Origin of the sequence: Corynebacterium sp. (assembly GCF_030532715.1) — a bacterium.
GTDB lineage: Bacteria > Actinomycetota > Actinomycetes > Mycobacteriales > Mycobacteriaceae > Corynebacterium.
On sequence record NZ_JAUNKO010000001.1, the window covers coordinates 115344 to 230686 of the forward strand.

Genomic DNA, 115343 nt, shown 5'->3' on the forward strand with positions numbered 1-115343 from the left:
TTCCGCAAAGTCAGACAGCGACGCGCCGCGGGCGAGGCGCAGCGTAGCTCCGCCGCCGTCGGGCAAGCGCACGCCACCAATGACGTTTGGCGCCTGCATTGCCTCGTACTCGTAACGCTTCTGCCGCTTCGACTTGCGCCCTTTTCGGGGGGCGCCACCGGGACGACCGAATGCGCCGGCGGTACCGCCGCGACGACCGCCGCGCGCGCCGCCGCCACCACCGCCGGGGCCACCGGGGCCGCCACCACGGTTGAAGTTATTGCCGCCACCGCCGCCGCGGCTCCGGCCACCGCCGCCGCCACCAGGGCCGGAAGCCTTGGCGGGCATTTGGCCGGGGCTCGGATGATTCGGCATCATTGCCGGGGTGGGACGACGCCCGCCGCCCGAACCCGGCTTCGCGCCACCCTGTGGGCGGGGGCCGCCACCAGAGCGCTGACCGCCACCCTGCGGGCGAGGTCCACCGCCGGGACGGGGACCGCCGCCCGGGCGGGGGCCGCCACCGGGACGCGGTGCGGGAGTTGGGGTGCTCGACGTGGAGAACGGGTTGTTCGCCACACGCGGCACGCGGCCGCCGGGCTTCGGACCCGGTTTCGCCATCGGACGCGGCATAGGCGCAGGCTTCGGCGCCTCGGACGCCGGCTTGTGTCCACCAGGCTTCGGAGCGCCCGGCTTCGGTGCCGCCGGCTTGGGGGCTGCGGGCTTTGGCGCCGCAGGCTTCGGGGCAGCCTTTGGTTTTTCTTCAGTTGCTTGGCTGCCATTTAACGCAGCGTAATGTTGTTCCATCTTCTTCACCACGGGAGGTTCGATGGTGGAAGATGCGGTTTTTACGAACTCGCCTTGCTCCTTCAGCGTGGCGAGGAGTTCTTTGCTGGTTACACCGAGCTTCTTTGCAAGCTCATGTACACGTAGCTTTCCGGGCACTTTACTCCTTGGGGTTTATCCGTAGAAGTGAAGGCCCTTCGTCTTCTACGGGTTTGCTTTGACGTTCATCGCTGATGCTTCATCGTGGGCTCATCAGTGTTCGGTCTTTCCTGCTTCTAGTTCGGTGTGACCCGCGAGGTACTTCCGCACAGGTCCGGCATCCACGGATGTGGCTGCCCGTAACGCACGGCCGAAAGCACGACGTGCCTCAGCCAAGTCCAGAGCTTGGATTGTTGGGGTGATCCAAGCACCCCTTCCCGGCAGCCGGCGCCCCGGGTCTGGGATCGCCACTCCGGGCTGTTCAGGATCTAACACCACGCGAAGCAAATCGCTATCGTGGAAGCGTTGCCTCGTGGCAATGCAGGTGCGGATACGGATGGTCTTACCGGTGCAACCACCGGCGGCGGTACCAGAAGCCAACCCGGAAGATTCCTGGTGTTCTGGCGTTTTCACCATACCTGTACAACGACTCCTCAAGGACTCTTTACGCACTCTTTGCTGAACTAACCCAAGCTCGGGCCTTATAAGAGTGTACGCTACATTCTCTCGAACGGCTAATAGGAACCTATTCGGCGTCCGAGTGAATGTCGATCTTCCAACCGGTTAACCGCGCCGCTAGGCGAGCGTTTTGCCCCTCTTTCCCAATGGCCAGGGACAGTTGGTAGTCCGGAACGGTCACCCGCGCAATCTGCTGATCGGGGTCGACAACTTCGACGCGCACTACCTTAGACGGAGCCAAAGAATTACCCACATATGTGGCTGGATCATCGGAGTAATCGATGATGTCAATCTTTTCCCCGTTCAGCTCCCGCATCACATTTGACACCCGCTGTCCGCGAGGGCCGATGCACGCCCCCTTCGCATTGAGGCCTTTCACCGTTCCCCGCACTGCAATCTTGCTACGGTGCCCGGCTTCACGGGCAATGCTCATGATTTCCACAGAACCATCGGCGACTTCCGGCACCTCCAGCTCGAAGAGCTTGCGCACCAACTCGGGGTGCGTGCGCGAAAGGTTGATTTGCAGGCTGCGCGGACCTCGATTGACGCCCACCACGTAGCTTTTCACACGGTCGCCGTGTGTGAACTTCTCCCCCGGGATTTGTTCGGCGGGCAGCAGCACGCCGTCTTGGCCTTCCATTTCGGTTCCCAATTGCACGACCACAATGCCGCGTTCGCGGGCGCGGGCATCAGCCTGGACGACGCCGGAAACGACGTTACCTTCATAGCCAACGTAGGAATCAAAGGCTTTGATGGTTTCGGCTTCGCGCAGACGCTTGACAATCGCGTCGCGCACGGCGGCCGCCCCGATCCTGCCGAAACTGCTCGGCGTGTCATCGAACTCGGATTCGACATTGCCGTCGTCGTCGAGTTCGGTGACAATCACACTCACGGCACCAGTGGCTGGATTGATATCCACGCGCGCGCGGGTGTGTTGGTCGCTTCCACGGTGCGTGTGGTAAGCGTGAAGCAATGCGCTGGCAATCGTAGTCAAAAGGTCTCGGACACTGATGCCCTTTTCCTCTTCAATCGCCCGGAGTGCATTGACATCAATGTTCACTTGTGTTCCTCTCGCCTGGCAAGGCTTTCTTCGTATGTAGCTGACGCAAGCTGGCGTTCAGCTGCTGGTGGATCTGCGAATTCTACTTCTACCACTGCCTTATCAAAAGCAGCTAATTCAATTGGGGCAACCTCCAGCTGCTTGCCCTTCCTGGTTATCAAGATGACGTGATCGCCCGCATCGTTGAGCGCGCCGATGCGACCTCGAGTGACGCGGCCAGCGGCGTCGCTAAGCGCGACGAGGCGGCCAACGTTCCGGCGCCAGTGACGCGGCAGGGTGAGCGGGTGATCAATACCAGGAGTGGAAACCTCTAGGGTGTACCCCGGGCCGAACGATACCACACCGTCCGCTTCGGCGCGGTCGAGCACTACCCCAAGCTCTGTGGACAACGCCTCAAGGGTATCGAGGTCGGGGTGGGCATCCGAATCCACCGCCACCGCAACCACAGATTTAGAGCCCGCGCGGTTCACCCGCAGCCGTTCAATGTCCATGTTGTGCTTGCTCACCACAGGTTCAATGAGCGCGTGCAAAGTTTCAGGGGTAGGAAAAGCCATAGCGAAGAGCTTAGCGCGAGGTAGACTCTGGCGATGTGAAACGTCCCGCTTTTTTGCTGCTGATCGTCGCGCTGCTTTCCTCCTGCTCGTTTGGTGCCCACATTACCGCCGATGAAGCGCTCAATAGGGTGTACGCTTCCGCCGCGTACGACGCTGAGCACACCGACATCGACCACGTCACCGACGCCCGCAAGCGCCACCAGGCGGACCTGGAGCGAGAAATTTATCGCCTGTGCGGCACGCTGCAGGACGGCTCCAAACCGCCCAAATGCAACCTCGCACCTATCGACGCCGCGCCCGACAAAGACCGCGACTCCGCCCAGGTGCTCCGTGACGCCATGGACGCCATCGAAAGCGAAATCAATAATGCCCCAAAGGAATCGCTGATCGTGCTGGCCCGCCAATACGCGGAACTGGCCACCTTGGCGTTGAAGGCCCCCGAACTGCCCAAAGACCCCTCCTTGGGCACCCCTCATGACGTGGATCGCCTCCGCGCCGGCATCGAACACGAATACGCCAACGCCTATGGTTTGGAGGTGGCGTCCGCGCGAGACAACGCCGGCACCGAAGCCCGCCTCGATGAATTAGTGGAAGCCCACCGCAAGTACGCGCAGGACCTCAGCAAAATCATTACCGACGGCGCGCCAGCACCAGCTCCGGGTTACACCATCGACGACCCCGTCACCGACCCCACCGCCTTCGCCGCGAACCTCGAGCGGGACAGCGTGGCGTTTTGGCTGGCGGAAACCACCGCCGCGGAAACCGATGACTGGCGGATCATCTGTCTACGTTCGGCGGCGGCTGCCGCATTGCGCGCCACGCTGCTGGATCCCAACACGGACTACCTGCGCAACCCAGACACCAGCACCGAAAACTAACGTGTTTCAACCGTGGTGGGCTAGAACCGCTGCCACGTCGGCTTATGGTCGTAGGCGTAGTGGTAGTACTCCGCGAATTGCAGCTTGCTGGCGGCGGGTTCGTCGATAATCACGGTAACGTGCGGGTGCAACTGGAGTACCGACGCCGGGCAAAACGCCGTCACCGGCCCCTCCACGGTAGCCGCGATGGCTTCCGCCTTCCCCTCGCCCGTGGCCAGCAGCACGAGGTGCCCAGCGTCAGTGATCGTGCCCAAGCCTTGGGTGAGCACATGCACTGGAACATCAGCGGCAGATTCGAAAAACCTAGCGTTATCCGAAATTGTTTGCGGGTGTAGGGTTTTCAAACGGGTGCGCGACACCAGGGACGATCCAGGCTCGTTGAATCCAATGTGGCCATCCGTACCGATACCCAACAATTGGATGTCAATCCCGCCTGCTTCGGCGATCGCCGCATCATAGGCCAGCGCCGCCTCGCCAGGGTGCGCAGCCAATCCGTCGGGGCTGTAGACGTGGGCGTCGTCAATATCGATGTGGTTGGTGAACTCAGCGCGAATCGTGTGGTAGTAGCTTTGCGGATGCTCCCGCGGCAAGCCCACGTACTCGTCGAGCAAAAACGCACGCGCGTGCGCAAAGCTCAACCCCTCTTCGCGGTGGCGACGAATCAACTCCTGATACAACGCCAACGGTGTGGATCCGGTAGCGAGCCCTAGGATCACAGACTGCTTGGCCAACGCGTTCGCAAAAACATCGGCGGCGAGGCGGGCGACATCCGCCTCACTCGGCTTGATGATGACCTCCATGGTCGGAGGGTCCTCCTTTCAAGAGCGTTCCCTGGCGGCAGCTGGCAATTGCGCGCCGCGCCACAACACTTGTTCCAATTCCAAATCGGTGCCCAAACACACCACGTCAGCGCGGTTACCCACGGCGATGCTCCCCCGATCGGACAATCCCAACACCCGCGCGCCGGTCGTCGCAGCCAGCGCAGCCACCTCGGCCACATCCCGGCCCCGCCGAAGGTGGCGCTGCACCTGATCCAACAACCGCGAGGTGCCGCCAGCGATAGCCCCGAGCGAACCATCCGTAGTGGTCAAGCGGGCGACTCCGGATGCCACCGTCACGCGCAAATCCCCAAGCACATAGTCGCCATCCGCGGTGCCAGCCGCAGCCATCGCGTCCGTAACAAACGTGGCGCTAGCCGGATGCACCGCATCCCACACCAAATCCACCGTGCGGTCATGCAGGTGCACCCCGTCCGCGACAAGTTCAACGACCATGCGGCCGGTCGCCGCGGCGTCGATCATTGCGGCAGCCGCCCCTGGGGCGCGGTGATGCACTGGCGGCATCGCGTTAAACAAATGCGTTGCGGTCACGGGCACACCAAGGCGCTCCGCGCGCTCCAGCACGCTCAAGGTGACATCGAAATCGGCGTCCGTGTGGCCGAGCGAAGCCACAACACCATGCTCCGCACACACTTCCAACAGCTCGAAAGCATGGTCAGTTTCGGGGGCGAAGGTGATGGACTTCAACCAGCCTCGGCCCGCGCGCGCAACCTTGGCGAACAACGCCGGATCACCCGGGATGATCGCCGCGGGATCTTGAGCGCCGCAACGGCAATGGTTAATAAACGGGCCTTCCATATGAACACCATCGATCTCGCCCTCGTCCGCGAGGTCCGCGAGCAAGGCGGTCTGCTCCACTAGCTGCTCGCCTGGCGCGGACACCAACGAGGCCAGCAACGTAGTCGTGCCGTGCGCACGGTGATGGCGCGCCGCGGCTCGGCAGCCCGCTCGATCAGCGTTGGGGAAACCGAAGCCAGCGCCGCCGTGATTGTGCAGGTCTACAAACCCCGGCAGGATCCAGGCGTGGTGCGAAGCATCCGAATCCGACGTCCCGGCAGGCCGCACCTCCGTGATGCGATCGTCAACGACGGTGACCACCGTGTTCGCGCGCACGCCATCCGGGGTAACCACCGTACCTTGCAGCTTCATCATCCCGCCGCCTGTTCGACCTGGTGGGCGAACTGCGCGGTGACGAACGCGACGTCGGTAATCGCGGTGCCAACGATCACTGCGTCCGCGCCCTTCGCTAGGCCCTGGGCCGCGAGTTCCGGGGTATGATAGCGGCCTTCGGCGGTAAGCAGCACGTCCGGCCCCAACGCCGCACGAATCTCGGCAACCAATTCGAGGTCAGGGCCGGGCGTTTTCGCGCGGTACTCCGTATAGCCAGCAAGCGTGGTGGAAATAATATCCGCGCCGTCACGATACGCGGCGATGGCCTCTTCCAGCGTCGCAATATCCGCCATGATGAGCGCGCCTTCCTCATGCACCGCGGCGACCTTTTGTGCGAACGTGGAGCCGTCGGCGCAGGGGCGCAGCGTGGCATCCACAGCCACGATCGTGGCACCCGCCTGAGCGACGGCGCGGGCGGACGCGACCGTCGGCGTAATGTACACGCCGGTCGCCCCCTCCTTGGTCAAACCAATCACCGGCACATCCACCTTGTTGACCACCGCGCGGATATCCTCCAGCCCGCCGTAACCACCACATCGGATCGCGGTTGCCCCACCCGCCACGGCCGCCGCGGCAAGATGTGCAATGGTGTGTGTGTCACGCAGCGGGTGACCGTCCGGGGCCTGTGCCGACACGATGAGCGTGCCAGCGACCCTGCTGCGAAAATCTGTGAGATTCATGCTCTTCCTTCTAGCAATAACGAACCCAAGTACGCGGCCCCCACCAGTGGAGCGTCCGTACCCAATGCCGCGGGTACCACCGGCAGCTCCGCGAGCGCGGGGAGCAACGCTTGATGCAGCGCCGTAGTCAACGGCTCTGAAATTTCATTACCAATGGTGCCCACGCCACCGCCGAGTACGACCGCTTCAACGTCATAGGCATTAATAAAACCGGCCAGGCCACGACCAACACCCGTCATTCCGCCGGTAATAACCTGCCGGGCGAGATCATCACCGGAACGATACCGACGCATGATTTCCCGCAAGTCTACCTTGGATACCAGCTCGCCACTGTGCGCAAGATATGCCCGCGTCAATGCGGGACCAGAGCCAATGTTTTCAATAATGTCGCAACCGCCATCCGGGGTTGGCCCATACAAATAGGCAATCTCCCCCCTACTGTAATGAGGGGAATCTTCTAAGGAACCGCCGCGAATGATCGCGCCGCCGATGCCGGTTCCGATGGACACGAACAACACGTCCGCAAAGCCGTTACCCGCACCAAACACGGCCTCCCCGAGGCCCATGACACGTACGTCATTCTGCACGGCTACGGGCAATCCGGTCGCTTCGCGCACCGCCGCGGCGAGCTCCGTGCCAGCCCACCCAGGCATGGTGGGTCCGGCGGCGACCACCACGCCGGTAGTTGGGTCTACCACGCCAGGCGCGCCAATGCCCACGGCGGCGGGATGAACACCGGCAGCCGTCGCGGCATCGATAGTCTGCGCAATGGCAGCCTGCACTTCGGCGAGCACGGCGCTGCTGCCCTGCGCGGCGCAAGTCCCGCGCGTGGCGCGCGCATGCACCCGCGTCGGATCCGCCGGGTCAATATAGGCGGTGGCAATCTTCGTGCCACCAATGTCAACGGCAACGACACAGGTGCTCATGTGTGCTAACCCTTGAGGCCAGACGCGTCAACGATGGCATGAATGCGGGCAAGCTCCGCATCCGTAAACGGCAACGCAGGGGGCGCCATCCGCCGCGAGCTAAACACACCCAAGTACTCTAACGCCGCCTTGAAGCCGCCCACGCCGGAAGAGTTGCCACCCACCCGCTGCGGATCGCCCTGGAACACAATGTCGAACAGCTGGATGAGCTTTTCCTGTTCGGCACGCGCAGTATCCCAATCCCCCGCCAACGCCGCCTGCTGGAGGCGCACATAGCCCGCGGGATCAACGTTACCCAGGCCAGGAACCACACCATCGGCGCCGAAAAAGTAGTTCAGGTCCACGGTGGTCTCGGAGCCAGTGAGCACTTTGAAGTCCTGCAAACCTCGCTCATTTCGCTTTCGAATAAGCGACCGGGTGGCGGCATCGTTGCCGGAAGAATCCTTCATGCCGGCAAGCACCCCCTCGGCGGCCAGGGTAAGCATGAGTTCATCGCTCAAGGTGACGTTCACACAGATCGGAATCTGGTAGGCATACAACGGCACGTCCGGCGCCATGGCGTGGATCCGCCGGAAGTGTTCCATAATTTCGTTCGGATGCGTCCGCGTATAGAACGGTGCGGTAGCAACCAGCCCCTGCGCTCCGAGATTGATAGCGTCTTCAACATGCTCCGCCACGCGCAAGGTGGTGGTATCGATCACTCCGGCGATCACCGGCACGCGGCCGGCAGCCGCCTCGACAACGGTTTCTAAGAACGCGCGGCGGTTTTCGCGGGTCAGAAACACGACCTCCGAAGAGGAGCCAAGGGCAAACAGCCCATCGACGCCGCCGTCGATGAGACGCTCAACGTGACGTCGAAGGGATGCGCGATCCACGGTGAAATCATCGTTGAGGGGGCATACCACCGGGGGGATTACACCGGTGAATGCGGAAACTGCAGACATGGCAAGATTGGCCTTTCAGAACAAAACGAGTATGCGTTCGGATTTTAATGCCGCCAGCGGCGGCCCACACGAGCCGCCGCTGGCGGCGCGTGCGCTCCGAGAATGGTGCTCACGCCGGCAACCTTTGGGTGCAACGCCGTGCCGCTTCCGATTCCATGGCTGAACTACTCACTCGACGGGATCGAGGTTTCGGTTTTGCCGGTGGAGAGAAATCGCGTGCCGCACAGGACCGTAGTGGGCTTGCACCGCCGTGCGGAAGGCGTTTGCGTCTTTGTTGCGCAATGCCTCAACCATCTCTTGGTGCGATTCGATGGTGCGTTGAACATCCTCGGTAATCGGCAGGTCAAGCAGCGGAACAACCTCTGCATGGATCTGCCACAAGGCGTCCGAGAGCTCTCGGATAAGTTTATTTTTCGTTCGCGCCAGCAACACCACGTGGAATTGCTGGTCCGCTTTCCCAAAGGACTCACCTTTTTCAACGTGGGCGCGCATTTCGGTGACCACGCTGTCGAGGGCTTCCACGGACTCTTCATCGTGTACAGCGACAAGCTCGTCGGCGAGGGACTGCTCGAGCGCCTCGCGGGTATCAATGACCTGAAGTAAGTGATCGAAAGACTGGTCGAGGTCGAGGGTGACCCGGAGAACCATCCCCCGAACGAGGGGGGCGAGTGACATCTTTGAGATGTAAGTTCCCTGCCCTTGGCACACCTGGACGATGTCGAGGGAAACAAGTGTGCGCATTGCCTCGCGCAATGACGAACGGGAGCAGCCCAGCTCCTCGCACAGCTCCTTTTCGGAGGGTAGTAAATCGCCAACATGCAGGTTGTGGCGGCGAATGTAGTCTTCAATACCTTCCACCGCAGACTGCGCAGTATTTCGAGCTCGAGGTACCACGTGCCATTCTCCTCACTCATAGGGTTGACCTAGAACCGTGCTTTCATCCTGCACTGATTGTCCGTCCGAAAGCCATTCGGGGAAAAATCCTTGCCACTATTGTAGATCACATCAGACGTCTGATGTACATTCAGATCACAGGATGTTTTAAGTGAGACGGACTCTACAGGATGCCCTCATGAAGAACACTGTGACACAAGCTTGTCACCATTGGGGACATGTCTCACTAGGAGCCGCCTAATATGAACTCTTGTAAGAGCTGTCATAACCAGCGGACCCGTTTGAACCCAACTTCTCATTCCTCCAGGGAAAGGACCACGATGAGCAAGACTTTTACCCGTCGCAGCTTCCTCCGCATCACGGGAGCGCTTGGTGCTGCAGCCGGTCTGAGCGCGACTATCAGCGCGTGCGCACCGAGTGGCGAAAACACGAGCTCCACCAGCGTTGAACCTGCCGGCCCGGTCAAGGACGACGGCATGATCGAGGCTGCCATCTCCTACGAACTTGGCACCAACGGTTACGACCCGATGACCACCACCTCGGCGCTGACCATTGCCGCCAACTGGCACACCCTCGAAGGTTTGACCGAGATGGACCCTGCGACGGGCGAAATCTACGCCGCCTTGGCAAAGGAACTCCCCTCCGGCGATAGCACCAGCGTTGATGTGAAGCTGCGTGACGGCGCAATGTTCCACAACGGTGACGCAGTCACCGCCGACGACGTCGTCTTCTCCTTCGAACGCGTCCTCGACCCAGCGAACAAGTCCCTGTACGCGTCGTTCATCCCATTCATCAAGGGCGTCACCAAGAAGGACGATTCCACCGTCACCATCACCACCGAGTACCCCACCGGCGTGCTGGCGGACCGCCTGTCCGTGGTCAAGATCGTGCCGAAGAAGGTTGTGCAGGCAGACTCTGCGGCATTCGACGCCAACCCGATCGGCTCCGGCCCGTACAAGATGACCGAAAACGGCGCCAACAAGGTTGTGAAGTTCGAACGCTTCGACAAGTACAACGGTTCCCGCCCGGCGAAGGCGGCGAAGATGACTTGGAACGTCATCCCGGACTCCTCCACCCGCATCAACTCCCTCCAGTCGAAGAGCGCGCAAGCCATCGACTCCGTCCCGTATCTCAACATTGAGCAATTGCAGGCCACCAACCAGGTGGAATCCAAGCAAGGTTTCGGCGTCCTGTTCGCCATGTTCAACAACCACTCCTCGAACCCGTTCGCGGAGATGAAGAACCGCCAGGCCTTCCTGTATGCCATCGACATGGACCGCGTGCTGGAAACCGGCATGAAGGGACAAGCCTCGGCCGCTACCTCATTCCTGCAGGAAAGCCACCCGAACTACAACAAGGCCAAGAATGTCTACACGCACGACGCAGACAAGGCCAAGAAGCTGTTCGCGGAAACCGGCTTGAAGAGCTTGCGGCTCCTGTGCACTGACCACGACTGGGTTCGCCAGTGCACCCCGCTCATCCAGGAATCCCTCAAGGAGGTCGGCATCGAGGTGGACTTCACCGAGCGCAAATCCGCCGACGTGTACAACACCATTGACGGCAAGCCGGAGGCTTTCGACGTCGTCATCGCTCCCGGTGATCCGTCCGTATTCGGCAAGGACCCCGACCTGCTGATGCGCTGGTGGTACGCCGGCGACACCTGGACCGATACCCGCATGCACTGGAAGGGTTCCGAATCGTACACCAAGGTGCAGAAGCTGCTCGACGAAGGCTTGATGGCCACCGACGAAGCCGACGCCCAGAAAACTTGGAACGAGTTGTTCGATCTGCTTTCCGAGATCGTGCCGCTGTACCCGTTGTTCCACCGCAAGACGCCGACCGCTTGGGATGGCACCACACTCAGTGATTTCAAGCCGATCGACGTGACTGGTCTGAGCTTCCTCGACGTGGGCTCTACGAAGTAGTACTGGGCGGTTCGCACCGCTAACCACACCCGGCGCGACCGCAGGTAACGCTTCACACAGTGTTATCGCGTGGCTGCGCCGGGTGTTGCCATTGTTCCAACTCGTGAAGAAAAGTCGTCATGTCTAACCTTCTTCGTCTTATCGGTAGGCGGCTTGTCGCCCTGCCGATCATGATTCTGGGCGTCACCTTCCTGGTGTTTTTCGTGATGTCCTTCTCCCCCGCCGACCCGGCGCGCTTGGCACTCGGTGAGTCGGCATCCCCGGAAGCTTTGGAAGCCTACCGAGAGGCCAATGGGCTCAACGACCCCATGCTCGTCCGCTACGGCAAGTTCCTTGTCGGCATGCTGCAAGGCGATTTAGGCACCACGGCCGGCAACACCCCGGTGACGGATCAAGTCAAGCAGGCGTTCCCCATCACCCTGCAACTGACATTCCTGGGCCTCATTATCGCAGTGGTGTTCGCGCTCGTTCTGGGGGTCATTGCTGCGTTGTACCGCGACCGTTGGCCGGACCAGATCATCCGCGTGTTTTCCATCGCCGCGCTGGCCACACCATCATTCTGGTTAGCTATCCTGCTCGTGCAATGGCTGGGCACCATCCCCGGCGGCTGGGGCGTGTTCCCCGCCATTTTGTCCCGCTGGGTGCCACTAAGTGAATCCCCCGCCACGTACGCCAACAGTATTTTCCTGCCGGCGTTGGCGCTTGGTGTGCCGGTGGCAGGTTCGCTCGCCCGCGTGGTCCGCACCTCCATGGTCGAAGAGTTGGACAAAGACTATGTGCGCACTGCTATCGGTGCGGGGATTCCCAAGGCGGAGGTGATTTCGCGCAATGTGCTGCGCAACGCGCTGATCACCCCTATCACGGTGTTGGGTTTGCGCGTGGGCTACCTCATGGGTGGCGCGGTGATCATCGAAATCATCTTTAACATCCAAGCGATGGGCCAATTGATTCTCGACGGCGTGCAACGCAACGACGTGTTCCTCGTCCAAGGCGTCACGCTGACCGTTGCCGTCGCCTTCATCATTGTGAACATTGCCGTGGACATGCTGTACGTACTGGTCAATCCTAGAATCCGGAGCATCTGATGCGACGCAATCTCACCACCAAACTGGAAGAAAAAGCGGGCGGGCGTTTCACTCAATTGCGCAACCTGCCCATCGCCTCCAAGATCGCAGTTGGTTTCCTTTCGCTCGTGGTGCTACTCGCGGTGTTCGCCCCGTTGATTTCTGGCTACGATCCGCTTGCCTCCGGCACCCCGGTAGCGCCTCCGAGTGGGGAACATTGGTTCGGTACTGATGCGATTGGTCGCGATATTTTCGCTCGCGTCGCCTACGGCGCGCGTTCCTCGCTCATCATTGGCTTGTGCGCCACCGCCGCCGCCCTTGTGGTCGCCGCTGTGCTCGGTTCCATCGCCGCCACCGCCGGCAAAGTCGTGTCCGAGGTGTTGATGCGCGTGCTAGACATCGTCATGTCGTTCCCCGGCATCGCACTCGCCGCCGTGTTCGTCGCGGTGTTCGGCAACGCCCTGCCGGTGCTTGTGTTTGCCATCGGGTTTTTGTATGTCCCGCAACTATCCCGCGTGGTGCGCGCCAATGTCATTAGTGCGTTTGGTGAGGACTACGTGTCCGCCTCCCGAGTATTGGGGGCATCCACCGCACACATTTTGCTCAAGCACGTGGCCCGCAACTGCCTAGCCCCAATCGCCGTATTTGCCACGGTGTTAGTGGCCGACGCCATCGTGTTCGAGGCTTCGCTGAGCTTTATTAGCGCCGGTGTGAAACCGCCGAACCCGTCCTGGGGCAATATCCTCGCCGACGGCAAGCAATTGCTGCTCTTTGGGGCCTGGTGGCCAACCTTCTTCCCCGGCTTAATGATCCTGTTGACGGTACTCGCGCTCAATATCCTGGCCGAGGGATTAACGGACGCGTTGGCTGCCCCGGCGGTGAAGCCAAGCGCGGCGTCGAAACCCGAAAACGAAACTGTGAGCGGCGAGAACACGCTCGGACAAACCTCCGAAGAGCAGGCTCGTGAATCGCTAAACGCCTCGTTGGCTGCGCTGGCCAAAGCGGAGGCCGAGCACAACAACCGCCTGGTGTACACCGGCGACGCCGAGCCGCTCATTGAGGTAAAGAATTTCTCCATCGCCTTCCCCAACGCCCACGGCGACGTCAACATTGTGGATAACGTGAACTTCTCGGTGCGCCCCGGCGAAACCATGGGTCTGGTCGGCGAATCCGGCTGCGGCAAATCCATCACAGCAATGGCGATCATGGGCCTACTGCCGAAAACGGCCAAGCTGAGCGGCGAGGTGCTGTACAACGGCCGTAACCTGCTGGAACTACGTCCCGAGGAGCACAATGCGCTGCGCGGGCACGAAATCGCAATGATCTACCAGGACGCACTCAGCGCCCTGAATCCGTCGATGCTGATCCGCACACAAATGAAGCAATTGACCCGGCGTGGCGGCAAACGCTCCGCGGAGGAGCTGCTGGAGCTGGTGGGCTTGGACCCTGAGCGCACGCTGCGGTCGTATCCGCACGAGCTTTCCGGCGGCCAGCGGCAGCGCGTGCTGATCGCGATGGCGTTGACTCGGGACCCGCGGTTGTTGATCGCTGACGAGCCGACCACCGCGCTGGACGTCACGGTGCAGCACCAGGTGGTGCAGCTGCTAAACGAACTGCGCGAAAAACTCGGATTCGCAATGATTTTCGTATCTCATGACCTCGCACTAGTGGGCCGTTTGGCGCACAAGATCACGGTGATGTACGCCGGTCAGGTGGTGGAACAAGGCGCCACCAGCGAGCTACTAACCGACCCCCGCCACGAGTACACCCGCGGCCTCCTGGGCTCCGTACTGTCCATCGAAGCTGGCGTGGACCGGCTCTACCAGGTGCCCGGCACGGTGCCCTCGCCACGCGAGTTCGTCGCAGGCGACCGCTTTGCTCCGCGCTCCAGCCACCCAACGGTGGGGCTGAACGAAAAACCAACCATGCGGCACATTGCAGGCACTACGCATTCGTACGCGGCCACAGACGAGCTGCTGCACGTCCTGGGAGAATCATCATGACCGAGCGAACCCCCGTCATCGAAGTCGTCAACGGCAATGTCGTACACAAAACCCGTACCGGAAAACTCTTTCGACCGGACACCGTGCACGCCAACAAGAACATTCACTTCCGTGCCTTTCGCGACGAAGTCGTTGGCCTCGTCGGCGAATCCGGCTGCGGCAAGTCCACCCTGGCGCGCGTCATGGTGGGGCTACAGCCACTGACCAGCGGATCGTTGCTGTTCCAAGGCAAGCCGATGAGTCGCAGCGGGGCGGCCCGCAGGCAACTCGGCAAAGCGGTGTCCGTAGTGTTCCAAGATCCGGCAACCTCGCTGAATCCGCGCATGACCGTCCGCGATCAGTTGCTGGATCCGCTGCGGGTGCACAAGGTGGGCTCTCCCGCTGAGCAGGAAAAACGCGTGCGCGAGTTGGTGAGCCTCGTGGGTTTGCCGCAATCCGCGCTCGAGGTACTGCCCCGCCAAATTTCCGGCGGCCAGCGCCAGCGTGTGGCCATTGCGCGCGCCCTGGCCCTTGACCCAGATTTGATTATTGCCGACGAGCCGACCTCGGCGTTAGACGTGTCCGTGCGCGCCCAGGTACTCAACCTGTTGCTCGATTTGAAGCGGGAATTCGGCCTCGGCTTGGTGTTTATTTCGCACGACATCAACACGGTGCGCTACGTCTCCGATCGCATTTGCGTTATGCTGCGCGGCGAAATCATCGAGGAAAACACCACCGACAACATTTTCAATAATGCGCAGCAGGAGTACACGCGTACTCTGCTCGCGGCGACGCCATCGTTGCTCTAGCCGCCGTGCGATCCGCTGCGCCTACGCGACAGTGCCGAGGGTAGCGCCTGCACAAGGTGCCTCCCCCGGCACTGTCGCTGTTGTTAACCGCCCACCCCCTTCCAGGCGGTGAGGGGTACCGCTTTCTGCCCGTTGCTCAACCACCGACTGCACCTGTGAAGCTACACTCGGTCCAATGCGGAGCGATTGTTTTGTCTTCTTTGAACCAGATTATGCCCCTAATGGAACGGTGCAGGTCAGCTCTTTGCATTTGCCTGAGAGTTTGCTGGCGCCACGGTTACAGCGACCTCCAGCGACGGACAACGCCATCACCAAAGCGTTTTACAGCATCAGCCCGAACCTGCAGCCAGAAATTCTCGGGGATCGCTGCATTCAAGTGCGCTGCAACGACACCGACGGTTTGGTGGAGTTTGCGGTGATTCATAAGCTGGGCTTGGCGCATATAGACGGGCAACGCATCCTCATGTTCGGCGACGAATCCGCAACGTTTTCCTCCGAGACGGGCAGCTGGTTTCTCCCCGTAGCGCCCCGCGCCGGGCTGCTAGAAACTCTGCGTTATGCCGAGTCGCACCTTGCCGCCAGCCGCAACGATTTCCTAGTGATTCGCAACCTCAGCACCGATGATACGTTTGTTCAGGCGCGCCCCCGGGGTGACGGTTCGTGGCTCATCGAATATAGAAACGGTCACCAGGATCGACATTTTCAGCTCACGGTCCCCAATGTGCGTTGGGTAGCGGGGCTGATGGAGCTGTGGATGAGCCGTGACCCCCGGTTTTTGCAGCAGGCATGGACGAAAGTTGGTTACGACTTCCTTTTGTTCCAACCGGACCCCCGGCACCCCATCGGCTCGCTGAACTTTATGGAAACCCCGCTCGCCGCCCGCTACCATGCGCGACCCGCCACCTCGCAATTCTTAAACGCCGTATTGCGCGGCCTGACCACCAGAGTGTCCGCCATCCCCGGCATTTCGCTTTTCGACGCCCCGCGCATCACCGGAGACCGTTGCATCCAGGTCACCGTTGCCCAATCTTCCGCCCCGAAAATGCTACCTTTTCTGCTGGAGTTTGCGGCGAAAAACGAACTTGGCCTCTTAGATCTATTCCGCCACCTTGTATTGCTCTTTGGCGACGAAGACTGTCGTGTCGAGGTAAGCACCCCGGAATGGAAGCTGCCAGGCGTATCATTCGCCGGGTTGACGGCGCTCTTGCACGCCGCCACCCAAGGCCTCTTCAACCACAAACCTTCGTTCGAGTTTCGGATAAAGGAATCCGGCAACCTTGTCACCGCGGAATACGAAACTGGGTTCTGGGTACTGCGCATGGGCAGGCAGGTCATTGAAGTGAAGGAACCACCGGAGGCAGCGAAAATGATCAAGGCTTGGTGCGCACCAGAACCCGCCCGCAAGGAGCGGGCGCGCCGCGGCTAACGGACCAGTTCGCTAATGCGCGCGGCAGCGTCGGCGGCGTCCAGTTCGACGGTCTCGCCACCGCGGACCCGCAATTCCACCTTGCCTTCGGCAAACGAACGGCCCAACACCACTACATAAGGCATGCCCAACAGCTCGGAATCCTTAAACTTCACGCCGGGGCTGACTTTCGGGCGGTCGTCGAAAAGCACTTCGATACCGGACTCGGAGAGTTGCTGTACCAGGGTCTCGGCAGCTGCTGCCGCCGCGGCATCCTTGTTGGCCACCACCACGTGCACCTGATACGGCGCAATCTCCGCAGGCCAGCGCAGGCCCTTGTCGTCGTGGGCCTGTTCCGCCAACACCGCCACCAGCCGAGAAACGCCAATCCCGTAGGAACCCATCGTAGGAATCGAACGTTTTCCGTGCTCGTCAAGGATTTGCACGTCAAAGGCTTCCGTGTACTTTCGGCCCAATTGGAAAATATGGCCCATTTCGATACCGCGTTCCAACGTCAGCACGCCTTGGCCATCAGGTGCGGGATCACCTTCCAACACCTCGGCAGCTTCGATCACACCGTCGATCTGGAAATCGCGTCCGGCAACCAACCCAACCACATGGCGCTGCGGGGCATCTGCACCCGTGATCCACGAAGTACCGCGAGCGACTCGGGCGTCGGCAAGCACGCGCACCCCGTTGGCGGCCAAACCCACCGGCCCCACATAGCCCTTCACCAGGAACGAATGGGCCGCAAAATCCGCGTCTGAACACAACTCCACGGTGGCTGGCTCTACAGCTGCCTCGAGCCGTTTCATATCCACCTCGCGGTCGCCGGGCACAAGAATGCCCACCAATTCCGGTTCCCCGCCGGGCTGCGTCACCTTGACCATCAAACACTTGAGCGTATCCGCTGCGGTGACCTCGCGGCCGTCGACAGTAATACCTGCGCCGCGAGCCCACGCAACCAACGTCTCAATCGTCTCGGATTCGGGCGTCTCATACACCACCGCCTCCGGCAAACCTTCGATATCACGTTCGGGCGCGGGTTGAGTTACCACCGCCTCCACGTTCGCCGCATAATCACCTTCCGTGGCACGCACAAACGTGTCCTCACCGTTGGGGGAAATAGCGAGGAACTCCTCAGACGCGGAGCCGCCCATGGCGCCGGACGTAGCCTTACAAATCACATATTCCACACCAAGGCGATCAAAAATCCGCTGGTAGGCGCGGCGGTGCGCCTGGTAAGAAGCCTCCAAACCAGCGTCGGTCATGTCAAATGAATAGGAATCCTTCATCACAAACTCACGCCCGCGCAGAATGCCCGCTCTGGGACGCTCCTCGTCGCGGTACTTCGTCTGCACTTGATACAGCGTGACCGGGAAATCTTTATACGAGGAGTACATATCTTTGACCGCCAGTGTGAACATTTCCTCGTGCGTAGGCCCGAGCAAATAATCCGCGCCCTTGCGGTCATGCAGCCGGAATAGCCCGGCACCGTACTCCGTCCACCGGTTCGAAACCTCGTAAGGTTCGCGGGGCAGCAACGCGGGGAAAGAAATCTCCTGCGCCCCAATCGCCGCCATTTCCTCGCGCACCACCCGCTCAATGTTGCGCAACACCTTCAGCCCCAGCGGCAACCACGAATACACACCCGGGGCGACGCGGCGAATATAGCCAGCGCGAACAAGGAGCTTGTGGCTGGGGACCTCAGCATCAGCCGGATCCTCACGCAAGGTACGCAAAAAGAGCGTAGACATACGAGTAATCATGCTTGGTTAGTTTACTCATACCTCCACCAAACGGGGGTATGAGCTCAGGATTTAGGGGCGCGACGAGGGGTGCCGGTGGCTTACATGCGTGCTTTCGACGGCTGCGAGGTGCCCCTCCGCAGAAACCGGTGCCGCTCTGCAGCTTTAACCACCACAAACTGTTAGCATGCACGACACCACGACGCTGGAATGCATCGGGCAACTAGATGCGGTCAACCCACAACGCATCACCGCAGACACAGGCTACCAAGGTACCGGACGCAAAACAGCGTACAAACGCATAGCCAAAGACGCACCCCTGAGCGAGCACAAACGCCAATGCAACAACCAACACGGCAAAGCCAAAATATTGGCGAGCAAAACGTTGCACATTTGACGCATTAAAGAATCCTCGCTACCACGGCCGCAACGAGCGCTTCCGCTTCGACATTAAAGAAGTGGACGCCGCATACGATCCCGCGAAGCCCACCCGCACACCGTACCTGTATTCGCCCACCCACGAAATGCCTACCTTTCCACCCGAGACAGATCTGCCTGAGGCAGATTCGTCGCGGCCGCATTTCCCCAGGAAAACTCGGCCCAAAAATCAGGCAGATCCGGCGGAACCAGGCAGATGTTACGCGGCCGGACAGCAGCCAGGCAGATTGTGCGTCGCTTTTGGGTGTGGGCTTTGGTGGTTCACAATCCATGCCGTTCCAGCGTGTTCCAGGCGGCCGTGACCTATCGTGGACAAAATGAGCTACCGCTGGTGGCGTGGTCTGGAGGATCTGCCTGGGTTTTTTGCTGTGTGAGATGTGCCTGAGGCAGATGTAGCGCGGCGGTGTTGCGTTCCTGTGGAAACACCATCGTGTGACGACCTGCGTGTCGAATCTGCCTGAACGTGGAAAATCGCCAGCCCTGAACGCGGAGAATTCCGGCCTGCACCTCGCCACATCACCTAGTGTGGAGGATCTGCCTGGGGTTCTTGCTGTGTGAGATGTGCCTGAGGCAGATATGACGCGGCCGCATTTCCCCAGGAAAACTCGGCCCAAAAATCAGGCAGATTCTGCACAGCCAGGCAGATTGTACGTGGCCGGGGAAAGGAGCCGCTTCAGCTACGGCAAGCTGCGGAATGGTTGGGCAAGGGCTGCGCACAAAATGGGCCAGGGTGCACCGAGTTTTGGGCTTCACCAAACAGCGTCACGCTTCACCGTGCCGGTCGCGAGAGCGCAGCAACAAGGCGGGTCGGCGAGCAAGCCACAGTACTGAGGTGGAGCGAGTATTCGGCCGTAAAAATTCAGCGCTAGGATTCAGCCGTTAAGGTTCGGCGTCAGGATTTGGTGTGTAGTTTTGGTGCTTGTGCGGTGTTGGTTTCAGCGCGGTAGATAGCGCGGCGAAGGGTGGTAATCAGGTCCCGGGGTTTATTAAGTAGGCCGTGGGTAATGCGCAAGGGTTCCCAGCCGAGTTCACGCAACCGAATCAACACCTTCGCGTCATAGTCGCGCTGAGTACGCTGCAAATGATGGGCCCCGTCATAGAACAAGGCAACCTGGATATCAGGCCAACCAGCATCAACAACCGTCAGTAAAGGGGTGCCGTCATCAACAAACGCACCGGAATCATAGATCGGGATCTGCACTCGCAAGTGCTCACGAATCTGCTCAGCGATCAACCGCAGCACCGTTTCCGGAGGAGACTGCGCACCCGAGCAGGAAAACCGCAGCAGCTTCTTCAGCTGACGGGCACTGAAAATATTACGAGCAATCTCACGCACCAGCCGGAAATTCAATAGGGTGCACTCACGCAACGCATCAATCAACTGAATGGCGCGAACCTCCCAGGCGGCAAGGTTAGGCACCTGATACACCCACCAAGAATGCCAACCACGCTGCAGATCAATCAGACAATCCACCAACGCAACCTCCGGGACAACCACCCGCATACTCGGCAAGTCTCGATCGGGTGCCCACACCCTAGTGCCCGGCCGCAACCTCCGGCGAGTGGCATCCAACACACTATGGCTGCGTTGGAAATTACTAGCCACATGCACAGTGATATGAGCATCATCCACCCAACAGGAAAGCCCAGCATAAGCCGCGGCAGCCCAGCCACCAATAACCACATCCGGCGTTTGCGTGACATGAGCACGAGCCCGCACAACAATCGGAGCAACAAACCCCAACCGCTGCGGATGAAACCGCAAACCCCACTCCACCTCACGGCCAGCACGACACAATCCCCGCGGCATGGCAAGCCGACGAGTGATGCGCACAAAGGCGGTATCAAGCAGCTTGGTACGACGACGAAACAAACCCACAGCACCAGCGATACCCCGCACACAACACCAAAACCTAGGGTTTTCTCAAACACACCCCACCAACCTGTGGATAACTTGAAACAATCCACAGGCACACGGGGTGTTAGCAGCAACAAAGTGGCGCGCAGCAAGACAAACTGGTATGACCCGAATGCCATCGCAAAACAAGGCGCGAAGAAACAGTGCTGTGCTGGGGTTTACTTAAGGGTCTTGTTCACACGACAACAACTAGGGCGTACTATAGTACCAACACCAACACCACAAATGGCTCGGGAACAAAACGAATTATCCAACGCGTTGGAGTGCGACTGACCAGATGCCGTTCGCCAAGGTGATGACCCCACTGGCAGAAAACTTGCCCATATCGGCCTAAGCATCCAAGGCCCTCTCATTTTGCTTTAGCATCGATTCATCTACGCTTCAACACTGTATAACTTTTGCTATATTTGCCGATATCTAGCCAAACTTTCCATCAGAAGAAGTAGAACTTGTATCAGGGTGAGTCATATTTGCAGCAGCGAATCATGTGATAAAACCCACGACTTGCCAACTGTAATTGACAGAAACTCAAATGTACCAGGTGGGTACTATAAACGACACTGCCAAATTACCGTAGTCAGTAGTGGTAGTTTTGGTATTAAATCGACGGAGTGAGGAAGACTGAACTAATTTCATGTCGAATAGGTTGCCGGGTTTCCCGACAGCTCTCCCATCTGGCCGGGCGTGCGGTTCGACGACAATTTGTACTCTCAATTGTTATCACGAATTTTTACCTCAGATAGAAAACAAAAAGACGTGCCCTATTAACCACTCCATTGTTAGCGGTATCGGGAGTTTATTCACGGTGCTTATTTGGATGAACAAGCACGCCCGGAAAATTGCGCCGGGCCGAGTTGTTGGTGCGCGCCATCGGTAACGGCCGCTTAGAAAACACTGGAAACGACATCGGTTGTGCACCGCCGGCGTACACCGCCGGAGTCCACACCACACGCCCATGTACGATCTGCCTCGCCGCGCAGGATCTGCCTGATTTTTGGGCCGAGTTTTCCTGGGGAAACGCGGCCACGCAGGATCTGCCTCAGGCACATCTGCACGCCCCTGACAGCAGATACGCAGCAGGGACGATTAGGAGGCGTTTCGCAGCGGGTGAGTTGATCAAACGGCTTACGGCGGCCTAGTTGACGCCGTTGCGCCCGGCGACGATGCCATCCACCACCAAAAGCTCCATTATGTTTGGCGGCGCACCACAACGCGGGCGGGATTCTTGTTCACTCAAATTAGGCCCGCGAATAAACCCCCGACACCAGCAATCGTCATCACAATTGCTTTTGGTTTTTTCTTCTCCAGGCCGCCGTCCTAGCAGCCCCGTCCCCTCCCCGCGCCGTCCCAGCAACCCGCCCTTTCCCCCGCGCCGTCCCAGCAACTCGCCTTTTCCCGCCCAGTGCCAACAAACGCGTGCGCACTACGTCAAAGAAGGAGGAACCCATCCCCGGCACGGGCCAATATAGGGACTATGGTGTACTACCATGTTGATTGTTCTTCCGCCGTCCGAAACGAAGGCCGCTGGCGGCACGCACCCCGCGCTTGAATTGAAGGACCTAAGTTTTCCAGAATTGAATCCTGTCCGGGAGTCTTTGATCTCGGAGCTGGAGTCGCTGGACATCGACGCCGCCATGGCCATGTTAAAGCTCGGACCGAAGTTGCGTTCGGAGGCGGAGGCAAATCTTGAATTGCGGTCCGCCCCCACGTGCCCAGCATTATTGCGATACACGGGTGTGTTGTTTGATGCACTGGACGCCCCGACTTTGCCGACGGCGGCGTGGGGAAGGTTGGCGGTGGGTTCGGCGTTGTTTGGACTTGTGATGGCCGATGATTTGATCCCCCGCTATCGGCTGTCTGGGTCCAGCAGGCTCAGCGGCACAATGAAGTCGTATTGGGGCTCCGCCATCACGAAAGTGTTAGCGGCACGAGAACAGCTCGTTGTGGATTTGCGCAGTGGCGCCTACCAGCAGCTCGGCCCCTGTAAGGAGGCCATCACCGTGCGGGTGGAGACCACAGAAGGCAAGGTGGTCAGCCACTGGAACAAGCACTATAAGGGGGAGCTAGCCCGCGTGCTCGCCCAGGCGGACCGGCAACCGACCACCATCGAGGAAGTCGCGGAAGCTTCCGGAATGGACGTTCGAATTACGTCGCCGACTTCACTGACGCTTGTGGTTGCACGGTAGGTGATGCCAGCAACAATGGCAAGGCCACAAAAACGGCCCCGCCGATACCATTGCCCAGGAACACCCAGAGTTGATTCCACAGCGCATTGCCCAGGGTCACGCCGTCTGCGCCTTGCATGAGCGCCGCGGAAAGCAAGGTCATATTCGCGACCACGTGTTCGGTGCCGGAGACTACGAAGGCGGCCACACACCAGCCGATCACGAGCACTTTGGCGGCGACATTGTCGGTGGCAGCGGCTCCCCATACGGCCAGGCATACGAACATGTTGCAGAGCACACCCAGCAACACCAGTTCGATTGCGGTGTGATCAACCTTGTGGTGCGCGGCCACCGCGAGATAGTCGCCGACGGGCGTGCCGGGTCGTACCATGCCGGAACCAACGATGATTCCCGCCAGCACGACACTGCCGAGAAGATTGCCCAGGTACATCAAGACAATCCCGCGAAGGGCCGCTGACCAGGTGATTGTGCGTCGCCACAGCCCGATGGGGAACACCATCATTGCGGAGGTGAGCAACTGCACTCCGCTGAACACCACAAGGACCAAACCCACCCCAAACACACTGCCCCCGATTAACGACGCCGCGGGATGGCCCGCCGCCTTCAGCGGCCCACCGGCGGTCAGCATGAAGAGCACTCCCAATCCTACGAATGCACCTGCGATGGCGGAGGAGGCAAGAAAACCGCCAAGGTGTTTCATACCCGCGACACGGGTTTGCGCGGAACGGGCTTGGTAGTCAAGGTTTTCGGAAAGACTCAGCACAACCACCAAGTATGGCCTATGGGGTTGCCTCGAGTGCAGCCACGTCGCCGATGACATAGACGGCGGGGGGCGAGACGTCGTGAATCTCCATGGTGCTGGCGAGGGTGCCCAGCGTGCAGCGGAATGCGCGTTGGGTTTCCGTGGTGCCTTCCTGAATCACGGCGGCGGGGGTATCGGGGCTGCGGCCGGCGTCGAGAAGCGTGTTGATGATGGCGGGCGCGTTTTTCACACCCATAATGACCACCAGCGTTCCGCCAGTATGTGCGAGCGCCTCCCAATTATTAAGGGAGGCGGGATGGCCGGGCGGGACGTGGCCGGAGATGACAGTAAACGAATGCACGAGGCCGCGTTGAGTGACCGGGATGCCAACCGCACCTGGGACGGCGATGGCACTGCTCACGCCGGGGACGACCTCGCAGGCGATACCGGCCTCGGCGCAGGCTTGGAGCTCTTCGAATCCGCGTCCGAATACATAGCAATCGCCGCCCTTGAGCCGAACGACGCGCTTACCCGCGCGCGCATGTTCGATCATCAGCTCGTTGATCTTTTCTTGGGCCATTTGGCGGCCATAGGGCAGCTTGGAAGCGTCGATAACTTCCTTGCCTCCGAGGTCGCACAAACGATCAAGCTCGCTGGTGGGGCCGAGGTGATCCGCCAGAATAACGTCGGCATCTTGCAGGGCGCGCATGCCGCGGAAGGTGATAAGGTCCCAGGCGCCGGGACCTCCCCCGACGAGAGTTACGTTCATAGCCGTATAGTGTAGACCCCGGAAAAAGGGGTGCCACAATCCGGCGCTGAGCTGCCGTTACCGCCCACTCGCATGGTCGACGGCGCGCTGCACAAAACGCTGCACCGCCAACGGGGCCGAAGCGGGATGAATGTGCAAATAGGAGGCAAACACATTGCCCGAAACAAATCCCTCGATGCGGGCCTTGCCATCCCAACCGCGCCACCCCCAGGCGGATTCCCACCCAGGAACATTCTGGCTGGTCAGTGCCGTGTGATGGAACTCATGGCCGGTAATTCGCTCACCGGCGCGAAACAGCACGGAATCCGACACCGCCACCGCATCCCGATAGCCCAAGGACAGTCGCCTGCCCATCGCAGCATGGGTGCCAATCACGCCCAGCATCGGGTGGGCGTCCAAGCTATCGAGCAGCCACAATAAGCCCGCACATTCGCCGTACACCGGTTTGCCTTCCGCGATGTGCACCCGCACCGCGGCCCGCAGGTCCGTGCGCGCCGCAAGCGCCTCCACATGCTCTTCGGGGAAACCACCGGGGATCAGCAGGGCATCGCATTCCGGGAATGGATCGAGCAAAGGGTCGAAACGAACCACCTGTGCCCCGCAGGCCCGGAGCAGCTCTTCGTGTTCCGCGTACAAGAACGTAAACACCGGGCCGGCGGCAATGGCAACGCGCGCTGGCCCCACCCAGGTAACCGCGCGCTGCGGGTCCCACGCTGGGCCTTGGTAGCTGCAATCCGCCAGCGCGATAATCGCGTCTAAATCGCAATGCTCCGCCACAAGATCGGCCATACGCTCGACCGCTTCCACGGCTGCGCCGCCGTGCTCCGCGGCGGTCACCAAACCAAGGTGCCGGGACGGAACCTCCACCTTTTCCATGCGCGGCACGATCCCTACCACTGGGATCCCGGACGCCTCTACGGCATCCTTGCACACCGATGCGTGGCGCTCACTGCCCGCCTGGTTCAGGATCACGCCGGAAATCCGCACGTCAGATCGGTTGGTGGCAAACCCGCGGACCAGTGCGCCCACCGATTGGCTCATGCCCCGAACATCCACAATCAAGATCACCGGCATGCCTAGCGCTGCCGCCACGTCGGCGGTTGACCCGGCGCCGTCGTTGATGCGGCCGTCGAAAAGCCCCATCACGCCCTCGACGACGCCGATTTCCGCGCCCGAACAACCATGCGCATAGAGCGGGCCGATCGCCCCAGCGCCGCACATCACCGCATCGAGGTTACGACCCTGCCTGCGCGCCGCGAGTGTGTGATAGCCAGGGTCAATATAGTCCGGGCCGACCTTAAACGGCGCCACCCGCATGCGGCGAGCAAGCGCAGCGATCAGCCCAGTGGCGATGGTGGTCTTGCCCATGCCCGAGCCCGTCGCCGCGATACACACCCCGGGGGCTACCACTCGATGCCTTTCTGGCCCTTGCGCCCGGCGTCCATGGGGTGCTTGATTTTGGTCATTTCTGTGACTAGATCGGCGACCTCGATCAGCTTCGGATCGGCGTCCCGGCCGGTGATCACCACATGCTGGCGGCCCGGACGGGTGCGCAGGGTTTCGACCACATCGTCGATATCCACCCAGCCCCACTTGATGGGGTAGGTGAACTCGTCCAGCACATAGAAATCGTGTTCCTCAGCCAGCAGGCGGCGCTTCACCTCCGCCCATCCGTCGGCGGCGTCGCGGGCGTGGTCCTCGTCGCTGCCCTGCTTTTTGCTCCAGGACCAGCCTTCCCCCATCTTGTGCCACTGCACCGGGCCGCCTTCGCCCGTTTGTTCGTGCAATTCGCCGAGGCGGCGGAATACGGATTCCTCCCCCACCTTCCACTTTGCGGACTTTACAAATTGGAACACACCAACGTTCATGCCTTGATTCCAGGCGCGCATAGCCATACCGAACGCCGCCGTTGATTTCCCCTTTCCGGGGCCGGTATGAACGGCGGTTATTGGCAGCAAGCGACGTTGGCGGGTGGTAAGGCCATCATCGGGAATGTTGGCCGGATCGACTTTGCCCTGAGGCATGCGGAGGACTCCTTGGATAAGAAAAATGTTCGGCTTTCACTCTAAGTCATCCGCACACCAACGCCTAAGATCCCGTGAGCCGAGCCTTACGGATGCACGCGCCCCCGGAAAACAAAAGTTAGAACTGGTCGATGATGAGCTTTTTCATCTGCATCATGTTTTGAAACGCGCCGGGCTTTTGCAGCAGCTGCTGAAAATGGGTTGGGGCGATCTGCCAACTCACCCCGAATTCATCGATCAACCAGCCGCATTGCTCCGACTCGGGAACTGCGGAGAGTTGTTCCCACGCCGCATCGATTTCCTCTTGGGTGTCACACAGGAGCATCAATGACATTCCGGGGGTGAACGTAAACTCCGTTTCTGCGCCGGAATCCATCGCGGAAAACCACTGGCCGCAAAGCTGGAAATCGGCGAACAACACCGATCCGGCCTTGGCTGGCCCGGTGGCCTCTTGCCACGGCACCAAGTTACCCATCTTCGAATCTGGGAGCACGCGCATATAGGTTTCAATCGCGCGCTGCGCTTGGTTTTGCGCTGGGCCGCAGAACAGGAAACTTGGAATCACAAATGGGCGGGGTTCGCCCGCTGGATTGGTCAGCATAAGCTGCCAGCTAACACCGTACGGATCTTCGACCCAGGCGTAGAGGGGGCTGAAATCGTATTCGCCTAAGGGCATGAGTTCTTTCGCGCCCGCCTGCATGAATGTGTTCCAGGTGCGACGCAATTGTGCTTCAGCATCCTGCATTTGGGCAGGATCAAAATTCAGCATGAGATTCAGCGCGGGTGTTGGGCGGAATGCGTCACCGGCATTGATCAAGGCGAAGCGAAACCCGGAGACATCCAGTTCGGTGATCACCGGCTCACCTGCGAAGGATTGCTGAGATTCGTTCAGCCCTGTGGTCGGGTAATACACGGTGCTGACCACGCTCGTGTTTGGCAACGCCGCGCAGTAGAGCTCGGCGGCGGCCTCGTTGGTGTGGTTGCACCACGCATGGGGAACGATTCGTTGCATTGTTTTCCCTTTCAGGAGCTTGACTAGGTTGCAGCCACCGAGTTGGATGTTGGCGAACACGCTAGATCGCGTTGATCACACCTGCGACGGATTCTGCGTTGATCTCATCCAACTCGACGCAGATGCCTTCGAGCCTACGTGCTAAATCCTTGGCAAGGCCTAGCTGGATGCGCCCGCCACGCTCGCAATTGATCACCAAGCTACCCGCCAACCGGCGGGATGCGATGGCCGCCGCGGCGCGTGCCACGCCGTCCATGCCGGAGGCGCCGGTGGCGCGGCCGTCGGAAAGCACAACGAGAAGGGCACGTCGGCCGGAGTCTTTGCGAGCCTCGCGTTCGATGAGTTCGTGCGCCATGAGCAGGCCTTCGCCGAGGGGGGTGCGTCCTCCGATCGGGAGGTCGTGAAAGCGACGAACCGCAACCTCAATCGAACCTGTGGGCGGTAATACCAACGTAGGTTCGGATCCGCGCACGGTGATCACCGCCACCTTATCGCGGCGCTGGTAGGCGTCCTGAAGCATGGAAAGCACCGCGCCCGTGACAGCGGCAAGCCGATCACGTGCAGCCATCGAGCTGGAGGCATCAACCACAAAGACGATGAGGTTTGACTCCATGCCGCGGCGCAACGAGCCGCGCAAATCCTGCGGCCGGAAATCGATCAGGCCGCGGACGATGCCGGCACCGCGATCTGCCGCGGCAAGCAACGTCCCTATCGGGTGGATACCACGCCCGCCGAGAATTGCTCGAACGTCTGCCCCATGCGTTGAATATGCTTTCGAGCGGCGGCCGGGGATGCCATTGTCGCCAATCCCCTGCCTGCGCAATAACCTAGGGGCGAAACTGAGCGCCAGTATCGGCGCTACCTGCCTCTCCATCCCGGGTCGGCTCATCCTCCGGCTGATCACTATCCTTCAGCTGCTCCGACTCCGGCTGCTCCGACTCCGTCCGATCACTATCCTCCGGCTCTGGGTGCTCATCGCGCGCTTGTTCCATTGCTTCGTCGAGCCGGTCCTCGTCCAAGCCGGGCTCGTCGAACGGATTGCGGCGGCGACGGTGCGGCAGCGCGAGCGTTGCGGCGACGCGAATATCCTCGTCGTCGACCTCGGTGGAACCGCGCCATGCGGCGTGAGCCATGGCGGTGCGAGCAATCACCAAGTCCGCACGCATCCCGTCCACATCGAACGAGGCGCACAAATGAGCGATTCTGGCGAGGTTGGTCTCGCTCAACACAACCTGCGGCAGCAAGGCCTTGGCCCGCTGAATACTCGCCGCTATCTGGGCATCATCGGCGGCCCAACGCTCGGCGAAACCTGCGGGGTCGGCCTCAAATGCCAAACGGCGCCGCATGATTTCCGAACGCACCTCAACATCGCGGGAGGCGGCTACGTCCACCGCTAAACCAAATCGGTCCAGCAATTGGGGGCGTAGTTCGCCCTCCTCTGGGTTCATCGTGCCTACCAACACAAACGAGGCGGGGCTGGTGTGCGAAATGCCGTCGCGCTCAACGGTGACGCGGCCGGTGGCGGCGGCGTCAAGTAAAGCGTCCACAAGGTGGTCCGCCAGCAGGTTCACTTCATCCACATACAGCACCCCACCGTCGGCCTGGGCCAACAAACCGGGGCGGTACTCAGCGCGGCCAGTGGTAAACACGGTTTCCATATCGAGGGAACCGACCACGCGGTCTTCGGTAGCGCCAATAGGCAAATTCACCAGCGGCGCGCCGTCGAGCAAAGACGCGAACGCACGCACCGTCGTGGTTTTAGCGGTGCCTTTTTCGCCGCGCACAACTACACCCCCGATCCTGGGTGCGATTGCGGTAAGGATCAGGGACAAGCGAAGTTGATCCTGACCCACCACCGCGGTAAACGGGTAACCAGGTGCGGGGGTGTTGTGGGACAAGTGTTAGACCTCCAGATCGAGTGCCTTTTGAGTGTACTCCCACATCTCGTTGTACAGCTTCTTATCCGTGGAAAGTTTAATGCCGTAGGACGGAATCAGCTCCTTCAGCTTCGGCCCCCACTCCACCATGCGCTGACCAAAACAACGCTCAAGCAATTCCACCATGGCGGCAGGCGCGATGGACGCGCCCGGGGAGGCGCCAAGGATACCTGCGATGGTGCCCTCGGAGTTGTTGATCAGCGCGGTGCCGAATTCCAGCGAGCCGAAGCGCGGGCCGACGATCGGCTTGATCACCTGCACGCGCTGACCCGCGGTAACCAACTCCCAGTCCTCCGCCTTCGCGGCGGGCATGTATTCGCGGAGGGATTCAATGCGGGCCTGCTGGTCTTTCATAAGCTCCGTAATCAGGTACTTGGTCAACCCGAGCTCCTGGAAACCCACCGCGATCATGGACATAAAGTTGGTGGGGCGAAGCGACTTCGGCAGATCCATCCACGAGCCGCGCTTGAGGAACTTCGGGGTCCAGCCTGCGTACGGGCCGAACAACAACCCGGTCTTGCCGTCAATCACGCGGGTATCCAAGTGCGGCACGGACATTGGCGGGGCGCCAACGGAAGCTTTGCCGTACACCTTGGCATGGTGCTGGTTAATGATTTCTCCGTTGGTGCAGCGCAGCCACTGGCCGGAGACGGGGAATCCACCGAAGCCACGGATTTCTGGAATGCGTGCCTTTTGCAGCAGCGGCAGCGCCATGCCACCCGCACCGACAAACACGAAGTTCGCACGAATAACCGAAAGATCGCCCGTGTGTACGTTTTTGACCTTGAGTTTCCAGCCGTCGCCGTCTGCGGTGATGTCCTTGACTTCGTGCCCGTAACGCACAGTGGTACCGGCGCGTTTCGCGGCGTCGATAAACTGGCGCGCCATGGCGCCGTAGTTGATGTCCGTGCCCGCGTCGGTCCAAGAAATCGCTAGTTTTTCCTTGTCAAAGTCGCGCCCCTGCGCCATCAGCGGCAGCATCTTGGCAAACTCGGCCGGGTCATCGGTGTACTGCATGTCCGGGAACAGCGGGTGCGGTGCCAGCGCCTCGAAACGCTTCTTCAGGTACGCTACTTGGTCCTCACCCTGGGCGAAGGAAACGTGCGGCACGGGGTTAATAAACTCCCGCGGATCCGGCAGCACGCCACGGTTGCGTTGGTGCGCCCAAAATTGCCGGGAAACCTGGAATTTTTCGTTCACGCTAATAGCGTTAGCGGTCTTGATTTTGCCGTTGACCTCTGGCGTGTAGTTGAGCTCACATAGCGCAGAGTGACCGGTGCCCGCGTTGTTCCACGGGGACGAGGATTCCTCCGCGGGACCGTCGAGCCGCTCCACGATCACCTGGCTCCACTCAGGTTCCAATTCGCGCAGCATTGCGCCCAGAGTTGCACTCATGATGCCAGCACCGATAAGGGCGACGTCCACTTCATCGGTCACCGGGATTGTAGAAACCTTGGAATCTGACACTGCTTTCAACTTCCTTCAATGACTGTGCGTTCGCTTCCGAGACCTTAGAACACCTGGCGATAGCAGCACCCAATTTCCCGCGCTGGCGAATCCGAAAAACGCCGAAAAGGAATGCCACTACAGATACTGAAAGGCACTAACAGGCCACCCACCTGGCAGCGGGTGCCGGGTTAGGCGGCCGTGTTTGCAATAACTCTACGCTGATTGCCCTGGGGGTAGGCCAAAATTGAGTGGTTCCAGTGCAACTACACAACAAACTCCCAGCTCCGCCGCGCAGTGGGCGCGCTCATCGCGCGCGCTAAGCAGCGACTTTGGGCAGTGTTGAACACGAACCCACCACACATTGCAAATTCATAACCCCCACCCCCAGGTGGGTGAATAGCGACGGCGTTTTTCGAGAATTCCTATCGCCTTAACATAAAGCTGCGCACCGTTTTAGCTGCGTATTGTTGGGCATTGTTTAGAAACACAGTATTGCTCCAGGTGTGCGGAAAACGCTCGGGGAAGAAACGTACGATAGTGGCATGAACGAACTGCCCCTCGCCGCTGAGTGGACCACGGATATCCTCGGGCCGGATTACCAGAGGCGCACGTTTCCATTGGGCCGCGACCCAGACGCCGATCCCGGCACCGACGGCACCGTCATCGCCACCGTGGTGCGGCATTGCTCGCCCGCAACATTGTCGGCTGAGGCGCCAGCGATGCTGTTCGTGCATGGTATGAGCGACTATTTCTTCCACACACACGTCGCGGAATTCTTCGCCGCGGCGGGTTGGGCGGTCTACGCCGTGGATCTGCGCAAATGCGGGCGCTCGTGGCGCAGGAGCCAGCGGTGGCATCACGCTTCATCGTTGGAGCTGTACTTTCCCGATTTGACCGCCGCACTCGATTGCGTGTTGCGGGAGCACCCTACCGTGGTCATCAACGCACATTCGACTGGGGCGTTGACGGTAGTGCTCTGGCTTGATGCCTTACGACGCCGCGACCCAGCCCGCCACGAACGCATCGCAGGCGCCGCACTCAACAGCCCGTGGTTCGAATTGATGTACGCCCGCCCGAAAGTTCTTCTCGGCACCGCAATATATAACGTGTTGGGAAAACTCCGCCCCAATACGCTGCTTCACCGAGACGCCGTGGCCGCCTACGGGCAATCCCTGCACACCAGTGAGTTCGGTACGTGGGACTACAACCTCACCTACAAGCCTCTCGGCGGGCAGGAGAAGAACTACGCCTGGCTGCGCGCAATTTTGCTCAGCCAACGGCGCATCCACCGGGGCGAAATTGACTGCGGACTCCCGTTGCTGGTGTTGTGCTCCACGGAGTCTTGGCTGCGCCCCGAGTTTTCCGAACGTATCCACAGCGCTGATGGCGTCATCGATGTGCACCAGATTCGCCGGTGGGCCAACACCCTGTCCGAAGACGTCACCATTGTTGGGATTCCGGGGGCCCGCCACGACGTCTACCTTTCCCGCCCCGAACCGCTCGAAAATGCGCTCGATGCCACCCTCATTTGGGCTACGGACGCCACGAACGGTAACACAAAGGAATAAGCATCACGCCACGCAAGTTAAGGTGAAGTATGAAGCACTACGACCTCATTATCATCGGCACCGGTTCCGGAAATTCCATTCCCGGGCCGGAGTTTGATCACCAATCCATCGCCATTGTGGAAAAGGGAGTATTCGGCGGCACCTGCCTCAACGTGGGCTGCATCCCCACGAAAATGTTTGTCTACGCCGCCGATGTGGCGGCCGAGATCCGGCAAGCAGCGAAGTACAATCTCTCAGCCTCCCTCACGGGCGTGGACTGGCCCGCCATTGTAGATCGCGTGTTTGCCCAGCGGATTGACCCCATTGCCGCCGGCGGGGAGGCCTACCGGCGGGGCGACGAAACCCCCAACATTGATGTCTACGCCGAGCATGCGCGCTTCGTGGATACCCGCACCATCCAAGTCGGGGCGGACACCATCACCGGTGACACTATTGTGATCGCCACCGGTGCGCGGCCGACGGTGCTGCCGGTGATCGCGGATGCCGGAGTGACTTACTACACCAACGAAACTATCCTCCGCCTGCCGGAGTTGCCCAAGACGATGATTATCCAGGGCGGGGGCTTTATCGCCGTGGAGTTTGCACACATTTTCGCCTCCCTCGGTGTGGAGGTGACGGTGACTAACCGCAGCCCAGTGTTGTTGCGCAAGGCGGACGAAACGATTTCGCAGCGCTTCACCGAGATCGCCGCAACCCAATGGAACCTGAAGCTGGGGCGCACGGTCGAAGCGGCGCGTGAAGACGAACACGGCGTCACCCTCACTCTTGATAATGGCGAAGAGATCACCGCGGAGGTGCTGTTGGCGGCGACCGGCCGCACCCCGAACGGCGACCAAATGGATTTGGACCGCGCCGGGATCGACATGGACGGCGAGCGCATCAAGGTTGACCAATTCGGCCGTACCAGCGCTGCGGGGGTGTGGGCGTTGGGCGATGTGTCGTCTCCCTACCAGCTCAAACATGTGGCCAATGCGGAGATGCGCGCGGTACGGCATAATCTCTTGCACCCAGAAGATTTGCGCCCCATGCCGCACGAGCATGTGCCCGCGGCCGTGTTCACGCACCCGCAGGTGGCCAGCGTGGGCCTTACTGAGGCACAGGCGCGGGAAGCCGGCCTGGACATCACCGTAAAGATCCAAAAGTATGGGGATACCGCCTATGGTTGGGCGATGGAGGACACCACGAGTTTTGCTAAACTCATCGCCGATCGCCGCACCGGCCGTCTGCTGGGCGCACATTTCCTAGGCCCCCAAGCTTCCACGCTTATTCAGCAGCTCATCACCGTCATGGCGTTCGATCTCGACGTCCGCGAGGTGGCACGCGGACAGTATTGGATCCACCCTGCCTTGCCAGAGGTTACTGAAAACGCATTACTTGGCCTCAGCTTCGACGAGTAAGACTCGGCAGTCCCGCAATGCCTTCCACACATCCACCGGTGGGTATTTTCGCGCCGCGTTTTCGGCTGACCACCATCGGCATCCTCACTGCGATCGTGACGTGCGCCTTCGACCAAACAGCCGTCACCGCGGTCATGCCGCATATCGCCCACGAACTCGGAGATTCGGACGCTTATTCGCTGACGTTCGTGGCGGTGATGGCGGCGTCGATCGTCGGCATGGTCAGCTCGGGTCTTGTCACTGACAGCCGCGGCGCCCGATTCTCCTACACTGTTTCGGCGATCACGCTGGGGGTGGGCTTGCTGGCGGCGGTCTTCGCCCCAAACATGCTGGTGTTTTTGATTTCGCGCGCCATCCAAGGACTCGGCACTGGCGGGCTAATCGTCGCCGTGTATGCGATCATCGCGCAGGTCTACCCAAAGGCATTGCGGCCAAAAGTATTTGCCGCGTTTGCTGTCGCGTGGATCATGCCGGCACTCGTTGGTCCGGGGATCGCGGGCCTTATCACCACCCTCATATCCTGGCATGCGGTGTTTGTGCTCGCCTTGGTGACGGTGGCGGCGTCGATCGCCCTATTGTCACGTGCGCTCATCAAACTGCCGCACGAAACTCCAACAACACACCCGCCAGGAAGCAAACAACTTCTCGCTGCATTCGTATTGGCGGCGGCAGGTGCGGGGCTCAGCCTGGCTTCCCAAACCTCGCGCGAACTGGCGCCTTGGTGCATCCTCATCGCACTCGGCACGGCATTGTTCGCGCTGCGCCGACTCACGCCGCACGGCACCCTGCAACTACGGCGCGGCGTTCCCCGGCTTGTAGCCACCCGTGGGCTGGTGGACATGTTTTTCGCGGCGGAAATGTACCTGCCGCTCATGCTTGCGCAAACCTACCGCTTGGGGCCGTCGCTCACGGGCATCGCGCTCACCATCAGCGGCATCTGCTGGCTATTCGGGTCGCACTATCAATCCCGCTTCGGTGCGCGCATCCCCACACCGCTGGTATTTCGCGTCGGCTCAGCGTGCATGGCGCTGGGCACCCTGTGGATCGGCGTCATTGCACTCGGCGGCGGCCACTGGGGCGTGGCGGTGGCGGGGTGGGCGATCGCCGCGGCTGGACTCGGGTTCATATATCCGCGCCTATCTTCGAAGCCCCTCGAGCTGTGCCCACCGGAGCAAACTGGGTTTACTGGATCAGCGCTCCAAGTCACGGGCACGACCGGCACCACGGTGATGCTGTCGCTCTGTTCACTCATTCAGGTGTTTGGAAGCCCGATCACACTTCCGAGTGTCTTCGTGCTCATCGCGGCTGCCGCACTACCGTTGCTGGTAATGTGGCGTCCCGCAGTCCCTGAACCACGGAAAGCGGGTCCGCGTTGAACATGCGTAACGTTCCTACCGCCACGGCAAGCATCGGCACGGCCGTGGCGATTTTGCTGGCAACGCTAGGCATCGAATTCACCCGTTCCAGCTGGCTCTACGCCGTGCTCGCGGCGTTTGGGGTGGTGCTTGGCGCCGGTTCCGCGCTCGCCCAACTCCGCAAAGGCCGCGCACTCACCGTTTTCGAAGGGCTTGCGGCATGCGGTGGAGTCACGGTGCTCGCCGTGGGCGCCATGAGTTTCCTCGCCCGCGTCACCCACGTGGACTACCTGTCCGGGGCGGCGTTGGTGGGCACACTGTACGGCATGCCGCTGGCCGCCAGCGCCTGCTTCGTCGGCGGCCTCGGCCAATTCCCCACATCCTGGGTGTCGAACATTCTTCCGTGTGTTGCGGGACCTGCCGCCACTGGTTACCTCGCCATCGGCCCGGATACCGTGACTGTCCGCGTCGCCGTTGTAGCGGTTTCCTTGGCCACCATCGTGGCATGCATATTTTCGATCGTTCGAATACACCACGCACCAAGCTCCCTCGCCGCCCGCTTTGCGACGGCCGCCTGCCTCACCCTCGCACCCACCATGCTGTACGCGGTGTATGTGGCCGTCACCCCGGTCACAGATTCAGCCTGGTACGCTCCGCCAGCACTGCTCGCCTGGGCTTACATCGCCGCCGCACTGTGCGGGGCGCTTGCGGGATTTACGTACCGATCCCCCACAACCACCCCGGCCGCGAGTTAGCGCAATTGCTCGAGAAAGCTATCCAGGTCCCAATGGGTTTCCAACATGTCCGCAATCAAATCCAGCTGCCGGTCCCGTTCACCACGGAACGACGCATCAGGGCTTAACACAAACCCTGGCTTGTGGCAGGCCGCGGCCACCCAGCGCAAGAACTCACGCCGCGTCTCGTCATCCTCGAGGTGCCCGTGCCGGTGCGTCCCCCGAAACGGTCCTTTCGCTGCGCCTTCGTCATCAATCCACGGGGCTTCAGCGTTGGCGAGCACGCGGCCATGATGGATTTCATACGCCCCATTGTCGTACCGGCGAAGGGTTTTTTCAGGGTGGAATTGGATGGCAGCGTCAAAAATGCCTAAGCCAGGCACTGGGCCCGCCGAATTCGATTCGACAGGATCTGTGATTGTTCGACAGAGCATTTGATAGCCACCGCAGATGCCGAGAGTGGGTTTGGTGCGGGTTGCCACGGCGTCGGCAAGCGCAGTCTGCCGCAACCACGCGAGATCGGCGACGGTGGCTTTCGAACCCGGCAACACGACCAAATCTGCCTCCGCAACAGCATCCGGGTCCGTAGTCCACGTCACAGTTACGCCGGGTTCGCAGGCCAACGCCTCCACATCCGTGGCATTGGACACGCGCGGCAAGCGGATAGCGGCAACCCGCAACCGCTGCGACCCCAACGCCGGGGTGTGCGGACCAACGCTCGCACCCACCTGCGATTGCAACGAGTCTTCCGCATCCACCCACAACCCGTCCAAGTACGGCAATACAGCCACGGTTGGAACGCCAGTTCGCTCCTCGAGTTCGCGTAAACCAGGGTCGAGAATGCTTTGATCGCCGCGGAACTTGTTTATCACAAACCCTCGAATGCGCGCCCGATCAGCTTCCGAAACTATCTGGTGTGTTCCGAACAAGTGAGCCAATACCCCGCCGCGGTCAATGTCCCCGACAAGATACACCGGCAAATCGCACTCCTGGGCGAGCCCAAAATTCGCCACGTCCGTCGCCCGCAGGTTAATCTCAGCCGGCGAGCCAGCTCCTTCACAGATCACCATCTCGAAGCGGGACTCTAGGTCGCGCAAACTCGCCGCCGCTACTTTGCGCAAGTAGGTGCGATGTTCCACATAGGAGCGTGCGCTGACGTGCCCTTGCGCCCGTCCCCGAACCACGAGCTGAGACGTACGGTCGGAACCCGGTTTGAGCAAAATCGGGTTGAAATCCACGCTTGGTTCCAGCCCACACGCCGCCGCTTGCAACGCCTGCGCCCGCCCAATCTCACCACCATCCGGACACACCGCGGAATTATTGGACATATTCTGCGCCTTAAACGGCGCGACACGAATCCCGCGACGGTAGAGGGCGCGACACAATCCCGCCACAATGACAGATTTACCGGCGTCCGACGTGGTGCCGGCAATAAGCACAGCAACCATTTACATACCGTCATCCGGAATGGTGAGAATCTCATTACCGTCCTCGGTGATCACAATGGTGTGCTCAAACTGGGCGGTAAACTTGCCGTCCTTGTTCACCACAGTCCAACCGTCTTCCCACACCTCGTACGGCAGCTCGCCAAGATTGATCATCGGTTCAATGGTCAACGTCATGCCCGGTTCCAGCAGGTCGTTATACACATCATTGTCGTAGTGCAATACCACCAGCCCATTGTGGAACGTCGGGCCCACCCCATGACCAGTAAAATCGCGCACCACGTTGTAGCCGAACCGCTTGGCATAAGATTCGATCACACGGCCGATCACGTTTAATTGGCGCCCTGGCTTCGCCGCCCGGATTGCACGCAACGTAGCCTCCTTGGTGCGTTCCACCAGCAGCCGGTGTTCTTCCGCAACCTCGCCCGCCAAAAACGTCGCATTCGTGTCCCCGTGGACGCCGTTTTTAAAGGCGGTGACATCAATATTGACGATGTCGCCCTCTTGAATCACCGTGGTATCGGGGATGCCGTGACACACCACTTCATTCAGTGACGTACAGCAGCTCTTGGTGAATCCGCGGTATCCCAAGGTCGAAGGGTACGCCCCGTGGTCGCACATGTATTCGTGTGCGATACGGTCAAGCTCGTCGGTGGTCACCCCGGGCGCCACAGCTCGACCCGCAACCACCAAGGCGTTCGCGGCAATCCGGCACGCTTCGCGCATCGCTTCAATCGTTTCGGGGGTTTGGATAAGTGGCTCCCCCATCGCCTCACGCACCGTCGGCTTCCACGCATACTCGGGCCGGGCAATGTGCTTAGGCACTGAGCGAATAGGGGTCGGGGTTCCGGGTACCAGCCGGGCGCGAGTGTTAGCCATGCACAACATGGTACCTACCAGGCCATCGCACGCCCCAACAGCCTGGGTGTTTACGGCGAAACGCCCACGGCGAAGTCGCAACCCACACCAAAGGCGCTTCAGGCAAGGCGATTTGCCGCTACGCTCGGGGACATGGCTATCAATGAACAAGCAGCAGAATATTTTGAGACGCTGTTCCACCATCGGCGTTCCCGTTTCCAGACCTTGGACCCGGAATTAGCGGAGTTCTATGTGAATTTCGCGTACGGGGAACTAATTGAACAGTCCAGGGAGCTGGATACGCGTTCACGGTTGATGGTTCAGCTTGCCGCGCTCATTGCCTCAGGTTCCGAGGGGATGTATATGGTGATGCTGGAAGCCGCCCTCAATGTTGGGGTGACTCCAGTGGAAGTGAAGGAGATTTTGTATCAGGCTTCCGCGTATGTGGGGATGGGCCGGGTTTATGATTTCCTACACGTGACCAATAATGAGTTGTTGCGCCGCGACGAGAAGTTGCCGCTTCCGGGCCAGGCGACCACCACGCCGGAGACTCGCAACGAGGTGGGTGAGAAGTTGCAGCGGGCAATTTTGGGTGACGCGGCGTTGCAGACGTTGAGGGACAATACGGCGTCGGATGCGGACCACATCCTCACTTATATTTCCGGCCATGTGTTCGGCGATTTGTTCAGCCGAACCGGCATCGACCGCCCAATGCGGGAATTGCTCACCCTGTCGATGCTGGTGGCGCTCGGCGATTGTGACTCCCAAATCCGCGCCCATGTAACCGCCAATTTGAACGTCGGAAATAGTCGAGCGACGATGATCACGGCTGTCACGCAACTATTGCCACTGATTGGCTACCCGCGCACCCTTAATGGGCTGCGGATTATTACCGAAGCGGCGAAACGTTAGGTCACGAGCGCACCGAGATATCTGGCGGGTTTGCGTCCGGCGGCGCGATGGGCAGTCTCCTCTACAACCCCGTGCAGGAGCACGATCGTGGCGTCTAATAAGGGTTCGGTGAACGCGTACGTTCGCAGCTCGGCAAGGTTGGTTTGCACCTTGCCGAGTGAGTCGATCACATCGGCGTCAATCGCCTCCAGGGTGGCGATGTATGCCAGGTGCATGCCGGCGGCACCGATATAACGGTAGTCACCGTTGGTGGGGGCGACGTCCGCGGTGTCGATACGCTGGCGTTCTTGCGCAAGGAAATCGGCGAGCACCCGCACGGCGCGATGTTGGCGAGCACGGGCGCCGCCAAGCTGGTGTTCGCGGCACACTTTCACCGACGCCCATACCGCAATCCCCGCGCCCAATAACACACCCACACACCCCGCCACCAGCGAAACCACATACCATGCCATGCCAACAGCTTAGCTGCTACACAGCCACTCGGGCGCCGCGGCACCCGTGACCCAAGCCCGTTACGGCGTGGGCGGCTGGGCGCCCGCGTCCATGGTTTTAAAGAAATTATCGGTGATCGCCACGGCGGATTCGGAGCCGCCGCCAAGCACGATGAGGGTTGCGAACGCGACGTCGTCACGATAGCCGGCGAACCAGGCGTGCGAACCGTCGGCGATTTCCGCTTCGCCAGTCTTGCCGCGAATCTCCCCGCCCGCGCCCATGCCCCGGGCGGTGCCGCTGGTCACCACGGAGCGCATCATACGTTGCAGGCCCGCAACCGCCTCCGGCGACGGTGGGTCCACCTGTTCGCTCACCTTCGTCTTGTGGCCGGGCACCAGATAGGGCACGGGAGTTTGACCGTGCGCTGCGGTCGCGGCCACCAGCGCCATGCCGAACGGGCTTGCCAGGTCCTTGCCCTGACCAAACCCGGCTTCGACGCGGTCCACAAGCTCGTCGCCGTTGGGGACGTTGCCGGTAATAGTATTCACGCCCTCGATTTCGTAGTCCAAGCCGAGACCGAATTGCTTGGCCACGTGCTCCAATTGGCCGGGCTTCAACCGGGAGGAAATATCCGCGAAACTCGTGTTGCAGGACGCGGCGAACGCGGTATCCATGGGCACGTTGCCGCGGGAAAACTGGTTGTAATTGGTCACCACGCGGTGCCCAATCTCCATGGTTCCCGGGCACGGCACGATGCTGTCCGGCGTAAGATCCTCGTCCATAATTCCGGCGGCGGCGGTGATCATCTTAAACGTCGAACCCGGCGGGTACTGGCCCATCAGCGCAACATCCCCATCCTCGTCGGCCTTTTGGGTTTGCGCGACCGCCAAAATCTCGCCCGTGGACGGGCGAATCACCACCATCATCGCCTTCATTTCCTGGCGCATATCCACCGCCTGCTGGGCCGCCAACTGGACGTTATGGTCGATGGAAATGCGCACGGCGGGGGCGGGCTGCGGAGCTTGGACCTCCAGGGCGTCGATAAGCGCACCATGTGGGTTCACCGCTGCTACCTGCCACCCGTTGGCCCCCTCCAAGTCCTTATTCACCACCTTTTCCACGCGGGCCATAATATCCGGGGCGAAATGCGGATTGGTGCGCACCATCGCCGCCTCCTCGTTGACCACCACGCCAGGCACGCCGCGCAGTTCATCAGCGATAATCCGGCCCTGAGCGTCATTAACCACCGCCACCGAGTACGGCTGCTTCATATCCTTAAGCTTCGCCTCCAGCTCCGTGGCGCGCACTTGCGGCACCGACTCATCGCGCGCGTGGGCGGACCGCAACGCCTCCGCCACCCGCTTCGCGGAACCCGCAACATTATCCGCCTCCGTGGGGTTCAGCAGCACTCGGTGCACCACGCCAGGTGCGAGGATCTCGGTGCCATCGCTACTCACCACGCTGGCGCGCTCCGCGGGAATGGCACGCAACTCCAAATGCTGGTTCGCACCCAGCTTCGAATGCAGGATGCTGGGTTGCCAGCGTACCGCCCACTGCCCCTGCGTGCGGCTCAAGGTCATCTCCGCCGTATAGGAAAACGTGCGGTCCTTAGGCAAATCCCACGCCAAAGTATACGTCGCAGTCGCCGCCGACTCCCGCGTCTGCACACGATCGATCGTGGCGGTAAGCCCTTCCGCCTGCATCCCCGACCAGGAATCCGCCAACACTTCGCGGGCAACTTCCGGCTGATCCGACATCGACGCGGCAATCTCCATGTCCCCCCGCGACAACGCCGCCAAAAATTCCTCCACCACAGGATCCGCCGCATCCGGTTTCGGCGTGCACGCGGACGCCCCCACAATACCCAGCACAGCGAGGACGGCAAGCACACGATTCATGGGCCCACGCTAACACCTCGCCGGGCAAGTTCGGTGGGGCCACACCGGGGACACACCGAACTCGCACAGCAGCAAAACCGCTGCTACTGGGTAACTTTTACCTCAGGCGCACCGGTCGGGGCGGAATCCCCCATGGTTTCCGCAATGCGCATGGCTTCCTCGATGAGCGTTTCCACAATTTGGGATTCCGGCACAGTTTTAATCACCTCGCCCTTGACAAAAATCTGGCCTTTGCCGTTGCCAGAAGCCACGCCAAGATCCGCGTCGCGGGCCTCCCCCGGACCGTTCACCACGCACCCCATTACCGCGACGCGCAGGGGCACCTCCATGCCCTCCAGCCCGGCGGTGACCTCTTCCGCCAAGGTGTACACATCCACCTGGGCGCGGCCGCACGACGGGCACGACACAATCTCCAACTTGCGGGGGCGCAGGTTCAGCGACTGCAAAATCTGGTCGCCGACCTTGATCTCCTCCTTCGGATCCGCCGAGAGTGACACACGGATCGTGTCCCCGATGCCTTCCGAAAGCAACGCGCCAAACGCCACCGCCGACTTGATCGTTCCTTGGAACGCCGGGCCGGCCTCCGTGACGCCCAAGTGCAGCGGATAGTCGCATTGGGCGGCCAGCTGGCGGTACGCCTCCACCATCACCACTGGGTCGTTGTGCTTCACCGAGATTTTAATATCCCCAAACCCATGTTCTTCAAACAGGGAAGCCTCCCACAGCGCGGACTCCACCAGCGCCTCCGGGGTTGCCTTGCCATACTTGGCCATCAGGCGCTTGTCCAACGAGCCGGCATTCACGCCGATTCGAATGGGAATTCCCGCGTCGCCGGCGGCTTTGGCCACTTCTTTGACTCGGCCGTCGAATTCCTTGATGTTGCCGGGGTTGACGCGGACGGCGGCGCAGCCGGCGTCGATAGCCGCGAAAATGTACTTCGGTTGAAAGTGGATGTCCGCGATCACCGGAATCGGCGACTTCTTTGCGATGATCGGCAACGCCTCCGCATCCACCGTCTTCGGGCAGGCCACCCGCACAATATCGCAACCCGACGCCGTGAGCTGCGCAATCTGCTGCAACGTCGCGTTAATGTCGTGGGTCTTCGTGGTGGTCATCGATTGCACGGAAATGGGGTGATCCGACCCCACGCCGACCTTGCCAACCATCAATTGCCGCGTCTTTCGCCGCGGCGCCAACGTGGGCAGCGGGGCTTCGGGGAGGCCAAGGCCGATGGGGGTGGACACAGTGAAAACTCCTTGAAAATTACCGAGGTGAGACGCGACTCATCCTATCAGCCGAACGCTATCAGCCGAACGCTCGAACGGGATTGACAACGTCCGCGACAATCACCAGCACACCCGCCCCAACTAGCAACGCGCTGACCGCCATGGTGAGCGGCATCAGTTTGTCGTAATTCGCCGGGCCGCCGGGCTGTAACCCCCGCAGCTTCCGCACAACATCGCGAACCTTTTCGTACGCGACCACCGCGATATGCCCGCCATCCAGCGGCGGCAACGGCACGAGGTTAAACAGCGCAAGGAAGAAATTCAGGCTCGCCAGCATCATCAAAAACATCGCCCACTGGCTGCGCTCCGCCAATTCCCCGCCCACGCGCGAGGCGCCCACCACGCTCACGGGCCCTTCCTTATCGCGCTCCTGGCCGACTATCGACGCCGCCACTCCCGGAAGCTTCCCCGGAAACGCCGCCAGCCCCTGCACGGTAGCCTGCAGCATCGAGCCGGAATATTGCAGTGTCGCCGGGACCGCCTCGAGCGGACCGTACACCTTAATCGGGTCCTTGATCGGCGCCGAGGTCACACCAATCGCACCTGATTTCGCCACCGGCACCGAGATTTCGCGTTCGGCACCGTCGCGCTCCACGGTCAGGACGATCGTCTGCCCCGCCTGCGCACGCACCGTGTCGCGCACCTGCACAAACGCAAGCATCTCCTCACCGTTGATCTTGAGAATCCGGTCGCCCTCCTCAACGCCCGCATCGATCGCTGGGCATTCCCCGTCATCCAAGCATTGGGTGGTGCCGACCGTCGGGGTGAAATCGGCGTTGAGGTTGGGGAGCCCGGAGCTCGCCGCAACGGTGTAGAGCAGCACAAACGCCACGAAGATGTTCATGATAATGCCCCCGGAAAGCACCAGCACGCGCTGCCAAGCGGACTTGTGCACCATCGCGTACGGACGCTCTGCCTCCGTCACCGGATCCTGGGCCGTCATGCCCGCGATATCGCAAAACCCGCCGAGCGGGATCGCTTTGAGCCCGTACTCGGTGCCGTTGCGGGTGTAGGAAAACACCGTCGGCCCGAAGCCCACGAAGAACCGCCGTACAAGCATCCCTGTCGATTTCGCCGCACGGTAGTGCCCCCACTCGTGCAAGCCGATCGTTACGAGAATGCCGACGGCGAATAGCACCACACCCAATAGGTAGCTCACGAACATCCCTCCAAGACTGCGTGCGCGCGGGCCCGGGCTTCACGCTCGCAGGCCAGCACATCGTCGAGCCCCGAGGGTACACCAGCAAACGCGTCCGCGACACTTACTACCTCAGCCACCACATCCACGATCTGCGGGAATCGAATCCGCCCGGCCAAAAACGCCGCCGCAGCCTCCTCATTCGCCGCGTTATACACCGCTGGCCACGTCCCGGCCCGCGTCACGACGTCGCGCGCTAACGCCACGGCAGGAAACGCGACGTCGTCAACCGGGGCAAACTCCCAGGTGAAGGCTTCGGTGAAGTCAAGTGCTGGTTGCGCGTCCGGCACGCGGCGGGGCCAGTCCAACGCCAGTGAAATGGGAAGCTTCATCGACGGCGGCGACGCCTGGGCAATGGTGCAGCCGTCGATAAACGTCACCATGGAATGCACGATCGACTGCGGGTGCACCGTCACGTCAATGCGCTCCGCGGGAATCCCAAACAGCAAACTCGCCTCAATCAGCTCCAACCCCTTGTTCACCAACGTCGCCGAATTCAACGTATTCATCTGTCCCATCGACCACGTCGGATGCGCCGCAGCCTGCGCCGGCGTCACATCCCACATCTGCGCACGTGTCCACCCCCGGAACGGCCCCCCGGAAGCCGTCAACACGAGGCGTTGCACCTCCGTCGCGGTGCCCGCCTGCAAACACTGCGCCATCGCCGAATGCTCCGAATCAACCGGAACCAGCTGGCCCGGTGCCGCCGCATCCAACACCAACTGGCCGCCCGCGACCAACGATTCTTTATTCGCCAACGCTAACGTCGCCCCCGACTCCAACGCCGCCAATGTCGCCCCCAGGCCCAAGGAACCCACCAGCGCGTTCAACACGGTGTCCGCCGGCACCGCCTCCACCAGGCGTGCCGCGGCATCCTCGCCCGAGATCACGGCACCCCCCAACGCCCGTCCAATACGGTTCGCCTGATCCACCACCGCTACCTGCTCAGCACGCAACCCGAATTGCCGCGCCTGCGCAATGACCAAGTCCGGTTGACGGCCGCCCGCCGCGATCCCTACGAGGTGAAACCGGTCTGGATTATCAGCAATCACCTCCAGGGCTTGCGTGCCAATCGAACCCGTACTCCCGAGGACCACAACGCGCTGCTTCATGCGGCCCATTGTCTCAAACACTTGTAAGAAAACCGTCACCGCGTCGTGTGACGCACCTCCCTGGGGTGATGTTTCACACATATCAGCCGAATTATTGCTCCTTTCCGGGGGATTCGAATCGCCCCCAAACGGAAAATATGCAAGGATATAGCCCATAAGTTATGCGTGTTTAAAGGAGAACAACGTGGCAGGCAATCACACCCCCGTTCCCGAAGTCCACAACGGCGTGTCCACCCTCGATGAGCCGTCGGCGGCATGGGGCTGGCACGACATTGGGCGTGGGCCTATTCAGATCGCAGGCTGGGTTTCCGTGCTCTTCCTGCTCGCATTTAACTTTGGCAACCACCGCGGAAACGTCGAAACCGCGTGGCTCCTTGCCTTGGCGGCGCTTATCAGCATCGGCCTGCTCATCCAGCTCTTTCAACCGAAGCTCAGCCAGGTGCGCACCGTGACCGCCCGCAATAAGCCGGTCGGGCACCAGGAACCCGACTGGGCTCACCTCCAGCACACGCTGCAGGGCCCCTACGCAGACCTGACCGACTCGCAGCTGCGGGCTTTAAACATCGAACCTTCCACCGTGAAAAACCGCAAAGTGATCGAAGGTTAACGCGCGCATAGCGAACCAATATCCCGCCACGCCCTTAACGCTGGCGGGATTTTTCATTGCCTGCACCCGCTACCGCATGTGCATTCCTCGTGCACGATGAAGCAACAAACCCAAGTCCGCACGCAACCGAAACTCTGGGCGGACGGCGTCAAACGGAATGGCGGTGTCTTGGTTAGCGTGCTTCGGCTGCGAGTTGCCCGCAGGCGGCAGCGATGTCTTGTCCCCGAGTGTCACGTACGGTACACGGCACGCCTTGGGCAATGACGCGGCGCACGAACTCCTGCTGGCGTGGCAACGGAGACGCGTCCCATTGCGAGCCGGGGGTCGGGTTAAGCGGAATAAGGTTGACGTGCACGAGGGAGCCAAGCGCGGCGTGAAGTTTGCCGCCGAGCATATCGGCGCGCCAATCTTGGTCGTTGACGTCGCGGATAAGGGCGTACTCGATGGAAACGCGGCGCCCGGTAGTGTCCGCGTAGTAGCGTGCGGCCTCGAGGACCTCCGCAACCGACCACCGATTATTCACGGGTACGAGGGTGTCACGGAGCTCATCGTCCGGGGTGTGCAGAGACACGGCAAGGGTAACTGAGAGCCCCTCATCGGCGAGGCGTCGGATAGCAGGCGCGAGGCCAACAGTAGATACGGTGACGTTTCGTTGGGAGATTCCGAAACCGTCAGGCGCGGGCTGAGTAATTTGCCGGACGGCTCCGACGACGCGACGATAATTCGCCAGCGGCTCCCCCATGCCCATAAACACTACGTTCGATAATCTACGCCCTTCGTCCCGCATCGTCGCAGCGGCCGCACGCACCTGGTCCACAATCTCCGCCATCGACAGATTGCGATCCAGACCACCTTGGCCAGTTGCGCAAAACGGGCAGGCCATGCCGCACCCCGCCTGCGAGGAAATACACAGCGTTGCCCGATCCGGGTACCGCATGAGCACGGATTCCAGCAGGGTCCCGTCGTACAGCTGCCACAGGGTTTTGCTGGTCTCCCCGTCATCGCAAGAAATCTCGCGCAGCGGGGTCATCAGCGGCGGAAACAGCGCTTGCTTGACCTGCTCCCGGGCGGCCGCTGGCAAGTCCGTCATAGTGGTCGGATCCGCCTCCAGCCGGCCGTAATAGTGGCGCGCAATCTGATTGGCGCGGAATTTTGGCAACCCCAGTTCCGCAAGCGCCGAAATCCGCTGCTGCGCGTCCAAATCAGCGAAATGCGTCGGGGGCATGCCGCGCTTGGGCGCCGTAAACACTAAAGGGAGATTCTCAGCCATAATGCACCATCATTTCACGTCCCCCACAAAAAGTTGAACCGCGGGCAACAACCACGTTGAATAGAGTTATGAAAAACACACATTCCCCGCACGAAGATCACTTTGATTTGCCGCAAACCGGCGAATACGAAACCACCCAATTCGATCCCCAGCCGCACGCTCCAGAGGCGCACACTCCAGAGCCGCACGCTACTGACGCCCCCGACACCGCGCTCGTGCCGGTGGACACTGCGCCACCTACAACCAAACAGCCGGTAGAGCGGAAAGTCACCGGCTCTTTTGCCGGTGGCACTTGGATCGCCCTCATTGCTGGGGCGTTGCTCCTGATCCTGTTGTTGATTTTTATTCTGCAAAACCAACAGGAAACGCAACTCAACCTATTCGCATGGTCATTCGCGTTCCCGGCCGGGGTGGGCTATTTGCTCGCGGCCATTACCGGCGCGCTCATCATGGCGCTTGTTGGCGGCGTACGCATGTTGCAATTGCGCCGACAGGTACGCAACCCTTAAGCACTACTTGGCGCCAGGCTGGTTACACGCTGACAAAGCTTAAGATCAGCCAGGTGACCATGGCGGCGGGCAACATGCCGTCGAGGCGATCCATGATGCCGCCGTGGCCGGGGAGCATGCGGGACATGTCCTTGATACCCAACTCGCGTTTAAACTGAGATTCGACAAGATCACCGAGGGTCGCGCAGACGACCAGCAGGACGCCGAGCGCGGTGCCCACGAGCGGGGCGTCGTCAAGCAAAAACGTGACGCAGAGCGTACCGGTGGCAGCGCCAAGCACCACCGAGCCAATAAAGCCCTCCCAGGATTTTTTGGGGCTGACGGCGGGCGCCATCGGGTGGGAGCCAAACAACACGCCGGCGATATAACCGCCCACGTCGGAGGCAATCACGCACAGCATAAACGTAATGATAAACAGCGACCCTGAAATATCCGCCCTGCTAAACAGCGACAACATCGCCGCAAACGCACCGAACAGCGGAATCCAGGTCAGCACAAACACGCCGATCGAAACGTCTCGCACATAGTTTTGGGGCGGGCTGTGGCGGCCGTGGTGGAACAGGCGACCGAACATCAGAATCAGCACCGAGGTCACATACCCCGCAATCAACCCCGTAATGCCGAAAAACAACGAGGGCCACACCGTCAGCTGACCACCCACGATCAGCAACATCAGCGAGATGACGTAACCACGCTCTTTGAGCCGGCGGTGCACCTCCCAGGTCGCCAACGCCATCGCCACCGCGACCACTGGGTACCACCCCGCAGGTCCGGCAAAAATACCTGCTAATGCGATGCCGCCGAGCGTCACGCCAACGGTAATGGCGGATTTTAAATCACGGCCCGCCGAATTCTTCGGTTTCAGCAGGTGGGGGTGGCGTTGGATCACGATGGGACTTCACTCCTGGCATTTTCACAGCAAAACCGTGCCGCCACCTGAGGTTTCACAAGTTCGGCGGCGCGAGGAAAGGCGCGAGCAGCGGCACTGCACGCTGGCCCTGGTTACACCTCCATGAGCTCCTTTTCTTTTTTGGCTACGAGTTCGTCTACCTGTGCGACGTACTTTTGGGTCGTCTTATCCAATTCCTTCTCGGCTGCCACGACCTCATCCTCGCCGGCCTCGCCGTCTTTCTGGATGCGCTTGAGCTCTTCCATCCCCTTGCGGCGAATATTCCGGATAGCGATCTTCGCGTCCTCGCCCTTCGACTTCGCCAGCTTCACCATGTCGCGGCGGCGTTCCTCCGTCAGCTGCGGGATGGTCACACGCAGCACTTGACCATCATTGGTGGGGTTCACGCCCAAATCGGAATTACGGATCGCGTTTTCGATCTCGTGCATCACAGACATTTCATAAGGTTTGATCAGCAGCATGCGCGGCTCCGGCACGGAAATGGTTGCCATTTGGTTAATGGGCGTCATAGTGCCGTAGTACTCCGCCATAACATTGTTAAACATCGCAGGGTTGGCGCGGCCAGTGCGAATAGTGACCAAATCCTCCCGCGCGTACTCCACGCTGTGCGTCATGCGCTCTTCGGCTTCGAATAGTGCCTCGTCGATCATTTCGTTCCTTTGCTGTTGAGGTTCTTAGTCAATCTATCAGGAACGCACGAGAGTTCCGATGTGTTCCCCAGAAACCGCGCGCGCAATATTGCCGTCCGTTAACAGATTGAACACCAAAATCGGCATGTCATTATCCATGCACAGCGAAAACGCCGTCGCGTCCGCAACCTTTAAATCGCGCTCAATAACTTCCCGGTGCGTAATTTCGGTAAACATTGTGGCATTGGGGTTGGTGCGGGGGTCGTCGTCAAACACCCCGTCGACGCCTTTCGCCATGAGCAGCACCTCGCAATCAATCTCCAAAGCGCGCTGGGCTGCGGTCGTATCCGTGGAAAAGTACGGCATGCCCATGCCTGCACCGAAGATCACCACGCGGCCTTTCTCCAGGTGACGCTTGGCGCGCAACGGCAAGTACGGCTCCGCAACCTGCGCCATATTGATTGCGGTTTGCACGCGGCTATCCACCCCCTGCTGCTCCAAAAAGTCCTGCAAGGCCAGGCAATTCATCACCGTGCCGAGCATGCCCATGTAGTCCGAGCGGTTGCGGTCCATCCCGCGTTGCTGGAGCTGCGCGCCGCGGAAAAAGTTACCGCCGCCAATCACCACACACACTTCCGTGCCCTTCGTGGCAATGTCCGCAATCTGCCGAGCCACATTTTGCACCACGTCGGGGTCCACACCGACGCTACCCCCGCCGAACATTTCACCACCCAACTTCAACATCACTCGCTTGAAGGCTCGACGCTTGTGTGTGTCAGGTGCGGTCACCGTGCGGGCTCCTTATGCTTGTTTCGCGTTCCCCGCGACACCGCTTCTCGACGCCGCGGAACATTCCGCCACTCATCCTACCGCACCCGAATTCTTAACTTTCCCGCAACGTGGAATCCACGCGTTCAGCCAAGCCTCGCTGAAAAACCAGCAATGAAGGATTGAGGGCCTGAAAAATCAATGCTGCCACACCGCTTGCGCCCCCGAATGCCCGGCCAGCACCAGATATACCGTGGCGGCAAGGCTGATCACCAACGCCACGACACCAAGCCCAAGCCCAAGCATGCCTGCGGTTTCCCCATATTCCTCATGAGCTTCCACGCCATGCTCAAGCTCGGGTCTCGCATGCACCAAAGCTTCACCGAGGTTGTATACCGAGTTGCTAAACGCCGCGTTTGTACCGGCCCCGAGCAACACATCTTCGTGCGCTCGGGCCAACCAATATTCCTCGCGATAGCGCTGCGTTCTTCCCAAATGCCGCTATTGCCGTTTCATTTGGCGGAGGAATACAAACACTGCAATAATCACCGTGATGAGTGCGTAGCCCACCACCCACATCGCATGTATTCCCATATCCGTGTAGTCGCCGCTAATCAGGCCTTTTTCAATCTCCACCGCGTGAACAAACGGCAACATGTAGGCAACTTGTTTGAATGCGCCACCCACGATATCCAAATCGAACCAAATTCCAGACAACCATGCCGCAAGGTTGGTCAATAATGCGCCACAAATACCGCCAACTTGCTTCACATTGAGCACGCTGCCGCAAAGCAACCCAAGGGCGATAAAGAACAGCGACACAGGCGCAATGGAAATCACCGCGTACACGATATTCATACTCAACGGCAGTTGCAGCAGCAATGCCGCGAGATAACACAGCAAACCTTGCACCATGGCGATCGGCACGATTGGCAGTGCGTAACCGAGGATGAAATCGGTGGCTCCCAGCGGCGTCGTATAAAGGCGCTGCAAGAAGGCGCTTTCCCTATCGCGCGCGATGAGTGTGGCGGAAAACAACGTCATGAAGGTCAGGCCGAAGATTGTGATGCCCGGCGCGAGATCCTCAATCACGAATAGCTTGACGGGAATGTTGGACTGTATCGCAGTGAGCAGAACAAGCAACACGAGTGGGAATGCCAGCCCAAACCCTAGATTGAGCGGATCCCGCACGATTTCTTTGGTAGTGCGGGAAGAAAATGCCCACAGTTTCATTGCGCTGCCCCTCTCACTATTGCTACGAATGCTTCTTCGAAGTCGGTGGTTCCTGCTTGGATTTTGATCTCATCTACGGTGCCCAGTGCGAGTAGCTTTCCGCCTTTCATGATTCCGACACGGTCCGACAATGCTTCTGCTTCTTCCATGTAGTGCGTGGTGAGCACCATGGTCATTGAGCCTTTCAGGGATCGGATATAGTCCCACAGGTCATTTCGGGCGAGCACGTCCAACCCCAGTGTGGGTTCGTCGAGGAACAGGATCTCCGGTTCGCTGATCAGCGCCATTGCGATGCTCAGGCGGCGCTGCCAACCGCCGGAAAGCTTGCCGGCTTTGCGGTCGAGCATGCTGTCGAGGCCGAATTGCGCGGCGAGTTCCGCAATCCGTTGCGCTTGCTTCTCCTTGGGGAACCCGTACAGACTTCCGATGAACTTAAGGTTTTCCTGCACTGTGAGCATGGGGGCTACTGCCGTCTCTTGGGGCGAGACACCAATGATGCCTTTCACTTGCTGGGCTTGGGTTCTCACACTGTGGCCGCCTAAGAAGGCGTCGCCGCTGGTCGCCCGAGTGACACACGAGAGCATTTTTACGGTCGTTGTCTTTCCGGCACCGTTGACACCAAGGAGCGAAAACAATTCCCCTTCGTGTACAACCAAATCCAAATCGTTGACCACAGTGAGGTTTTTATATTGTTTTGTTAACCCATGCGTCCTGATCGCTTCCATGATCCCTTCCTGTCATGTCGTTTCGCCGGCAGCATCCACGTAGCGATACTTCAACCCGAGGTACGCATCGGTAATCACCTTGCTCACGAATTCGTTGTCCCAATCCAAAAATGAGGTGGCAACCATGGTGGCGATTCCGTGAACGTAGATCCACATTTGCATGTGGAACAGATAGGCATCATCTGCGCTGATCCCAAGATTTTGTTGGATGAGCGCTAGTTGGGGTTGTATTTCGTCCCGGTTTTCTACCGTCGTTTCGCCACTTCGATCCCGCATAAACAGCAATTTGAAAAGTTCGGATTCTTGCCTCGCAAAGTCGATGTAGGCCATGCCGCTGGCTTTATACGGTGGGTAGATTCCTTCCTCCATGCCGCGTTGCAAATGCTCTTGATAGCGCGCATTGGCAGCTTCAAGCACTGCGAATTGCAGGGCTTCCATGTTTTCAAACATGCCGAAAATGGGTTTCACAGAGCTACCGAGTTTGGCAGCGAGCGCACGTGCGGAAAGTCCGCTCATCCCATCGGCGCGTACGAGCTCCAAGGCGGTGTTGACGATATCTTCTCTAGTGAATTTCGCGCGGGGCGGCATGGGTCCATCCTCCTCTCAATCGTTAGGCAACACCTGTTACGCAACACCTGTTACCTATTATTGTCTGTTGCTCAGCCTGTGTCAAGGACATGAAAAACGCCCCAAGCAACGGATGTGCTCGGGGCGTCGAAAAGCGCTTTCAGCCTAGTTGTGCTGGCCAACTTCGTAGCGCGCGAAGCCGGTCAGGGTAACGCCAGCTTCCTTCATAACCTGCTCGACGGTCTTCTTGTTGTCCGTCACGGAAGCCTGCTCAACGAGGCAGACATCCTTGTAGAAACCGTTCATACGGCCTTCCACGATCTTGGCAATCGCAGCCTCCGGCTTGCCTTCCTCGCGGGTAATCTTCTCCTGGGTGGCGCGTTCTTTTTCGATCACGTCAGCCGGGATAGCCTCGCGGTTCAGGTACTGAGCCTTCATCGCAGCAACCTGCATGGCGGCAGCGTGGGCGGCCTGCTCAGCAGCTTCGCCTTCGCCGGTGTAGGTAACCAGCACGCCAACGCCTGGGGGCAGGTCAGCAGCGCGGTGGTGCAGGTAGACGGCGAGCTTGTCACCCTCGAGAGTGGTGGCGCGGCGCAGCTCCAGCTTTTCGCCAATCTTGGCGGACAGTTCCTGAATAGCCTCTGCGGCAGTCTTGCCGTCAACCTCAGCGGCGTGAAGCTCTTCAACGGAATTAGCCTTCACGGCGGCGGCCGCGGCGGCGATCTTGGCGGCGAATTCCTTGAACTCAGCGTTCTTCGCCACAAAGTCCGTTTCGGAGTTGATTTCAACCATGGTGTTGCCGGACACAGCGATCAGGCCTTCAGCGGCGGTGCGCTCAGCGCGCTTACCGACGTCCTTGGCGCCCTTAATGCGCAGGATTTCGATGGCCTTTTCGAAGTCGCCGTCGGTTTCCGCAAGGGCCTTCTTGCAGTCCATCATGCCGGAACCGGTGATTTCACGGAGCTTCTTGACGTCTGCAGCGGTGTAGTTCGCCATATTAGGGCGATCCTCCTTGGATAGTTTAAGAAAAAACTTTGGGTACTAGCTCATCAAACCCCCACAACCAGCTGCGCGCCGGCGTGAGGGTTTGCAAAAGATTCACTCGTGAACCACGAGCGAATTATTCGGCAGCCTGCTCGGCAACCTCGGCGGTAGCCTCAACCTTGGCGGCAACCTCAACCTTCTCGGCGTCGCCAGCGGCTTCCTTCGCGGCAGCGAGTTCCCGGTCGGCGCGAGCCTTGCGGCCCTCTTCCACGGCGGTAGAAATCACGCGGGACAGCAGCGCGGTGGAACGAATCGCGTCGTCATTGCCCGGAATCGGGTACTGCACCACATCCGGATCACAGTTGGTGTCCAGGATAGCCACCACCGGAATGTTGAGCTTGTGGGCCTCAGAAACAGCAATGTGCTCCTTGTTGGTGTCCACGATCCACAGGGCGGAAGGCACCTTGTTCATTTCCGCAATGCCGCCAAGCACGCGCTCCAGCTTGGTGCGCTCGCGGGTCAGCATGAGGATTTCCTTCTTGGTGCGGCCATCGTAGCCATTCTCCGCCGCATCCATGGCCTGCAATTCCTTCATCCGGTGCAGACGCTTCGACACAGTCTGGAAGTTGGTGAGCATGCCGCCCAACCAACGGTGGTTCACATACGGCATCCCAACACGCTCAGCTTCGGTGGCCACAGCCTCCTGGGCTTGCTTCTTGGTGCCAACGAACAGGATGGTGCCGCCGTGAGCCACGGTCTCCTTGACAAACTCGAACGCCTCGTCGATGTAGGTCAGGGTCTGCTGCAAGTCAATGATGTAGATGCCGTTGCGGTCGGTGAAGATGAAGCGCTTCATCTTCGGGTTCCAGCGGCGGGTTTGGTGCCCAAAGTGAACACCGGCGTCGAGAAGCTCGCGCATGGTCACAACTGCCATGGGTGCTCCCTTTCTAGTATTGAAGTTTCGGTTATCTGAAAAACACGCAGGTTTTTATCCTGCGCCCTAGCGCCTTTTCCGCACGCAGCACCCCAAAAAGCAATACTTCTAGGGACCGCGCAAACGTGCGTTTATATCTAAAGGCGCGCGTAGTCAGCGTGCAGAGCACACTGCTGAGGGAAGATTTTACCCACCCCAACCCGACGGAATCAAACGCACTCGGAAATACATTCCACAACCGAGCCACAATTCATCACTCCCGCCCCAAACTCCACAAGTCGCGCACACACTGCGCTTGGCGCACTAGCGCTGGAAAGGGAGGGCGTCGAAAAGTAACAACTATGCGTTACTTTCTACCACTACTCCTGATGCCCTGCCTCGTCGGGTACGTCAACCCCACCGACGGGCAACCCCACGCCAGCGCAATACTTCGCGCATACGACCCGCCGCCCAAGCCATGGCTCCCTGGGCACCGCGGCGTCAACCTACCCGCAACGCCCGGAACACCCATCCTCGCAGCCGAAGACGGAATCGTAGCCTTTGCGGGTGACGTTGCCGGCACCCCAGTAGTATCCATCGACCACCCCGATGGCATACGCACCACCTACCAACCCGTCCACGCATGGGTCGCCCAAGGCGAACACGTAAACGAAGGCACGGTCATTGGAATCCTTGGATCACCACCCGCCAACGACCCAGGCCTGCACTGGGGCGCACGCACCGACCGCGACACCTACCTCAACCCGCTCAGCCTGCTCGACACCCCCACAATCCGCCTCAAACCCGTCTGATAACGCCCGCTACCAACCGCATTCCGGTTACTACGCCCGCGGATGGGCCTGCCGGTACGCCGCGGTCAATCGATCTACACTGACGTGCGTGTATATCTGGGTGGTTTGCAGCGAGGAATGCCCGAGCACTTCTTGCACGACCCGTAAATCCGCCCCGCCGTCTAGGAGATGAGTGGCGGCGGCGTGGCGTAATCCGTGCGGAGTCACGCCGCGCGCCCCGCTGGCTTGCGCTGCCCGCTCCACCACGCGGCGCACTTGGCGCTGGTTGATGCGCGTGCCTCGAACTCCGACGAAGAGTGCGGTTTCCTGCGGTTTGGCAAGCTTATCGCGCACCGCCAACCATTCCCGTAGTGCCTGCGTAGCTTCGGCACCAAAGGGCACAATGCGCTGCTTGTCCCCTTTCCCCAGCACACGAGCGGTGCAGCGGTTGAGGTCCACATCGGTTGGGTCCAAACCCACCAGTTCCGCTACGCGCATGCCGGTGGCATAGAGCATTTCCAACATGGCACGATCCCGCGCCGCTTCGGGGCCGGCTGCGGCGGTGGACTGTTCGACGAGCGCAGCGGCGTCGTTAGCTTCCAACACTCGAGGAAGACTGCGGCCAGTTCGCGGGGATACGAGCCGTGCCGCTGGGTTGGCTTGTAGGTGACCTTGCCGTACCGCCCACGCGCAAAATGCCCGTGCTGCTGCGGTGCGTCGCGCCAACGTTGCACGGGTTTTCCCCTGCTCTACGGCGGTGGCCAGCCAAGCGCGCAGGGCACTCAACGTGACGTCGGACCACGAGTGCATGGTACCCACCAAACTGTGCAGGTCACTGCGGTAGGCGCGCACTGTGGCGGCCGATTTTCCTTCCACGAGCAGTGCGTGGTCCAAGTAGTCGGCGACGGCCTCAAGCATTACAGAGGGCGGCGCTGCCGTGCCCGGCACCACCGCCCTCGTATCTGACTCACCCATAATGCATAACCCTAGTGCCCGGAACTTCAATCACTACGGATTCAAGGCCCTTTGGCGAGAACTGTAGGGAACCAGCCCGATCCCTACACCCTGCAACTTAGGCTTGCCTGTCCAACTTTAGATGGATCCATTCGGTTTCGCAAGGGTTACCTCAAAAGAATTCCTTCGATGCAGGTTTTAGGCGCAATTGCGCTGGTCACCGCCCGGCCGACACCACCCCGTTCCCACCCGCTGCACAAGATTTCGCTTGGCTAGGTCCACCAAAACGTGCACCGCAAGACTAAGCGGCAAACCCGCGGCCCGAGCCACTGCGGCCGTTTCGGCGGGGACACCGTCGAGCGCATCGTAAAGTCGCAACTCAGTGCGGCTCAGCCCGGCGATCGCATCCCCGGCGAACTGGAGTTCATACTGCGCGCCCACGTCCAACACCCCGATAGCTTCCAGCAAGCTTCGCACCTCATCGGCGCTGGTAACCATTTGGGCACGCCCCGTACGAATGCGCTCATGGCAACCCAGCGAACCAGCTCCAGTGATAGGGCCGGGCACTGCCATCGCCACCCTGCCCAACCCCTCCGCCCAGCTTAAGGTATTCAACGCGCCGGAACGCCAGGCGGCCTCCACAATGACAGTGCCCTGGGTGAGCGCCGCCACCAACCTATTACGCGTGAGGAATCGATGCCGCGCAGGTGGGGTGCCCGGCGGATATTCCGTCACCACTGCGCCCACCCCTGCGATCGTATCGATCAGATGCTTATTGCGCGCCGGATACACTCGGTCCAATCCGCACGCCTGAATCACCACCGTCGGCCCGCCGCACTCCAACGCGGTTTCGTGAACCGTAGTATCAACGCCAAGCGCGCCGCCGGACACCACGCACCATTGGTGTTGGGCCAGCCCGCGCACCAGCAATTTGGTGGCCTCCATCCCGTACCTACTCATCGCGCGCGTGCCCACCACCCCGACGGAGCGTTCGATCACACCGTCGAGCCGCTGGCCGCGCACCCACAGCACGTGCGGCGGCACCGCATCCGCCTGATAGCTGCGCACGTGTTCGCTGCGACCCGTCTCGGCGAACCCAAAGGACTCGTCGAGCCGAGCATGCGGCCACTCCTCATCGTCTGGGGTGATCATGCGCCCGCCCGCCGCCGCGCATGCCGCTAGGTCGGCCGCCGCACGATCCCAATCGTGGCGGGCGGCAGTTTCCCGCAGCAACTCCCCAATCCAAGTCTCCCGGTGGCGAATCGCGTAGGCGATTCGTTCGGCATCATGTCCCGCCTTAAACAGTGTTTGCAACTGGCGGCTCGGGCCCTCCACCACGCGGGATAAATACGCCCACGCTTGACGTCGATTCATCACTATCCCTCCCTGTACTCCAACGACAATCCCTCCCGAAACTCCAACGCTCGCGCAACGTGATCCAAGTTCGGCCTCGTGCCCGCCTGCAGGTCGCACAACGTCCACGCGACTTTTAACGCGCGATCTACCCCACGCTGGCTGATGTCCCCCACCCGAAGGTGCGCCGCCAACAACGCCATCGCATCGTCATCGGCCGGATAATCCCGCCGGATCGTATGCGAACCCATCTGCCCGTTCACGCAGCCGAAACGCGCAAGTGCACGCTCCCGCGCCGCCGCCACGCGTTCTGCAATGGTTGCGGAAGCTTCGGCATTATCACGCAATACAGCACCGGTGGCCTGCGTATGCACGAACACATCCAACCGGTCCCGCAGCGGACCCGACACGTTGCTCAGGTAGCGCATCCGGCGCGTGGCGGAACATCGGCATTGGTGTGGTTGCTCGGCACCACAGCCGCACGGGTTGGCCGCCAGCAAAAGCTGAAATTGAGCGGGGAAACACACGTCGCGCCGCGACCGAACCAAGCGCACGCACCCAGCCTCAAGCGGCGTGCGCAAGCAGTCCAGCACCCCGGCGGGGATTTCGCTCACTTCGTCTAAAAAGAGCACGCCGTGGTGCGCCAAGCTCACCGCACCTGGTTTCGGATTACCAGCACCGCCGCCAAGCAGTGCGGCGCGGGTGACGCTGTGGTGCGGCGCCACGAACGGCGCGCGGCGCACCGGCAGCGATACGGCGTTGCCCGCAACGGAATGTACGGCGGTGACCGCAATAACTTGCGCATCGTCGAGCGGTGGCAGGATTCCCGGAAGCCGCGCCGCGAGCATGGATTTTCCGGACCCTGGCGGCCCCAGCATCATGAGGTGGTGCCCACCGGCGGCCGCCACCTCCACCGCGTGTTTCGCTGCGGTTTGACCCGCCACATCCGCCATATCGGGCACCGGCTGGGGCGACGCGGCAGGTCCGGCGGTGGGTGGGTGCAAACCATCAATATCCTGCACCCAGGCGAACACTTCGGCGAGACTGCGGGCGACCAGCACACGCGGGCAGTCCACGAGGGCCGCCTCCGCCGCGTTGCCTTCCGGGATAATCACGGTAGTGATCTGCGCTTCACGCGCCGCGAGCAACACCGGCAGCAGTCCTTCCACTGCGCGCAACCGGCCATCCAAACCCAGTTCCCCGAAAAACAATGTGTCACGCATGCGCTGACGCAGCGCGGGATCGCGCATGTCTGCCGCGACCACGGACATGGCAATGGCCAGATCGAAATGCGACCCAGATTTTCGTAATCCGGCGGGCGACAAGCTCACCACGATTTTCGTTTTTGGCCAAGGCAGCCTGGCGTGTGCCACGGCGGCGCGGATGCGTTCGCGGGATTCCGCGATGGCCACGTCCGCTAGGCCCACAATGTGCATGCCGGGCAGGCCCGCGCCGACGGTGGTTTCCACAGTGACGATGTGGGCTTGCACGCCGGTGAGCATCGCAGACAGCGCATTACCGAACCCCATGGTCCACCCCTGCGTAATGTTCGAAACGCGTTCCGATGGGGGTGCGCAGGACTACGAGGACGTCGAAACGCACGGCCGTGTAAAAGTCAGTGGAGTTCAGCAACCACATGGCGGCGGCTTTGCGCATCCGCGTGAGTTTCGCCGGGGTGACAGCCTCCGCACCGCCGTACGCCATCGTCGAACGCGTCTTCACCTCTACGACCACGAGTTCACCGTCCGTGCCGACGGCAAGCAAGTCTAACTCACCGCAGCTATAGCGCACGTTGCGTGCAACGATGCGATAACCGTTTCGCGTATAAAATTCCGCGGCGGCGTCTTCGCCTGCCACACCGACCGCCAAATGCCGTGACCCCATGGTTGGTTTCCTTTTGTGCTTCGGGAACGCTCGTACATCTCCCACACAACCTCACCCGCAGGCGGTCTCCCCAGCGATCACGCAACAAGCACCGACGCTCCTGTGGATAACGCATGGTTTTCCACAGGCCGGGAAACGCAACCACTCACAACCCTTGACGACGCCGCCCCTGCCGCACGCAGCATGGAAAGTTTGGGCAGCGTGCCCGAGCCTGGCTAGTCCGGAATGATCATCTCCGGTTTGTCCAGCTCTTCAATGTTGACGTCCTTATAGGTGATCACGCGGACGTAGCGGACGAAGCGGGCGGCACGGTACATATCCCACACCCACGCATCGGACATCCGCACCTCGTAGTACACGTCCCCGCCGGTGGTGTGCGGAATGAGTTCAACAGCATTGGCAAGATAAAACCTACGTTCGGTTTCCACCACGTAGGAAAACTGGCTCACAACGTCGCGGTATTCGCGATAGAGTGACAGCTCGACCTCAGCTTCATAGTTGTCGAGATCTTCAGCGCTCATCGCATCCACCTTTCACACCTTATGAGTTCATAAGTCACACCCGAGCCACGCCTGATGCGCAGCGGCTACATTCGCATAACTGTAGCGGTGCTCTGGACTGCCCCCGTGGAGGCGCACCGCGTCCATATGCGCCCGCGTGCCATACCCCTTATGGGAAGCAAAACCATACTCAGGATAATCCACATCCAACGCTTCCATCAGCACGTCGCGAGCATGTTTCGCCAACACGCTCGCCGCCGCAACACACCGCGCGGCCGCATCCCCTCCGATCATCGGCACCGACGGGCAAGGAAAACCAGACACCCGCAGCGCATCCGTGAGCACGTAGCCCGGCTGGACGTCGAGAAGCGCGACTGCGCGGCGCATGCCGCTGGTATTGGCGCGTTGGATACCCGCGGTGTCGATATCCAGTGCGGGGATGTGCAGCACGTGCCAGGACAGCGCGAAACGTTGAATCAGCGGCGCCAACCGTGCCCGCGTCGCGGCCGAAAGTTGCTTCGAATCGGTAAGCGCGGCCAGCTCCGCGATCGGACGATCCGGCAGCACGCAGGCGGCGACGGTCAACGGCCCCGCGCATGCGCCACGCCCGGCCTCATCAACACCCGCAACGGGCCCCAACCCCCGCTTACTCAACGCCACCTCGTAGGTGCGCAAGTATTTCAGCCGCCGCACCGCCGCCACTATTGCTGAATGCTCGGGTCGTCCACCAAGCCCATGCGGCTCGGCGGCAGCACAATCGCCTGGACCTTCCCCACCACGTTGGACACGGGGATGGTGCCCTGATACTCATCACCCAAGTGGTACCGCGAATCCGCGGAATTCGTCCGGTTATCCCCCATCATGAACAAGTGATCGGCCGGCACGGTGATCGGGCCGAAAAACGGGCCGCCGCATGCCTCCGAACCGTTGCGCGGATCCACCGCGTGCGCCGGCGGCTGCAACACGTAGGAAGAGTCAATCACCTTCCCGTCAACCTTAATGCCCTCGTCCCCCGCCTGGCAGGACACCGTCTGCCCGCCGGTGGCCACCACACGCTTGACCAAGGTATTTTCGTCCGGTGCGACAACGCCAATATACGAGCCCAAGGTCTGCAATCCTCGAACAATCGTATTATCCGAACGCTGTGAGGTGAAGTTATTGTTCCACGACTCGGTGCCCACAAACACGAGCACATCGCCCGGCTCCGGATCGCTAAAATTGTAGGTAATCTTGTCCACCCAAATCCGATCCCCCGTGCACCCCGGGCAACCGTGCAAGGTGGGCTCCATGGACTGGCTCGGAATCAAATACAACCGACCAATAAACGTATGCAGGACAAACAACAACGCAAAGGTAATCAGCATCACCACCGGGATTTCGATATACCACGGTGCTGGTTGCTTATCCTCCCCTTTGCTTCTCAACGGCTTGCGGGAGCGGAAACCTGAGCTCGACGCTGCGGAATTCTGATCGGTCACGGGGGTCTACGATACCATCTCGACTGCGCCACGTGAGAGCCAAAAACCCCTCAACGCTTGCCGTGCACCACGGCTGCAGTTGAGGGGTTGAAAAACACCACGTAAATCTAGCGGCGTTCCTTGATCTTGGCGGCCTTACCGCGCAGGTTGCGCAGGTAGTACAGCTTGGCGCGACGCACCTTACCGCGGGAAACAACCTCAATGGTGTCAATATTGGGAGAGTGCACCGGGAAGGTACGCTCCACACCGATACCGAAGGAGATCTTACGCACGGTAAAGGTTTCCCGGATACCACCGTTTTGACGGCGGATGACCACACCCTTGAACACCTGGATACGCGACTTGTCACCTTCGATGACCTTCACGTGCACGTTTACGGTGTCACCGGGGCGGAAGTTCGGGATATCGTCGCGCAACTGCGCGGCATCGACTTTGTCGAGAATATTCATAAGGAAACAACCTTGTCTTGTTATAGAACAGAGGAACCTAGCGGCACTTCCCACACTGGGCGCTCGGCCGGTTCATGCTCGGTACATTCTTGCCGCCATACAGTGATGACAACCCGGTTATTATGCCCCACCCCACCCCCGCGGGGCAAAACGACAACGCCGCTACGCATCCAATGGCGCCACGGAAACCTCCATGCTCAGGCATCGGGATTCCCCTGGGGTGAGGTGCACTCCTTGCATCCCCTCCCCGAGCAACGCCGGTTCCACGCACACGAATCGTGGCCATTGGTCCGCCACCTCCGCCATGGTGTTGGCCAGCAAAGCCCCGGGATTCCACACCACAAAACTGTCGCCACCACAGGTAGTGATGCGAATTCGCCGCTGTAACCCGGGATCGACAATGCTCACGCAGGTTTCCTCGGTGGGGATAATGCGATCAAATTCGCCACGGACCGTGAGCGGGCCAAGGTGCTCGTGAAAAGTTTCGTTGACGCGGTCGTAGAGTTGCACGCCGTCGAAACCTTCGATGGTGACATTGCGCACATCGTCGACAAGGAAGTACGGATGGAACGCTAATTGCACGCGCCGTGGCGAGGTGGCGTGGTTGGTGGCGCAATACGCGAGTTTCATCCCGTCCGGCAGGCTGTTGAACGCCACCGCCAGCTCCCAGTCGTCGTATTCGATCCGGGCTTCGGTAGCGTCTTCGTTAAGCTCCCAATCCCGCACCCTGGCCCAACCGTGACTGGGGTGCTGACCAGTCAGATCCGCAAACCACGGGCCGATGATCGGGACGCCGCCGCGGATTGCTGTCGGGCCACTGAGTTTGGCAAAAGGGCTCACCCAAAACAGGGGGCCGTGGTCGGTGTCTACCTGTACTACGTGGGCGCCGTGCGCAAGGAGTGCTGCTTGCATCATGATCCCCATTGTCCGCTTCTCCGGCGTGCCGCGCACCCACAAGCTTTAACGAAAATTGTTATCATTAAGCCCATGGTTATTGCTTCACCCCAAACACCTGTACCAGTCACCGTCCTCAGCGGATTTCTGGGCAGCGGCAAAACCACGCTGCTCAACCACCTGCTTGCCAACCGAGAGCACCGCAAGATCGCCGTCATTGTCAACGACTTTTCCGAGGTGAATATCGACGCCGCGCTGATCGCCGAGGAAGGCCACCTCACCCGCGGCGAAGACCGCTTCATCGAACTTTCCAACGGGTGCATTTGCTGCACCTTGCGCGAAGATTTAATCGAAAGTGTGGCGGCGTTGGCGCGCACGAGGAAATACGATCACATCGTTATCGAATCCACCGGCATTTCCGAGCCCCTCCCCGTGGCCGCAACCTTCGAGTGGGAATTCGATGACGGGTTCCGGCTTTCCCAGTTGGCACGCATCGACACCATGGTCACCCTCGTGGACGCCTCCACCTTCCTGCCGCTCTTGCGCGGTGGCCGCCGGCTCGCCGAAGCGGACCGACAGGCAACGCCGGAAGACGACCGCACCGTCTCCGAACTGCTTATCGACCAAGTGGAGTTCGCCGACCTTATCCTCATCACCAAAACCGACCTCAGCCCCGACAACGGGCAGCAGGTAATCAACACCGTGCGCGCCATGAATCCCCGCGCCCGCGTAGTCCCGGTCACCAATGGTGAGATCGATATCACCACCGTGCTCGACGCTGGACTATACGACCCCGACGCGGACGCCCAGCAACGCTTCGCCGAGGAACTCGCCGCCCCGCACACCCCAGAAACGGAGGAATACGGCATTTCCTCAGTGGTTTTCCGCGCCGAACGTCCGTTCAATAAAGGCCGATTGTTGCAGGCGCTGCGCGCCAGCCGTGGCCTCGTGCGTTCCAAGGGCTATTGCTGGCTCGACTCTCGACTCGACCTGGTGTTTTCATGGCAGCAGGCGGGGCCGAACCTGCGAATCGAACCCGTGGGCACTTGGGGCAGCGCCCTGCCCCGCAGCGAGGTGGTACTCATCGGCGTCGATTGCGACACTTCCGCACTCCTCGAATCCTTCGAACGCGCCGTGGTCACGGACGCGGAAGCAGTCGCCCTGCTCCCCACCTAGCTGCCAAACCCAGCCTTCCGCAACGCGTCGGCCATCGAACCGGCGGACGCACCGCGCTCGGACTTGCCACGGCGACCCCGCTGCCGCGACCTGCACCGCGACCCGCGCCGCGTTCCGCCTTGCCGCCCGGTTCGTCGGTGAGCCGCAATGACAGGCTGATGCGTTGCCGCTGTTCATCGACCTCCAACACCTTAACCTTCACCACCTGCCCAGAACGCACCACCGAATGCGGGTCCGAAACGTATTGATTCGACATAGCGGACACATGGACTAACCCATCCTGGTGCACGCCCACGTCCACGAACGCGCCAAACGCCGCAACGTTCGTGACCGTGCCTTCCAGCACCATGCCGGGCGCAAGGTCAGAGATACTCTCCACGCCTTCCTGGAACGTAGCGGTTTTAAATTCGGGGCGGGGATCGCGGCCCGGTTTATCCAACTCCGCGATAATGTCCGTGACGGTTGGCACGCCGAACGTGTCGTCGGCAAACTCGGCGGGTTTTAAACTCGCCAACACGCGGCTATTACCAATAAGTTCAGCCACATTCAGCCCCGTGTGCTTGGCGATGCTACGCACCACCGGGTACGCCTCTGGGTGCACCGCGGAAGTGTCCAACGGGTCCTTCCCACCGTGAATACGCAAAAACCCGGCGCATTGCTGGAACGCCTTCGGGCCGAGGCGCGCCACCTTTTTCAACTCCGCGCGGGAGGCGAACGCACCATGCTCGTCGCGGTAGGCCACAATGTTTTCCGCAATGGTGCCGTTAACGCCCGCCACACGATTCAGCAGTGGCACCGAGGCGGAGTTAAGGTCCACGCCAACAGCGTTCACCGCGTCCTCCACCACGCCGTCGAGCGTGCGTGCGAGTGCAGACTGGTTTACATCGTGCTGGTACTGCCCCACCCCGATGGACTTCGGGTCGATCTTCACCAGTTCGGCCAGCGGATCCTGCAACCGGCGAGCAATCGACACCGCACCGCGCAACGACACATCCATGGTGGGAAACTCCGCCGCCGCCACCTCCGAAGCCGAATACACCGACGCACCGGATTCAGACACCACCACGGGCGTGGGGCGCGCACCGCCGGCTTGCGCGATAAGGTCCGCGACCTCACCAGCGAGCTTTTCCGTCTCGCGCGAAGCGGTACCGTTGCCCACCGCCAGTAGTTCCACACCGTGGGTGGCACAGGCGGTAGCCAGCGTGGATACCGCATCTGACCAGCGTCCTTGCGGCTTGTGCGGGTAGACGATGCAGGTGTTCAACACCTTGCCAGTGGGGTCGACCACCGCGCATTTCACCCCGTTGCGGTACCCCGGATCGAGGCCCAACACCGCGCGCTGTCCGGCGGGCGCGGCGAGCAGCACGTCACGCAGATTTTTCGCAAACACTTCCAGGGCGCCGGCCTCCGCCTTTTCCTTCAGCCGCATCCGCACATCCAACCCCGAAGAAACACTGAGCTTGGTGCGCCACGCCCAACGCACGGCGTCTGCAAGCCAGGTTGAAGCATGCGTATCGACGCCCAGCGCATCCGCGATCATGCCCAAATACACCGCGTCCTCCCCCGCATCGAGGTTCACATGCAACACCCCCTCATTCTCGCCGCGCAACAAGGCCAAAATGCGGTGCGACGGCAACGAGGAAAACGGCTCGGAAAACTCAAAATAGTCCTTGTACTTTGCGCCCTCGGATTCCTTACCTGCGACGACGGTGGACACCATCGTGCCGTGATCAAACATGTATTCGCGAACTTGGCCGACCAGGTCCGCGTGCGTGGCGCACCGATCCGCGAAAATCGCACGCGCCCCCTCCAACACGGCCTTCGTATCCGCAAAGCCCTCCGAAACGTACGCTGCGGCGGCGGCTTGCGGGTCGGTAGCCGGGGCGTCGATAAGCGAATCCAACAGTGGCTCCAGGCCAGCCTCCCGCGCAACATCAGCCTTCGTGCGGCGACGCTTTTTAAACGGCAAGTACAAGTCCTCGACGCGGGCCTTCGAATCACACGCCGCAATCTGGGCCCGCAACTCGTCCGTCAACTTGCCCTGCTGCGCAATCGCCTCCAATACCGCCGCCTTGCGCTGCTCCAACTCGCGGAGGTAATCCAGGCGCTCCGCCAATTGCCGCAGCTGCGAGTCATCCAGCCCGCCAGTCGCCTCCTTACGGTAACGCGCAATAAACGGCACCGTATTACCTTCATCCAACAAAGCCACAGTGGCAGACACCTGAGCCTGGGAAACCCCCAGCTCACCAGCGAGCAGCGAAATCATCATTCCGCCGATTCTAGCCCGACCGGCACACCACCAACCCCCGTGGACACGCCAATCCCCAAACAGTCAGCGAACACACGGCCGATTGCAGCAACTGAGCTACACGCATTAAACTCACTAATGCTGAAGTTCTCCGCAAAACCCTATGCGGCTCACAGGTTCCCCCTTCGCGCGCGAACACTGTTGCACCCATACTCGCCCACCATGAGAGAGGCTGGCGCCGGAAAACGTGACCCAATCCACGCGGCACATCATTATGATGGCCAACACCCTGACGTGGGCACTGGCATTCATCCCCATGTTGTTCATCGCAACCCTCGTGATCCCAGACACCAACGCCACCCAGGACGTCGGCCCGTGGATCCGCAGCGCCCTCTACGGCGGCACCCCCAGTCTCGCCGTGACCTGGATACTCATTGCCTGCTACGCCGCCACCCCACTGTGCGCCAGCTGGGGCATCGCCCAAGGGTTCCGCATTCGCCGGGTCATCGCCGCCAACGGTGCGCACCAAAGCAAATTCTGCGCCTCCATGTGCGTGACCGCGCTCCTTCTGGTGCTATGGTGCTGCTCACTCAGCGTGGGGCCATGCATGCTATGGATGGCCTACGTAGACGCCACCACCGGAAGGTAACTCGGATGTGGCCGTGGCTACCGAGTTCGAGCGTCGCCCCCTCATTAAGGGGACCCCGTTTTCGGTGGGAACCGAAACAGAGATTAACGCTTGCCCGACGGGGCAACCAAGGGTGGCGAATGCGCTTACGCGAGCACCTCTGACACACGAATCCCAGCGGTTCGATACAAAAAGCGCGGCGTACGAGCGTTACACTTGGCCGTTTTCGGTAACGCTGCGCAATGATGCGGCGACATGAAATACCCAAACAACAGCGGATGGGCGAATTTGATACAGCACCATCTTTTTCTATTTCGTTATCGTATGGTGACGGAACTGCTACTTGTTACGGTTTATTTGCCAAGCCGATATCGGGGGAACAAAACTTCTAGGGAAAGTCATTGCAAATACTGCTACGCTGGTGGTCGGCGATACACCACCGCCCCGTGCGGCAAACCTGACTGGCCAAACCGGCGCAATAACAGAAGGTCAGATAGGTTTTGCACGAAGCTTTTCTGGGGGTGCGAATATTGCCGCCAATGCCCTCAATGCCGTGCAAAGGCAGCATATTCGGACGTCTTCGGATACCTGTGCTTTGCCTTGCACAACTTTTAGCAAATACTGACACACATGCTTTATTCAAATTCGAAATCCTAGCACGAAACGCTGCGGTATGGAGTTGCACATAATGCCCCAGGTGAAGAATACGAACGGCTCTATCGCCGTCTATTCGGCGAAAATTCTGTTCGCGATATTAATACTCTTGGTGTTTTTCACAACCTATTTGGTAATTCTTGGCCGGGATTCGCAATCCTACGACGGCAGCACGCGCCGGCTCCGGGCCACGCCGAATAGCACAAGTTTTTTCCTGAGCAATCACTACCAAGCCGGCGCCGAACGCTTTGAAATCGAAGGTGAAAACGGAACGTTTTTAGGCACCGACCGTGGTGCCTCGGTGTTGGCGGTGAACATGCGCTACCGTGAGGACGGCAGCGACACCAGCACAGACCTCCTGCAAGTGTTCGACGCGCGCACAAAGGAACGCCGCCACGAAGTAGCCGGCGCGGGCTGTTCCAATGTTTCCGCAAACAACCTGGTGTATTGCTACAACTCCGAAGACGCCGCAATCAACGGCATTAACGTGCGCAACGGCAAAACCTTTGCCACACTGCCCATACACGGCACCGAAAAATCCGAGGCCAGCCACGACGACGTGACGGCAAAAGCGCGGCTGTTGGGTTCGCAACAGCAAGCCGACCTCGTGCAGATAACCACCACGAAAGAAGCCACCGCCGAAGAAAACGTCGTATACAAACTTGCCGGCGAAGAAGTGCGTTGGTCACTCGAACTGGAGCCAAACGAACACTGCAACCTTATCGACCGCAACCGGACCATTGTGTGCCAACAACCCGGTGGGGATGCGGAAACGAAAATCCGCACAGTCAACGTGGCGGACGGCAGCGAAATCGCCCACCGGAACACGGAGGCCGAAATTGCACTCACCAGCGACGGCTGGATGGAAAAATCCCCCGAAGCCGACTCCAACACCACCACCGCCGCCTTGACATCGCATGTGTCACTCAATCAATCCGACGCGCAACCAACGCCTGAGCCCAACAAAATCTTCGGCATCAACGCTCAGGAAAAAGGGACGTCGCAAAACTGGGGTGGCACCGTATTCTTCCCGCGGACGCTGGACGAAGACGCCGACAACACCGAAACCTTGGCGTACCCATCGCACGTCATTGAAGCATTGAACTACCATCCTGGCGGGATCGTCTCCGCCGACGGCGAAATCAACCTGGTGCGCGTGCCCTCCCACAACCCCAGCGACTCCAGTTACGCCCGCGCCGGCAGCCCCGAAATCGTCTTCAGTATTTCGGCGGCGGACCAAGTGCTCACCAGCAGCAAAAACGGCAAACTTGTGCTGTTGAAACTGGACAACTCGGCAAACAAACTCCACGACGTGTACACCATCTACGACACCGAAACGCGGGCGAGCGTGCTCGACACCGAAGACAACGGCAACGACACCATCACCGTGATCAACGGGCTCCTGGCGCAAACCAAGAAAACCCAAGCAACAGGCGGCTTTGAAAAGCTGGTCATTTTCCTGCCCACCGCGACGTAATAAGGACGCTTAGGCGGCGACACATCCGCTAAAGCTTCAAAGGGGTTGTAGTTGGCCACGTAGGGAGTGTGAAAGTGCGCTTACTTCGAACAATGAATGCAGACATCGTGATCTACTGTGTCAAGGTGTTCCTCGGGATCATGTTGCTGCTTTCCATCGTCGCGATATACGAATCGGTACAGAGCCTCAATGTAGAAAAGTACAAAACCAACACGCCGCTGCTGGATACCCGAGCGCAACCCAGCGACACGGGTATGTTTCTGCGCAACGAATACCGCAACGGTGTGAAACCCGTGGAAATCAAAGACCCCGGTCGTTTTTTAGGTACGGACCTTAACCAAACAACCTTCGCGGTGGACGTGACCACCACGGATGTGGAAGACCCACAGCAGCAGGCCAAATTGCAGGTTTTCGACGTCGGCTCCAACAAGGTCCGCCACGAAACCTACGCCTCGGGGTGTTCCAATGTTTCCCCCAGCAATGTGGTCTACTGCCACAACGGGCAGCGAACACACCTCACAGCATTCCACGTGTTTACTGGTAAAAGCATGTTTTCGTTCCCGACCCCGGACCCCGAAGCGCATTTTTCCTTACTGGGTTCAAATCAGCAGGCCGACCTAGTAGTGGCGCGCAATACGGACGACGGCCCCGCCACCACCAACACCGTGTACGCCATTACCGGAAATCAAGTGCGCTGGTCAAAGAAACTACACCCCAACGAACGTTGCAACATCATCGACCGGAATCGGACGCTGCTGTGCCACCAGCCCGGCGGGGGCGCCCCAGGCGCAGTTGATATTCGCACCATGCGGGTTTCTGATGGAATGGACATCGCTCAGCACCACTCCGCCGCGCAAGTCTCCATTACCAGCACCGGTTGGATCGAACACCCTGCCGATGCCGGCGAAACGAACGATGACGAGCAACAGCCCCGCAACACAGACAACTATCGTGTGTTTGATATCCGCGGCAACCAGCAAGGCACCAGCCGCAACGCCGGGCCCGACGCACTGTTTCCGTTTCACACCGATGGGGCGTTAGGCAATGCCACGACGTTGACATACCCGGCGCACGCAATTGCGGGGCTCGAACCCAACGATGCCGCGATCGTCGCGGCCAACGGCACGATTGCCTACCATGCCAGCGCTGGAGATCCCGCCGACAAGCACCAGTATTTCGCGCTCGACGGTGGCGAGGAGAAATTTAGTTTCGCGGCGCAGGACATGCTTACCTGCAGCCGAGACGGCACCCTATTGTTAGTGCGCACCACCGATGATTCCCCAGCGCACGCGGTGAAATACCAGATTTTTGATACGGCGAATAAGAACTCGATGGACATCATTGAGACTCCCGATAGCGTCGTGCAGGTGATCAACGGCACCGTAGCGATCACGCACCAAGCCGAAAACTCAGACGCCTACGGAAAACTCACCGTGTTTTTACCCGACACCTAGCCGCCTGCGGACGCGCCAAGTGCAAGGAGCACTTCCTCGTCGGCGGCGCTGAGTTTGCCTTCAGTGCGGAGCTTTTCGATGAGCTCAGGGCGGCGTTGCGCGGTGCGGCGCAAGGCTTGATCGCGGCGCCAGCGATCCACTCGGGCGTGATTGCCCGAGTACAGCACCTCGGGAACGTCGAGGCCCCGCCAAGTCTGCGGTTTTGTATAGCTGGGCCCTTCGAGTAGGCCATCGGAGAAACTGTCTTCTTCGTGGCTGCGGGAATTACCGAGCACGCCGGGGATGAGCCGGACAACGGCTTCCGCGATGACAAGCACCGCCACTTCCCCGCCGATGAGCACATAATCCCCGATCGAAACTTCTTCCACTCGATAGCGTTCGCTGGCATTATCGATGACACGTTGGTCAATGCCCTCGTACCTGCCGCAGGCAAACACGATGTGCTCTTCCGCGGACCAGGCGTGCGCCATCGCTTGGGTGAACGGCTTGCCCGCAGGCGTCGGCACGATCAGTAACGGTTTGCGCTGAGCGTCAGCCGCAACGCCCACCTCAGATTCGACCGTCGGCTGCTGCTCCGCTCGCGTTGTGCCGCGGTGCTTGAGGGCGGAATCCAGGACCTCGCCGGGGCGGGTGCCGGACGCGACGTCGTCAAGCGCGGGACCCCAGACGGTAGGCTTCATCACCATGCCGGGGCCGCCGCCATAGGGGGTATCGTCGACGGATTTGTGCACGTCAGTGGCCCAGGAACGCAGGTCATGCACACCAACGTGCAGGATGCCTTGCTCGATAGCTTTGCCTAGGAGCGCATGCCGGAGCGGTTGGAGGTATTCCGGGAAAATCGTTACAACGTCGAGTCGCATCAAAGCTCCAACAACCCTTCCGGGGGCGTAATGGTGCAGGTTCCAGCTTCCAGATCCACCTCGGGAACAATGGCGTGCACAAACGGCACGAGGGTTTCCTTGCCGTCCGCGAGGCGCACCTCAAGAATCTCCCCGGCAGGCCCGTGCATCACACCGGTGACTTCGCCAATATCTTCGCCAAGGTGAATAACGCGCAAACCTTCGAGTTCGTGGTCATAGAAGCCCTCATCATCGTCGTCTTCCTCCCGCGGCGGGGCGAAAAACTTGGTCCCGCGGAGGGCGTCAGCAGCGTTACGGTCCGCAACTTCCGCAAACTTCACCAACAGCCGACCTTGATGTGGGCGCGACGCCGCAACAGTCAGGCTGTGTTCTTTGCCGCCTTGCCGGCCTGCCAACACCGCGCCTTGCGCGAACCGCACGTCCGGCGCATCGGTGGTCACCTCCACCACCACTTCGCCGCGAATACCGTGCGATTTCACCACGCGTCCAATGAGCAAATCCATGGTTATTAAGCATAGAACACGCAAAAACACCGCTGCTTCCAGTTGCCCGGAACGCTGCGGTGTTTACAACAACTGCGTGCGAATTGAACGCTTAGGCGTCTTCTGCCTCGACTTCGTCGGCGGCTTCCTCAGCGGCCTTGTTCTTAGCGGCAGCTTCAGCAGCCTTCTTCTCGTCCTTCGCCTTGCGCTTCTTCTCGGTGATCGCCTCAGCGGTGGGGCCTTCAGCAGCCTCAGCCAACGCAGCATTGAACAAGTCCAGCTTCGAAGGCTTCGGCTCGGCAACCTTCAGGGTGCCTTCCGCGCCATCAAGGCCCTTGAACTTCTGCCAGTCGCCGGTAACCTTCAGCAGTGCAAGCACGGGTTCGGTCGGCTGCGCGCCAACACCCAACCAGTACTGAACGCGCTCGGAGTCGATGCGGATCACGGACGGATCAGCCTTCGGCTCATACACGCCCAGGTTTTCGATCGCCTTGCCGGAGCGGCGGGTGCGTGCGTCAGCGACGATCACGCGGTAGTGCGGGGTACGGATCTTACCCATACGCTGCAGTTTAATTTTGACGGCCATGTGATGGCTCCTTATGCCTAGTCACTGGGCAGTACAGCACCGCACCCCGGGTGGGCGCGGCCGGTTCAACCCTTGGAATGTTTTACCTGCGGTGTGACGTACCGGCCGACCGTAGACGGTTGCGGTGTTCCCACAGGAAGAACAGCGTTGCGATAATGCAACCCCTGAAATGGTAGTAGACGCACGGGTAGCGAATCAAACTGATTAAAGTTGGCGCTATGAAAATCCTTCCCGGCGTTGCGGCGTGCACGATTGGGGCGATCATTGCATTTCTTTTCGACGCCGCCCTACACCAGCTCACCGGCTTCAGCTCCGTCATGCTGGTAGCAATCGCCCTCGGCATGTTGGTGGGCAATATCCGCCCACTACCGGCCTCCACCAATGACGGCGTGCGCTACACCGCAACCAGTGTACTCAAGTTCGGCGTCGCTTTGCTCGGCCTAGCAATTCCCGCAGCAGCGATCATCGCCCTCGGCTGGAAAGTGCTCGCAACGATTGTTTGCGTAGTCATCGCGGGCATCGCCGCAACAATCGTCGTTGGCAAACTCATGGGATTAAGCCGGTCCGAAGCACTCATGATCGGTAACGGCTGCACCATTTGCGGTGCCGCGGCAATTAGCGCCACCCACGGGGTGCTCACCAAGAAAAAGGAACATGAGTTCGTCACCGCCATTGCGGTTATCGCCCTGCTCGGCACATTGTCCATCTTTCTTGGCCCCGCACTCGTGGCCACGTGGGATCCGCAAGCAGCCGGTGTCTTCCTCGGCGGCAGCATTCACGAGGTAAGCCAAGTGGTGGCCGCGGGCGGCATCGCGGGAGCCGCTGTACTCCCCGTAGCAGTCACCGTAAAACTAGGTCGCGTCCTGCTGCTAGCTCCCATCATGGCCCTCCTCAGCGCATTCGAACGACGCAATGCCGAAGGCGGGAAACTCCCCCCGCTAGTCCCCACGTTTGTGCTCGGCTTTATTGCACTCGTACTGGTCAGAACATTCTTCCCAGTACCCGAATTCCTGATCGGCGCCACCGACATGGTGCGCACATTCCTCTTCTCCGCAGCCATGTTCGCGCAAGGAACCGGTGTCACCGTGGCAACGATGCGGCGCGCCGGCGTCAAACCGTTCGTCTTCGGCGTCATCGTTTCCGTCGTTGTCGCCGGAGTATCAGCCGCTGGCGCCTACTTGCTGTAGCTTCTAAGCCTCATGCGGCCGAGGTGACTAGCGCTTCTTGCCACCACCTTGGCCGAAGTCAAGGTTGTTCAGGTCGATGCCTTCCATACCTTTGGGGAGTTTCGACATGCCGCCACCCATCCCAGGGAAACCGCCCAATCCGGGCATGCCGCCGCCCATACCCATTTGATCCTGGAGCTTTTGCAATTCGGCCATGTTGGGGCGGCCGGCTGCGCGATTCTTGGCAGGCTTACGTTTACCGCTTTTCGTTTTGCGGCCCTTCGCCTTTTTCTTGGTCGCGCTGCGGCCCATGCCGCCCATGCCGAATTGATTGGCCATCTGCCCCATCATCTTCTTCGCCTCGAAGAAGCGTTCTACCAGCTGGTTGACGTCAGTGACTGTCACGCCGGAGCCATTCGCAATGCGCTTACGCCGCGAAGCATTGAGTATCTTGGGGTTTTGGCGTTCCTCCGGAGTCATCCCGCGAATAATGGCCTGGATCCGGTCAAGCTGCTTCTCATCAACCATGTCCGCCATTTCGGACATTTGCTTGCCACCGGGCAGCATTTTCAAAATGTTGCCCAAGGGCCCCATGCGACGCACCATGAGCATCTGCTCAAGGAAGTCCTCCAACGTGAGTTCACCGGAGCCGAGTTTGGCGGCGGCCTCGATGGACTTCTCTTGGTCAATGAGCTTTTCGGCCTGCTCGATGAGAGTCAGCACATCGCCCATGCCCAAAATGCGGCTGGCCATGCGCTCCGGGTGGAAAATATCAAAATCTTCAAGCTTTTCACCCGTGGAGGCGTACAAGATGGGTTTACCTGTGACCTCGCGGATGGAAAGCGCCGCGCCGCCGCGGGCGTCGCCATCTAATTTGGTAAGCACCACGCCGGTGAAATCAACGCCGTCGCGGAAGGCCTCGGCCGTGGCCACAGCGTCTTGGCCGATCATGGCGTCAATGACAAACAGCACCTCATCCGGGTTCACCGCGTCACGAATATTGCGGGCCTGCGTCATCAGGGTTTCGTCGATGCCCAAGCGGCCCGCGGTATCAACAATCACAACGTCGTGCTGAGTACGCTGCGCCTCGGCAATACCCGCGCGCGCCACCGCCACCGGGTCCCCGTGCGAGCTGCCCATGTCATGGTCGAGCGTATCCAGTGAAGTGCCGGGATCTGGGGCGAAGCACTCCACGCCCGCGCGCTCGGCGACGATTTGCAGCTGCTGCACCGCGCCGGGGCGTTGCAAGTCACAGGCAACCAGCATCGGGGTGTGGCCCTGCGCCACCAAATGCTTGGCCAGTTTGCCCGCCAGCGTCGTCTTACCCGCACCCTGGAGGCCCGCCAGCATAATCACTGTTGGCGGCTTCTTTGCAAGCTGCAACCTGCGGGTTTCGCCGCCGAGGATTCCGATCAATTCCTCATTAACAATTTTTACTACCTGCTGAGCGGGGTTCAGCACGTCCGAAACGGCAACGCCGAGGGCGCGTTCCTTAATACGGCGGATAAACGCCCGCACCACCGGTAGGGAAACGTCCGCCTCCAGCAGCGCTAATCTAATCTCACGAGCCGTGGCATTGATATCAGCTTCGGTGAGCTTGCCTTTGCCGCGTAACCCTGTAAGAGCGTTTGTAAGGCGATCTGAAAGCGACTCAAACACGTAGTATCTCTCCCATGTGGTTGTAAGTTAATCCCCACCATGCTAGCCGGTTGCCAACCTGCGGGCCATGTCGCACGCCCCCGCGGCCGCGTACCAGTTTTACAGCGCGTCGTCGCCGCGTTCACCCGTGCGGACGCGTACCAGTTCCTCCACGTCCGTCACCCAAACTTTACCGTCGCCGATTTTACCCGTGCGGGCGGCATCCACCACGGTATTGACCACTTCGCTCGCCTGCTCATTGCTAACCACAATTTCAAGCTTTACCTTGGGCACGAAATCGATAGCGTATTCGGCGCCGCGAAACGCCTCGGTGTGGCCTTTCTGCTGGCCGAAGCCTTGAATTTCAGTGACGGTCATCCCGCATACCCCGACCTGCTCGAGGGCTTGCTTCACATCTTCAAGCGTGAAGGGTTTCACCACCGCGGTGATTAATTTCATCGCACTGTTCCTTAGGTTTGTGAGTGTAGTTCTCCGGCGCGCCACTAGCATCGTATGTCATCGCCGCCCACACGCAACGTGGCGGCCGTTCGCGGATCACCCTGCTCCAACACCTTATCGACGTCGCGCTCCACCGCAGCCCGATCAAACCCCGCGTGCAGGTGAAAACGCGCGATACACGTTGCGCCCGGCGTATCTAGGGTGGCCCATGTCAGATCCGGCAGCACCGCCAGCAACGCACTCAGCACCCCAGGGCGATCGACAGTTCGAACTTCGAGGGTGTTTCCGAACCAATATGTGGCGGTGGCGGCAGGAGCGGGTGGCGATACCGCGCAATACACCCCAGACTTATACATTTGTTCAAATCCTTCGATGCCTTCGAAGCCGACGCGCACGTCGAATTCGGCGCGACACGTGCCGCCGCTGCGGGAATCATCGACCAGCCGCGCCGCTTCAATTTTCCAACCCCGCGCGGCAAATACGGCAAGCACCCGAATGCTCTCCCGAATGTAGCTTCCCTGCCACCTCACCTGCGGGCCAGCGAGCACGGCAATATCGCCGCTGGCCGCCACCATGGGTTTCCGGGGTTCCAATCGCGTTAAGCGCTGGCGGGCCCGCCGCCCCAATTCCGCCACGGCGGCCGCGGTGCGCGACATCCACACGTTCGGTCCGGTGGCCCGCGCGTCAGCCTCGGTGAGCACCTCCAACAACTCCACCGTCAGCAGGTCATAGTGCAGCGCATCCAACAGGGCGTCCACCGTGTCCTCAGCCGCCGGGTCCCGCGTGGTGGCGAGCCGAAGCAGGGTTGTGTGCTCCTGCACCAGGGTTTGCACGCAGCCTCGATCCCGAACATCCAGGCCCATGCGCTGCGCTTGCCGAGCCACTAGCTCCGCGCCATACCGCGAGTGTGGGCGCCCAAATCCTTTCCCAATGTCGTGATACAACGCGGCAAGCAACAACAGGTCGGGGCGCGGAACCCGCACCACCGCGCACCCCGCAACCGTGGCCAAACTATGCCGATCAATCGTGTGCACATGGGTTCGTTCCCGCGGCAACAATCCGCGGATGCGTTCCCATTCGGGCACGAGGGGGCTCCACAATCCGTGCGCGTCCAGTTCCGCCGCCACAAACGCATCGGACACCAATACCGCAAAAAAGTCATTCACCGCGGCCTTTGGCCACGGCGTCGGTAACGCTGGCACCTCGTGCAGCACCCGCCACACACTTTCGGATATTGGTAAACCCGTTCGAGCTGATGCGGCGGCGACTCGCAACACCAATCCGGCATCATCCAAGTTTGGGTTGCGCGACAATCGGACCTCTCCCCCAACGTCAACCACATCCAAATCCAACGGCTTGCGCGAATGTCGACGCCCCGAAGACACCACCGCCCGCGCCGTCCGCAACGCCGCAGTCACCGACGTATCAACGTTGTGCGCGGCGTCGGCAAGCGCGCGCGCAAGCTCGTAACGATCAGAAAACCCCAACCGCAGGGCAATATCCATAGCAAACTCAGGGTCAACTACGTCGCGTGCCCGGCGAGCCTCCAAATGCAACAAGGTGCGCGTATCCAGCAATAACGTACGCTCCTGGCGCAAATCGGGGGCGTCACACAAATTTCCCAGTGCGAGCGCACGCACCAGCTCAATGTCCCGCAACGCGCCGCGCCCATGCTTCACATCCGGGCGTGTCATCGTCACCACCGACCCGGAACGGCGCCACCGCGCAATCGCAGCGTCGATCACCGCGCTGAAATTCCGCCGCAACCCCGCACGCCACGCCTGCAACAATTGAGCCCGCGTACGAGTAAACAGCGCCTCCTCGCCCGCCACAAACACCATGTCTAACAGCGCCAACCCCGCCGTCATGTCACTGTGCATCACCGCAATGCAATCCTCCGGCGTGCGAATCGAATAATCGAGGCGAAACTTCGCATCCCAAATCACATACCAGCACTGCTCCGCCTCCGGCGGCGGATCCCCCTCATGCAACAACACCAAATCCAAATCCGAGTACGGTGTCATCTCCCCACGCGCAAACGAACCCGTAGCTACTAGGGCAGCCCCCTCCGGCACCCGCACCTGGGCCAACACCTCGCGGGCGCGCCGTAATGCCTGCTCGCGAATGTCACGAGGCCGAGGCTCAACAGACATCACAAGGCCGAATCACCGTGCTCGCCAGTGCGTACACGAACCACATCGACAACGTCGGTCACCCAAATCTTGCCGTCCCCCACCTTGCCGGTGCGAGCGGCATCCACCACCGCCTCAACTACCTCGCCTAGGTAATCGTCGGCCACCACAATTTCAATCTTGAGTTTCGGCACAAAATCCACGGCATACTCCGCACCCCGATACACCTCCGAATGTCCTTTCTGCTGGCCGAACCCCTGAGCCTCAGTCACCGTCATCCCCACGACCCCGATTTGCTCCAACGCCTCCTTTATCCGGTCCAACGTGAACGGCTTCACCACAGCAGTGACCAACTTCATTGCGTCCTCCAATCAGCTCACCAGTGTCGAGCAGCTCATCCGTGTCGAGTCTAGCGAACATAGGCGGCCCATCACCGCCACAACCAGCACGCAAAACGGCCGCCTAACAGCGCGTGGCATGTTAGGCGGCCGGTGTTTTTGTGCATCAACAATCGAGTCGTCGGATTCACACCATCCAACCGTTTGCTGAGTCTCTATATTTCCGAATATTTTCGAACATTTCGGATTATCACAGGCACCTATTCGCACAACTTCACACAACAAGGTTCCGGCAACAAACAAAACCAATACCGCCGCGGAACAATTGTTACGATTTGCGCGCCTCAAGCCCCTGCAAATACCTCATCGTAATGCCAAGAAGAAACATTACATCACCCACCAATGTAGACGCTGACATGCAGGAACGCAACTCAACAACCGGAAAATTGTGCATCATTAATACCGGGATCGCGGGAATTGAGAGCTCCAAGCCATCGCCTGTATTGCGTTTCATTGGCGGTTCCCGCCACACCACACAAAAGCCGAACGCATATTGCATCTTTTATTCGACGCAAGCATCAAACACTACCCCCGCAAGTCACGCACATACACGACCTTAGTGATACGTTATGTGCATTGTCCTCCGCACCGACGAATCTGCACGAAAGCATGAAGGAGGGGCCGTGGGCCTCGATGCATTTGTCCCCTGCAGCTGCATCAAAAACGGGGCGGTGACCAGCTTTCCGTGCGACCCTTCGCTCATCGGATTCAACCACGGACTTGCGGCACCGCAGCGACCTGCCGGGGACATGCCAGACGAAACGTGGGAGGAACTCAGCTGGATCATCCACAATTGGCTCCAGGACTGCTGCAACCATGCGCACCAAATGTATGCGGCCGAACATATTGGCGGACACTACCTAGTGTCGCTGTTTGTAGAGCAGCTCCATCGACTAGGCCCCTCCCGCTACGCCACATTAATTAGCCTCTTGCCGCCGGAGCCGTCCCGCGTAGTCTCCCCACAACAAGCGGCCCAAGCGCTCACAGAGTTGGACGCCTTCAGCCAGACCCACACCGATATCGCGGGCTTGGCGTTAGTCAACGAGCTCGACGGTTGCGAATTCACTCGCTCCAACCACGGCGGGGTCGTTGCCGCCAGCAACAATACCAGCATCGCTTATGGAGCTGACGGTATCACCGTGCGCAAACACGGAAAGGTTGTGCTGCGATCGCGGCGTGTACAACAACGCTTGTGCTACGGGGTTGCCACACTCGTTGGCGACGATGGTTCCCGGTGCACTGGATTAGGCATTGGCCACCAATCCGCCAATTGGGTGGTACGGCAACGTCGGCTCACGGGCGCGGAATTTCCCTGCGTGCGCCCGCTTCGCAGCATTTTGAACACCTCCGTCGCCATCGCAACACCCATACACATGTACAGCTAAGCCCCCGCCCCCGCGCTCGGCTAGCCGAGCAGGGCGTCGACAAAGCTTTCAGCTTCAAATGGGGCTAGGTCGTCGGCGCCTTCGCCGAGGCCGACGAGTTTCACGGGCACACCGAGTTCCTCTTGCACTTGGAAAACGATGCCACCTTTCGCGGTGCCGTCGAGTTTGGTGAGCACCACGCCGGTGATGTCCACCACGTCCCGGAATGTACGCGCCTGCATGAGACCATTTTGGCCGACAGTGGCGTCGAGTACGAGCAGAACTTCGTCGACTTCGGCTTTCTTCTCCACCACACGTTTAACTTTGCCGAGCTGATCCATCAGCCCGACCGAGGTGTGCAACCGGCCGGCGGTGTCGATGAGTACGACGTGGACTTGGTCAGCCACGCCGCGGGCTACCGCATCGAACGCCACGGAGGCGGGGTCTGCACCTTCCGCGCCTCGCACGGTCGACGCACCGACGCGGCGGCCCCAGGTTTCCAACTGGTCGGCGGCGGCTGCGCGGAACGTATCAGCGGCACCCAGCAGCACGGTGTGCCCCATGGAGACAAGGACGCGGGCAAGCTTGCCAGTGGTAGTGGTTTTGCCGGTGCCGTTGACGCCCACCACGAGCACCACGGCAGGTTTGCCGCCGTTGGACATTGCCTTAATGGAGCGGTCAAGTTCGGGTTTGCACGCCTCAATGAGCGTTTCCCGCAGCATCGCACGCGCTTCCGCTTCGCTCGCTACGCCCCGTTCCGCGATTTTTTCGCGCAGGTCATCGACAACCTGCATGGTGACCTTCGTGCCAAGGTCGGCCATAAGCAGCGTGTCTTCGATTTCTTCCCAGGCGTCCTCATCAAGGTCGCCGGCGCTTAAGATTCCGAGCACGCCCTGCCCGATGACGTTTTGCGAACGTGCCAACCGCCCACGCAAGCGCCCCAAACGACCCACTGCGGGGGCGATGTGTTCGACTTCGCGCGCGGGCTGCGGAGATGCCACGACGGCATCCTCGGGAACTGGCGTTTCATCGAGCGCAGTCCCAGCGGCGTCTGCTTGGGCGCGCGCTGCCTCGGCGGCATCCTCCGCCTCGCGGATCGCGCTTTCGTCCACCGGGTTTTCCTCGGCGACGGACGCAAACAACGGCGTGTCCGCGAATTCGTCCACAGCGGACTCCTCAGCGTCGAGCTCCTCAATAGCAGCCGGCACGCTCGGCGCCTCTTCCTGCGTCTCGACGCCCTCCACTACCGAAGGCTCGTGCGAATCCTCGATGGGCGTTTCCGCGACGGGCGGTGCGGGTTCCGCAGCCGGGGCAGCGGGGGCGGCGTCGGCAAGCGGAGCCTCGGGAAGATCCCCCTCCTCAGCGGGCGGTTCAAACTCATGTTTGGGTTCTGCTTCGGGTTGCTCGGGGGTAACCTCAGGGGCCGCTTCGGGGGCGGCGGAGGCGGGCATGGTGAACTCGACTTCCGTATGCGTGGGATCAGTAAGCCCAGCGTAGCGCGGCAAATCGGCTGCACCTTCGGCGGGCGTATGATCCGGAACTTCCGGAATGGGGGTAGATTGGTCGAGCCGCTGGCCGCGCAATACCTCCGGCTCCGCCTTCGGCGCATTTGCGGGCGCGAAATTAAACCCGCCCGAAGCCTGATAATTGCCAGACTTCTCCTGCTGGGTGAGCTCCTTGGGCGATTCCTCCTCCGCAAACGTGATGGTCTTAGTCTTCCCTCGGCGCAAACCGAGCATTACCATGAGCGCCACCACAATAATGAGGACGACGATCACCGCGACAATGATCAGATAAGTCGTGTTCATAGCTTCCATACTTGCAGGTTCAGCGACATTCCTCACGTTTTGCGCATGATTTTTTAGTGCACTGCCCTTTTTGGTGGGCGAATTGTGTGCACCAACAATGCGCGTTACCGTTCGAGAATTCGATCGATTACTACACCCCCAGGGTAGCATTAGTGCCGGTCACGGCGACAGCCCCGCAAAGCTCGGTGCGCGGAAATGCCCACACAAAGCTGCGGAAAAAGAACACGATCCCCAATTGCGGACACGTACATAAACGCCAATAAAGAATAGATCACAAATGCTAATTTTTGTGTCAATTATATTGAAAACGTCGGACTAAATTCTACCATGTGGGACGAACGTTTTACGCCGCGGCACCGTCGCGGCTGCACGCCCGCCCCCGACCGGAGCAGCCTTAGGTAGCCAGGCCGGGGTACTTCACGGCCAGCACCATAGCTTCCGCCGCGATAAGGTCGCCGGTGACAAGGTCTGGGACAATGTCCGCGAGCTGGCTCCAACCTTGGGCGGCTTCCGTCAGCAGCTTTGATTTACCCATCAGGCCGTGGGCGTGCATCCGGGCGGACAACGCAAACACCAGCGACACCACGGGCACTAGCGCCCAGACGTTCGAAGGATCGTTGGTGTCCACGCCGTCGAGTTTGTCAAAGCGGATACGTGCCGAGGCGTAGATTTGGCGGTTCGCGCCACGCAACGCGCGCAGCAGGGACACCGCAGGCTTGATCAGTCCTTGGTCGCGGAGCAAACCCTGGAGGCTGTCACGGTGTTTAAAGGTTTCAAACACGGCGAGTAGGCGCGCGGAATCTTCCATGATGGGACCAGGCACGATTTCGGCTTGGGAGAAGAACATTGCCAGCAACGTCTGCTGCTGGGCTTCGTTCATGTGGGCGATCTGGACGGTGGATTTATCAATGCACGCGGTGTCCAGGGTAGCGTCACGACCCGTTGCCAGGGTTTCAATCAGCCGTTTACCAGCAACTTGCTCAAGGGAGTCGAGGACATCCCGCAGTTCGGAGCGCGACGCCCCCTCCTCCACCGAAGCATAGCGAACGGGTAGTTGGGCGAGTAGTTCGAGCGTGCCAATCCAGGCGGTGCGGTGCACCTCAGTGACGGGTTCGCTGCCGGCAAATGCGCCGTGAACGAGACCGGAGGCAATCACTCGACCGGGTTGCTTTTCAGCGGGAACCAGGGATGCGGAAAGCCCTTTCAGGGCGGCGTTGGGATTTGCCGCGAGGGCGGTCACCACCGCGCGGTCGGGCCCCACGGTGCCCCAGCTATCGAGGTAATCCCACAGCACAGGCATAACAGCAGGATCTTCCGGAGCAGTTTCGGAAGCGCCCGAAAGGAAGGCGGACAATTCGACCAACGCCGCGGATTGACTCGAGTAGTAGCCCTCTTGTTCGACTGCGAAGGCGTCGGGGCCGGGGGCGAGCGGGGGCCGCAATTCGGTGAGCGGATCGGCGGAGAACAATTGCACTTTGAGCGGGCCTGCGTTCACCAGCGCTGTGGGCAGCGGGGTGCGCGGCGACACGGCAACAGTGCGTGCCGACGCCCACGGGGCCGACGCCGGCCACACCCACGCGGACAACTGCCGGTCATTGTTGAGATCGGCGAACACTAACTCGCCGTCTTCGATCACGCAACCTGACGCGTGCGGTGCGGACTCCACCGCCGCGATGTTCACGCTCACTCGCTTGTCCCCGCGCGCATCGGTCCATTCGAATTCGACGCGGCCGCTCGTCATCACCTGGGTGGAGGCCGCAAGCTGGGCCATGGGCGTCGAGTAGGTGCGGGCGTCGTCACGCGAAAGCTTGACGGTGCGCAGCGGGGCGCCGTGGTGATTGCGAACAGTGATTTTCGGGTCCCCCAATTCGCCGGTGGCGCGGATGCGCAAGGTGCCCGCGGGGTCAAACTGGCGCGGCCGCACCACCAAGCGAGTGGTACGCCACATGGGCGGCATGGTGGTCAGGGGGACCTCGAATTGCAACCGTGGCGGAATAAAGCGTAGCGGCATGCTGTCACCCTCGTCGGTGGTGACCACGAAGTCGACACCCGGCGCGTCCGGTGCCACCCGCACATCCGCCGGGGTGACCTGGAAATGTTTCTCGCCGGACTTGACCATCAACGCAGCTTCACTCAGGCCGCCCTGCGCGGGGATACGAAACGACCTGCACAAACCGGCGATTTCGGTGCTGGACAACATGCCTTCGACGATGGCGTACTCGTGACGGAAGGATTCGTTGCGCGGCCCCCGCAACCGGATGAGGTATTCGCCAACCCAGGGTGCGTCGTATACGTCGGGATCGAAAATATCGAACAAACCGCCCTCGGCGGGGATCTCCAACGGCTCCGCAGGGGCGACCTCCTCCCCCGCGTTCCCGGTGCCCGCGTAGGAGGAAATTGACAGGTACCACGTTTCGGCGCGGCCGGAGACGGTCGGCGGGAATTCCGCCACGAGGGAATGCGCGTGCACCGGCAACCCACCGTGCGAAAACACGTACGGAATTGCGGCGCCGGGGTCGCGGAACATCACGCGCTTTCGCGGGTCCACGCATCGCACCTGGTGCATCGCCGAGGGAGATTGATCCGGACGCACAGCTTGCAACGAAGCGATATTGTGCGCGTCAACGCGGCGGCAGGACCATGCCGTCCAACCTTCGATTTCAAGGGTTTCGGTGACCGGGATTTCCGCGCCGGTAACCACGTCAATGAGCGTAGCGTCCTCGGGGCACACCACCAACAATTCGGAATAGTGCAGGGAAGCTTTGTCCGTAATATTGGCGCCCTTTGGACTGAACACCAGTACGGGGTCATGAGTATCCACGACGGGCAACACCCAGGTGGAACCGTTCGTGACATCCGCGACGCTCAGCTCACGGACCTGGCGGTTGATGGTGAGATCCAACGCCTCGGTGCACGGATGCCCCTCGCCCCACATTCGGCCGGTGCGGTACACCTTCGTCGTGCCGTCTAACGTAACCCGCCACTGCACTTCGTCCTCATCGGGACCGAGCAATTGTTCGGGCAAGCGCACGCAAATTTTGTTCCGGGCAATGTCCAATACGATGCGCGGCCGCGCCTCCCGCGTGGCGACGCCGACGGCTTCCGCACGGTTGTACGTCCCGGCGGGCCGTTCACGCAACTCGGCGATCACGGCGTCGCGCACCAAGGCGGGCAATTCCGGCAGCGGCCGATCCTGCCAATCAGTCGGATGTGTGATCGTGTGGTTCCGCAACGCCATCACGTCCCGCAGCACCGGCTGCAGCAATTGCGGAGCGCATTCCGCGCAGGCAGCGGTGACATCCAACGGCAACGCCGAAGCCACGGCGTCGAGAGCATCGTCGGCGTCGGTGGCTTCAGCGGCTGCGCCGGACTGAGCTTGCAGGCTGCGGTACTCCCCGGATGTCAGTGCGACAACAACGTCTTCTGCGGTGGCTTGCGGGTCGAGCGCGTCGAGCAGCTCCATAAGCCCGGCGACTTCCGCACCGGTGATGCCGGCGTGCAGGGCAAGCGCAAGCACGGGATTGCACCCATTGGGGACGACGAGGCCAACGGTATCAAGCAGCTCGAAGGTGATTCCTTCCAGCACACTCAGCCAGGCGGCGTCCGCGCGCAAATCCAATCCCCCGAGGTATTCCCCATAAAAGTTCGCAGGATCCACCATGTGGGCGGCACGGGCGACCAAGGTTGCCGTGGCCAACGCTGGGGTGTCGCGCAACAGTGCTTCCAGATCAGCACCGGCGGAAAGTTGGCGGGATAAAAAGGTTCCGTAAAAGCGATCAATCCGCTCCAGTTCATCAGCAGCAAGCCCCGCTTCAATGAACAACGAACGTTCAGCAAACCGCTGATTGAGGGTGAGTTCGGTTTGGGAGGCCCAACCGAGTAGCGAATCATTCAGATCGGCAATGCCGCTCATACGTGTCAATCCCCTTGATGATGTCCGGTGAGAACTCCAAGCATAGCCCGCAGCGAAACACTTTCTCAGGTCGCTCATGTGCTGCCCAAAACCCGACCGAACAAGCCCGCCGCGCCGTGCACGGGTGTAACCTCTCCGGATTCCGCTACGTGGCACGAAAGTTCCCGCCTAGCGAGAACCTGCATAGTTTTGTTACCAAACGCGAAAAGTTTCGGGGCCGGAAAAAGCTGACGCCTCAAACTTGGGCGGCCGCACGCGCAAAATGAAGCAAAGATTAAAAACCGTAAATATTATGCGTAAATCGTGGCCTTGGCGAGCGGGAACGGAAACGAAAATGTGTCCGTTTATTCAGGTAGAAAGATAGCAAAAACGCCACTTTCCAGTTTTTTAAAATTTTGGCTGTACACCCCGGCAAACGCGACCCCAGCTTTGATCAATAGGTGAAACTGATAAAAATGTTGAAGTTTTTACCGCCCGGCTCGCTTCGGCGTTTTGCATTGCTATACTTTACGTACGCACGAGCGGCAGCGAGTTTTTCCATGCGCGAATAGAAAAGCATTCTCAAAAAACCGCAAACCGCCTTATACCATTGAAATTCCGATTGCGAGTGATGCGAACAGTTACCGGTCCATAGCCCGTTGCTTACTTGGGGGTTTCTCCCCGAGTTTTTGAGAACACTTTTTTAACTGCATTGCCAGGGTTACTAAAGGATTGCCATGAATAAGCCAATTGTTCGAGTGCTGTTGTACAGCCATGACTCGCAAGGTCTCGGCCACGTACGCCGCAACCTCGCCATCGCCCACCACATCGCCCAAGATTTACCGCGGCGGCTCGGGTGCGAAGTTTCTGGGTTGCTGGTGTCTGGCCTGCAACCGGGAAACATGTTTCCACTCCCGCCCGGATTCGATTGGGTGACCATTCCGGGGATTACCAAACGCGGCCGCGAGTACGAGCCGCGAAGTCTGGGCGGCAGCACCAAAAACCTTATCCACCTCCGCTCAAACCTTCTTAAATCCACGCTGTTGTCGTTCGAACCACACCTAGTAATCATCGACCGACACATTCTTGGTGTATGGAAGGAGCTGCTGGAACCCCTAGAAAGTGTGCGCGCGGCCTACCCGCAGACTCAGGTAGTGCTGGGGTTACGGGACGTGCTAGATTCGCCCGAAATCGCGGCCGGGGAATGGGCCCGATTAGGCCATGAAGAAGAACTTGGCGCCATTATTGACCACGTGTGGGTGTATGGGGATCCGGCAGTGCACGACCCCGCCGCCACGGGCGAGATCCCGCCCTGGTTGGCGGACCGAGCGAGCTACACTGGGTTCCTTGCGCATGGCCGTCGGTTAGCCGATCACGATATGGAGCTTGCCCCACAGCCCTTTATTCTCACTACCGCTGGCGGTGGCTCGGACGGGTTCCACCTGCTTCGCGCAGCCGTTCAACTCGAGGTACCTGCCGACCACGTACACATTGTGGTAACCGGACCTCAGGCAAGCACGAAACAATTCAACGAATTGCGTGAAATTGCTACGCCGAATACGCAATTGCACCATTCTTGGCCTGGTTTGAGTACACAAATACAACGTGCCTCCGCGGTGATTTCCATGGGTGGCTATAACACGTCCTGCGAAATCCTTGCTTCGAACACCCCAGCACTCATTGTTCCGCGGGAATATCCGCGCCTCGAACAACTCATTCGCGCACAATCTTTCAACAATGTTGGGGCGGTAGATTATCTGCGACTCGACCAATGCCAACCCACGGTTTTAAGCACTTGGGTGGCTGACGCTGTACACCGCACCGTGGATCGTTCACATATTAAACGTGATGGGCTTACCACCGCTGCGAAATTCGCCGCCAAATGTGTTGAATACAACATCGCAGAGGGAGCAGTACCATGAGCCGAATTGGTTACGTTTTAAAGGTTTATCCGAGATTTTCGGAAACGTTTATCGTTACGGAGATTCTCGCCCGCGAGACCCAGGGCGAAGACCTTGATATCTTCGCGTTGCGCCCCACCACGGACGCTCGTTTCCACCCGGAACTTGCACGTATCCAGGCGAATGTTCGCTGGGTGTCGCGCCCGCAGCTGGGCACCGGGTTTTGGGATGAATTGGGTGCCGCGTTGCGTCATCCGGTCATTGGCCCACGCGTCCAGGAAATCTTGCCGCAATTGGTGGATCTGCCGTTTGACGAAGTTTCCCAAGGGGTGACCCTCGCCCGCATGGCTCACGATCACGGCATTACACATTTGCACGCGCATTTCGCTTCCCTGCCGGGCCGAATTGCCTATATTGCCTCAACCATTACTGGGATTCCGTATACGGTGACCACGCACGCGAAAGACATTTTCCACAACAGCGTTGATATTGATTGGTTGCGCAAGATTTGTGGGAACGCCGCACAGGTTATTGCTATTAGTCAATACAACGAGCGCTACCTCAACACCGTCCTCGAGGGCACCGGCGCAAATGTACGACTGTGCTATAACGCCCTCGAACTGAATCGGTTCCCCTATTACCCGCCGTTGCCGTTAAAAGGTTTGTTGCGGATTGCGGCGGTGGGTCGACTCGTGCCCAAGAAAGGTTTTGACCACCTGATTGCGGCGGTTGCGCAGGTTCGCGCCGCCGGGTGGGACGTGGAGCTGACCATCGGCGGCGGCGGAGAGCTGTACGAGGCGTTACAGGCGCAGGTGAAGCAACTACAGCTTGATGACGTCGTGCGCCTCCTCGGCCCAATCAACCAAAGCGAGGTTCGTGACCTCATCGCCCGATCGCATGTGTTTGTGGCGCCTTGCGTGCCCACAGCGGACGGCAACATTGATGGCCTTCCCACCGTAGTGTTGGAGGCGATGGCCAGCGGCATTCCCGTGATCGCCACCGCCGTCACCGGCCTGCCCGAAGTGATTCGTGACGGCGACACCGGCATCCTGCTCGAGCCTGGGGACACTCCCGCGCTGGTGGCCGCATTGCAGCGGTTTGCCGCCGGCGAGGTGGACACCACCCGACTGACCCAAAACGCCCGCGCACTGATTGAAGAACACTTCGATAGCAGCCAGCAAGCCCAAACCCTTCGTCGATGGCAGAGCGGATAGGAGCACCCCATGAACATCGCTTATGTATGCGTAGATCCAGGCATCCCGGTATTCGGGACGAAAGGCGCCTGCGTGCACATGCAGGAGGTCATCCGCGAGCTCTTGCGACGCGGGCACAACGTCACGGTATTCGCCGTACGAAAGGGCACATTCATTCCCGATGATCTGCGCGAACTCGAAGTCCGCGAATTTCCTATCGAGGCGAAAGAAACCGCCGAGCGGGAACTTGCCCAGCAGCAACGCTCCGAAGAGATCAGCGCCGAAATCATCCGCGGCAATTTCGATCTCATCTACGAACGCTACTCGCTGTTCAGTACCGTCATCGCCACCTCCCAAATCCCCGGAATCCTCGAAGTCAACGCACCTCTGATCGAAGAACAACGCACGCACCGGGCGCTTCACGACATCGCGAGCGCCTCCGACGCGCTCCAATTGCAGGTTTCCCACGCTCGGGTTACGGTGTGTGTTTCGGAAAATGTGCGCACCTGGGTATCCCATCGAACCGTGGGCGGACGGGTTGTGACCGTGCCCAACGGCGTCAACCCTGAACGCATTGTGCCGCAGCCGGAGGATACCGACGGCGCACCGGTAGTCACGTTTGTGGGCACCCTCAAACCGTGGCACGGCGTGTCCGACCTGCTGATCGCCGCCAGCTACGCAAACCACCCGTGGCGCATTCGCATTCTTGGCGACGGCCCGGAGCGCCCCGCCCTCGAGCACCTCGCCGAGAAGCTGGGGTTAAGCGTGGATTTCCGAGGTGCAATCGCCCCGGCGGAAATGCCGAAGCATTTGGCGGGCACCGCCATCGCGGTGGCTCCCTACCCGGCGGCCCAAACGGACTCCGACCAATACTTCTCACCACTCAAGCTTTTCGAATACATGGCTGCGGGCCTGCCGATCGTCGCCTCTCAGGTCGGGCAAATCCCCAGCATTCTGGGCACAGCTGGAGAACTGGTGCCGCCATCACATCCGGAAGCGTTGGCACTCGCAATTGATGGCTTGGTTGCTGACCCGGGGCGTCGAAAAATACTGGGCGATCAGGCGCGTGCGTTAGCCGTGCGGGAACACAGTTGGCAGCAGGTGGTCACCACCATGCTGCGGCTAGCCGGGGTTGAGGTGACGTGATGCCCAAGCAACCCTTACGGCGGACGCTCGAACTGGTGGGCCCGCACGTCAAGCCGGAACGAAAACTCATCTTCGGCGGAACCCTCGCGTTGCTGTTTGAAGTGTGCTTTCGAGTATTGGAGCCATGGCCGCTCAAAATCGTGGTGGATGCGCTGTCCGTATCGTTGGGGGCGCACACCGCTGGTATGCCGGCGTCGCTCAACCTACTCCTCGTGTGCGGCATCGCGCTGATTTGCCTCACCGCCCTACGCGCGCTTTCAAACTATTTAGCTACCGTCGCGTTTACCCTCGTGGGGTCGCGGGCGTCGACAACGCTACGCATGCAAGTGTTCAAACACGTGCAGCGATTGCACCAGCAATTCCACTCCCGCAACCGGTCGGCGGACACGGTGCAGCGCATCGTAGCCGACGTCAACCGCATGCAGGAAGTAGCCGTCACCGCTGGGCTGCCGCTGCTGGCCAACGTGGTGACCTTCCTCGCAATGATGGTGGTGATGTTCGTACTCGATCCGGTGTTATCCCTGGTCGTGCTGGCAGCACTGATCTTGTTCGCCATCGCATCCCGCAATACGTCGCGCAGCATCGCCACCGCGTCGCGCAACACTCGCAAAGCGGAGGGCCGGCTGGCCAACACCGCCCAAGAATGCCTTTCCGCCATTGAGGTGGTGCAGGCCTATGTGCTGGAAGCGGTAATTAGCAAACGTTTTGTCGAGGCGAACATGAAAGCCCTCAACGCCGGGGTGAGTTCCCGCAGGCTCGCCGCACGCCTCGAACGCACCACCGATGCCATCGTCGGTTTGGCCACGGCGGCGGTGCTCATAGGCGGCGGGCTACGCGTGCTGGATGGCGCCATGACCCTTGGCGACCTCGTGCTGTTTACCACCTACCTGCGCACCACAATGAAACCGCTGCGTGACATGGCCAAATACACGGGACGCATTGCCCGCGCCACCGCGTCGGGCGAACGGGTGGCCGATCTTATGGAAGTCTCCTCCGATATTGTGACGCCCATCGACCCTGTCGTCCCGTACACCATCAAAGGCCGCATTACGTTCGAAAACGTCTACACGGACTACGAGGATGTGCTGATCCTGCGCAACTTCAACTTGTCCATCGAACCCGGCGAAGTCATCGCAGTGATCGGACCGTCAGGGGCGGGGAAATCCACGCTCGCCTCGCTGCTCGTGCGCGCCATCGACCCGATCAAGGGCGAAGTAAAGCTGGACGGGCATCCCTTGCGCGACATCGACCTGGTTTACCTGCGCGAATTGGTTTCGCTGCTCCACCAAGAGGCCATCTTGTTTACCGGCACCATTCGAGAGAACATTCGCTTCGGTCGCCGAGATGCGACGGACGAAGAAATCATCGCCGCAGCAAAGGCTGCCCGCGCGCACGACTTCATCATGGAATTCCCCGAGGGCTACGACACCCATGTCGGCGAACGCGGCAACACGCTCTCTGGTGGGCAACGGCAACGCATCGCCATCGCCCGCGCACTCCTGCGCAACACGCCCGTAGTGATTCTGGACGAACCCACCACCGGCCTCGACCCCGAGTCCGCGACCCTCGTGATGGACGCCATCCACGACCTCGTCGAAGGTAAAACCACCATCGCCGTCACGCACGATCCCGAGGTGGCCATGGGCGCCGACCGCGTGGTGTGGATTCAAGACGGCCAAGTGCTGTGGCAGGGCCACCCAGACGACCTGCTGGTCAATAACGCCGACTTCCAGGCGTGGATCAACAACGGGACCCAGTCCGTGCCACGCGCTGCGATCGGAGAGCAATTGTGACGACCATGACCGCGCACGCACTCAGCGCGCTACTGGACACCACTTGGCTCAGCAAACATTGCGGACGCCCAGTGCGGGCAACGGCCCTGCGCATAAAACCTGACACCTCCATCCTTGCCGCGCTACAAAACCATACCGACGGGCGTTTCGACGGCTGGGTGCGCTTCATGTGGCCAGCCGGGCACACCAAAGCCCACAAATTGCACGAATGGGCGCGCGCGCACGGCTATGCGGTGGAAACCACCAAGGTGTTCCGGCGGCTAGTGTTCCAACACGGCCAGCTCGAAGCCGACCCGAAACTGGGGCCCACGATGCAGCCCGACCACTTGGGCTTTCACGTCGGCGAGTTTGGCACCATTCTGCGCTACAACCCGGCCCGCCGGATTGTCTACCGCGACGCCGAGCAAGTCATCCGCATCACCGTGGCCAAGGACACACTCAATATGCCGGTGTATCAGCATGTCTCGCAGGCGATTCCCACCCCGGTGCGCTTGGACGATGGCGGCAACCCGCGCGTCAGTATCATGCAAGCGGTCGGCGATGCCACGCTCGAGCATTCGCCGACGCTACCGGCCACCATGCAAGCCGGCCGTATCCTGGCCCAGCTTCATATGTCCACCCCAACACTTACGCGCGACCTAGCCGATCGGCTCTATGAGCGCTACGATACGTTCCCCCACCGCATGGAGGCGCACGCCCGCATTTTCAGCATGCTCGCCCCCGAGCTGGCCAACCGCATTGTGCGCCTCAGCGCACGCATCCCAACGATGCGACGTGACACTCCAGTACTGGTGCACGGTGACGCCTCCCCCGATCAATTCCTAATCAACCGGCACAACGCCGACATCTGGCTCACCGACTTCGACCGCGCACACCTCAACCCCGCAGCCTGTGACCTCGGCTCCTACCTTTCAACGGTGGACGAGCAACACGGCGCGGCGCTGCTTGAAGGCTACGCAAACACCCGCGGATTTTTGCCCCGACAATCCCAGATTCGCATCGCGCAACTCCAAGCCACCCTGCTGCGAGTTGCCGAACCGATGCGCTCTGGAGATCCGGAATGGCGCAGCACCACCGCCAATACGTTGAGCAAGGTGGAGGAACTCCTGTGAACCCTGCACTAAGTACCCTGCATGAACTGCCCCGCATTCGTCGCGGTTGGCCCGGAACACACGGCACCCTCACCTTCGAACAATACGACGAATCGGGTCGACTGCGGGCGGGTCGCATACACGCCGACGGGACCGTCACGCTCGCCGAATACGCGAGCGATCCAAAGCTCCCAGAGCTGGCGCCGCCCACCGCGGGTGAGCTCGTGGTGCACAGATTGGGTAAACGCGGCGTGATTATCTACGAACACAGTGTGCGAAAATTCCTGCGCCCACAGCGCGTCGAATCGGTGGCAACGGCAACACATGCAGCACACGAACTCTGCGCACCAACTGGGATACGAACCGCACAAGTGATCACTACGACGCCGGGGAGCTTAAGCACGGAAAAGCTTCCCGGAGCAACTCTGCACCAGCTCGCCGATGACGGCTTAGCGGGTTGGCGCCGGTTCGGCCAACTCTGGCCAGAGGTAGTGCGCCAACGCCACCATTGTGCCCGCCCGCACCACGCCACCAGCGAATGCCAAGTGCTGCAAGAATGGCTCGGACACGCCACCCGGTTTGGCGCCATCCCAGCGCCTGAACGGTGCCAACAACTCGTCGCGGAAATATGCAACGAACTGCAACAACCACAAGGTGAGCTCGTGGTGTGTCACCGCGATTTACACGACAAGCAATTGCTGTGGGATGGCCACGACCTCTGCCTGCTCGACACCGATACCCTCACCATGGCGGAAGCCGCGCTCGATTTGGGCAATCTGTTGGCCCACGCCGAGTTGCGGTACCTGCAGGGGGTGTTGAGCGCGGCGTCATTACAGCAGGTGCGCGACATCCTTCATACCCTTGCGGCAACATTGGAGGTTCCGCAACAACGTTTGAACGCCTACACTCGGAGCGCCGCGGCACGGCTGGCGTTTGTGTACGCGTTTCGGCCGCACGCCAAGCCGTGGCTGGCACAGTGGCTGGCACATTGCTTCACCCAACAACGAAAGGAAACAGAATGAAAATTTCAGTAATTGGTTGCGGCTACCTCGGCGCAGTCCATGCCGCATGCATGGCGAGCCTCGGCCACGACGTCGTGGGCATTGACACCGACGCTGAAAAAATCGCGGCACTTGCCAGCGGTGAGGCACCGTTCTACGAACCTGGCCTACCCGAAATACTCGGGCCCGCCGTGCGGAATAAAAAGCTGCGTTTCACGACCGCCCCAGCGGCGAAGGAACTGGCCGCCAGCGAGGTGATTTTCATCGCCGTTGGCACGCCGCAATCCAAAGACAGTCCCGCCGCAGATTTGACCTACCTGGAATCCGCGATGAAATCCATCTTGGACGCCATGCCGACCAACACCAAAGCAGTGGTCGTAGGCAAGTCCACCGTGCCGGTAGGCACTGCCGAACGACTGGCCAAGCAGTGTTCGCAACGCGGATTAACCCTCGTGTGGAATCCCGAATTCCTCCGCGAAGGCTTCGCGGTGAAAGATACCCTGCACCCTGACCGCATCATCTACGGCTTACCCAGCGATGAGGACGCCGCCCGCCACGGCGAAGCCAAGCTGGACGCGGTGTATGAGCAAATCCTGCTGGAGGGCATGCCGAAGATTGTCACCAACTACCCCACCGCCGAGCTCGTGAAGGTGGCTGCGAACTCGTTTTTGGCCACAAAGATCAGTTTTATCAACGCCATGGCGGAATTGTGCGAGGCCACCGGCGGAGATGTCACCCAGCTTGCTGAGGCGCTCGGGCACGACGACCGCATCGGGCACAAATTCCTCCGTGCCGGCGTCGGATTTGGTGGCGGCTGCCTACCCAAGGATATTCGCGCATTCGTCGCCAGGGCCGAGGAACTTGGTGTACATGAGGCCGTGTCCTTTTTGAAGGAATTGGATGATATTAACCAGCGTCGCCGTGACCGCGTCGTCGCCGAAGCCAAACGCAATTTCGACGGCAACGTTGAGGGGAAGAAGATCACCGTGCTGGGCGCGGCGTTCAAACCCAATAGCGACGACATCCGTGACTCACCCGCCCTCGAAATCGCTCGGCGCCTGCACAACTTAGGAGCGTACGTCACGGTATGCGACCCGAAGGCGTTGGAATCCGCCAAGCGCGCCTACCCAGAGCTCAACACCGAGGCAGATGTCACCGTGGCACTCGCCGGGGCTGAGCTGGTACTGCTACTCACCGAATGGCAAGAATTCGTGGCACTCGACCCCGCGGAAACCGCACAAGTAGTCGAACAGCCGGTAATTATCGACGGCCGCAACGCACTCAACCCGAAACGTTGGCGCGCCGCAGGCTGGGCATACTCCGGCTTGGGCCGCTAATCAGTTTGCCCAACCTCAAAGGCGAACCATCGTTCGCCTATGCGGGGCTCATGCGTTGGCTCATCACCTGAGTGATGCCATCGCCGCGCATGGTGACCCCGTACAACACATTGGCCACATCCATGGTCGGCTTTTGATGTGTAATCACAATCAATTGCGAATCTTTACGCAGCTCGCGGAACAGATCAAGCAACCTGCGCAAATTCACGTCGTCGAGCGCAGCCTCCACCTCGTCCATAACGTAAAACGGGCTCGGCCGCGCTTGGAAAATCGCCACTAACATCGCCAGCGCCGTCAATGATTTCTCGCCGCCCGAAAGCAGCGACAAACGCTTGACTTTCTTCCCCGGCGGCCGCGCCTCCACTTCGATGCCGGTGGCAAGCATGTCGTCGGGGTCGGTGAGCACCAGCCGCCCCTCCCCGCCTGGGAACAGCGTGGCAAACACATGCGGGAACTGCCGCTCTACGTCGAGCCAGGCGTCTGTAAACAACTGCAGAATCTTCGCGTCAACTTCCTCAATCACGTCGTGGAGGTCTTTGCGCGCCCGCTGCACATCCGCCAACTGCCCGGCGAGGTATTCGTAGCGCTCCTCCATGGCCGTGTACTCCTCCAACGCCAATGGATTCACTTTCCCCAACGCAGCGAGGTCTTTCTCCGCCTTCCGCAAACGCTCCGTTTCCGCGGCGCGATCGAACGAATCATCGGGTGCGTAGTCGCGTCGAATCACGTCCGCCGGCACACCCAACTGCTCAGTAAGCTTCGCCTCGGCTTCCTCGATGCGCACCTGCGCTTGGTGCCGCGCGATATCCGTAGCATGCGCGTTATCGGTCAGCTTTCCCAGATGCGCGCGCCTAGAGTTCACCTCATCATTCGCACGCGACAGCAAACTTTGCACGTGGTTTCGTCGCGCCACCAGCTCATCGCGGGACAGCGCCGCCCGCGCGGTAGCATCGGCGACGCGCACCCGTATTTCAGCCGTGCATTCCGCCACGGTCGCGGCCAGCTGCACTTGGTGTCGACGCCGCGCCACCTGCTCCTCGTGCCGCGCCTTATTGAGCCGTTCCTGCTGAGCTTGTCGGCGCAAACTATCGGCCTGCCCACGCGACACACCGGCGCGCTCTTCGGCGGTCCGAAGTGTAAGCCGCGCCTCCACCTCCATCGCACGAATCTGACCGAGCGCCGTCGTCGCGGCGTCGCGAGCCTCTGTCGAAGGCTCCTCGTCGCTATGCTGTTCCACCCGAGCCAGCCGGTCCCGGGTGTGCGCCAATTCATCGTTAAGTTGATCAAGACGCTGTGTCGCCTGCTGCACGCTCGCCTCCGCGCGGTCCCGTTCCCCCAACGCAGCATCGAGGTGGGCTTGTGCGCGACGCGCCTCCCGTTCGAAGGATGCCGCCTCCACATCGTGATCACGCACCGCGGCCAGCGCACTGGCTGCTGCAATCCGTGCCTCCTCAGCGGCGGCGTTCGCCCCTTGCAACGTGCCCGAAAGTTCCATTGATTGCGCGCGCAAGCTTTCCAATTCGTCGGTGGCATGCGCGATATCCGCGCCGATTTCTACAGCAGTGGCCGCACCCTTGCCGAAGGCGAGCCAACCTTCGCCAACTAATTCGCCACCGGTGGTCACCGCTCGCAACCGTGGGTCCGCGGCCACCACCGCTTGGGCGGCAACCACGTCATCCACCACAACCACATCGGCCAGCAACCGCGTGATCGCGCCGGCGACGGTATCCCCCACACGCACCACGTCAAGGAGCCAACGCGCACCGCTGGGAAGTTGCGCCTCCATGCGCCACGGCGCAACGTTTGAGGTGCTCATCACTACCGTACGCACCACCGACGCTTCCGCCAGCGCGGCGGCGTCAAACTCTGCGACGACCAAGGCTTGGGAGTGTCCACCCAACGCTGCCGAAAGCGCCGTGGCATAACCCTCGTCGGGGGTTACTAAATCCACGAGGTCGGTGGCGCCTGGAAGCAGCTCAACCGCATCAGCTGCAGGCAGCGAAACACTCAGCGTTTCAATGCGGGATTCCAAACGCGCAATAGCCTTGTCAAAGTCGCGCCCGCGAGCATTGAGCTCTTTGAGGCGCTGCTCAGCCGCCGCCGACTCCTCCTGTGCGCTGTTCGCGCGCGTAGCCAACGAGGTACGCGCAAAGTGCATCTCCTGCAGGCGGTCCTGCATGGATTGGGCTTCCTGCTTAGCCGCGGTGATCCGCGAATCGGATTGCTCCAAGGATTCCCGCTGCCGTGCGATATCGGCTTCCAACGTGCCAATCTGATTGCGCTGGGATTCCTCGGCGGCTACAAGGCGCACCACGCCTTCACGGCGATCAGCGAGTGCACGAACCTGCGCCATATGCTCCCGATCGGCCTCCCGTGCGAGCTCCTCATGCTCCAACACTTGTTCCCGTATGGATTCGAGGCGTTCCCTGGCGATCTCCACCGACTCGTCAAGCGCGGCTTGCTCCGCCTCGGCTCGATCGGCGCGACGTTCCAACGCATCGGCGTCCTGCCCGGAATACGGAATCTCCACCACAGCACGTGCGCGATCTTGAGCAATGCGTTCGGTTGCGCTCACCCGCTCCGCGAGTGCGGAGAGCTCAAACCACAACGATTGAGCATGTTCAGATTGCGGCGTAACCTCCGCCAATTGCTTCTCCAAGGATTGTTGCACCTCAGTGTGCTGGGCCAATTCCTCGGTGAGCTGTGCGACCTGGGCGGCATTGCGTTCGGCGATGCGATGGGCGTCGTCACGCTCGGTGGTTAACCGTACGAGTCGGTCACCGGCGAGACGAAGGCGCGCATCCCGAAGTTCCGCCTGCACGCTCGCCGCCCGCTGCGCCGCAGCAGCCTGCCGAGCGAGTGGCTTGAGCTGGCGTTTCAACTCGTCGGTGAGGTCCGTAAGCCGGTCCAGATTCGCCTGCATGCCCACGAGTTTGCGCTGCGCCTTCTCCTTACGGCGGCGGTGCTTCAACACGCCCGCGGCTTCCTCAATAAAAGCGCGACGCTCCTCCGGGCGCGATTCCAAAATTTGTGCCAGCCGCCCCTGGCCCACGATAACGTGCATTTCTCGGCCAATACCGGAATCGCTGAGCAACTCCTGAATATCCATCAGCCGGGCGCGAGAACCATTAATTTCGTACTCACTAGCACCATCGCGGAACATACGGCGTGTGACGGAAACCTCCGTATATTCGATAGGCAATGCGCCGTCAGAATTATCGATCGTCAACGTCACTTCCGCTCGGCCAAGCGGCTTCCGATCCCCCGCACCGGCAAAAATCACGTCCTCCATTTTGCCGCCGCGCAACGTCTTGGCGCCCTGCTCCCCCATCACCCACGCCAGTGCGTCCACCACATTGGACTTGCCCGAACCGTTCGGCCCCACCACCGCACAAATACCCGGCTCGAATTTCAGGGTCGTCGCAGACGCGAAAGACTTAAAACCTTTCAGCGTCAACGATTTCAAATGCACCCGGGCAGTGTAGCGCACATTGCTAACACAGCTGGTGAGCGGCTCGCACACGCAACCCAAGGTTGCATCAAACTCATGGACCAACGCCACTAAAACACGGCTCCGCAGTAGCAAAAAGCCGCGTAGCCTTCCATATATGACGCCTACAAAACCCATGATTGCCTGCGGCCGCGCCATACTGTTTGACATGGATGGCACCCTGGTGGATTCCTCCGCCGTAGTTGCAGCGCAATGGCAAAAATTCGCCCACAAGTACGATCTCGACGCTGATGCCGTATACGAGTTTTCCCACGGCCGCACCACCATGGCAACGATTACAAAATTCGCGCCGCACCTCACCCCCGGACAACAAGCCGCGGAAGTGAAAGCGATGCTGGAGCACGAACTCCTGCTGCGCGATAAAGTTACTGAAATTCCCGGCGCACGCGACTTCATAGCCCAGCTCATGGACCTTCGCGCCCCAATGGCGCTTGTCACCAGCGCACCCGGACCCCTCGCCCGCGCCCGCCTGCGCACAGTCGGCGTTCCAGTACCCGCAACTGTGATCGCAGCGGAAAATATTACCCATTCCAAACCAGACCCAGAAGGCTACCTCAAAGCCGCAGCAGCTCTCGGCGTAGCACCAGAAGAAACAGTCGTGTTTGAAGACGCCGCGGCAGGCATCGCAGCCGGTGAATCTGCCGGTGCGCAAGTGGTGATCGTGGGCAACACGATACCTCATAAAGACACCCCTCACCCGCGTATCACGGATTATCGAAACCTACAGGTGCGGCGCTCCGGCGACGGCACGTTGAACATTACGGCGACCTAATTAATGGACCGGCTCAAATCTCAGCCCTAGCGCACTTCGAATCAGCAAGCGAGCAAAAACACCGCCCGCCTAGTGGTGCGCCACCATATGTAACGAAGTCTTCGATGCAGGATTACATCGGCGCCGAGCTCAACGGCGTCAGCCAGACCAACTCAAGAAGTGCGCGTCGCGTACGATCCGGCGTAACGCCCCGCATACCCGAATAACCCTCGCAAAATCTGCCTGCGATACTTGCCGTGTGAGATGTGCCTGAGGCAGATGTAGCGCGGCGGTGTTGCGTTCCTGCGGAAACACCATCGTGTGACGACCTGCGTGTCGAATCTGCCTGAACGTGGAAAATCGCCAGCCCTGAACGCGGAGAATTCCGGCCTGCACCTCGCCACATCACCTAGTGTGGAGGATCTGCCTGGGGTTCTTGCTGTGTGAGATGTGCCTGAGGCAGATATGACGCGGCCGCATTTCCCCAGGAAAACTCGGCCCAAAAATCAGGCAGATTCTGCACAGCCAGGCAGATTGTACGTGGCCGGGGAAAGGAGCCGCTTCAGCTACGGCAAGCTGCGGAATGGTTGGGCAAGGGCTGCGCACAAAATGGGCCAGGGTGCACCGAGTTTTGGGCTTCACCAAACAGCGTCACGCTTCACCGTGCCGGTCGCGAGAGCGCAGCAACAAGGCGGGTCGGCGAGCAAGCCACAGTACTGAGGTGGAGCGAGTATTCGGCCGTAAAAATTCAGCGCTAGGATTCAGCCGTTAAGGTTCGGCGTCAGGATTTGGTGTGTAGTTTTGGTGCTTGTGCGGTGTTGGTTTCAGCGCGGTAGATAGCGCGGCGAAGGGTGGTAATCAGGTCCCGGGGTTTATTAAGTAGGCCGTGGGTAATGCGCAAGGGTTCCCAGCCGAGTTCACGCAACCGAATCAACACCTTCGCGTCATAGTCGCGCTGAGTACGCTGCAAATGATGGGCCCCGTCATAGAACAAGGCAACCTGGATATCAGGCCAACCAGCATCAACAACCGTCAGTAAAGGGGTGCCGTCATCAACAAACGCACCGGAATCATAGATCGGGATCTGCACTCGCAAGTGCTCACGAATCTGCTCAGCGATCAACCGCAGCACCGTTTCCGGAGGAGACTGCGCACCCGAGCAGGAAAACCGCAGCAGCTTCTTCAGCTGACGGGCACTGAAAATATTACGAGCAATCTCACGCACCAGCCGGAAATTCAATAGGGTGCACTCACGCAACGCATCAATCAACTGAATGGCGCGAACCTCCCAGGCGGCAAGGTTAGGCACCTGATACACCCACCAAGAATGCCAACCACGCTGCAGATCAATCAGACAATCCACCAACGCAACCTCCGGGACAACCACCCGCATACTCGGCAAGTCTCGATCGGGTGCCCACACCCTAGTGCCCGGCCGCAACCTCCGGCGAGTGGCATCCAACACACTATGGCTGCGTTGGAAATTACTAGCCACATGCACAGTGATATGAGCATCATCCACCCAACAGGAAAGCCCAGCATAAGCCGCGGCAGCCCAGCCACCAATAACCACATCCGGCGTTTGCGTGACATGAGCACGAGCCCGCACAACAATCGGAGCAACAAACCCCAACCGCTGCGGATGAAACCGCAAACCCCACTCCACCTCACGGCCAGCACGACACAATCCCCGCGGCATGGCAAGCCGACGAGTGATGCGCACAAAGGCGGTATCAAGCAGCTTGGTACGACGACGAAACAAACCCACAGCACCAGCGATACCCCGCACACAACACCAAAACCTAGGGTTTTCTCAAACACACCCCACCAACCTGTGGATAACCTCAAACAATCCACAGGCACGTCAAATTCAAGCAGCAACAGAGTAGCGCACGGCGAGACGGAGGAGTATAGAGCGACCGCTGTAGGGAACCGGCGGAAAACAGGGTTGCAGGCACGTGGACTACCCAAATTGGAAGTTGGCAACCTCACAAACTCTCACGGTTCACCCAATAGAAACGCGGCAGCATTTTATTTTAATGGCAACATCACGGACTATAAAATCCCATTTTCCGCAGAATACAGCACAACATATCATTCTTCGTTAAATTGTTTGGACAAACCAAACTATGTAGTCCGCTACACCGATGACGATTTGCTTGTGCTGAAAACCGAATTAGTCAATAGCAAGCTGCAGATTGTCGACCGCAGCACAATGCCGCTGCCAGAAGCTGTGCATGCAGGCCGGAATTATCGCACCAGTGGTAGTAAGTACCATTCAGCAAAGGTCCTGGGCGATAGATTTAAAAGGCGGTCAATCATAATTGAGGGCGATGCCGCCCTCATAGTTGCCACCTTCCAAGATTTCGAGCAGACACTATCGCTGGCGGATTTGAATAACCCGCAATGTATTTCTCGCCCAAGCCCAATTAGGTTGCGAAGATATGACGCACCGTCGAACACATTTGGTGATCATCTATTCTCGGCATCGCACATCGTTGTTGATTCGATTTTGCCAATTGAACCGAACCTCAAGGTGGATTGCGCGTAACCCCAAAACCTAACGCACCTCGAATCGACGCTCGCCTTTGGGTTCACCCCATTGTTCGACAATGGTTTTGACTTTGCCGGGACGATCATAGGTTGCGGGCTCGAGCGCCCATAGTCGGCGTAGCAGGCTTTCCACTTGTTCTTTGGGCCCTTCGGCCACCACACAGACGCGACCGTCCATAAGGTTGGTGGCGCTACCAACAAGCCCGAGTTCCATGGCTTGGCTGCGGACCCACCAGCGGAAGCCTACGCCTTGGACATGCCCATGAACCCATGCCGTCAGCCGGATCATTATTGAGAATTCCTTTCGTTTCGGCGTGTCAGCGGATCAGAGCCATCCCAACAGTCCATGGCTTCCCAGCCTTTAATGCCGGGCAGGTCATCGCGGTTGAATACTGGGTTCACACCCTTGGCGCGCTGTTGGGCGTAGTTGCGCAGGAGGGCGACAGCAACGCCGCCGAGCGGCAACAGGGCGAGAATGTTGACGGTCGCCATGAGGCTTGCAAACACATCGGCAAGGCTCCACACCAGCGGTACGGTCCCGAGCGCGCCGCCCAGCACGCACAGCGATACCAGCACGCGATACACGTTAACCCACATGCGATTGTCGGTCATGAATTCGATATTGGTTTCGCCGTAGTAGTAGTTGCCGATGACGGATGAGAAGGCTAGGAAAACGATCACCACAGACAGGAAGTAGATACCCCAGGTGCCTACGCTGGCTGCCAGTGAGGATTGGGTGAGCGCCATGCCACCCTCAACGTTGGAAAGGTCGGGGCGGGACAGCATGATGATGAACGCGGTGACGGTACACACCACGAGGGTGTCAAAGTATACGCCGAGCGTCTGGATAAGCCCCTGCTTTACTGGGTGCGAGACCGAAGCGGTTGCCGCGGCGTTGGGCACGGAACCCATACCGGCTTCGTTGGAGAACAAGCCGCGCTGCACGCCTTTCATGATTACGGTGCCGAGTGCGGCGCCTGCAAACTCACGGATGCCAAATGCGTGTTCAAAGATTTCTAGGAACATGCCGGGGACGCGATCGATGTTTACTATCACGACGGCGACGCCGATGATGATGTAGGCCACGGCCATGACGGGCACTACGAATTGGGTGACCATGGCCACGCGTTGGATGCCGCCGAAGACGACGAGGCCGGTGACCAACGCAAGCACGATGCCGACGACAATTTTGGTGGAGAATGGGTCGCCGCCTACAGAGTGAATGATGCTTTCCGCGATGGAGTTGGATTGCACCGCGTTGAACACGAAACCGTAGGTGACTGTGATGAGCACCGCGAATAGGATTGCCATGAAGCGCCATTTGAGGACGCGGGACATGTAGTAGGCGGGCCCGCCGCGGTAGGACTGGACGTCGCGCACTTTGTATGCCTGCGCGAGGGTGGATTCCACGAAGGAAGTGGCACCGCCGATCAGGGCGAGCATCCACATCCAGAAGACGGCGCCGGGGCCGCCGGTGGCGATCGCCATGGCCACGCCGGCAACGTTGCCGGTGCCTACGCGGGATGCTGCGGAGACGGTAAATGCTTTAAACGCGGAAATGCCTTTTTGCCCGTCGGGCAGGTCTGAGGGCTTTTCCACCACCGCTTTAAACATGTCGGGCACATATCTGATCTGTACCAAAAGTGTGTACACGCCAAAGTAAATGCCGGTGGCGGCGAGGAGGACTACGAGGACAATTCCGTATTGCGCATTGAACCAATCAATCGCATCGAGGAGTGCTTTCATATCCAGCAATCTACCGTGTTTGACGGAAATTTTGTTAGCTTCTACACATAGTCGGCCTCTAGTGACGTCGCTGACACTGCGGGCAAAAGTGACTTCCTCGGTTTGCGAATTCCTCGCGTTGTATTTCGGTACCGCAACGTGAACATGGTTTACCGTGTTGCCCGTATGCGTGTAGCGAAACGTCAAAGTAGCCGGATTCGCCGTTTACATTCACATACAGAGCGTCGAACGACGTCCCGCCCTGGGCCAATGCGCGTCGCATCACGGACTGCCCGTGCCCCAGCAATTCCACGATGCGTTCCAGGCGCAGCCGATGTGCTAATTGTCGGCCGTGTATTCGAGCTGCCCATAGCATTTCGTCGGCATAAATGTTCCCTATCCCGCTGACAATTTCTTGGGCCAGCAAAATGCGCTTTATTTCGGTGCGTTTGCTCTTGATCACACCCGCCAGCGCTTCCAAATCCAAGTCCGGATCCAGCAGGTCGCGCGCGATATGCGCCGCAGGGGCGGGCACCATGACCCCGTGGGATGGCTCCATGGTTACCGCCCACCAGTAGCCAAAGGTTCGCTGGTCCACGAACCATAGCTCGTGGTCGTCATCGAGCACCGCTCGCGCACGCAAATGTTTGTGCGGTTCCGTGCCGCGATCTTTGATGAGCATTTGCCCGCTCATCCCCAAATGCACCAATAAGGCGGTGCCGTCGTCGAGGCACAGCCAGAGGAATTTGCCGCGGCGTTCCACGGCGTCGATACGCCGCCCCCACACGTGGGAAAGGTCGGGGTTGTGGCGGACGGCGCGCGGATGCAAGGCTTCGGCGGCGACAATGGTGCGCCCCCGAACATGTTGGTCGAGCCCGCGCCGCACCACCTCCACCTCGGGAAGCTCAGGCATCCTTGGTGAGCGCCTCCCAGTCGACGGTGCCTTGCAGCGCAAGGTAGGCCTGATGTGCTGCCTGCTGTTCCGCAAGCTTTTTTGCGGTGCCTTCGCCGCGGCCAAGCACGTGCCCATGCACGGAAGCGGTGGCCTCAAAGTGCCGCTGGTGGTCTGGGCCGGACGAAGTGGTCGCATACACGGCCATGGGCAAGCCACGCTCCGCAAGCCGTTCCTGCAGGGAGGTTTTCCAGTCCGCGTTGATGCCTTTGGACGATGCGGTCTTCAGCTTGTCGCCGTATAACCGCAGGATCACATCCCGCGTCGCATGGAAACCGTGCTCAAGGTAGATCGCGCCGAGAACCGCCTCCATGGTGTCCGCCAGAATGGACACCCGATCGCGGCCGCCCATGGACTCCTCACCGATGCCTAGGAGCACGTGGTCGCCAAGGCGGATCTCACGCGCCACATCGGACAACCCGTACCGGCTCACCAGGGTTGCGCGCATTTTTGAGATCACGCTTTCCGGGCTTTCCGGGTGCAATTCGAACAGGGCGCCGGCCACGGACAAGCCCAACACGGCGTCGCCTAGAAATTCGAGGCGTTCGTTGTGGGGCAGGTTACCGTTCTCGTTCGCGATGGAACGGTGCGTCAGCGCCTGCTTGAGCGCGGTTTCGGAAAGCTGCACCCCGAGGGCGTCGAGAAGCGGGGTGTGATCGACGGCGGCGAAGGCGTTATCAACAGCCTCCTGCCCGGTGACGCGCCGCTTCTTCCGGCTCACAGGAACTTCTCCAACCCCGCCCAACGCGGATCCGGCAAATCGTTTGCCTCGCCAGCAATACCGTGCGGTGGCGGCACCTCGCTGGCTTCGCAATCACCCTCGCAGGTGGGACTAAACGGAAGTTCCAACCCTGCGACGTCGACGACGCTTTGGAATAGGTCGAGTGTGTCGCCAACCATGCTAGGCACGTCGTCTTCCTCGGATTCCTCGCCCTGAATGAACGACTCAGACGCGGAAAACACCTCGTGCACGCGGAACTCACGGGTTGGGTTCAGGGGGGCCAAGCAACGCGCGCACTGGCCCGACAGCGGCGCGCGTACAACAGCATCAACCATCACACCCTCGCCGAGCGGGGTGAGCGTGGCATCAACAATAACTTCGGTGCCGGGCTCGATGGCGATCATCGGCAAGCCGATTCGCTCTGGGCACGGGCCCGACTGGGTAACACGCTCCGGCATTCCGGAGCCACGCACAATCGCGGCGCAATCAAAAACAAATGGTGAACTCATGGCGTGACCAGCCTACCCGCTCCGACCGGCAAATACCCCACTAGTCCTCGTACGAGCGCGAGTCTTTACGGTCCGTACCCCGCTCCCACGATCGCTCGTGCGAGGAGGCACTACGCTCGCGACCCGTCGCACCCGCACCCCGCCGCAACGCCGACCGGTCGCGCCCCACGGAACGCAGGGCGGCGGACAGCATTTCCTCGAACTCGGCGAGCTTGCCGTCAACAAACGTATCGCATTCCTGCCGCAGCCGGTTGGACTCCCCATGTGCGGCGTCCACAATGCGGTGTGCCTCCTCGTCCGCCCGGCGCACCACCTCCGCCTCGCTGACCAGCCGGTGCTGCTCAGCCAAGCCCTCATCAACGCTGCGCTGATATGCCTCGTTGCCTTTCTGCACCAACCGCTCCGCGTCGGCGGTGGCACGAGCAACCGTATCGTCCGCGGAACGGCGCGCCTCACTGACCATCCGCTCCGAATCATCTTGGGCCTTAGCCACCAATGCGTTCGCCCGGTTTTCGGCGTCCGCAACCATATGCTCCGCCTCTTCGCGTGCACGTGCGATGAGCGAGTCCGCCTCGGCCTCCGCCTCATCCACCAATTGGCGCGCGTGGTCCTCGGCATCATGCACAATCGAATCCGCCTTATCGAGGACATCTTGCGCATCGTCGATCTCCACGGGGAGCGCGTTGCGCAGATCGTCCAGCAGGGTAAGCACCTCATTGCGAGGCACCATACAATTCGCAGTCATGGGGACGCCGTACGCCTGGTCGACTGTCTGAACGAGCTCATCAAGGGCTTCAAAAACGCGGTACATAGCGTCCAAGATTACCGCCCTGACCACGGTACACGCGGGAGGCTCGCCCACCACCAACCGCGAATCATTTCAAAAACTCGTTCGCGTGCACGACCGGCGGCGCCAAACGGCAAAAGCGCCCAGGAAAAACTCCCTGGGCGCTCGCTGGCAGTGCGAGGGTTAGATCACGCCTTGCGCAAGCATCGCGTCGGCAACCTTCTTAAAACCGGCGATATTGGCGCCGATGATGTAGTCGCCCTCGTGGCCGTACTCGGCGGCGGTCTCCGCGGAACGCTGGAAAATGTTGTGCATGATCCCCTGGAGGCGCTCGTCGGTGTATTCGAAGCTCCAAGAGTCGCGGGAAGCGTTTTGCTGCATTTCCAACGCGGAGGTGGCCACACCGCCAGCGTTGGCGGCTTTGCCGGGCGCAAAATGTACGCCGGCTTCGCGGAAGACTTCGATCGCGTCCGCGGTGGACGGCATGTTCGCGCCTTCCGCAACGAAGCGGCACCCATTGGCTGCGAGCTTGCGGGCGTGGTCACCGTTAAGCTCGTTTTGGGTGGCGCAGGGAAGGGCGACGTCGCAAGGCAGATCCCAGATGGAGCCGTCGGCGTGGTACGTTGCGCCCTCCACCTCGTCCACGTACACGCTGGCACGCTCGCGGCGAACCTCTTTAATGTCCTTGAGTTTGGCCACGTCCACGCCGTTGGGGGTGTGCACCCAGCCGGAGGAGTCGGAGAAACCAATCACCGTGGCGCCCAGCTCTTGGGCCTTTTCAATGGCGTAGATTGCCACGTTGCCGGAGCCGGAAACGATCACCTGGGAGCCCTCAATGTTGGCACCGTGGTGGCTCATCATCTCCTGCGTGAAGTACACGCAGCCGTACCCGGTGGCTTCGGTGCGCACCAGCGAACCGCCCCAGGTCAGGCCCTTGCCAGTCAACACGCCGGATTCGTGCTGGTTGGCCATGCGACGGTATTGGCCGAACAGGTAACCAATTTCGCGGGCGCCGACGCCGATATCACCGGCGGGCACGTCGCGGTATTCGCCGATGTGGCGGTGCAGTTCAGCCATGAAGGACTGGCAGAAGCGCATGATTTCGGCGTCGGACTTGCCCTTGGGGTCGAAGTCGGAGCCGCCTTTGCCGCCGCCGATCGGCAGGCCAGTCAGCGAGTTTTTAAAGATCTGCTCAAAGCCCAGGAATTTGATGATGCCCAGGTTCACGCTGGGGTGGAACCGCAGGCCGCCCTTGTACGGCCCGAGTGCCGAGTTGAATTGCACGCGGAAGCCGCGATTGACCTGCACCACGCCTTGATCGTCGACCCAGGGCACGCGGAAGATAATTTGGCGCTCTGGCTCGCAGAGGCGCTGCACCAGGCCATAGTCGGCGTAGTGGGGGTTTTTGTCCAGCACAAGCTTCAGCGAGTCGAGTACCTCGGCGACCGCTTGGTGGAATTCCGGCTCGCCTGCGTTGCGCTTCAGCAGCATGCTGTAGTAGTTGGATACCTGCTCTTCAACAGACATGGGTTTCACATCCAATCTCCGCGGGAATCGTTGCGGGCCGCCTCGCAAGGTCCTGCTGTGAGCACCCTAGGCGGCTCTTATCACTGATCGCGGTAATGTACGGTTCGGACCGACTCCAAGTTTCAATGGCTCGACAGGTATTTGCAAATTACGAAGTTGTGCTGTAGGTCACAGCTTGGCGGCGGCGTTCCGGCGGCTGGAGTTTTTGCAGCTTATCGGCCACCACCAACTCCGGAAGAAACGCGCCCAACGCAACCTCCGGGCACGGAACCTCCCCCGGACTACCCCCGCTTTGCCAATCGACCAATAGAAAACGGGTCAGCTCCGTCACAGTCGGGTTGTAGGTCATATACATGTGCCCGCCCAGGTTCGCCGGGCACAGGTCCTGCTGCACAATATTGCGCGTGCGCTCCCCAAAGATCGGTTGGTTGACCCACTCCGGCATCATCTCATCGGTGCGCGTAGACACCGTCACATACGCCGGACCCGGGACAGTTTCCCCGCCCGCGTTCAACTCCTCCATCACCGGAGAACCTTCCCTTAAGTCCACCAACGCGGGCGCGACGAGTTGCGCATCCTCGGCGGATTCCACCAGCCCCGGCACATGGTTTGCCAGCGACACCGTACCGTACAGGTTGCCGCCGCGCGTCGGGGACGCCAACCCGATCCACGCGTGTGTGTGGTGGCCGTGATCGATTTTGTTCACCCACCAACGCGCCACCGTCGCCCCTTGGGAAAAGCCGACGAGCTGCACTTTTTCCGCCCCCGAGGTGGCGCGCGCGGCGCGGATAAGTTCGTCGAGTTGGCGTGCGGAATCCTCGAGTTTGCCCCAGCCGAACCGCCCATCCTTGCCCTCGCCGTAATCCAAGCCGTAGGCACACCAGCCATCGCGTGCAATTTCGGCGCCGAGTTTGGAATAATCACCATAGAGGCTGGCATCTGTGCCGTGCACGAGTATGACCGCGTGCGGGCGCTCAGGTGTGACACGGCATTCCGGATCGTTAACGCCCTCTGGGACCAGCGGTGTCGCACCCGCCGCGATTTGGTTGTGCCGTGCCTCCCCGCCTTCGCGAGCGGGTGGCGCTACCTGCCCTTGGGGTGGCGGCGCCGCCTGCGCATTGGTTCCAGCACCGCCTACCACGATGAACCCTGCCACACAACCGACACATAGCTTTTTCAACACAACCACTTACTGTAATAGAAAGTAGGTATCAGGTTTGCGAACACTCATTATCGCCGAAGGGGTCGGCGGGCTCAGCCCCCACCAAGTCGGAGCAGAAATCGCCGCGCGGTGCACTAGGGACGAGGTCACGCTTGTTGCCATCACCACCGGCGGTACCGGCACCGCAAGCTGCTTCAACGGAGAAACCATCGTATTGCCTACCGTTGACCCTGCCGGCGCCCTCACCGAAGCCAGCTACGTGTTCGACCCGGCCACCCAGCAGGCCTACATCGACGTTTGCGCACACCCCTGCGACCCAGCCACTTCGGACACCTACGGCACTGGCGTCCTAATTGCCGACGCCGTGGCCCGCGGCGCCAACCGCATCATCCTCGCCACTGGGGGTGTGCACACTCGCGATGGCGGCACCGGCATCCTCATCGCGCTCGGGGCGCAGCCGCTGGACGCCGCGGGTCACCCAGTCAAACCCGGGCAGCAGGGCCTCGCCACCATCGCCAGCATTGACACCGCGCAACTCAACGTTCCGGCTGCCTGTGCCGAATGGGTGCTGCTTATCGACGCCGCGCTGCAACCCGCAGACCCCGCATTCGCCGAGTTCTGCGACGTGCCCGACGGGTTGGGCATCGGCATGGGCATCTTGTGGCTTTCCAAACTCATGCACCAAGACACTGAACATGTGCACATCCTGCCCGGCGCCCAAACCCTCATGGAAACCTTCGGCGTGCCCGAACTGATTAACGCAACCGACCGCGTAGTAGCGGTCACTTCCCCCGACTCCCCTACCCTAGGCCTCCTCAACGAGTTCGGTGCCACCAACGTGCAAGCCATCGTGGTGGCACCCGGTGAAACCCTAGACCAACACCTTGCCTAACGCGCGCCCGCCTCACGGGGTAGAAAATCGTAGGCGGCGCGCTGAACATCCGCTGCAAGCGGGGCACGCACCACTAAGTCCCGCTGCATCAACAAACAAAAGCCGCGGTCACGCACCAGCCGAAGACTCAACTTCGTGCACCCCACGTAGATCAAAATCGAAGCCACCAGCAGGATCAAACCGCTCTCCCACTTGTGTGGCTCACCCGCCACCATGCGAATGAGCGCATTGAGGTTGCCCGGCAAATCCGAAAACGCAGCCAGCACGTACAGCACATACGGGATCGCGTACGAGATCAGCATCGGTGCGTGCAACATCCAATGCTGGCGCCCTTGACGCGCCGTGCGGATCCGCCACGACGCGGGCGCCGGCAACACCGGATACAGCACCGAAATAATATTGCCCACCCCGAGCCACAACAGCATGGGGTACAAAATCCCCGGGATGGCTAACACCAGCTCGCCCGACCCCTGGATGTACCACGTCACACCAATAGTGATAAGCAGCATCGGCACAATCACCACGATGGCCTGGACGAGGTTTTTAAGGTAAATCAACGAAGCAAACGAACGCCCACTGCTTAGCGCGGCATGCGTGCGCACAATGTCATGGCCAAAAATGTTCGTGGTGGTCACGTCGGCCATGATAAAGCTGGCAAAATACACGGTAAACAGCAGCACGATGCTGTAATGATCGTCGTACACCAGCGGCCAAAAGATCAAATACGCGGCCGCGAGCACAAGATTAAACAGCACCCCTTGTAACCAACCGCACGGCCACGTAAATGTCCAGCGCAGTTCCTCCAACAACAATTTCATGAGCACCACATCCAAGCATCACTTAGGCACACCGGCAGGCGCGCTTTAGCCGCTACGGGTACACACGAACAAGCCACGGATACTGCGCCGGAATCTCAAATGTCTCCTCCGGTTTGAGTAGCGCTTCCTCAAGACGCAGCTCCGCCGGTGGAGTGAACAACCGGGCAAACATCATGGCCGTTTCGTTCAATGATCGCTGCGGCTCCACCAACGTAATATCGAAAGCATACACGTGCGCCCCCGCCAAATCAGTATCCTCGTGTTGGTCCCGATACGTCTGCCGCAGCTGCGGCTCCTCGGCGCACGAAGACAACTCGCAGGTCACGGCGATATCGGCGGCAGCGGCGGCGTCGACAAGCGCGTGCGCATATTGGCGAACACGCTGCGTCAACTCGGCGACCTCAGCATCGGGCACCAAGGCGTGAAAACAGATGTTGGGCATGCCGCCACCCTAGCGGATACTTTAAAACCATGGCCTCACAATTCCACTCTCGTCAAATGCCGTTGACAACCATGGCAGACGGCACCATCAAACAGGTCAACCCGTTTACCGGAACCGAAGTATGGACCGTGCCGGGGAGAGGGAACCGCCCGCTATCCACCCCCACCGTAGAACCAAAACCCCTCGGCGCAGACGCCATGACCAACACCTGCGCTTTCTGCTCCGACAACCTCCTGCAAACCCCACCCGAGAAAAGTCGCATGCTGGCAACCGGTGAGATTATCACCGGACTCCTGCCCGAAGAACTGTTTGACACGCAAGCGGAGTTTCGCAGAGTGCCAAACCTATTCGAGATCGTGTCCTATGACTTTTGGCGCGCGAACTACGACTACATCATGGGCTACGACACCGCATCCCGCATGGAGCGATACCTTGCCGACCCCCAAGGTCGCGAACACGTACTCAACATCGTACGCACCCGGCTCAAAGCGGGCGGCCGCAACCCGGACCTCACGGAAGAAGAGCTCCTGCAACACGCCGGCGGATACTTTGCGGGCAGCCACGACGTGATCATCGGCAGGCGGCACTTTATCGACGGCGCCACCCACGACAACCAACTCGCCTCCTCCGGCACCCTCAGCGTGGACGAACACCGCAACTTTATTCGTTTTACGATTGCGTCCCTGGAGGACTTGTACCAACGCAACCGGTACGCGCCCTACGTTGCGGTATTCCAAAACTGGCTGAAGCCTGCCGGCGCCTCCTTCGACCACCTGCACAAACAACTCGTAGCTATCGACGGCCGCGGCGTGAAAGCCGAACAAGAAATTGAGCAGCTGCGGGCGAACCCCAACATGTTCAACGAATGGGCCGTGGACTACGCCGGCTACCAAAACCTCATCATCGCCGAAAACGATCACGCCGTATGCTTTGCGGGCTTCGGCCACCGCTACCCCACCCTGGAAATCTATTCAAAATCCGCAACCCCAGAACCTTGGCTGCTCAGCGACGCCGAACGCGACGCCATGAGCGACCTCATCCACGCCTGCCACGCCGCCGCCGGGCCTGACATCCCCTGCAACGAAGAATGGCACCACAAACCCGTGGACCTAGACATCCCCATGCCGTGGCGTGTCATGATCAAATGGCGGGTATCCACCCTCGCCGGATTCGAAGGCGGCACCAAGATCTATTTGAACACCATCTCGCCCCAACAACAGCGCGACCGCATGGTCACCGCCCTGTACAAGCTGCGGGAAGAAGGCAACATCGCGGCCACGATCCGCATCGCAATGGAATGCAAAGTGGAACGCAATAGCCTGAAATACAATCAATTCCTTAAATAATGCGCACGCTGGCCACGGTGAACACGGGAAACCACGGCGGACTGGATAACGTTCAGCCTTGATAGTCTTGCCCCATGAAGACAGACGATCTAGCAACGTTGATCAACCGCCACGGCGTGGATTTATCCTGGCAGCGAGATTTTTACCAGTGGATGCACGCCCACCCAGAGCTGTCAGGTGAGGAACACGAGACGGCGGCTCGGATTCTGGAAAAGCTGGAAGAGTTTTCCTGCGAGGTGGTCAGCGGCATCGGCGGGCTCGGCATTGTGGCGATCTTCCGTAATGGTTCCGGCCCGTGTGCGTTGATGCGGGCTGATTTTGACGCGTTGCCGGTGCAGGAGGAATCCGGCGAACCCTTCGCATCCGTGTTTGAGGGCAAGATGCATGCGTGTGGGCATGATATGCACACCACGGCGCTGTTGGGGTTGTGCGCGATCATGGACGCGCATCGGGATCGCTGGGCGGGTACGTTTATCGCCTTATTTCAACCTGCGGAGGAAACTTCTACGGGTGCAGCCGCCATGGTGTCCGATGGTTTGTGCGAAATCATACCGCGGCCCGATGTGTGCTTCGGGCAACATATTGTCGCCGGCCCAGCGGGCACCGTGATGTCCATGCCGGGGCCCGCGTTGGCGGCGTGCGACACCATCACAATCACCTTGTATGGCCGCAGTGCGCACGGCTCCATGCCGCATCTTTCCATCGACCCTACGTTCCTTGCATCCATGATTGTGGTGCGGCTGCAAGGCATTGTTGGGCGGGAGGTTTCCCCATTCGAATTCGCGGTGGTTACGGTAGGCTCCCTCATCGCCGGGCACACCAATAATACGGTGCCGGAAACGGCGCGCCTGGTGCTCAATTGCCGGTTCTATTCGGAAGCGGTGAAAGAGCGCGTGTACCAGGCAATTCATCGCATTGTGCGGGCCGAGTGCGAGGCCAGTGGCTGCGAGCAAGCCCCCGATTTTGAGTACTCGGCGCACGGCGAACTCACCGATAATTCGCCCGCGGTGTTTGCGACCGTCCGCCCGGTATTCGACGCGGTGTTTGGTGACGATTCGACGGATGCGCAACCGTGGACGGCTTCCGAAGATTTTTCCGAAATCCCGCGGGCGCTCGGGGTGCCGTACCTGTACTGGACGGTGGGGGTGACACCAGCGGGCGTCGATACGCCGCCGGTGAATCACATGCCCACGTTTATCCCGGATTATGAGCCGACGATGTCCGCGACAACTCGGGCGGGAGCGGCTGCAGTGTTGAGCTATCTTGGGCGCGGTTAGCGCACGGCGTGGAGGAACGCGGCGGGGGCCTATATGCTTATCCCCGATGGCGCGCAGCTGACTCCCGCGCCCACCTTGAATGTCCTTGTCCCCGACTTAGGAGCCCATACACGATGAGTGCACACTCGCTGGCCACGAACGTTGGCGGGCATGTCCGCGCTGCGTCCGGCACTTCGCCCGCAGCTGCGACTGACCGCAAGTTCTGGTTCGGCCTCTCCGCAGCAATCATGGAACGCATTGCGGACAATTGGGAAGCCACGACCTCCGCCTACAATGGCACCCGCCAGCAGCATTACTTTTCCGCCGAGTTCCTTATGGGGCGCGCGCTGCTGAACAACCTCACCAACCTCGAAATGGTGAGCGAAGCGGAGGAGGCCGTTCGCGCAAACGGGCACGAACTATCCGACGTCCTTGAGGCGGAAAACGACGCCGCACTTGGCAACGGTGGTTTGGGCCGACTGGCCGCCTGCTTCCTCGATTCCTGCGCCACCCAAGACCTGCCCGTGACCGGTTACGGCATCCTCTACCGCTACGGTCTGTTCAAACAGAATTTCATTGACGGTTTCCAAACCGAAGAACCCGACGCGTGGAAGGAAGACGGCTACCCGTTTGTGGTGCGCCGCGAAAACCAGATTCGCATCGTGCGTTTCGACGACATGGTGGTCCGCGCCGTGCCGTACGACATGCCGATCACGGGTTACGGCACCAACAACGTCGGCACCCTGCGCTTGTGGAAGGCCGAGCCGATGGCCGAGTTCGACTACGACGCGTTTAACTCGCAGCGCTTCACCGACGCCATTGTGGAACGCGAGGCGGTCATGGACCTTTGCCGCGTCCTCTACCCCAACGACACCACCTACGCCGGCAAGATGCTGCGCGTTCGGCAACAGTACTTCTTCGTCTCCGCGTCACTGCAGGCGATGGTTGATAACTACATCACGCACCACGGTCCGGATCTCACGGACTTTGCTAAGTACAACTGCATCCAACTCAATGACACCCACCCCGTGCTGGCCATCCCCGAACTGATGCGCCTGCTCATGGACGAGCACAACATGGGTTGGGAAGCCGCTTGGAAGATCGTTCAAGAAACCTTCGCCTACACCAACCACACCGTGCTGGCGGAAGCGCTGGAACAGTGGAATTGCAGCATTTTCCAGCAGCTCTTCGGTCGCGTGTGGGAAATCGTGGTGGAAATTGACCGCCGCTTCCGCGAGGAACTTCGCGGCCTCGGCTTCGACGAAACCCACATCCACCACATGTCCCCCGTGCAGGACGGCACCGTGCACATGGCGTGGATCGCCTGCTACGCCTCCTACTCCATCAACGGTGTGGCGGCGCTGCACACGGAGATCATCAAGGCGGATACGCTGCGCAACTGGCACGAGATTTGGCCCGAGAAGTTCAACAATAAGACCAACGGTGTGACTCCGCGCCGCTGGCTGAAGATGTGCAACCCGCGGCTGGCGGAATTGCTCACGAAGCTCGCCGGGTCCGACGCGTGGGTGACCAACTTGGACGAGCTGAAAAAGCTCCGCCACTTCGCGGACGATGACGCCGTCATGCAGGAATTGCTGGACATTAAGGAAGCCAACAAGGCTGACTTCGCCGCATGGATTTTGGACCGTCAAGACATCGAAATCGACCCGCACTCGATTTACGACGTGCAGATTAAGCGCCTCCACGAGTACAAGCGGCAGCTGATGAACGCGCTGTACATCCTGGACCTGTACTTCCGTATCAAGGAAGACGGGCTTACCGACGTCCCGCCGCGCACGTTTATTTTCGGCGCAAAGGCCGCACCGGGCTACGTGCGCGCCAAGGCGATCATCAAGTTGATCAACGAGATCGCCGAGCTGATCAACAACGACGACGACGTCAACGGGGTTATCCGCGTGGTGTTCGTGGAAAACTACAATGTCTCCCCCGCGGAGCACATCATCCCGGCCGCCGATGTTTCCGAGCAGATTTCCACCGCCGGTAAGGAAGCCTCCGGCACCTCCAACATGAAGTTCATGATGAACGGTGCCTTGACGCTGGGCACCTTGGACGGCGCCAACGTGGAAATCCTCGACTCTGTGGGCGACGACAATGCCTACAT

At 60.3% G+C, this 115343-nt stretch carries 102 protein-coding genes and 1 pseudogene (2 of these 103 cut by a window edge); 35 read left to right on the forward strand and 68 right to left on the reverse strand.

The features are described from left to right. From infB to rimP, 4 genes are all read right to left on the reverse strand, one after another. Positions 1 to 921: the start of a translation initiation factor IF-2 gene (infB, locus tag Q4D83_RS00560; RefSeq protein WP_303172056.1), read on the reverse strand. 1737 nt of this gene lie to the left of the window's left edge; only the first 921 of its 2658 coding nucleotides appear in the window; it begins with the start codon at positions 919 to 921; its stop codon lies off the left edge, out of view. Positions 922 to 1014: 93 nt separating this feature from the next. Continuing rightward, entirely contained in the window at positions 1015 to 1377 is a 363-nt protein-coding gene (locus Q4D83_RS00565) for a YlxR family protein (RefSeq protein ID WP_303172057.1), read from the reverse strand. Positions 1378 to 1486: 109 nt separating this feature from the next. Further along, positions 1487 to 2479 (reverse strand): transcription termination factor NusA, encoded by a 993-nt coding sequence (gene nusA, locus Q4D83_RS00570; protein WP_303172058.1) that lies wholly within the window; start codon positions 2477 to 2479, stop codon positions 1487 to 1489. Further along, the gene (rimP, locus tag Q4D83_RS00575) at positions 2476 to 3033 is read right to left on the reverse strand and encodes a ribosome maturation factor RimP (protein ID WP_303172061.1); all 558 of its coding nucleotides are present in this window, start codon (positions 3031 to 3033) and stop codon (positions 2476 to 2478) included. Before rimP ends, nusA begins: the two co-directional genes overlap by 4 nt. A gap of 35 nt (positions 3034 to 3068) precedes the next feature. Here rimP and Q4D83_RS00580 point away from each other — a divergent pair, with 35 nt between their 5' ends. Further along, positions 3069 to 3911 (forward strand): DUF4439 domain-containing protein, encoded by an 843-nt coding sequence (locus tag Q4D83_RS00580; RefSeq protein WP_303172062.1) that lies wholly within the window; start codon positions 3069 to 3071, stop codon positions 3909 to 3911. Positions 3912 to 3931: 20 nt separating this feature from the next. Here the strand turns inward: Q4D83_RS00580 and nagB are convergent, their stop codons facing one another. The 6 genes from nagB to Q4D83_RS00610 form a co-directional block, all read right to left on the reverse strand. Beyond that, positions 3932 to 4711 (reverse strand): glucosamine-6-phosphate deaminase, encoded by a 780-nt coding sequence (gene nagB, locus Q4D83_RS00585; RefSeq protein WP_303172063.1) that lies wholly within the window; start codon positions 4709 to 4711, stop codon positions 3932 to 3934. A gap of 18 nt (positions 4712 to 4729) precedes the next feature. Next, the gene (locus tag Q4D83_RS00590) at positions 4730 to 5902 is read right to left on the reverse strand and encodes an N-acetylglucosamine-6-phosphate deacetylase (protein WP_303172064.1); all 1173 of its coding nucleotides are present in this window, start codon (positions 5900 to 5902) and stop codon (positions 4730 to 4732) included. After that, positions 5899 to 6600: an N-acetylmannosamine-6-phosphate 2-epimerase gene (locus tag Q4D83_RS00595; protein ID WP_303172065.1), complete on the reverse strand. Its 702-nt coding sequence runs from the start codon at positions 6598 to 6600 to the stop codon at positions 5899 to 5901. Before Q4D83_RS00595 ends, Q4D83_RS00590 begins: the two co-directional genes overlap by 4 nt. Beyond that, the gene (locus Q4D83_RS00600; protein ID WP_303172066.1) at positions 6597 to 7526 is read right to left on the reverse strand and encodes an ROK family protein; all 930 of its coding nucleotides are present in this window, start codon (positions 7524 to 7526) and stop codon (positions 6597 to 6599) included. The genes Q4D83_RS00595 and Q4D83_RS00600 overlap by 4 nt, the downstream gene beginning before the upstream one ends. A 5-nt stretch (positions 7527 to 7531) precedes the next feature. After that, a complete protein-coding gene (locus tag Q4D83_RS00605; protein WP_303172067.1) occupies positions 7532 to 8470 on the reverse strand; it encodes a dihydrodipicolinate synthase family protein in 939 nt (312 codons plus the stop codon). 168 nt (positions 8471 to 8638) lie between these two features. Beyond that, complete coding sequence (locus Q4D83_RS00610) at positions 8639 to 9364, reverse strand: FadR/GntR family transcriptional regulator (RefSeq protein WP_303172068.1); 726 nt, start codon at positions 9362 to 9364, stop codon at positions 8639 to 8641. A 320-nt stretch (positions 9365 to 9684) separates the two neighbouring features. Between Q4D83_RS00610 and Q4D83_RS00615 the strand changes: the two genes are divergently transcribed. The 5 genes from Q4D83_RS00615 (at position 9685) to Q4D83_RS00635 (ending at position 16570) form a co-directional block, all read left to right on the forward strand. Next, the gene (locus Q4D83_RS00615) at positions 9685 to 11289 is read left to right on the forward strand and encodes an ABC transporter substrate-binding protein (protein ID WP_303172070.1); all 1605 of its coding nucleotides are present in this window, start codon (positions 9685 to 9687) and stop codon (positions 11287 to 11289) included. 119 nt (positions 11290 to 11408) lie between these two features. After that, entirely contained in the window at positions 11409 to 12374 is a 966-nt protein-coding gene (locus tag Q4D83_RS00620) for an ABC transporter permease (RefSeq protein WP_303172071.1), read from the forward strand. Then, positions 12374 to 14356 (forward strand): dipeptide/oligopeptide/nickel ABC transporter permease/ATP-binding protein, encoded by a 1983-nt coding sequence (locus Q4D83_RS00625; protein WP_303172073.1) that lies wholly within the window; start codon positions 12374 to 12376, stop codon positions 14354 to 14356. The genes Q4D83_RS00620 and Q4D83_RS00625 overlap by 1 nt, the downstream gene beginning before the upstream one ends. Then, entirely contained in the window at positions 14353 to 15144 is a 792-nt protein-coding gene (locus Q4D83_RS00630; RefSeq protein ID WP_303172075.1) for an ABC transporter ATP-binding protein, read from the forward strand. Before Q4D83_RS00625 ends, Q4D83_RS00630 begins: the two co-directional genes overlap by 4 nt. A 175-nt stretch (positions 15145 to 15319) precedes the next feature. Then, entirely contained in the window at positions 15320 to 16570 is a 1251-nt protein-coding gene (locus Q4D83_RS00635; RefSeq protein WP_303172077.1) for a hypothetical protein, read from the forward strand. Here Q4D83_RS00635 and Q4D83_RS00640 read toward each other — a convergent pair. Next, the gene (locus Q4D83_RS00640) at positions 16567 to 18318 is read right to left on the reverse strand and encodes a proline--tRNA ligase (RefSeq protein ID WP_303172079.1); all 1752 of its coding nucleotides are present in this window, start codon (positions 18316 to 18318) and stop codon (positions 16567 to 16569) included. The two genes, Q4D83_RS00635 and Q4D83_RS00640, sit on opposite strands and share 4 nt — an antisense overlap. Positions 18319 to 18484: 166 nt before the next feature. On the opposite strand from Q4D83_RS00640, the gene Q4D83_RS00645 reads away from it, so the two are divergent. Next, entirely contained in the window at positions 18485 to 18694 is a 210-nt protein-coding gene (locus Q4D83_RS00645) for a hypothetical protein (protein ID WP_303172081.1), read from the forward strand. A gap of 933 nt (positions 18695 to 19627) precedes the next feature. On the opposite strand, the gene Q4D83_RS00650 is transcribed toward Q4D83_RS00645, so the two are convergent. Further along, complete coding sequence (locus Q4D83_RS00650; protein WP_303172083.1) at positions 19628 to 20635, reverse strand: hypothetical protein; 1008 nt, start codon at positions 20633 to 20635, stop codon at positions 19628 to 19630. A gap of 1505 nt (positions 20636 to 22140) precedes the next feature. Here Q4D83_RS00650 and Q4D83_RS00655 point away from each other — a divergent pair. After that, a complete protein-coding gene (locus Q4D83_RS00655; protein ID WP_303172086.1) occupies positions 22141 to 22839 on the forward strand; it encodes a YaaA family protein in 699 nt (232 codons plus the stop codon). Here Q4D83_RS00655 and Q4D83_RS00660 read toward each other — a convergent pair. The 8 genes from Q4D83_RS00660 to mqo form a co-directional block, all read right to left on the reverse strand. After that, positions 22799 to 23602, reverse strand: coding sequence for a formate/nitrite transporter family protein (locus tag Q4D83_RS00660; RefSeq protein WP_303172088.1), 804 nt, complete (start codon positions 23600 to 23602; stop codon positions 22799 to 22801). The genes Q4D83_RS00655 and Q4D83_RS00660 overlap by 41 nt on opposite strands. A 16-nt stretch (positions 23603 to 23618) precedes the next feature. Next, complete coding sequence (gene cobA / locus Q4D83_RS00665) at positions 23619 to 24350, reverse strand: uroporphyrinogen-III C-methyltransferase (protein ID WP_303172090.1); 732 nt, start codon at positions 24348 to 24350, stop codon at positions 23619 to 23621. Between the two features lie 57 nt (positions 24351 to 24407). Continuing rightward, a complete protein-coding gene (locus Q4D83_RS00670) occupies positions 24408 to 25718 on the reverse strand; it encodes a cobyrinate a,c-diamide synthase (protein WP_303172848.1) in 1311 nt (436 codons plus the stop codon). A 35-nt stretch (positions 25719 to 25753) separates the two neighbouring features. Beyond that, the gene (gene cobO / locus Q4D83_RS00675; protein ID WP_303172092.1) at positions 25754 to 26374 is read right to left on the reverse strand and encodes a cob(I)yrinic acid a,c-diamide adenosyltransferase; all 621 of its coding nucleotides are present in this window, start codon (positions 26372 to 26374) and stop codon (positions 25754 to 25756) included. 118 nt (positions 26375 to 26492) lie between these two features. Further along, positions 26493 to 27386, reverse strand: a complete 894-nt coding sequence (locus Q4D83_RS00680; protein ID WP_303172094.1) for a VOC family protein — start codon at positions 27384 to 27386, stop codon at positions 26493 to 26495. A gap of 61 nt (positions 27387 to 27447) precedes the next feature. Continuing rightward, positions 27448 to 28260 carry a VWA domain-containing protein gene (locus tag Q4D83_RS00685; protein WP_303172096.1) on the reverse strand — a complete coding sequence of 271 codons (813 nt, stop codon included), beginning with the start codon at positions 28258 to 28260 and terminating at the stop codon, positions 27448 to 27450. Next, positions 28214 to 29284, reverse strand: coding sequence for an AAA family ATPase (locus Q4D83_RS00690; RefSeq protein WP_303172098.1), 1071 nt, complete (start codon positions 29282 to 29284; stop codon positions 28214 to 28216). The genes Q4D83_RS00685 and Q4D83_RS00690 overlap by 47 nt, the downstream gene beginning before the upstream one ends. A 3-nt stretch (positions 29285 to 29287) precedes the next feature. Beyond that, positions 29288 to 30790, reverse strand: a complete 1503-nt coding sequence (gene mqo, locus Q4D83_RS00695) for a malate dehydrogenase (quinone) (RefSeq protein WP_303172101.1) — start codon at positions 30788 to 30790, stop codon at positions 29288 to 29290. 524 nt (positions 30791 to 31314) lie between these two features. On the opposite strand from mqo, the gene Q4D83_RS00700 reads away from it, so the two are divergent. Genes Q4D83_RS00700 through Q4D83_RS00715 form a run of 4 tightly spaced genes read left to right on the forward strand, consistent with a single transcriptional unit; the run spans position 31315 to position 35847 of the window. After that, positions 31315 to 32340 (forward strand): alpha/beta hydrolase, encoded by a 1026-nt coding sequence (locus Q4D83_RS00700; RefSeq protein WP_303172103.1) that lies wholly within the window; start codon positions 31315 to 31317, stop codon positions 32338 to 32340. Between the two features lie 29 nt (positions 32341 to 32369). Further along, complete coding sequence (mtr, locus tag Q4D83_RS00705; RefSeq protein ID WP_303172105.1) at positions 32370 to 33737, forward strand: mycothione reductase; 1368 nt, start codon at positions 32370 to 32372, stop codon at positions 33735 to 33737. 17 nt (positions 33738 to 33754) lie between these two features. Next, the gene (locus Q4D83_RS00710; protein WP_303172106.1) at positions 33755 to 35113 is read left to right on the forward strand and encodes an MFS transporter; all 1359 of its coding nucleotides are present in this window, start codon (positions 33755 to 33757) and stop codon (positions 35111 to 35113) included. 2 nt (positions 35114 to 35115) lie between these two features. Further along, positions 35116 to 35847, forward strand: a complete 732-nt coding sequence (locus tag Q4D83_RS00715; protein WP_303172107.1) for a hypothetical protein — start codon at positions 35116 to 35118, stop codon at positions 35845 to 35847. On the opposite strand, the gene Q4D83_RS00720 is transcribed toward Q4D83_RS00715, so the two are convergent. Both Q4D83_RS00720 and map read right to left on the reverse strand, forming a co-directional pair. Then, positions 35844 to 37274, reverse strand: a complete 1431-nt coding sequence (locus tag Q4D83_RS00720) for a cobyric acid synthase (protein WP_303172109.1) — start codon at positions 37272 to 37274, stop codon at positions 35844 to 35846. The genes Q4D83_RS00715 and Q4D83_RS00720 overlap by 4 nt on opposite strands. Then, a complete protein-coding gene (map, locus tag Q4D83_RS00725) occupies positions 37275 to 38150 on the reverse strand; it encodes a type I methionyl aminopeptidase (protein WP_303172110.1) in 876 nt (291 codons plus the stop codon). It lies immediately after the preceding gene. Positions 38151 to 38282: 132 nt separating this feature from the next. On the opposite strand from map, the gene Q4D83_RS00730 reads away from it, so the two are divergent. Continuing rightward, a complete protein-coding gene (locus tag Q4D83_RS00730) occupies positions 38283 to 39041 on the forward strand; it encodes a carboxymuconolactone decarboxylase family protein (RefSeq protein WP_303172111.1) in 759 nt (252 codons plus the stop codon). Here Q4D83_RS00730 and Q4D83_RS00735 read toward each other — a convergent pair. The 5 genes from Q4D83_RS00735 to dxr all read right to left on the reverse strand — a co-directional run bounded on the left by Q4D83_RS00735 (position 39038) and on the right by dxr (position 44976). Further along, positions 39038 to 39493, reverse strand: a complete 456-nt coding sequence (locus tag Q4D83_RS00735) for a hypothetical protein (protein ID WP_303172112.1) — start codon at positions 39491 to 39493, stop codon at positions 39038 to 39040. The two genes, Q4D83_RS00730 and Q4D83_RS00735, sit on opposite strands and share 4 nt — an antisense overlap. A 60-nt stretch (positions 39494 to 39553) precedes the next feature. Further along, on the reverse strand, positions 39554 to 41371 hold the full coding sequence (locus tag Q4D83_RS00740; protein ID WP_303172113.1) for a penicillin-binding transpeptidase domain-containing protein: 1818 nt from the start codon (positions 41369 to 41371) through the stop codon (positions 39554 to 39556). Between the two features lie 83 nt (positions 41372 to 41454). Then, positions 41455 to 42615, reverse strand: coding sequence for a flavodoxin-dependent (E)-4-hydroxy-3-methylbut-2-enyl-diphosphate synthase (gene ispG / locus Q4D83_RS00745; protein WP_303172114.1), 1161 nt, complete (start codon positions 42613 to 42615; stop codon positions 41455 to 41457). 61 nt (positions 42616 to 42676) lie between these two features. After that, positions 42677 to 43816, reverse strand: coding sequence for an RIP metalloprotease (locus tag Q4D83_RS00750; RefSeq protein WP_303172115.1), 1140 nt, complete (start codon positions 43814 to 43816; stop codon positions 42677 to 42679). Continuing rightward, positions 43813 to 44976: a 1-deoxy-D-xylulose-5-phosphate reductoisomerase gene (gene dxr, locus Q4D83_RS00755; protein WP_303172117.1), complete on the reverse strand. Its 1164-nt coding sequence runs from the start codon at positions 44974 to 44976 to the stop codon at positions 43813 to 43815. Before dxr ends, Q4D83_RS00750 begins: the two co-directional genes overlap by 4 nt. A gap of 175 nt (positions 44977 to 45151) precedes the next feature. Here dxr and Q4D83_RS00760 point away from each other — a divergent pair, with 175 nt between their 5' ends. Further along, positions 45152 to 45574: a DUF2631 domain-containing protein gene (locus tag Q4D83_RS00760; RefSeq protein WP_303172119.1), complete on the forward strand. Its 423-nt coding sequence runs from the start codon at positions 45152 to 45154 to the stop codon at positions 45572 to 45574. A 172-nt stretch (positions 45575 to 45746) separates the two neighbouring features. Here Q4D83_RS00760 and rlmN read toward each other — a convergent pair whose 3' ends face one another. Continuing rightward, positions 45747 to 46844, reverse strand: coding sequence for a 23S rRNA (adenine(2503)-C(2))-methyltransferase RlmN (gene rlmN / locus Q4D83_RS00765; RefSeq protein WP_303172121.1), 1098 nt, complete (start codon positions 46842 to 46844; stop codon positions 45747 to 45749). A gap of 68 nt (positions 46845 to 46912) precedes the next feature. Here rlmN and Q4D83_RS00770 point away from each other — a divergent pair, with 68 nt between their 5' ends. Then, positions 46913 to 47353: a lipopolysaccharide assembly LapA domain-containing protein gene (locus Q4D83_RS00770; RefSeq protein WP_303172124.1), complete on the forward strand. Its 441-nt coding sequence runs from the start codon at positions 46913 to 46915 to the stop codon at positions 47351 to 47353. Positions 47354 to 47375: 22 nt separating this feature from the next. Here the strand turns inward: Q4D83_RS00770 and Q4D83_RS00775 are convergent, their stop codons facing one another. From Q4D83_RS00775 to rpsB, 9 genes are all read right to left on the reverse strand, one after another. After that, positions 47376 to 48242 carry a phosphatidate cytidylyltransferase gene (locus Q4D83_RS00775; protein ID WP_303172125.1) on the reverse strand — a complete coding sequence of 289 codons (867 nt, stop codon included), beginning with the start codon at positions 48240 to 48242 and terminating at the stop codon, positions 47376 to 47378. Between the two features lie 113 nt (positions 48243 to 48355). Then, a complete protein-coding gene (gene frr, locus Q4D83_RS00780) occupies positions 48356 to 48913 on the reverse strand; it encodes a ribosome recycling factor (protein WP_303172127.1) in 558 nt (185 codons plus the stop codon). Between the two features lie 36 nt (positions 48914 to 48949). Beyond that, positions 48950 to 49636 (reverse strand): UMP kinase, encoded by a 687-nt coding sequence (pyrH, locus tag Q4D83_RS00785; RefSeq protein ID WP_303172849.1) that lies wholly within the window; start codon positions 49634 to 49636, stop codon positions 48950 to 48952. 222 nt (positions 49637 to 49858) lie between these two features. Beyond that, a complete protein-coding gene (locus Q4D83_RS00790) occupies positions 49859 to 50119 on the reverse strand; it encodes a hypothetical protein (RefSeq protein ID WP_303172128.1) in 261 nt (86 codons plus the stop codon). A 42-nt stretch (positions 50120 to 50161) separates the two neighbouring features. Further along, positions 50162 to 50893: an ABC transporter permease gene (locus Q4D83_RS00795; protein WP_303172130.1), complete on the reverse strand. Its 732-nt coding sequence runs from the start codon at positions 50891 to 50893 to the stop codon at positions 50162 to 50164. Beyond that, positions 50890 to 51618 carry an ABC transporter ATP-binding protein gene (locus tag Q4D83_RS00800; protein WP_303172131.1) on the reverse strand — a complete coding sequence of 243 codons (729 nt, stop codon included), beginning with the start codon at positions 51616 to 51618 and terminating at the stop codon, positions 50890 to 50892. Before Q4D83_RS00800 ends, Q4D83_RS00795 begins: the two co-directional genes overlap by 4 nt. Before the next feature lie 12 nt (positions 51619 to 51630). Beyond that, complete coding sequence (locus Q4D83_RS00805) at positions 51631 to 52206, reverse strand: TetR/AcrR family transcriptional regulator (RefSeq protein ID WP_303172133.1); 576 nt, start codon at positions 52204 to 52206, stop codon at positions 51631 to 51633. A gap of 144 nt (positions 52207 to 52350) precedes the next feature. Further along, positions 52351 to 53181: a translation elongation factor Ts gene (tsf, locus tag Q4D83_RS00810; RefSeq protein WP_303172134.1), complete on the reverse strand. Its 831-nt coding sequence runs from the start codon at positions 53179 to 53181 to the stop codon at positions 52351 to 52353. A 124-nt stretch (positions 53182 to 53305) separates the two neighbouring features. Continuing rightward, positions 53306 to 54103, reverse strand: coding sequence for a 30S ribosomal protein S2 (rpsB, locus tag Q4D83_RS00815; RefSeq protein ID WP_303172135.1), 798 nt, complete (start codon positions 54101 to 54103; stop codon positions 53306 to 53308). A gap of 368 nt (positions 54104 to 54471) precedes the next feature. On the opposite strand from rpsB, the gene Q4D83_RS00820 reads away from it, so the two are divergent. Beyond that, complete coding sequence (locus Q4D83_RS00820) at positions 54472 to 54894, forward strand: M23 family metallopeptidase (protein ID WP_303172851.1); 423 nt, start codon at positions 54472 to 54474, stop codon at positions 54892 to 54894. 30 nt (positions 54895 to 54924) lie between these two features. Here the strand turns inward: Q4D83_RS00820 and Q4D83_RS00825 are convergent, their stop codons facing one another. The 9 genes from Q4D83_RS00825 to Q4D83_RS00865 all read right to left on the reverse strand — a co-directional run bounded on the left by Q4D83_RS00825 (position 54925) and on the right by Q4D83_RS00865 (position 62406). Beyond that, a complete protein-coding gene (locus Q4D83_RS00825; protein WP_303172137.1) occupies positions 54925 to 55848 on the reverse strand; it encodes a tyrosine recombinase XerC in 924 nt (307 codons plus the stop codon). 177 nt (positions 55849 to 56025) lie between these two features. Next, on the reverse strand, positions 56026 to 57201 hold the full coding sequence (gene dprA, locus Q4D83_RS00830) for a DNA-processing protein DprA (protein WP_303172138.1): 1176 nt from the start codon (positions 57199 to 57201) through the stop codon (positions 56026 to 56028). Between the two features lie 2 nt (positions 57202 to 57203). Beyond that, a complete protein-coding gene (locus tag Q4D83_RS00835; protein WP_303172139.1) occupies positions 57204 to 58709 on the reverse strand; it encodes a YifB family Mg chelatase-like AAA ATPase in 1506 nt (501 codons plus the stop codon). Further along, on the reverse strand, positions 58696 to 59064 hold the full coding sequence (locus Q4D83_RS00840) for a YraN family protein (RefSeq protein ID WP_303172140.1): 369 nt from the start codon (positions 59062 to 59064) through the stop codon (positions 58696 to 58698). Before Q4D83_RS00840 ends, Q4D83_RS00835 begins: the two co-directional genes overlap by 14 nt. A 215-nt stretch (positions 59065 to 59279) precedes the next feature. Then, the gene (locus tag Q4D83_RS00845) at positions 59280 to 59585 is read right to left on the reverse strand and encodes a DUF2469 domain-containing protein (protein ID WP_303172141.1); all 306 of its coding nucleotides are present in this window, start codon (positions 59583 to 59585) and stop codon (positions 59280 to 59282) included. A gap of 27 nt (positions 59586 to 59612) precedes the next feature. Continuing rightward, the gene (locus Q4D83_RS00850; RefSeq protein WP_303172142.1) at positions 59613 to 60266 is read right to left on the reverse strand and encodes a ribonuclease HII; all 654 of its coding nucleotides are present in this window, start codon (positions 60264 to 60266) and stop codon (positions 59613 to 59615) included. After that, a complete protein-coding gene (gene lepB / locus Q4D83_RS00855) occupies positions 60266 to 61042 on the reverse strand; it encodes a signal peptidase I (protein ID WP_303172143.1) in 777 nt (258 codons plus the stop codon). Before lepB ends, Q4D83_RS00850 begins: the two co-directional genes overlap by 1 nt. A 107-nt stretch (positions 61043 to 61149) precedes the next feature. Beyond that, positions 61150 to 61491: a 50S ribosomal protein L19 gene (rplS, locus tag Q4D83_RS00860; protein WP_303172144.1), complete on the reverse strand. Its 342-nt coding sequence runs from the start codon at positions 61489 to 61491 to the stop codon at positions 61150 to 61152. Between the two features lie 162 nt (positions 61492 to 61653). Further along, a complete protein-coding gene (locus tag Q4D83_RS00865; RefSeq protein ID WP_303172145.1) occupies positions 61654 to 62406 on the reverse strand; it encodes an aldose epimerase in 753 nt (250 codons plus the stop codon). A gap of 72 nt (positions 62407 to 62478) precedes the next feature. On the opposite strand from Q4D83_RS00865, the gene Q4D83_RS00870 reads away from it, so the two are divergent. Further along, positions 62479 to 63561 (forward strand): GTP-binding protein, encoded by a 1083-nt coding sequence (locus Q4D83_RS00870; protein WP_303172146.1) that lies wholly within the window; start codon positions 62479 to 62481, stop codon positions 63559 to 63561. On the opposite strand, the pseudogene Q4D83_RS00875 reads toward Q4D83_RS00870, so the two are convergent. Then, a pseudogene (locus Q4D83_RS00875) lies at positions 63558 to 65830 on the reverse strand (Tex family protein). The gene Q4D83_RS00870 and the pseudogene Q4D83_RS00875 overlap by 4 nt on opposite strands. A 226-nt stretch (positions 65831 to 66056) precedes the next feature. Between Q4D83_RS00875 and Q4D83_RS00880 the strand changes: the two are divergent. From Q4D83_RS00880 to Q4D83_RS00890, 3 genes are all read left to right on the forward strand, one after another. After that, a complete protein-coding gene (locus Q4D83_RS00880) occupies positions 66057 to 66458 on the forward strand; it encodes a hypothetical protein (protein WP_303172147.1) in 402 nt (133 codons plus the stop codon). Positions 66459 to 67134: 676 nt separating this feature from the next. Further along, positions 67135 to 68568 carry a hypothetical protein gene (locus Q4D83_RS00885; RefSeq protein WP_303172148.1) on the forward strand — a complete coding sequence of 478 codons (1434 nt, stop codon included), beginning with the start codon at positions 67135 to 67137 and terminating at the stop codon, positions 68566 to 68568. A gap of 92 nt (positions 68569 to 68660) precedes the next feature. Further along, positions 68661 to 70022, forward strand: a complete 1362-nt coding sequence (locus tag Q4D83_RS00890) for a hypothetical protein (protein WP_303172149.1) — start codon at positions 68661 to 68663, stop codon at positions 70020 to 70022. Here the strand turns inward: Q4D83_RS00890 and trmD are convergent. The 3 genes from trmD to rpsP all read right to left on the reverse strand — a co-directional run bounded on the left by trmD (position 70019) and on the right by rpsP (position 71950). Continuing rightward, the gene (trmD, locus tag Q4D83_RS00895) at positions 70019 to 70882 is read right to left on the reverse strand and encodes a tRNA (guanosine(37)-N1)-methyltransferase TrmD (RefSeq protein WP_303172150.1); all 864 of its coding nucleotides are present in this window, start codon (positions 70880 to 70882) and stop codon (positions 70019 to 70021) included. The two genes, Q4D83_RS00890 and trmD, sit on opposite strands and share 4 nt — an antisense overlap. Then, complete coding sequence (gene rimM, locus Q4D83_RS00900; protein WP_303172151.1) at positions 70882 to 71385, reverse strand: ribosome maturation factor RimM; 504 nt, start codon at positions 71383 to 71385, stop codon at positions 70882 to 70884. Before rimM ends, trmD begins: the two co-directional genes overlap by 1 nt. Before the next feature lie 91 nt (positions 71386 to 71476). Next, positions 71477 to 71950 (reverse strand): 30S ribosomal protein S16, encoded by a 474-nt coding sequence (gene rpsP / locus Q4D83_RS00905; RefSeq protein ID WP_303172152.1) that lies wholly within the window; start codon positions 71948 to 71950, stop codon positions 71477 to 71479. Between the two features lie 218 nt (positions 71951 to 72168). On the opposite strand from rpsP, the gene Q4D83_RS00910 reads away from it, so the two are divergent. After that, complete coding sequence (locus Q4D83_RS00910; protein ID WP_303172153.1) at positions 72169 to 73137, forward strand: YeiH family protein; 969 nt, start codon at positions 72169 to 72171, stop codon at positions 73135 to 73137. Positions 73138 to 73164: 27 nt separating this feature from the next. On the opposite strand, the gene ffh is transcribed toward Q4D83_RS00910, so the two are convergent. The 4 genes from ffh to Q4D83_RS00930 all read right to left on the reverse strand — a co-directional run bounded on the left by ffh (position 73165) and on the right by Q4D83_RS00930 (position 77704). Continuing rightward, on the reverse strand, positions 73165 to 74775 hold the full coding sequence (ffh, locus tag Q4D83_RS00915) for a signal recognition particle protein (protein ID WP_303172154.1): 1611 nt from the start codon (positions 74773 to 74775) through the stop codon (positions 73165 to 73167). A 99-nt stretch (positions 74776 to 74874) separates the two neighbouring features. Further along, positions 74875 to 75213 (reverse strand): P-II family nitrogen regulator, encoded by a 339-nt coding sequence (locus tag Q4D83_RS00920; RefSeq protein WP_303172155.1) that lies wholly within the window; start codon positions 75211 to 75213, stop codon positions 74875 to 74877. A gap of 44 nt (positions 75214 to 75257) precedes the next feature. Next, positions 75258 to 77366: a [protein-PII] uridylyltransferase gene (locus tag Q4D83_RS00925; protein WP_303172156.1), complete on the reverse strand. Its 2109-nt coding sequence runs from the start codon at positions 77364 to 77366 to the stop codon at positions 75258 to 75260. Next, positions 77366 to 77704 (reverse strand): P-II family nitrogen regulator, encoded by a 339-nt coding sequence (locus Q4D83_RS00930; protein ID WP_303172158.1) that lies wholly within the window; start codon positions 77702 to 77704, stop codon positions 77366 to 77368. Before Q4D83_RS00930 ends, Q4D83_RS00925 begins: the two co-directional genes overlap by 1 nt. A 662-nt stretch (positions 77705 to 78366) precedes the next feature. Here Q4D83_RS00930 and Q4D83_RS00935 point away from each other — a divergent pair. Beyond that, entirely contained in the window at positions 78367 to 79128 is a 762-nt protein-coding gene (locus Q4D83_RS00935) for a hypothetical protein (RefSeq protein WP_303172161.1), read from the forward strand. A 20-nt stretch (positions 79129 to 79148) separates the two neighbouring features. Here the strand turns inward: Q4D83_RS00935 and ftsY are convergent, their stop codons facing one another. Both ftsY and Q4D83_RS00945 read right to left on the reverse strand, forming a co-directional pair. Beyond that, positions 79149 to 80924 (reverse strand): signal recognition particle-docking protein FtsY, encoded by a 1776-nt coding sequence (gene ftsY, locus Q4D83_RS00940; RefSeq protein WP_303172162.1) that lies wholly within the window; start codon positions 80922 to 80924, stop codon positions 79149 to 79151. A gap of 385 nt (positions 80925 to 81309) precedes the next feature. Then, a complete protein-coding gene (locus Q4D83_RS00945) occupies positions 81310 to 84828 on the reverse strand; it encodes a hypothetical protein (RefSeq protein WP_303172163.1) in 3519 nt (1172 codons plus the stop codon). A gap of 716 nt (positions 84829 to 85544) precedes the next feature. Here Q4D83_RS00945 and Q4D83_RS00950 point away from each other — a divergent pair. The 7 genes from Q4D83_RS00950 to Q4D83_RS00980 are packed head-to-tail and all read left to right on the forward strand — an operon-like array spanning position 85545 to position 94269. Next, entirely contained in the window at positions 85545 to 86729 is a 1185-nt protein-coding gene (locus tag Q4D83_RS00950; RefSeq protein ID WP_303172165.1) for a glycosyltransferase family protein, read from the forward strand. Beyond that, entirely contained in the window at positions 86726 to 87922 is a 1197-nt protein-coding gene (locus Q4D83_RS00955) for a glycosyltransferase family 4 protein (protein ID WP_303172167.1), read from the forward strand. The genes Q4D83_RS00950 and Q4D83_RS00955 overlap by 4 nt, the downstream gene beginning before the upstream one ends. 9 nt (positions 87923 to 87931) lie before the next feature. After that, positions 87932 to 89047: a glycosyltransferase family 4 protein gene (locus Q4D83_RS00960; protein WP_303172169.1), complete on the forward strand. Its 1116-nt coding sequence runs from the start codon at positions 87932 to 87934 to the stop codon at positions 89045 to 89047. Beyond that, on the forward strand, positions 89047 to 90840 hold the full coding sequence (locus Q4D83_RS00965) for an ABC transporter ATP-binding protein (protein ID WP_303172171.1): 1794 nt from the start codon (positions 89047 to 89049) through the stop codon (positions 90838 to 90840). The genes Q4D83_RS00960 and Q4D83_RS00965 overlap by 1 nt, the downstream gene beginning before the upstream one ends. 5 nt (positions 90841 to 90845) lie before the next feature. Continuing rightward, a complete protein-coding gene (locus Q4D83_RS00970; RefSeq protein WP_303172172.1) occupies positions 90846 to 91952 on the forward strand; it encodes a phosphotransferase family protein in 1107 nt (368 codons plus the stop codon). Beyond that, positions 91949 to 92953: a phosphotransferase gene (locus tag Q4D83_RS00975; RefSeq protein ID WP_303172173.1), complete on the forward strand. Its 1005-nt coding sequence runs from the start codon at positions 91949 to 91951 to the stop codon at positions 92951 to 92953. The genes Q4D83_RS00970 and Q4D83_RS00975 overlap by 4 nt, the downstream gene beginning before the upstream one ends. Continuing rightward, positions 92950 to 94269 (forward strand): UDP-glucose/GDP-mannose dehydrogenase family protein, encoded by a 1320-nt coding sequence (locus Q4D83_RS00980; protein WP_303172175.1) that lies wholly within the window; start codon positions 92950 to 92952, stop codon positions 94267 to 94269. Before Q4D83_RS00975 ends, Q4D83_RS00980 begins: the two co-directional genes overlap by 4 nt. 37 nt (positions 94270 to 94306) lie before the next feature. On the opposite strand, the gene smc is transcribed toward Q4D83_RS00980, so the two are convergent. After that, positions 94307 to 97741 carry a chromosome segregation protein SMC gene (smc, locus tag Q4D83_RS00985; protein ID WP_303172177.1) on the reverse strand — a complete coding sequence of 1145 codons (3435 nt, stop codon included), beginning with the start codon at positions 97739 to 97741 and terminating at the stop codon, positions 94307 to 94309. Positions 97742 to 97877: 136 nt separating this feature from the next. On the opposite strand from smc, the gene Q4D83_RS00990 reads away from it, so the two are divergent. Continuing rightward, a complete protein-coding gene (locus Q4D83_RS00990; RefSeq protein WP_303172179.1) occupies positions 97878 to 98552 on the forward strand; it encodes an HAD-IA family hydrolase in 675 nt (224 codons plus the stop codon). Between the two features lie 760 nt (positions 98553 to 99312). On the opposite strand, the gene Q4D83_RS00995 is transcribed toward Q4D83_RS00990, so the two are convergent. Continuing rightward, positions 99313 to 100320 carry a hypothetical protein gene (locus Q4D83_RS00995; protein ID WP_303172083.1) on the reverse strand — a complete coding sequence of 336 codons (1008 nt, stop codon included), beginning with the start codon at positions 100318 to 100320 and terminating at the stop codon, positions 99313 to 99315. Between the two features lie 45 nt (positions 100321 to 100365). On the opposite strand from Q4D83_RS00995, the gene Q4D83_RS01000 reads away from it, so the two are divergent. Continuing rightward, entirely contained in the window at positions 100366 to 101082 is a 717-nt protein-coding gene (locus Q4D83_RS01000; protein ID WP_303172181.1) for a hypothetical protein, read from the forward strand. 9 nt (positions 101083 to 101091) lie between these two features. Here the strand turns inward: Q4D83_RS01000 and Q4D83_RS01005 are convergent, their stop codons facing one another. From Q4D83_RS01005 to Q4D83_RS01040, 8 genes are all read right to left on the reverse strand, one after another. After that, positions 101092 to 101373 carry an acylphosphatase gene (locus Q4D83_RS01005; RefSeq protein WP_303172184.1) on the reverse strand — a complete coding sequence of 94 codons (282 nt, stop codon included), beginning with the start codon at positions 101371 to 101373 and terminating at the stop codon, positions 101092 to 101094. Beyond that, on the reverse strand, positions 101373 to 102830 hold the full coding sequence (locus Q4D83_RS01010) for a sodium:alanine symporter family protein (RefSeq protein ID WP_303172185.1): 1458 nt from the start codon (positions 102828 to 102830) through the stop codon (positions 101373 to 101375). The genes Q4D83_RS01005 and Q4D83_RS01010 overlap by 1 nt, the downstream gene beginning before the upstream one ends. A gap of 58 nt (positions 102831 to 102888) precedes the next feature. Beyond that, positions 102889 to 103722 (reverse strand): bifunctional DNA-formamidopyrimidine glycosylase/DNA-(apurinic or apyrimidinic site) lyase, encoded by an 834-nt coding sequence (gene mutM / locus Q4D83_RS01015; protein WP_303172187.1) that lies wholly within the window; start codon positions 103720 to 103722, stop codon positions 102889 to 102891. Continuing rightward, positions 103715 to 104482 (reverse strand): ribonuclease III, encoded by a 768-nt coding sequence (rnc, locus tag Q4D83_RS01020; protein WP_303172188.1) that lies wholly within the window; start codon positions 104480 to 104482, stop codon positions 103715 to 103717. Before rnc ends, mutM begins: the two co-directional genes overlap by 8 nt. Continuing rightward, positions 104479 to 104991, reverse strand: coding sequence for a DUF177 domain-containing protein (locus Q4D83_RS01025; RefSeq protein WP_303172189.1), 513 nt, complete (start codon positions 104989 to 104991; stop codon positions 104479 to 104481). Before Q4D83_RS01025 ends, rnc begins: the two co-directional genes overlap by 4 nt. Positions 104992 to 105031: 40 nt before the next feature. Beyond that, complete coding sequence (locus Q4D83_RS01030) at positions 105032 to 105802, reverse strand: DivIVA domain-containing protein (RefSeq protein WP_303172191.1); 771 nt, start codon at positions 105800 to 105802, stop codon at positions 105032 to 105034. Positions 105803 to 105961: 159 nt separating this feature from the next. Continuing rightward, positions 105962 to 107305, reverse strand: a complete 1344-nt coding sequence (gene gdhA, locus Q4D83_RS01035) for an NADP-specific glutamate dehydrogenase (RefSeq protein WP_303172192.1) — start codon at positions 107303 to 107305, stop codon at positions 105962 to 105964. A gap of 148 nt (positions 107306 to 107453) precedes the next feature. After that, positions 107454 to 108461 carry a triacylglycerol lipase gene (locus Q4D83_RS01040; RefSeq protein WP_303172194.1) on the reverse strand — a complete coding sequence of 336 codons (1008 nt, stop codon included), beginning with the start codon at positions 108459 to 108461 and terminating at the stop codon, positions 107454 to 107456. 61 nt (positions 108462 to 108522) lie between these two features. On the opposite strand from Q4D83_RS01040, the gene Q4D83_RS01045 reads away from it, so the two are divergent. Then, on the forward strand, positions 108523 to 109359 hold the full coding sequence (locus tag Q4D83_RS01045; RefSeq protein ID WP_303172195.1) for a glycerate kinase: 837 nt from the start codon (positions 108523 to 108525) through the stop codon (positions 109357 to 109359). Here the strand turns inward: Q4D83_RS01045 and Q4D83_RS01050 are convergent. Both Q4D83_RS01050 and Q4D83_RS01055 read right to left on the reverse strand, forming a co-directional pair. Next, positions 109356 to 110177, reverse strand: coding sequence for a hypothetical protein (locus tag Q4D83_RS01050; protein WP_303172197.1), 822 nt, complete (start codon positions 110175 to 110177; stop codon positions 109356 to 109358). The two genes, Q4D83_RS01045 and Q4D83_RS01050, sit on opposite strands and share 4 nt — an antisense overlap. 52 nt (positions 110178 to 110229) lie before the next feature. Further along, positions 110230 to 110619, reverse strand: coding sequence for a hypothetical protein (locus Q4D83_RS01055; protein WP_303172199.1), 390 nt, complete (start codon positions 110617 to 110619; stop codon positions 110230 to 110232). Positions 110620 to 110648: 29 nt separating this feature from the next. Here Q4D83_RS01055 and Q4D83_RS01060 point away from each other — a divergent pair, with 29 nt between their 5' ends. From Q4D83_RS01060 to Q4D83_RS01070, 3 genes are all read left to right on the forward strand, one after another. Then, positions 110649 to 111965, forward strand: a complete 1317-nt coding sequence (locus Q4D83_RS01060; RefSeq protein WP_303172201.1) for a DUF4921 family protein — start codon at positions 110649 to 110651, stop codon at positions 111963 to 111965. Positions 111966 to 112039: 74 nt separating this feature from the next. Further along, positions 112040 to 113242, forward strand: coding sequence for an amidohydrolase (locus Q4D83_RS01065; protein ID WP_303172203.1), 1203 nt, complete (start codon positions 112040 to 112042; stop codon positions 113240 to 113242). A 113-nt stretch (positions 113243 to 113355) separates the two neighbouring features. Then, positions 113356 to 115343, forward strand: the 5' portion of a protein-coding gene (locus Q4D83_RS01070; RefSeq protein WP_303172205.1) for a glycogen/starch/alpha-glucan phosphorylase. It continues 385 nt past the right edge of the window; the window shows 1988 of its 2373 coding nt (coding positions 1-1988); it begins with the start codon at positions 113356 to 113358; the stop codon falls past the right edge of the window.

Coding starts and splice junctions, on each gene's coding strand:
- Q4D83_RS00565 (WP_303172057.1), bottom strand. CDS start 1,377: ATGGTGAAAACGCCAGAACACCAGGAATCTTCCGGGTTGGCTTCTGGT.
- rimP (WP_303172061.1), bottom strand. CDS start 3,033: ATGGCTTTTCCTACCCCTGAAACTTTGCACGCGCTCATTGAACCTGTG.
- nagB (WP_303172063.1), bottom strand. CDS start 4,711: ATGGAGGTCATCATCAAGCCGAGTGAGGCGGATGTCGCCCGCCTCGCC.
- Q4D83_RS00590 (WP_303172064.1), bottom strand. CDS start 5,902: ATGATGAAGCTGCAAGGTACGGTGGTTACCCCGGATGGCGTGCGCGCG.
- Q4D83_RS00595 (WP_303172065.1), bottom strand. CDS start 6,600: ATGAATCTCACAGATTTTCGCAGCAGGGTCGCTGGCACGCTCATCGTG.
- Q4D83_RS00600 (WP_303172066.1), bottom strand. CDS start 7,526: ATGAGCACCTGTGTCGTTGCCGTTGACATTGGTGGCACGAAGATTGCC.
- Q4D83_RS00605 (WP_303172067.1), bottom strand. CDS start 8,470: ATGTCTGCAGTTTCCGCATTCACCGGTGTAATCCCCCCGGTGGTATGC.
- Q4D83_RS00615 (WP_303172070.1), top strand. CDS start 9,685: ATGAGCAAGACTTTTACCCGTCGCAGCTTCCTCCGCATCACGGGAGCG.
- Q4D83_RS00620 (WP_303172071.1), top strand. CDS start 11,409: ATGTCTAACCTTCTTCGTCTTATCGGTAGGCGGCTTGTCGCCCTGCCG.
- Q4D83_RS00625 (WP_303172073.1), top strand. CDS start 12,374: ATGCGACGCAATCTCACCACCAAACTGGAAGAAAAAGCGGGCGGGCGT.
- Q4D83_RS00630 (WP_303172075.1), top strand. CDS start 14,353: ATGACCGAGCGAACCCCCGTCATCGAAGTCGTCAACGGCAATGTCGTA.
- Q4D83_RS00635 (WP_303172077.1), top strand. CDS start 15,320: ATGCGGAGCGATTGTTTTGTCTTCTTTGAACCAGATTATGCCCCTAAT.
- Q4D83_RS00640 (WP_303172079.1), bottom strand. CDS start 18,318: ATGATTACTCGTATGTCTACGCTCTTTTTGCGTACCTTGCGTGAGGAT.
- Q4D83_RS00645 (WP_303172081.1), top strand. CDS start 18,485: ATGCACGACACCACGACGCTGGAATGCATCGGGCAACTAGATGCGGTC.
- Q4D83_RS00655 (WP_303172086.1), top strand. CDS start 22,141: ATGTTGATTGTTCTTCCGCCGTCCGAAACGAAGGCCGCTGGCGGCACG.
- cobA (WP_303172090.1), bottom strand. CDS start 24,350: ATGAACGTAACTCTCGTCGGGGGAGGTCCCGGCGCCTGGGACCTTATC.
- Q4D83_RS00670 (WP_303172848.1), bottom strand. CDS start 25,718: ATGGGCAAGACCACCATCGCCACTGGGCTGATCGCTGCGCTTGCTCGC.
- cobO (WP_303172092.1), bottom strand. CDS start 26,374: ATGCCTCAGGGCAAAGTCGATCCGGCCAACATTCCCGATGATGGCCTT.
- Q4D83_RS00680 (WP_303172094.1), bottom strand. CDS start 27,386: ATGCAACGAATCGTTCCCCATGCGTGGTGCAACCACACCAACGAGGCC.
- Q4D83_RS00685 (WP_303172096.1), bottom strand. CDS start 28,260: ATGGAGAGGCAGGTAGCGCCGATACTGGCGCTCAGTTTCGCCCCTAGG.
- Q4D83_RS00700 (WP_303172103.1), top strand. CDS start 31,315: ATGAACGAACTGCCCCTCGCCGCTGAGTGGACCACGGATATCCTCGGG.
- mtr (WP_303172105.1), top strand. CDS start 32,370: ATGAAGCACTACGACCTCATTATCATCGGCACCGGTTCCGGAAATTCC.
- Q4D83_RS00710 (WP_303172106.1), top strand. CDS start 33,755: ATGCCTTCCACACATCCACCGGTGGGTATTTTCGCGCCGCGTTTTCGG.
- Q4D83_RS00715 (WP_303172107.1), top strand. CDS start 35,116: ATGCGTAACGTTCCTACCGCCACGGCAAGCATCGGCACGGCCGTGGCG.
- Q4D83_RS00720 (WP_303172109.1), bottom strand. CDS start 37,274: ATGGTTGCTGTGCTTATTGCCGGCACCACGTCGGACGCCGGTAAATCT.
- map (WP_303172110.1), bottom strand. CDS start 38,150: ATGGCTAACACTCGCGCCCGGCTGGTACCCGGAACCCCGACCCCTATT.
- Q4D83_RS00730 (WP_303172111.1), top strand. CDS start 38,283: ATGGCTATCAATGAACAAGCAGCAGAATATTTTGAGACGCTGTTCCAC.
- Q4D83_RS00735 (WP_303172112.1), bottom strand. CDS start 39,493: ATGGCATGGTATGTGGTTTCGCTGGTGGCGGGGTGTGTGGGTGTGTTA.
- Q4D83_RS00740 (WP_303172113.1), bottom strand. CDS start 41,371: ATGAATCGTGTGCTTGCCGTCCTCGCTGTGCTGGGTATTGTGGGGGCG.
- dxr (WP_303172117.1), bottom strand. CDS start 44,976: ATGGGCCGCATGAAGCAGCGCGTTGTGGTCCTCGGGAGTACGGGTTCG.
- rlmN (WP_303172121.1), bottom strand. CDS start 46,844: ATGGCTGAGAATCTCCCTTTAGTGTTTACGGCGCCCAAGCGCGGCATG.
- Q4D83_RS00770 (WP_303172124.1), top strand. CDS start 46,913: ATGAAAAACACACATTCCCCGCACGAAGATCACTTTGATTTGCCGCAA.
- frr (WP_303172127.1), bottom strand. CDS start 48,913: ATGATCGACGAGGCACTATTCGAAGCCGAAGAGCGCATGACGCACAGC.
- pyrH (WP_303172849.1), bottom strand. CDS start 49,636: ATGTTGAAGTTGGGTGGTGAAATGTTCGGCGGGGGTAGCGTCGGTGTG.
- Q4D83_RS00795 (WP_303172130.1), bottom strand. CDS start 50,893: ATGAAACTGTGGGCATTTTCTTCCCGCACTACCAAAGAAATCGTGCGG.
- Q4D83_RS00800 (WP_303172131.1), bottom strand. CDS start 51,618: ATGGAAGCGATCAGGACGCATGGGTTAACAAAACAATATAAAAACCTC.
- Q4D83_RS00805 (WP_303172133.1), bottom strand. CDS start 52,206: ATGCCGCCCCGCGCGAAATTCACTAGAGAAGATATCGTCAACACCGCC.
- tsf (WP_303172134.1), bottom strand. CDS start 53,181: ATGGCGAACTACACCGCTGCAGACGTCAAGAAGCTCCGTGAAATCACC.
- rpsB (WP_303172135.1), bottom strand. CDS start 54,103: ATGGCAGTTGTGACCATGCGCGAGCTTCTCGACGCCGGTGTTCACTTT.
- Q4D83_RS00820 (WP_303172851.1), top strand. CDS start 54,472: ATGCCCTGCCTCGTCGGGTACGTCAACCCCACCGACGGGCAACCCCAC.
- Q4D83_RS00825 (WP_303172137.1), bottom strand. CDS start 55,848: ATGGGTGAGTCAGATACGAGGGCGGTGGTGCCGGGCACGGCAGCGCCG.
- dprA (WP_303172138.1), bottom strand. CDS start 57,201: ATGAATCGACGTCAAGCGTGGGCGTATTTATCCCGCGTGGTGGAGGGC.
- Q4D83_RS00835 (WP_303172139.1), bottom strand. CDS start 58,709: ATGGGGTTCGGTAATGCGCTGTCTGCGATGCTCACCGGCGTGCAAGCC.
- Q4D83_RS00840 (WP_303172140.1), bottom strand. CDS start 59,064: ATGGGGTCACGGCATTTGGCGGTCGGTGTGGCAGGCGAAGACGCCGCC.
- Q4D83_RS00845 (WP_303172141.1), bottom strand. CDS start 59,585: ATGAGCGCTGAAGATCTCGACAACTATGAAGCTGAGGTCGAGCTGTCA.
- rplS (WP_303172144.1), bottom strand. CDS start 61,491: ATGAATATTCTCGACAAAGTCGATGCCGCGCAGTTGCGCGACGATATC.
- Q4D83_RS00865 (WP_303172145.1), bottom strand. CDS start 62,406: ATGATGCAAGCAGCACTCCTTGCGCACGGCGCCCACGTAGTACAGGTA.
- Q4D83_RS00870 (WP_303172146.1), top strand. CDS start 62,479: ATGGTTATTGCTTCACCCCAAACACCTGTACCAGTCACCGTCCTCAGC.
- Q4D83_RS00890 (WP_303172149.1), top strand. CDS start 68,661: ATGAATGCAGACATCGTGATCTACTGTGTCAAGGTGTTCCTCGGGATC.
- trmD (WP_303172150.1), bottom strand. CDS start 70,882: ATGCGACTCGACGTTGTAACGATTTTCCCGGAATACCTCCAACCGCTC.
- rimM (WP_303172151.1), bottom strand. CDS start 71,385: ATGGATTTGCTCATTGGACGCGTGGTGAAATCGCACGGTATTCGCGGC.
- rpsP (WP_303172152.1), bottom strand. CDS start 71,950: ATGGCCGTCAAAATTAAACTGCAGCGTATGGGTAAGATCCGTACCCCG.
- Q4D83_RS00910 (WP_303172153.1), top strand. CDS start 72,169: ATGAAAATCCTTCCCGGCGTTGCGGCGTGCACGATTGGGGCGATCATT.
- Q4D83_RS00920 (WP_303172155.1), bottom strand. CDS start 75,213: ATGAAATTAATCACCGCGGTGGTGAAACCCTTCACGCTTGAAGATGTG.
- Q4D83_RS00925 (WP_303172156.1), bottom strand. CDS start 77,366: ATGTCTGTTGAGCCTCGGCCTCGTGACATTCGCGAGCAGGCATTACGG.
- Q4D83_RS00930 (WP_303172158.1), bottom strand. CDS start 77,704: ATGAAGTTGGTCACTGCTGTGGTGAAGCCGTTCACGTTGGACCGGATA.
- ftsY (WP_303172162.1), bottom strand. CDS start 80,924: ATGGAAGCTATGAACACGACTTATCTGATCATTGTCGCGGTGATCGTC.
- Q4D83_RS00945 (WP_303172163.1), bottom strand. CDS start 84,828: ATGAGCGGCATTGCCGATCTGAATGATTCGCTACTCGGTTGGGCCTCC.
- Q4D83_RS00950 (WP_303172165.1), top strand. CDS start 85,545: ATGAATAAGCCAATTGTTCGAGTGCTGTTGTACAGCCATGACTCGCAA.
- Q4D83_RS00955 (WP_303172167.1), top strand. CDS start 86,726: ATGAGCCGAATTGGTTACGTTTTAAAGGTTTATCCGAGATTTTCGGAA.
- Q4D83_RS00960 (WP_303172169.1), top strand. CDS start 87,932: ATGAACATCGCTTATGTATGCGTAGATCCAGGCATCCCGGTATTCGGG.
- Q4D83_RS00965 (WP_303172171.1), top strand. CDS start 89,047: ATGCCCAAGCAACCCTTACGGCGGACGCTCGAACTGGTGGGCCCGCAC.
- Q4D83_RS00970 (WP_303172172.1), top strand. CDS start 90,846: ATGACCGCGCACGCACTCAGCGCGCTACTGGACACCACTTGGCTCAGC.
- Q4D83_RS00980 (WP_303172175.1), top strand. CDS start 92,950: ATGAAAATTTCAGTAATTGGTTGCGGCTACCTCGGCGCAGTCCATGCC.
- Q4D83_RS00990 (WP_303172179.1), top strand. CDS start 97,878: ATGACGCCTACAAAACCCATGATTGCCTGCGGCCGCGCCATACTGTTT.
- Q4D83_RS01005 (WP_303172184.1), bottom strand. CDS start 101,373: ATGATCCGGCTGACGGCATGGGTTCATGGGCATGTCCAAGGCGTAGGC.
- Q4D83_RS01010 (WP_303172185.1), bottom strand. CDS start 102,830: ATGAAAGCACTCCTCGATGCGATTGATTGGTTCAATGCGCAATACGGA.
- mutM (WP_303172187.1), bottom strand. CDS start 103,722: ATGCCTGAGCTTCCCGAGGTGGAGGTGGTGCGGCGCGGGCTCGACCAA.
- Q4D83_RS01025 (WP_303172189.1), bottom strand. CDS start 104,991: ATGAGTTCACCATTTGTTTTTGATTGCGCCGCGATTGTGCGTGGCTCC.
- Q4D83_RS01030 (WP_303172191.1), bottom strand. CDS start 105,802: ATGTACCGCGTTTTTGAAGCCCTTGATGAGCTCGTTCAGACAGTCGAC.
- gdhA (WP_303172192.1), bottom strand. CDS start 107,305: ATGTCTGTTGAAGAGCAGGTATCCAACTACTACAGCATGCTGCTGAAG.
- Q4D83_RS01050 (WP_303172197.1), bottom strand. CDS start 110,177: ATGAAATTGTTGTTGGAGGAACTGCGCTGGACATTTACGTGGCCGTGC.
- Q4D83_RS01055 (WP_303172199.1), bottom strand. CDS start 110,619: ATGCCCAACATCTGTTTTCACGCCTTGGTGCCCGATGCTGAGGTCGCC.
- Q4D83_RS01060 (WP_303172201.1), top strand. CDS start 110,649: ATGGCCTCACAATTCCACTCTCGTCAAATGCCGTTGACAACCATGGCA.
- Q4D83_RS01065 (WP_303172203.1), top strand. CDS start 112,040: ATGAAGACAGACGATCTAGCAACGTTGATCAACCGCCACGGCGTGGAT.